Consider the following 115343-nt stretch of genomic DNA (forward strand, 5'->3'; position numbering starts at 1 on the left):
GATCGACCGGGGCCCCTCGCTGTACGTCCTGTCGGGGACGAGCGCTACGCGCTCTTCTCCTGCGGGCCTTCCTTCTTTCCGACGATGCGGGGAACCAGCGTCGGGTTGACGTTGGAGTGCACGACGTCGGGGGTGATGACCACACGGGCGACGTCCTGGCGGGACGGCACCTCGTACATCACCGCCTGGAGGACCTCTTCCATGATGGCGCGCAGTCCGCGGGCGCCGGTCTGGCGCAGGATGGCCTGGTCGGCGATCGCTTCGAGCGCCTCACGCTCGAACTCCAGCTCCACACCGTCGAGTTCGAAGAGACGCTGGTACTGCTTCACCAGTGCGTTGCGCGGCTCGACGAGGATCTGCAGGAGTGCCTCGCGGTCCAGGTTGTGCACCGAGGTGATGACGGGGAGGCGGCCGATGAACTCGGGGATCATCCCGAACTTCACCAGGTCCTCCGGCATCACGTCCTCGAATTGGTCCTTCTCCGCGAGCTCCTGCTTGGAGTGGATCGTCGCGCCGAAGCCGATGCCCTTGGCACCCGCACGGCCCTCGATGATCTTCTCCAGACCGGCGAACGCACCGCCCACGATGAACAGCACGTTCGTCGTGTCGATCTGGATGAACTCCTGGTGCGGGTGCTTGCGTCCGCCCTGCGGCGGTACGGAGGCGGTGGTGCCCTCCAGGATCTTCAGCAGGGCCTGCTGGACGCCCTCGCCGCTGACGTCACGCGTGATCGACGGGTTCTCGCTCTTGCGGGCGACCTTGTCGATCTCGTCGATGTAGATGATGCCCGTCTCGGCCTTCTTGACGTCGTAGTCCGCGGCCTGGATGAGCTTCAGGAGGATGTTCTCGACGTCCTCGCCGACGTATCCCGCCTCGGTGAGCGCGGTGGCGTCGGCGATCGCGAACGGGACGTTCAGCATCCGGGCCAGGGTCTGGGCCAGGAGCGTCTTGCCCGAGCCCGTGGGGCCGAGCAGAAGGATGTTGGACTTGGCCAGTTCGATGGCGTCCTCGCGGCTCGCCGAGCCGCCGTTCTCGCCGGCCTGGACCCGCTTGTAGTGGTTGTACACAGCGACCGAGAGAGCCTTCTTCGCGGACTCCTGGCCGACGACGTAACCCTCGAGGAACTCGGAGATCTCGCGGGGCTTGGGAAGTTCCTCCCACCGCACCTCGCTGGTCTCGGCGAGCTCCTCCTCGATGATCTCGTTGCAGAGATCGATGCATTCGTCGCAGATGTACACGCCGGGGCCTGCGATGAGCTTCTTGACCTGCTTCTGGCTCTTTCCGCAGAACGAGCACTTGAGCAGGTCGCCGCCGTCACCGATGCGTGCCACGAGGTGCTTCCCCTTCGCCTGGGAAACGCCCTTGAGAGCGTCTCCTGGTGCCTCAATATCCGACGGTACCTTGCCGGGCCCCCCGTTCGGGCCCCCCTTGGCGCGGTTCGCTGAAGGAGCGGACCGCGCCGTGGGGAGACTGATACGGCTGCGCCGGTCAGCCGGCTGCGGCGTTGTTCATCTTCCGGGTGGAGATGATCTGGTCGATCAGGCCGTACTCCAGGGCGTCCTCAGCAGTGAGGATCTTGTCGCGCTCGATGTCGTCGCGGATCTTCTCCAGTGGCGTCGTCGAGTGCTTGGCGAGCATCTCCTCGAGCTGGGCGCGCATCCGCAGGATCTCGTTCGCCGCGATCTCGAGGTCGGAGACCTGGCCGCGGCCGGTCTCGCTGTACGGCTGGTGGATCAGCACCCGGGCGTTCGGCAGCGCCATGCGCTTGCCCGGGGTGCCGGCGGCCAGCAGGACCGCGGCGGCCGACGCGGCCTGACCCATGCACACCGTCGACACGTCCGGCTTCACGAACTGCAGGGTGTCGTAGATCGCCGTGAGTGCGGTGAAGGAGCCGCCGGGGCTGTTGATGTAGACCGAGATGTCACGGTCGGGGTCCATCGACTCGAGGCACAGGAGCTGCGCCATCACGTCGTTGGCCGAGGCGTCGTCGATCTGCACGCCGAGGAAGATCACGCGCTCCTCGAAGAGCTTCGCGTACGGGTCGTACTCGCGCACTCCCTGCGAGGTGCGCTCGACGAAGCGCGGAATCACGTAGCGGGACTCGGCACTCGGGCCGGTGTACCGGCCGGAGGCGCCTTCGTCGCGCATCCGGTCGTAGAGGCCGCTGCCGGGGAAGTCGTTCACTGTGGGTCTCCTGAAAATGTCGGCGTCGGAGGCGAGAGCCTGTCGAGAGGGGCTCAGGCCCCGGTGCCGCCGCCGCCCGGCATGCCGGCCGCGGTGGGCATGATGTCGTCGATGAGGCCGTACTCCTTGGCCTCCTCCGGGTCGAACCAGCGGTCGCGGTCCGAGTCCCGGGTGACCTGGTCCACGTCCTGACCCGTGTGGTGCGCGGTCAGCTCCGCCATGCGCTTCTTGGTCAGCAGCAGCCGCTCCGCGTGGATCTTGATGTCCGATGCGGAGCCGGCGAGGCCGGCCGAGGGCTGGTGGATCAGGATCTCCGCGTGCGGCAGCGCGAAGCGCTTGCCGGGGGTGCCCGCGCTGAGCAGGAACTGGCCCATCGAGGCGGCCATGCCCATCGCGATCGTCACCACGTCGTTCTTGATGTACTGCATGGTGTCGTAGATCGCCATGCCGGCCGTGATGGAGCCGCCGGGGCTGTTGATGTAAAGGAAGATGTCCTTTTCCGGGTCAGCGGCAAGAAGCAGCAGCTGCGCGGTGATCTTGTTGGCGATGTCGTCGTCCACGGGCTGGCCGAGGAAGATGATCCGCTCGTTGAGCAGTCGGTTGTAGACCTGGTCGCCGAGGCCACCACCGATGGAGGGCTCGCCGGCGGCGGAGGGCATCAGATTCGTCACGTATCCACCTGCTCGTCTTACGACGGCGCCGGGCCGTCTCACGTCTTCTGCGGGCTCGGGGCCCGTGCGCTCACCGCTTCCGCGGTGGTTCGGGGACTCCCCTGCCCTCGTAGTTATGGACCCTAACGCGCGGGTCCCTCCGGTGAATCCCGCAGAGGTAACTGTTCGCTGTGAGCGCAGGGTGGCGGCCAGGGCTTTCCGGGACTTCCCGCGGTCCGTGCCGCGGCCCCGAGGCGCTGAGTGAACGACGGACCCCCGCCTCGCGCGAGTGCGCGAAGCGGGGGTCCGGGACGTGCGGGTCCGGGTCGGGTCAGGACTCGGTCTTGGCCTCCGCGGCCTCGGGGGCGTCGCCCTCGGCAGCGGCGGCGTCGCCCTCGGCGGACTCCGCAGAGACCGTCTCGGCCGTCTCGTCCTCCTCCGAAAGGTCCACGACCTCACCGTTGGTGTCCTTGACGGTGACCGCTTCGACGACGACCGCGAGCGCCTTGCCGCGGGCGACCTCGCCGACGAGCATCGGCACCTGGCCACCCTCGACGACCGCCTGGGCGAACTGGTCGGGGCTCATGCCGGAGGAAGAGGCACGCCGCATGAGGTGCTCGGTGAGCTCCTCCTGGCTGACGTTGAGCTTCTCCTTGTTGACGAGCTCGTCGAGGACGAACTGCGTCTTGATGCCCTTGACCGCCTGCTCCTTGGTCTCGGCGTCGAACTCCTCGACCGTCTTGCCCTGGATCTTCAGGTAGCCCTCGAGGTCGAGGCCCATCTGACCGAGCTGGTGGTGCTCCAGGTTGTGCTTGCGGGTGTTGACCTCGTCGTCGAGAAGCTTCTCGGGGACGGGGACCTCGACCAGCTCGAGGAGCTTGTCGAGCACGCGCTCCTGGGCCTGGGTGGCCTGGTCGTACTGCTTCATGTTCTCGAGGCGCTTGCGGCTGTCCGCCTTGACCTCTTCGAGGGTGTCGAACTCACTGGCCAGCTGCGCGAAGTCGTCGTCCAGCTCGGGCAGTTCACGGGCGGCGACCTGCGTCACCTTGACCGTGACCTCCGACTCCTTGCCCTCGGCGCTGCCGCCCTTGAGCTCGGAGGTGAAGGTGGCCTCGCCACCGGCCTCGAGACCGGTCACGGCCTCGTCGATGCCGTCGAGCAGCTCGCCGGAGCCGATGGTGTACGAGACACCGCTGGCGACGCCGTCCTCGAGGACCTCGCCGTCGACCTTGGCCTCCAGGTCGATGGTGACGACGTCACCGTCGGCGGCGGCGCGCTCGACGGGGCTGGTCGAAGCGAAGCGGTCACGCAGTTCGTCGACCGACTTCTCGACGTCCTCGTCGGTGACCTCGACCGGGTCGACCTCGACCTCGATGCCGGAGTAGTCCGGGATCTCGATGGCCGGACGGATGTCGACCTCGGCGGTGAAGTTCAGCGTCTCGCCGTCCTTCAGGTCGGTGATGTCGACCTCGGGCTGACCGAGGACGTTGAGCTCCGCCTCGTTCACCGCATCGGTGTAGAACTTCGGGAGCGCGTCGTTGACAGCCTCCTCGAGGACCGCACCGCGGCCGAACCGCTGGTCGATGACGCGAGCCGGGATCTTGCCCTTGCGGAACCCCTTCACCGTGACCTGCTGGTTGATCTTCTTGTACGCCGCGTCGAGGCTGTCCTTGAGCTCCTCGAAGGGCACCTCGACAGTGAGCCGAACCCGAGTCGGGTTCAGGGTCTCCACGGCGCTCTTCACGGTTCGGTCTCCTTGATGGCTGACTTCTGGGATTCTGCTGAGCCAAAGACTTCGGAAGCCAGACGCTGCAGCGGATTGGGTCGCCCGGGAGAACTTCAGACTTGAGACACACGGGCGCGCAGCTTGCATAGTAACCGCAGCGGGCACTCGCCCCAAAAGGCGATCATGACCCCGCCGCCACCGGAAAGGGTGGGCGGTCCGCCGAGCGGGACGAGGGCCGGAGCCGGCCCCGCGCGGGCGCGGAATACGCAGGTGGTCGGGGTGGCGGGATTTGAACCCACGGCCTTCCGCTCCCAAAGCGGACGCGCTGCCAAGCTGCGCCACACCCCGTCGGTGCGACACGTAGGGTACATGCCCTCTGTCGGTGCGGTGCCCGCATTTGCGGGCCGGCGACGAGCGAGGAATGCGGTGTGCGCCGCGGGGGTCGGACCCGCTACGATGCTTCCCGTACCGCGGTTCCAGGGCGTGCGCCTTCGGGCCTTGCCTCTGACCTGCGGTGTGCTCGTGCGGGCGTAGCTCAATGGTAGAGCCTCAGTCTTCCAAACTGATTACGCGGGTTCGATTCCCGTCGCCCGCTCTCGCATGATTCGGCCCGGCCGGGACCTCGAGGTTCCGGCCGGGCCGTTCTCGTTCACTGCCGCAAACGCGCACGGACGCAGATCCACGCCTGAAGCGGGCCGGGCCGGCTCGCCGGGAACCGGCCTGCCCCGACCCGCTCAGAAGCTGATCTGGTTGATGGTGTCGGCTATCGAGTTGAGGAAGCGGTTCACCGACGGCGCCATGTCCGTCGACGCGAGGAAGAAGCCGAACAGCACCGCGACTACGGCTGGTCCCGCCTTGATGGAGCCACCGCGGATCAGCACCACAAGGATGACAGCCAACAGCAGCACCACAGACAGCGAAATGGCCACACTGATCACACCCTAGGTCGGTCCGCGTTCCGGCCCGGAGGTACACGATCGCGCACACCCCCGCCAGAACCATCGTGCCACCAACGGGCCTGGCGTATGCGGCGGGTGACGCATCGTCGGCCAAAGCTCGACCGCCTGTGCGACCCGTCCGGGGTGCGATGTCACCACAGAGGGCGGTGCGACAGCTGTGAACCACCGCCCCGCATGCGGTAATTCGCCTGACTACGGGCCGATCAATTCGGCTTGATCGATTCCCCGGGGGCGCGTTCCGTTCGCAGGGAATTCGAATTGTTGCGGCGCACACATGCGGAAGACCCGGGGGTACGGGCGAGTTGAGCCCGGGCCGTCCGCAACTGCCTCCGGAGTGGGCCACGATGGAGCGGCCGACGTGCGCCGGCAGGGCGCGGTGTGGGCAGGGTGGGGCATGTCACGGGCGTTGCGCGCGGGCGTTATGCCCTGATTGCTCGGGACAAATCCCCTTGTAACGTCCGGATAACCACTCGCCATTCATTCATGGATTTCTCACAAGATGCCGAGTCGACTTCTCCGGAGCAGGGGTACCCGAGCCCTATGCGCAGTATTCCGATCCATACGATCCGGGGTTTTACGGAATCCCTCGACCGGCGCTAGGGTGCCTCGAATGTTCCACGCTGCCATTGAACCCGCGAGCGCAGAGCAGTCACGGACCGGCTTCCCGGGAGCGCGGCGGGAGGGGCTGTGAGCCACTCACTGAGCCCGCACGGGCACCACCGTGTACCGCTGCCAGAGGCGCAGACGTCCGGCCCGATGCAGGGTCTGCCGGGTTCCCGGCTGCCGCATACGGGGCCGAATTCCGCCTCCTCCGCCGGTACTTCGGGGCCTGGCGCCGGCGCGTCCGGCTCCGCGAGCCGCGAGCAGGCCGGTGCGGCGAAGGCGGCCGCGCAGCGTGATCCGTTCTTCGACAACGCCAAGTACCTGGCGATCGTGCTGGTCGCGATGGGGCACGCATGGCAGCCGCTGACGGGCGACAGCCGGGCGGCCGAGGCGCTGTACATGACCGTGTACACGTTCCACATGCCGGCGTTCATCATGATCTCCGGCTATTTCTCGCGCAGCTTCGACATGCGTGCCGACCGGCTCAAGCGGCTGGTCACCGGAGTGCTCGTTCCGTATGTGCTCTTCGAGGTGGCCTACACGCTGTTCAAGCGGTGGGCGGACGACGATCCGACGTATCCGATCAGTCTGCTCGACCCCTGGTACCTGACCTGGTTCCTGGCCGCGCTCTTCGTCTGGCGGCTGACAACTCCACTGTGGAAGCTGGTGCGTTGGCCGGTCGCACTGTCGCTCGCCATCGCCGTGCTGGCATCGGTCTCGCCCGACATCGGCGACGATCTCGACCTGCAGCGGGTGCTGCAGTTCCTGCCGTTCTTCGTGCTCGGCCTGGTGCTCAAGCCGGAGCACTTCCAGATGGTGCGGCGGCGTGAGGTGCGGCTGCTCGCCGTGCCGGTGTTCGGGGTGGCGCTGCTGCTCGCGTACTGGGCGGCGCCGCGGATGACGTCGGCGTGGTTCTACCACCGGGACAGCGCGCAGGAGCTCGGGGCGCCGGCCTGGACGGGCGGTGTGATGACGCTCGCCCTCTTCGGTTGCTCGATCGTCCTGGTGGCATGCTTCTTCGCCTGGGTCCCGCGGCGCCACATGTGGTTCACGGCGCTCGGTGCCGGGACGCTGTACGGCTACCTGCTGCACGGATTCCTGGTCAAGGGCTCGCGCTTCTGGGGCTGGTACGAGGAGTACGAGTGGCTGCACAGGCCGCTCGGCGAGATCTTCGTGACCGTGCTGGCCGCGACGGTCATCACCCTGCTGTGCACCAAGCCGGTGCAGCGGGCCTTCCGGTTCGCGATGGAGCCGAAGATGGAATGGGCCTTCAAGCGCGACGCGGCGCAGCTCGCCCGGGAACGCTCCAAGGCGGGATCGAAGACGGGGCGCTGACCGGCGACGCGACGGTCAGTCGTCCGCGCCGAGGCCCAACCGGGCGCGCATGTCGGCGTACTTGCGGGTCAGACGCTCGCGGGTCGGGCCGTCCAGGACTGCGAGTCGCTTCCGTCCGGCGTTGTGCGCGAGGTCAGCGGCCTTCACCAGACGGGCGCCGTCGGTGGCGAGGATGCGGTCGGCGTACGCCTGCGGGTCTTCGCCCGGCTGTTTGGTGAGGGCCCGCACGATGTCCTTGGTCCGCTCCGAGAGTGCCGCTTCGGCGAGCCACTCGGGGCTGAGCGCGTCGTCCTCGACCGAGTCGTGCAGCCAGGCCGCCGCGATCTGTTCGTCCGAGCCGCCCCGTGCGCGGGTGCCCTCGGCCACGGCCTGCAGGTGTTCGGCGTACGGGCGGCCCGCCTTGTCGGTCTGTCCGGCGTGTGCGGCGCGCGCGGTCGCCTCCACCTCGGCCAGGGTGAGCCGGCGTACGGAGAAGTCGTAGGTGACGCCGGTGGCGACCTCGCTGCGGGTCCACAGGCGGGCGGCGAGGGCCCGGTCGCGGGATCTGCGGCTGGTGTCGACCACCGTCGGGTAGCCGGTTCGCTGCGCGAATCCATCGGGCCCGATGCAGGTACCGCCGCGTACGGCCGGTGCGGTGGCCGCGTGGAGGAGCGGCAGAGCACCCATCTCGGGCGACTGCGCCGTACCGCCGGCCAGGAGTCTGCCCTTCAGTGAGGTGTCGCGGCGCTGCCCTTCGGTGGCGGCCACGCCCGGGTGGGCGGCCACCGACAGGAGCGGGCGGCCTGCGGTGGTGAGGCGGCGCTGGAGTTCGTACGCGAAGAGCAGGTTGGCGAGCTTGGACTGTCCGTAGGCGAGCCAACGTCCGTAGCGGCGGCGGTCGGTGTCGAAGGCGGCCGACGGATGGCCGTCGAGGCCCGCGAGCACGTGGAGACCGCTGGAGACGGTGACGACGCGGTCCCGGATGCGGTCGAGCAGCAGGCCGGTGAGGGCGAACGGGCCCAGGTGGTTGGTACCCAGGTGTCGTTCGAAACCGTCGGCCGTGGTGCCCTTCGGGACTGCCATGACGCCCGCGTTGTTGATCAACACGTCGGCGTCGGCGTCCAGTTCGTCCGCGAAGGTGCGTACGGAGGTGAGGTCGGCCAGGTCGAGGCGGCGCACCTCGACGTCACCGTCGATCGTGTCGGCCAGGGCCCGGGCCTTGTCCCGGTCGCGGCAGGCCATCACGACCTTGGCGCCCGCTCCGGCCAGTGTGTGCGTCAGCCGGGCACCGAGGCCGCTGGTCGCGCCGGTGACGATCACCGTGCGTCCGGTCTGGTCGGGTACGTCCGCCGCCGTCCATCGAGTCATCGGGCCACCCCCCTGAGGTCCTGATTTCAGAGTAGGCCAGCGGCGCGAGGCCCGGGGCGGAAGTCCGGTCACATCCCCTCCGCTGCCGCGCGCTCGGCCATACGGACCGTGGTCCGGGTAGCCCGCTCACCCGTCGCCGCGGCAGTACCCCGCTGAGCTGCGACGACGGCCGAAGCAGTCGTTTGGTAACCTAAGTATTGACGCGTCCTTGACGCGTCCTTTGCTTTCGAATTATTTCGTTGTCCCCGCCCTTGCCCGTCCCCGCACGACAGGAGGAAGCCCATCGGCCACGCAGACACCCTCATAGCCATGGGTGGAGCCTTTCTCGCCGCAGCGGTCCTCGCCCGCGTCGGCGGCCGCATCGGTCTCCCCACCATTCCCCTCTTCATCCTGGCCGGCATCCTGCTCGGCCCTCACACACCCGGCGTGGTCCTCGTCGAGGACCCGCACGAGCTGGAGATGCTCTCCGCGCTCGGTCTGGTGCTGCTGCTCTTCTATCTCGGCCTCGAGTTCCACATGGACGACCTCAAAGCCGGTGGCAAGAAGATGGCCGTCGCCGGGAGCAGTTACCTCGTCCTGAACGTCGGCGCCGGCCTCGGCTTCGGCTTCGCTCTCGGCTGGGGCACCTCCGAGGCGCTGGTGCTCGCCGGTGTGCTCGGCATCTCGTCCTCGGCGATCGTGACGAAAGTCCTGGTCGACACCGGGCGCCTGGGCAATCCCGAGACCAAACCGATCCTCGGCATCATCGTGGTCGAGGACGTGTTCCTCGCGCTCTACCTGGCGGCACTCCAGCCGATCCTCTCCGGTGCCGACAGCCTCTCGGCAGCGCTGATCGACGGCGGAAAGGCCTTCGGTTTCCTGCTGTTGCTCGCCCTTGCCGCACGCTTCGGTACGCGCCTGGTCAGCAAGCTGATCAACACCCGGGACGACGAACTCCTCGTCATCTCGTTCCTCGGTGCCGCGGTCTTCGTGGCCGGTGTCTCCGAGTGGTTCGGTGTCGCGGACGCCATCGGGGCGTTCATGGTCGGCCTGATGCTCGGCAGTACGAGCTCCGGCGAGCGGATCATGAAGCTGGTGCACCCTCTGCGGGACGCCTTCGGCGCGATCTTCTTCTTCGCCTTCGGCCTCTCCATCGACCCCGGCCTCCTGACGGTCGTGCTCTGGCCGGTACTCGCGGCGGTCGCCCTGACCCTCGTGATGAACGTCCTGTCCGGGCTCGCCGGAGCGCGGATCTACGGCTTCGACGCAGGCCCCGCGGCGAACATCGCCACCACCCTGCTCGCCCGCGGCGAGTTCGCGCTGATCCTGGCCACCATGGCGGCGACCGCGGGACTCGACAGCCGGCTCTCCCCGTTCATCGCGGGTTACGTCCTGCTGCTCGCCGTACTCGGTCCGCTGGCCGCCGGCCGGTCGCACTGGCTGGCAAGGATCCTGCCCGGCGGGCGCCCGACCGGGTCGAAGCCGAAACCGGGGCCCGAGCGGGACTCGGCCCCGGGAGCGGACTGGGGACCGGAGACGGACTCGGATCCGGTGACGGACGCGGATCCGGTGACGGACTCGGATCCGGAGGCGGTCAGCCTTCCCGGCACAGCAGAAGCAGTGCCCGGTCGTCGTTGACGTCCTTCGCGACCGCCTCGATGAGGTGCCAGGCAGCTCCGTGAAAGCCGCCCGCGACATAGCGGTCGGCCTCTCCGGTGAGGCGGTCGATACCTTCCGCTATATCCCGCTCGGCGGTCTCCACCAGGCCGTCGGTGAAGAGCATCAGTACATCGCCGGGGCGCAGGGAACCCTTCACCGGGTCGAACTGCGCCCCGTCGTACACCCCGAGCAACGGACCCTCGGCCGTCTTCTCCTCCCAGCGGCCGGTGCCGGCGTGCAGTTGCAGCGCCGGGGGATGGCCCGCGGACTGCAGTTCGTAGTCCCCGGAATCGAGGTCGAGGGCCAGGTGGATCGAGGTCGCGAAGCCCTCGTCCCAGTCCTGGCGCAGCAGATAGCCGTTCGCCGCCGGCAGGAAGGCGTGCGGCGGGAGCGATCCGAGCAGGCCGCCGAAGGCGCCGGAGAGCAGCAGGGCACGCGAGGCTGCGTCCATGCCCTTGCCGGACACGTCGGTGAGGACGACCTCCAGCGTGCGTCCGCCGCCGGTACGGGCGGCCACCACGAAGTCTCCCGAGAACGACTGGCCGCCCGCCGGGCGCAGCGCCATCTCGCGGTGCCAGCCGACCGGAAGCTTGGGCAACTTGCTCTGTACCCGGATCCGTTCACGCAGGTCGAAGAGCATCGTCCCGCCGCGCCGCCACGGCACCCCGACCCGGCTGCGGAACTGGGCGATGAGCAGCCCGAAGAGTCCGCAGGCGCCGACCACGAGCACCACTCCCGGCGTGACGCCCACCGGGACGCGGTCGTAACTGCCGAGCTGTATCGACTCCACGACCAGGGCGGCCGCGGCTGCGGCGTACAGGCCGAGCAGGCTGGCGGGGCGCAGCAGCAGGCCGCCCGCGACGATCGGCAGGACCAGGGTGGACGGCGCGCACCACTCGGGGCGGGCGAGGGTGGCGGCGGCGATGGCCGGGATCGTGAGGAGCAGCGCGACGAGCGCGATCCAGTCGGAGCCGTCACCGCGGAAGTAGTCGACTCCGGATCTGCGCAGCGCGATACGGGCCCGGTGCGCGCGCTTGCGCATCCGGGCCGGAAACGTCTCGGCCTCGGCTCGGCCCGACTGTCGTGCTGCCATTGCTCGTGGACCCTATCCATCCGGCGTGCGGCCGCGCACGGGAGGCCCGGCTTGTCCCTCACACGGGCAGGCTGGGCCCCTCGGCGGGTGACGCGGCGCGATGCGCCCGCGTCGGCACAAAATTCCTGGCCCAGTATCGGAGGTGCCGGGTAGGGGCGGCGTATGAGCAACGACCTCCGCGTTCTGGAGCCGGCTCCCGAAACGGCGGGTGACGCGGCGCTATGCGCCCGCGTCGGCACGAGCCGGCTCCCGGTCGTACGCGACGGACGTCGATTCGGTCCTCGACGTGCAGGATGCCTTCTGCCCCTGGAACACGGGGTGTTGGCGGCTCAGGGGTGTGAAGGGCGCGAGTCGCGAGCGGACCACGGATCGGGCCGAACTCGCCCTGTCGGTGCGGGAGATCGGGTCCGCGTATCTCGGCGGGATCTCGCAGGCCTCGCCGGCCTCGCCGGCCGTGGCCAGGCGGGTGCACGAGCTGCGGGAGGGTGCGCTCGAACGTGCCTCGGCGGCGTTCGCCTCGGTGTGCGGGTGCCGTGGCTGCCGCGCAGTTTCTGGTGCCGCGCCAGGCGGGGTGAACGGCCGGACGGCTCAAGGCCGTTGGCAGCGCGGGCACCAGAAGAGGTTGCGGGCGGCCAGTTCGGCCGTGCGGATCCCGGTGCCGCAGATCAGACAGTCCTGGTTCGCCCGCCGGTAGACGTACACCTCGCCGCCGTGGTCGTCGACGCGTGGCGGGCGGCCCATCGCCTCGGGGGTGTGCTCGGGGCGGACGGTGTCGATGCGGTTGTGGCGTACGCCCTCGCGCATCAGGGCGGCGAGGTCGGCCCAGATCGCGTCCCACTCGTCGCGGGTGAGGTCCTTGCCCGCGCGGTACGGGTCGATTCGGTGCCGGAAGAGGACCTCGGCGCGGTAGACGTTGCCCACGCCCGCGACGATCTTCTGGTCCATCAGGAGCGCGGCGACGGTACTGCGGGAACGGGAGATCCGGTGCCAGGCCTTGCCGGGGTCGTCGCCGGGGCGCAGCGGGTCGGGCCCGAGCCGCTCGTGTATCGCCTGCTTCTCGCCGTCGGTGATCAGCGCGCAGGTGGTGGGCCCGCGCAGATCGGCGTACGCGTCCTCGGTGCGCAGGCGCAGGCGGACGGTGTCGGTGGGCGGCGGCGCCGGAGCGGTACCGAAGTTCAGCTTGCCGAACAGGCCGAGGTGGATGTGCACCTGACCGGCGTCGAAGGCGAGGAAGAGGTGCTTGCCGTGTGCCTCGGCGTCCCGCATCACCTGCCCGTCGAGCAGCGCCGCGGCGTCGGAGAACTTGCCCTGCGGACTGCCGGCCCGGACCGGACGTCCACGAAAGCGTGCTCGGTGGTCGGCGGCGAGGCGGTGGATCGTGTGCCCCTCGGGCACGGCGCCCTCCTGATCTCGGCTCTGAAAGGCCCGCGGGCCCCTTGGGAACACGGAACGTCAAGGGGCCGCGGGCCGCGGGGAGTTACGGCTGCTGCGGGTGGTGGTCCGGGATCGGCGGGAGCTCGCCGGTGGCCTCGTACGCGGAGAGCATCTCGATGCGGCGGGTGTGCCGGGGCTCGTCCGAATAGGGCGTGCCGAGGAAGATCTCGACGAACTTCGTCGACTCCTCGAGGGTGTGCATGCGGCCGCCGATGGAGACCACGTTCGCGTCGTTGTGCTCACGGGCGAGTGCGGCGGTCTGCTCGCTCCAGGCGAGGGCGCAGCGCACGCCCTTGACCTTGTTCGCGGCCATCTGCTCGCCGTTGCCCGAACCGCCGACCACGATGCCGAGGGCGTCCGGGTCCGCCGCGGTCCGCTCGGCGGCGCGGAGGCAGAACGGCGGGTAGTCGTCCGCCGCGTCGTAGATGTGGGGACCGCAGTCGACGGGCTCGTGGCCATGGGCTTTCAGCCACTCGACGAGGTGGTTCTTGAGTTCATAACCGGCATGATCGGAGCCGAGGTACACGCGCATGGACCGAGTGTGCCACGGCGCCGCGGAGGCCTCGGCCACGGGCCCTGGCCCCTGCCGGCGGGCCCGGTGACAACTCGCGGAAAAACCTGACGGTGGATGTCAGGTTGAGGGGTCAGCCTGGAGCCATGAATGCGAAGACACCGATCACTGCGTCCACACTCGGCACCACCGGCGCCGTGCTGCTTCCCGACGACCCGGCGTACGACGAGGAACGCTCCGGCTTCCAGGCCGGCTACTCCCACCGCCCGGCACTGACCGTCGTCGCGGCCGGCCCCGGGGACGTGCGGGCCGCCGTCGCCCATGCGGCCGGGAACCGGCTGCCGGTGGCTGTCCAGTCGACCGGGCACGGGCTCTCGGCGCCCGCGGACGGCGGCGTTCTGGTCTCCACCCGGCGGCTGACCGATCTGCACGTCGACCCGGCGACACGGACCGCTCGCGCGGGTGCCGGGGTGCGTTGGTCCGAGGTGATCGAGGCCGCCGCGGAGCACGGACTCGCCCCGTTGAACGGTTCGGCGCCCGGGGTGGGCGTCGTCGGTTACCTCACCGGCGGCGGACTCGGCATCCTGGGGCGGCAGTTCGGGTACGCGGCGGACCATGTGCGGGCGTTCGACCTGGTGACGGCCGACGGGGCGCTGCGGCGGGTCACTCCTGACAGCGAGCCCGATCTGTTCTGGGCGGTGCGCGGGGGTGGCGGGAACTTCGGGGTGGTGACCTCGGTGGAGTTCGATCTCGTGCCGCTGCCCACGGTGTACGGCGGGGTGCTCGCCTTCGACGGCGAGCATGCGGACGAGGTGCTGGCGGCGTATCCGGGGTGGGCCCGGTCGCTGCCCGAGGAGCTGACCTCGTCGCTCGCCCTGATGACGTGGCCGGACGCGCCGTTCGCTCCTGAGCCGTTCCGGGGACGGCATGTCACGCAGCTGCGGATCGCCTTCACCGGGGACCCGGCGGAGGGTGAGCGTCTGGTGGAGCCGCTGCGGAAGGTGGCGCCGCGGCTGGTCGACAGCCTGCGCGAGATGCCGTACGCCGAGAGCCACACCATTCACAGCGATCCGCCGCATCCGCACCCGTACGACGGGGACAACGCCCTGGTCACCGACCTGTCGCCGGAGGCGCTGCGGACTCTGGCCGGTCCGGAGGCGCGCGAGTCGGCGGTGGTGCAGATCAAGCATCTGAGCGGTGCGTTCGGACGGGAACCCCGGGTTCCGAACGCGGTCGGGCACCGGGATGCGGAGTTCCTGGTGAGTGTGCTCTCCGCGCTGTTCACGACGGACCGGGAGACGGCGCGTGCGGCGCACGGACGGATCCTCGCCCCGCTGGAGCCGCACCGGATCGGCCGCCAACTCAACCATCTCTTCGGGGAGTTCGGCGAGGACCGGGTGCGTGACGCCTATGAGCGGGGCACCTGGGAGCGGCTGACCCGGGTCAAGGGCGAGCACGATCCGGGCAATCTGTTCCGCCTGAACTACAACATTCCGCCGTCGGGAGACGCCGGCTGACGGCTCCGGCGTGGGTCCGCGCGGGTTCGCGCGGGTCGCGCGGGGTGTCGCGGAAACGACTGCGGGCCCTCCGGTCCGGAGGGCCCGCGAGTAGCCGGTGAGTTGCGTACCGGAGGATCAGCCGCGGCGGCCGATCAGCTTCCAGGCGGTGGGCAGCGCGCCCATGGCGAGTGCCGCCTTGAGGGCGTCGCCGATCAGGAACGGCACCAGGCCGGCTGCCACCGCGGCGCCGAGCGACATCCCGGTGGAGACCGCGAGCCACGGCACGCCGACCGCGTAGGTCACCGCGGAGCCGACGGCCATGGTGCCGGCCATGCGCGGCATCGAGCGGTCACCGCCGCGCCGGGCGAGCTCACCCACGACCGCCGCGGCGGCCATCATGCCGACCACGTACCCGAACGAGGCGCCGCCCCAGCCGGCCGTGCCGCCCTGGAACCACGGCACGCCCGCCATACCCACCAGCGCGTACAGGACGAGCGAGAGCAGACCGCGGCGGGCGCCGAGCGAGGCACCGACCAGGAGCGCGGCGAAGGTCTGACCGGTGACCGGGACCGGGGAGCCGGGCACCGGGACCACGATCTGCGCGGCGATACCGGTGAGAACGGCGCCACCGGCGACCAGGGCGATGTCCCGGGTCCTGGAGGCAGGCAGCAGGTCGGCGAGAACCTCGCCCGGACGGGTGGCTACGGCAACGGTGCTCATGCGGACTCCAGGGAACGCGAGGGGACGGGCCAGAACACCGCGACGTTAGCCCACGGCCCCGTCCCCGATCACCATGAGGCGCCGACAAAGGGGGCGTTGACCCTGTGGTGGGGTCCTCACAACTTCTCGGTTCATGCACAGCAGCCCGATCGGGGCGAGGTGATGCTTGTCACGGGGGTCACGGGTGGCGGGCCGCCTTTTGCGCGTCTGCAGTCGAGCGGGAGAGACTGTGGAGTCCCACCAAAGACCCGTCGTCGCCTGCACTCCCCCGACCTGGAGGTGCCGGGCCGCTCGGGTGGAAGGTGCTCCCCTCCCGCGGGCCGCACCCGCTCCGGCACGAAGGCGCTCCGCACATGCACGATGCCAAGGCCGGTCCCACCGGACCGCCTCCGCCGTCCGACGACGGGCCGGGCCTTCCCGGCGCCGAACCGGAACCGCTCGCCGGCGGCCTGAAGCAACGCCACCTGACCATGCTCGGCCTCGGCGGAGTGATCGGGGCGGGTCTGTTCGTCGGCTCCGGGGCGGGTATCGAGCTCGCCGGGCCCGGGATCGTGGTGTCGTATCTGGTCGCCGGGGCGCTCGCGTTCCTGGTGATGCGGATGCTCGGGGAGATGTCGGCGGCGATGCCCGCGTCCGGGGCGTTCTCGGTGCACGCCGAGCGGGCGATCGGCCGCTGGGCCGGCTTCACGGTGGGCTGGCTCTACTGGTTCCTGCTCGTGGTGGTGCTCGCGGTGGAGGCCACGGCGGCGGCGCAGATCGCGCACGGCTGGGTGGAGCCGGTGCCGCAATGGGCCTGGGTGCTGCTGTTCATGGTGGTCTTCACCGTGGCCAACCTGGCGGCGGTGAAGAACTTCGGGGAGTTCGAGTTCTGGTTCGCCACGCTGAAGGTGGGGGCGATCGTGCTCTTCCTCGGCCTGGGCGTGCTCGCGATCTTCGGCGTACTGCCCGACACCGAACCGGTGGGGCTCACGCATCTCACCGGTGACGGCGGCTTCTTCCCGAACGGCGCGCAGGGCGTGGTCTCCGGCGTACTCGCGGTGGTCTTCGCCTTCGGCGGGCTCGAGGTGGTCACCATCGCCGCCGCCGAGTCGGACGATCCGGCGCGCTCGGTCTCCCGGGCGGTGCGCAGCGCGGTCTGGCGGATCCTGCTCTTCTACGTCGGTTCGATGCTGGTGATCGTGACGGTGCTGCCGTGGACCGAGCAGCGCACCGGCCTGAGCCCCTACGTCACGGTGCTGGATGCGATCGGCATCCCGTCGGCCGGGCAGATCATGAACATCGTGGTGTTCGTGGCGCTGCTCTCCGCCCTGAACGCCAATCTCTACGGCTCGTCCCGGATGATCTTCTCGCTCGCCGAGCGCGGCGAGGCTCCGCGCGGGCTGCTCGAGGTGTCGCCCGGCGGGGTGCCGCGGCGCGCGGTGCTCGCCTCGGTGGCGTTCGGTTTCGTGTCGGTGCTGCTCAATCTGGAGTGGCCCGACTCGGTGTTCCTCTACATGCTCAACGCGGTCGGTTCCGTGCTGATCTTCGTCTGGGCGCTGATCGCCGTGTCCGAGCTGCGGCTGCGGCGCCGGATCGAGCGCGAGGCGCCCGAGACCCTGGTCCTGCGGATGTGGGCCTTCCCGTATCTGACCTGGGTGGCGCTCGCGGCGATGGCGGCCGTGGTGGTCCTGATGCTCACGGACGACACCGCGCGGCCGCAGTTGCTGTGGTCGACAGGCGCGGCCGGAGCCGTACTGGCGGTGGCGGGGCTGCGGGAGTGGCCCCATCGGCGCCGGACGGGACGGGCATGAGCCCGACGCCCGGCACAGCAGGCTCGAGCCCGGCACCGAAACGCACGAAGCGGCACCGGAAAACCGCAGGTCTCACCGCCCGTGGACCCGCCGTGCGCGGAAAGTGAACAAGTTGTCCGGATAACGGTCCATGGGTTCAAGCGTGCCAAGCGGGCGCTCAGACTGTGCGGGCCGGACTGTCGTCTCACGTACTGGACCACCAAGCCCATGACTCGGACATCTCCCTCTACCGGGACTGTCGAGGCCAAAACGGACTCCTCTGCGGCGGACTCGCCCGTCGGGACCTCCACCCCTGACGCCGCGTCCCCCGACGCGTCGCTGTCGAACGGCCTCAAGCAGCGCCATCTGTCCATGATCGCGCTCGGCGGGGTGATCGGCGCCGGGCTCTTCGTCGGCTCCGGTGCCGCGATCGCCTCCGCGGGGCCGTCCATCATCGTCGCGTACGCCATCTCGGGTGCCCTGGTCATGCTGGTGATGCGCATGCTGGGCGAGATGTCCGCGGCCAGCCCGGCCTCGGGTTCGTTCTCCGTGCATGCCGAGCGCTCGATCGGGCCGTGGGCCGGATTCACCGCCGGCTGGTCGTTCTGGTTCCTGCTCTGCGTGGCCGTCGGCCTCGAGGGCATCGGGGCCGCGAAGATCATGCACGGCTGGGTGCCCGGGGTCGCCGAGTGGGTCTGGGTCCTGCTCTTCATGCTGGTCTTCTGCGTCACCAACCTGGCCGCCGTGCGGAACTTCGGCGAGTTCGAGTTCTGGTTCTCCGCCCTGAAGATCGGCGCGATCGGCCTGTTCCTCGGCATCGGCGTACTTGCCATCCTCGGAGTGCTGCCGGGCAACGACGCCCCGGGCATGACGAACCTGACCGGCGAGGGCGGCTTCATGCCGAACGGCAGCGAGGGCCTGATCGTCGGCCTGCTCGCCTCGGTATTCGCGTACGGCGGCCTGGAGACGGTGACCATCGCGGCCGCCGAGTCCGAGCATCCGGTGCAGGGCGTGGCCAAGGCCGTGCGCACCGCGATGTGGCGGATCGCGATCTTCTACGTCGGCTCGATGGCCGTCATCGTGACCCTGGTCCCGTGGAACGAGCCGGCGTTGCCGAACCCCGACAAGGGCTCCTACGTGGTCACCCTGGAGCACCTCGGCCTGCCCGCGGCCGGCCAGATCATGAACGTGGTCATCCTGGTCGCCCTGCTCTCCGCGATGAATGCCAACATCTACGGCGCCTCGCGCATGGCCAGCTCCCTGGTCTCCCGCGGCCAGGGCCCGAAGGTGCTCGGCAGGATCAGCGGCGGCGTTCCGCGGAACGCGGTGGGTGCCTCCTCGCTGTTCGGCTTCTTCGCCGTGCTGCTCAGCTACTGGTACCCGGACACGGTGTTCGCCTGGCTGCTCAACATCGTCGGCGCGATCATCCTGGTCGTCTGGTTCTTCATCGCCGCGGCCCAGCTGCGGATGCGCCGCCGGCTCGAGCGCGAGGCGCCGGAGAAGCTGGTCGTGAAGATGTGGGCGTACCCGTACCTCACCTGGATCGCGCTGGCCGGGATGGTCACGGTCTTCGTCCTGATGGCCCGCGAGCCCGGCACCCGTGAGCAGCTGTACTACACCGGCGGCCTGACCCTGATCCTCGCCGCGACCGGCTACACGCTGCAGCGGGTCCGCGCCCGCCGGGCGTCCGCCGGGCAGGAGGCGGTCCCGCAGGACTGAGCGCAGCCGCCCCCGCACCAACCGAAGTCCCCGCTCGCGGTCCGCGAGCGGGGACTTCGGCGTTCCCGGACCAGGTGGGTACGCCGGACGGCGACGCCACGGTGTTGCTGCTAGCCTGCACTTGCAAGTTATGTGCAATAAGCAGGTGGAGGGGTTTCCGATGGCCATGTACTCGCTTCCAGAACTTCCCTACGACTACGCGGCGCTGGCTCCGGTGATCAGCCCCGAGATCATCGAGCTGCACCACGACAAGCACCACGCGGCCTATGTGAAGGGCGCCAACGACACCCTCGAGCAGCTGGCCGAGGCGCGGGACAAGGAGACGTGGGGCTCGATCAACGGCCTGGAGAAGAACCTCGCCTTCCACCTCTCCGGCCACATCCTGCACTCGATCTACTGGCACAACATGAACAGCCCGAAGGACGGTGGCGGCGGCGAGCCGACGGCCGCCGACGGTGTGGGCGAGCTCGCGGACGCGATCACCGAGTCGTTCGGCTCGTTCGCCGGATTCAAGGCCCAGCTCACCAAGGCGGCGGCCACCACGCAGGGTTCGGGCTGGGGCGTCCTCGCCTACGAGCCGGTCAGCGGGCGCCTGATCGTCGAGCAGATCTACGACCACCAGGGCAATGTCGGCCAGGGCTCGACGCCGGTCCTGGTCTTCGACGCCTGGGAGCACGCCTTCTATCTGCAGTACAAGAACCAGAAGGTCGACTTCATCGAGGCCATGTGGGCCGTCGTCAACTGGCAGGACGTGGCGAAGCGTTACGCCGCCGCCAAGGAGCGCGGGGACAACCTGCTCCTGGTGCCCTGACGGCACGTCCCCCATGACGCCCTGCTCGTGATCGTCTTCTCAACCTTCACCGGGCAGGCGGTAGGAGGAAGGCCCCCGCAAGGACATGACTTGCGGGGGCCTTCTGTATCTTGCGGGACCTTCTGTACGCGACTCTCGTCACGGGGCTCGCCCCGGCCGTACGGCAGAGAGCGTCGGAGCTCCCTGCGTCAGAGGTTCGAGAAGTCCGGGCCCGCCGTACGCGTCCGCTTGATCTCGTAGAAGCCCTGGACGCCGGCCACCAGCAGAGTGCCGTCCCACAGGCGGGCGGCCTCCTCGCCCTGGGGGGCCGGCGTCACGACCGGGCCGAAGAACGCGATCTGCTCGCCGTCCGCGCCGGGCACGGCGATCACCGGGGTGCCGACGTCCTGGCCGACCTTGTCGATGCCCTCCTTGTGCGAGGCGCGCAGTTCCTTGTCATAGCGATCGGAGTCGGCGTAGTCCGCGAGGGAGGCGGGCAGGCCGGCGTCCTCGAGTGCGCCGAGGATCGCCTCACGGGTGGGGCCCTCGCCGTTGTTGTGGAAGCGGGTGCCGAGCGCGGTGTAGAGATCGCCGAGCACCTCGGGGCCGTGCTCCTGCTGCGCGGCGATCACCACGCGTACCGGGCCCCAGCCCTTGGTGAGGAGCTCGCGGTATTCCTCGGGCAGTTCGTCCAGCTTGGGTTCGTTCAGCACGGACAGGCTCATCACGTGCCAGCGCACCTCGACGGGGCGCACCTTCTCGACTTCGAGCATCCAGCGCGAGGTCATCCAGGCCCAGGGGCACAGGGGGTCGAACCAGAAGTCCGCGACGACCTTGTCCTCGGACGGCGTGGCAGTCATGTCTCTCCTCGGGTCGGATGCACAGGTCCACGGCTGCGGCGCCGCGGCATTCGTCGCCAACGCTGCCCGCGGCGGCCCCATTCCCGGATGCCCGCCCGGGAAGCCACATGGGAGGATCGTAGCCATTCCAACGATTCCGTACGCCTCCCGAAGGAGTGCCCGTGCCCGGTGAGAACCTGACCCGCGACGAGGCCCGTGAGCGGGCCGCCCTGCTGTCCGTCGACGGGTACGAGGTGGCCCTCGACCTTCGGTCCGCCGTAGCTGAGGGCGACGCCGAGCCGCGCACCTTCAGGTCGGTCACCACGATCAGGTTCCGCTGCGCCGAGCCCGGGGCCGCGAGCTTCGCCGATCTGGTCGCCCCTTCGGTGACCGCCGTGTCGCTGAACGGCCGGGATCTCGACCCCGGAGAGGTCTTCGACGGCACCCGCGTCGCCCTGGAGGACCTCGCCGAGGACAACCTGCTGGTGGTGGACGCGCAGTGCGCTTACAGCCGTACCGGCGAGGGGATGCACCGCTTCGTCGATCCGGAGGACGGCGAGGTCTACCTCTACACGCAGTACGAGCCGGCCGACGCCCGCCGGGTCTTCGCGAACTTCGAGCAGCCTGATCTCAAGGCGCCGTTCCGCTTCGAGGTGCGCGCACCCGAGGGCTGGACGGTGTGGTCCGGCGGTGCGGGCGAACTGCAGGACGGCGTCTGGCAGTTCGCCGAGACCAAGCCGATCTCCACCTACATCACGGCGGTCGTCGCGGGTCCTTACCACTATGTGACGGACACCTACCGACGCGCCTTCGACGACGGCAGCACCCTGGAGATCCCGCTCGGTGCGCTCTGCCGCAAGGGGCTCGCCCGGTACTTCGACGCGGACGACGTCTTCCTCGTCACCAAGCAGGGGCTCGACTTCTTCCACGACCACTTCGACTACCCGTATCCGTTCGGGAAGTACGACCAGGCCTTCGTGCCCGAGTACAACATCGGCGCGATGGAGAACCCGGGCTGTGTCACGTTCCGCGAGGAGTTCATCTTCCGCGGCAAGGTGACCCGCGCGTCCTACGAGCGCCGGGCCAACGTCATCCTGCACGAGATGGCGCACATGTGGTTCGGCGACCTGGTGACGATGCAGTGGTGGGACGACCTGTGGCTCAAGGAGTCCTTCGCCGACTTCATGGGCACCTTCTCGATGGTCAACGCCACCCGCTTCACCAACGGCTGGACCACCTTCGCCAACAACCGCAAGGCCTGGGCCTACCGCGCGGACCAACTTCCCTCCACGCATCCGGTCACCGCCGACATCCGTGACCTGGAGGACGCCAAGCTCAACTTCGACGGCATCACCTACGCCAAGGGCGCCTCGGTGCTCAAGCAGTTGGTGGCCTATGTCGGCCAGGACGCCTTCCTCGAGGGTGCGCGGCGCTACTTCAAGCGGCACGCGTACGGGAACACCCGGCTCGGTGATCTGCTCGCCGTGCTCGAGGAGACCTCGGGCCGCGACATGGCCGGCTGGTCGCGCTCCTGGCTGCAGACGGCGGGCGTCAACTCGCTCACTCCGCAGGTCACTTACGACTCGGAGGGGCGCATCACCGAACTCGCGGTGCTCCAGGAGGCCGCCGAGTCGCACCCCGAACTCCGCCCGCACCGGGTGGCCGTCGGCCTCTACCGGCACACCCCGGACGGCGCACTGGCGCGCTACGCCCGTGCCGAGGTGGACGTGGCAGGACCGCGCACGGTGGTCGACGAGCTGGCCGGTTCCGAGCAGCCCGATCTGGTCCTGGTCAACGACGAGGACCTGACGTACTGCAAGATCCGCTTCGACGAGCGTTCGCTCGACACCCTGCGGACCCGGCTCGGTGACATCACCGATCCCCTGGCGCGTGCCCTGTGCTGGTCGGCGCTGTGGAGCCTGACGCGTGACGCCCTGATGCCGGCCCGCGACTTCGCCTCGCTCGTCCTCGCCTTCGCGGGCCGCGAGTCGGACATCGGCGTGCTGCAGATGCTGCACGCCTGGGCCCGTTCCGCACTGACCCTCTACACCGCGGCGGAGCACCGCGAGGCGGCCGCACGGCAGCTGGCCGAGGGTGCGCTCGGCCAGCTGCGGACCGCGGAGCCCGGCAGTGAACAGCAGCTCGCCTGGGCCAGGTTCTTCGCCTCGGTGGCCTCCGCGGAAGCCGATCTGCAGCTGCTCGACGGGCTGCTCGACGGCTCCGCCAAGATCGACGGCCTCGACGTGGACCAGGAGCTGCGCTGGGCGTTCCTCGAGCCGCTGGCCGCGCAGGGCGCCGCCGACGAGCCCCGTCTCTCGGCCGAACTCGCGCGCGACGACACCGCTTCCGGCAAGCGTCACCAGGTCCGCTGCCTGGCGGCCCGGCCGTCGGCCGCGGTGAAGGCGCAGGCGTGGGCACAGGTGGTGGAGTCGGACGTGTTGTCCAACGCCCTGGTGGAGGCGACCATCTCGGGCTTCCAGCAGTCGTCGCAGCGGGAGTTGACCGCGCCGTACGCGCCCAAGTACTTCGACGCGATCGAGCGGGTGTGGGCCGAGCGGTCGATCCAGATCGGCATGGATGTGGTCAGCGGGCTGTTCCCGTCGCTGCAGAGCGACCCGGCCACGCTGGAGGCGGCCGACGCATGGCTGGAAGGGCACGCGGACGCGGCGCCCGCGCTGCGCCGGCTCGTCCTCGAGGCCCGCGACGATCTGGCCCGTACCTTGCGCGGTCAGGCCTGCGATGCGGCGGCCGGCCCCCGGTAGGGATGGATCCACCGGCAGTTCACTGACGCCCGCCGACCGATGGCTCACCTTCAACAGGCCTTCGGTCGGCGGGCGTTCCTCTGTACGCGCTCCGCCCCGGGCTTGACGTGGTGACGTCAACCAGCTGCCGTTCCGATCTGTGACGCACGGGTACGGCGCAGACCGTAACCCCCATTCGGACCAGCGCCTTCGGCATTCGAACTCGCGTACTTTAGGGCGGCGTTGTCCGGATTCTCCGACGAGCGTGTAACAGGCGTTAGGGAGCCGATCCGGCGCGGAACCCTCGGGTGCATGAACCACAACACCCCGCTGTCGTCCGACACTTCGCTGCCCCATCGCTCCCCGAACGAGCCGCCGGTCACCGGCTGCCGGGTCCTGACCACAGCCCAGCTGCGCGCCCAGGGCGTACGTCCATCGGACGCGCTTGCCGCCTGCAGGGCGCCGGGCCCCTGGCAGCAGCTGCTTCCGGGGGTGTTCCTGCTGCGCCCCGGGCCGCCGACCAGTGACGAGCGGCTGCACGCCGTACTCCTGTACGCCGGCCGGCCTCCGGTGACCCGGGTGCCGCGGCAGGGCGGCACGACGAGCGAGGAGCCTGCTTCCCCGTACGGCGACGCCCTGCTCACCGGGCTCGCGGCGCTGGCGCTGCACGGCTTCACCTCCGCTCCCCCACTGCTCGCACTGGACCGGCTCGACGTGCTCGTACCGCGGACGCGTCGGCTGCGCTCGGCCGCGTTCGCGGGCCTGGTGCGCTCGAACACGCTGCCCGCCCCGCAGTGGATCACCGGGCTGCCGGTCGCGCCGGTGGCCCGCGCGCTCGCCGACGCGGTGGCGGATCTGGACGACGCGGAGTCGGTCCGGCGGCTGCTCACCGAGGCGGTACGGAGCGGAAGGTGCGACCCGACGACGCTGGTCGCCGAGCTCACCAGGGCCCGGCTCCTGAACCGTCCCCAGGTGAGCGGCGCGGTCGACGCACTGCGCGCCGAGGGGCGGCTGATCGCCGAGGAGCGGCTCTACCGGATGGTGCGCGAGTACGGCCTGCCGGACCCGCTGTGGAACGTGGATCTGCGACTGCCCGGCGGCCCGCACCTCGGCGGTGTCGACGCGTACTGGCCGGAGCAGGCCGTCGCCCTGGAACTCGACACCGGCTCCGCGGGACGGTGGCCGGACGGCTTCGACGAGTCCGACGACTGGTGCGAACACGCCCGCAGGCGCGAGCACTTGGAGCGCCTGGGCATCACCGTGGTGCACATCCCCCAGCGCCGCCTGCGCGAGTCGATGGCGGAACAGGCCACCGTGGTCCGCACCGCCCTGATGGCCTCGGACGAGCGTGAGCCGGCGGCCTACGTGATGGTGCTGCCGCGCTAGAACGTGAACTGACGGACCTTATTGACAGTTGGGCCTCTCGCATCCAGGAGAGCTGCGTGCTGACCGAACGTGATCCATCAAGCCGGGCGACGGTCCGCCGGCGGACCCCGGTGTCGGACCCGCGGATCAGGGCTTGGGGAGGACGAGTTCGGTGTTGCGGTCTGCCGGGGTGCCGGAGAGGGTCTGCTTGGCGCCGGGGACGTTGAGGGAGATCTCGCGGTAGAGGGCGGCGAGGCCGGGCTGCGAGAGGTCCTCGAAGTCGGTTCGGTGCGGGGCCGACGACTCGATCAGGGTGGTGAAGAGGGACAGCGTCCCGTCGCCGTTGTCGGTCAGTTCGATCACGCGGGCGAGCTGCGGGAAGTCGATGTGCGAGGCGGTGGAGATCTCCCAGAAACCGTCGTGCGCCGTGATTGCGTTCTTGTGGCTGTGGCCGTTGACCCAGGCGACGACGCCCGCATGCTTCTCCAGGAGGGCGGTCAGCTCGTCGCCGCCGTGCCGGGCCTCGTCGGGGTGCGCCGGGTCGGGGCGCTCGTTGCGCATGGAGGCGCCGGTGTGGTGGCTGAAGACTATGGCGTACGCGTCCTTGTTGTTCTTCAACGTACGTTCCAGCCAGCTCAGTTGGGCGGTGCCGAGGGAACCCTCGTAGTGACCGCCGGGGTCGGTGGTGTCCAGGCTGATGCCGATGACTTCGTCGGAGATGCGGAAGGTGTAGTGGCGGGTGCCGGAATCGACGTTCTCGGCGGTGAAGCCGTGCCCGGCCGGGCCGGGGCCGGTGTGCGCCGGGTCGAGGTGCGCGGCGACGTACTCGGCCGGGGTGAAGGGGGCGCGGTCGGGGTCGGGGGTGACCGGCCGCAGGCGGCGTGCCTCGGTCCGCATCAGCTCGCGGAAGTCCGCGCCCTTGGGGTCGAGGCCCTTCTTGACGGTCCGCCAGAACGCCTTGCCGCGCTCCTCGTCGAGGGACATCAACTTCCGTCCGCCGACGGCGAAGTCGCGGAACCAGCCCTCGTCGCCGGGGGCGTAGCAACCGCCCGGCAGGACGTCGTGGTTGCCGACGGTGGCGTACCAGGGGACGTTGAGGCCGGGACTGCGGACCGGGCGGCGGGCGGCGTCGAGGAGACCGTCGATGCGGGGAAATCCGAGGCGTTTGTCCGCGTCGCGAATCGCGTCGCCCGGGTGCCAGTAGAGCGGCAGTCCGGAGTCCTGGACGCCCTCGTAGCGGCGCGGGTCGCCGGTGTCGGGGGTGATGGTGCCGCCGCTCAGGACGCGCAGGTACCAGTCGAGTTCGCAGCGGGCGTTGTTGTCGGTGGTGTCGCCCGTCGTCATCACGAAACTCAGGGGTGCGCCGGTGGCGGGTGCGCCCCTGAGTGCGTTGACCCGCTCGACGAGTGAGACCGCGCCGGCGACGGTGAGCGGTTCCTGCGGCCGCCAGGCGCTGGTGGTCTGGGCGCGCAGGAATTCGTAGCGCAGCGGATGCTGTACGTCGACGATGTGCAGGTCGGTGAGCTGGACGAACGCTGCGAGCGGAGTGCGTCGTTCGTCCCTGCCGCGCTTGGCCGCGGCGAGTTCGGAGCGGACGACGCGGGGCCAGGCCGGGCCGTCACCGAGCCGCCGGAAGCCGGAGCCGCCCAACGGTGCGGCGACGGTCTGCAGGGTGGTGCCGCTGGTGTAGGGCGCGAGCGGCGGCGGAGGGGCCGTACGGGAAAGGGCGGGGGTCACCGACTCGGGGCGGGCGGCACTGGCTCGCCCTCCCCCGCCGAAGGTGAGGGCGATCCCGGTCGAGGCGGTGACGGCGCCCGCGACGGTGAGGAAGGATCGGCGGTCCAGGTCGGTGACGAGGCGTGTGCGCGGCATGGCGCGTCTCCCGGTGCGAACGCGTCGGCAGGGGTCGCGGGACCGGGGCGCGCCCCGGGAACTCCCCGCTCGTACTGGATCGTTGGCAGTGGGGATGACCTGCGCGTTAACGACACCGCAACGCTCCGGGCCGATCGCCGTACGTGGATCATGGACGGCCCGCACCGACACGGAGCCCTTCCCGTGTGGCGGCGAGACGGTCACTTTGTGTTCATGTCCGGGGGTAGCGGGGCCGTTTCACCGCCGGCTCGCGTAGGCTGACGCGCCGTCGCGCGCACGGACGCCGTCGCGCGCACAGACGCCGTTCCGGGGCACTTCGCACGATCGGACCCGGCGGCGACGTATGACCGGTTACGGGCGACCTCGTCCCCGATGGCGTATGGCGGGATTCCGCCATGACAGGAACCCGTCACAGACAACTCTCCTCAAAGCCCTGTCACTTGCGTAAGGCTGAGCGGTCATCCGGTCCCGAATTGCGGACCCTTTCTTTCACGTACAGGGATGCAGATGACCCTCGAATCACCGCGTGCACCCAGAGCCGGTGCGAGACGCACGGCCCGTGTCGCTCTGGCCGCAGGCCTGACGGCCGCCCTCGCGGCGTCCGGGCCGATACCCGCCTTCGCGGCCGACGATCCGGGCCCCGCCGCCCCGTCGGTCAAGTCCGCCGCCAAGAAGCTCGGTCCGGCGGACGCGCAGCTGCTCGCCGACGCCAAGGCCGACGGCGACAAGCACGTCACGATGATGATCGCCACCGAGCCCGGCGCCACCGAGCAGGTCGCCGGAAAGCTCGACGCCGTCAAGGGCACCACGGTGGGACGCACCTACGACAAGCTCGGCTACGTACGGGCCACCGTGCCGACCGGCAAGGCCGATGCCGCCATCGCGGACGCCACCGAGCTGTCCTCCGTGCACGGCATCGACCTGCGGCACGAGATCGAGCTCGACGACCCGACGCCGGCCGGCGACCGCGCCAAGGGCGCGAAGGCCGCATCCCGCGGGAACTACCCCGCGCCCGGCAAGAAGACGCCGGCCAAGAACCCGTACAACCCGTCCTTCGAGACCGGTGCCGTCGATTTCGTCAAGAAGAACCCGAAGGCCGACGGCCGGGGCGTGACGATCGGCATCCTCGACTCCGGTGTCGACCTCGGCCACCCCGCGCTGCAGAAGACCACCACCGGCGAGCGCAAGATCACCGACTGGGTCACCGCCACCGACCCCGTCATCGACGGTGACGGCACCTGGCGGATCATGAACGAGCCGGTGTCCGGCGAGTCGTTCACCTACGACGGCCGCACCTGGAAGGCGCCGAAGGGCGACCACCACATCAACTGGTTCCGCGAGTCCGCCTCCACCGGCGGCGACGCGAACGGCGACCTGAACCGTGACGGCGACACCACCGACAAGTGGGGCGTCCTCTACGACGAGGCCGAGGGCACCGTCCGCGTCGACCTCGACGACAACGGCGACTTCACCGACGACGAGGTCCTCAAGCCGTACAAGGACGGTCACCAGGTCGGCTACTTCGGCAAGGACGACCCGAAGACCGACGTCGTCGAGCAGATCCCGTTCGTCGTGGAGATCCGCAAGGACGTCGTGTACGACGAGGACGGCGCCACCGCCGACTTCGTGAACATCGGCATCATCGAGTCCGAGCACGGCACCCACGTCGCCGGCATCACGGCGGCCAACTCGCTGTTCGGCGGCAGGATGAACGGCGCGGCGCCCGGCGCCAAGCTGGTCTCCTCGCGCGCGTGCTCGTGGGGCGGCGGCTGCACCAACGTGGCGCTCACCGAGGGCATGATCGATCTCGTCACCTCGCGCGGTGTCGACATCGTCAACATGTCGATCGGTGGCCTGCCGCCGCTCAACGACGGCAACAACGCCCGCGCAGAGCTGTACAACCGGCTGATCGACACCTACGGCGTCCAGCTGGTCATCTCGGCCGGCAACAGCGGCCCCGGCCTCAACACGATCGGCGACCCCGCGGTCGCCGACAAGGTGATCTCGGTCGGTGCGTCCATCTCCAAGGAGACCTGGGCGGCCAACTACGGCTCGGCGGTGCAGAAGAAGTACGCCATGATGCCGTTCTCGTCCCGCGGCCCGCGCGAGGACGGCGGCTTCACGCCGACCCTGACCGCGCCCGGCGCGGCGGTGAACACCACGCAGACCTGGATACCCGGCGGCCCGACCCCCGAGGCGGGCTACGACCTGCCCGCGGGCTACTCGATGCTGCAGGGCACCTCGATGGCCTCCCCGCAGGCCGCGGGCGCGTCGGCGCTGATCCTGTCCGCCGCAGCGCAGCAGGGCCTCGACGACACCGCAGTGACTCCGGCGAAGCTGCGCACCGCGCTGACCTCGACCGCGGACCACATCCGCGGCACGCAGGCGCACGAGGAGGGCTCCGGCCTCATCGACGTCGTCGCCGCCTGGAAGTCACTGCGCAAGGGCGCGAGCGCCCACACCTACAAGGTCCAGGCCCCGGTCGACACCGCGCTCGACGAGGAACTGAAGAAGCCGGGCACGGGTCTCTACGACCGCGAGGGCGGCCTGAAGGCCGGCAAGCGCAAGACGTACGAGATCACCGTCACCCGGACGACCGGGCCGGAGCGGGTCGTTCCGCACCGGATCGGCCTGGCGAACAACGACGGCACCTTCCGGCTCAAATCCCGCACGGCCGCCCTGCCGCTGGACAAGCCGGTCACGATCAAGGTCACCGCGGCTCCCCGCAAGGCGGGCGTGCACAGCGCGATCCTCGAGCTGGACGACCGGCGGACCGAGGGCACGGACAAGCAGATCATGACGACCGTGGTGGTCGCCGAGGACCTGGCGAAGCCCGACTTCACCAGTGCGGCGAAGGGCTCCGTGCAGCGCAACAGCACCGAGTCGCACTTCGTCACCGTCCCCGAGGGCGCGAAGAGCCTGGAGGTCGCGCTCGGCGGTCTGAAGGACAAGAGCCAGACCCGGTTCATCGCGATCCACCCGTACGGAGTGCCGGTCGACCCGACGTCGACCGTCAACTGCTACCCGGACTACGAGAACCCGGACAACACCTGCGCCCCCGACAAGCGGTCCTACCAGGATCCGCAGCCGGGCGTCTGGGAGATCGAGGTCGAGGCGCGCCGTACGTCGCCGCATCTCGACAACCCGTACAAGCTGGACGTCACCGCGCTCGGCGTGGCCTTCGACCCCGAGGTCCGCACCGTCGACGAGGCGAAGGCCGGCACTCCGACGCCGGTCGACTGGAAGGTGACCAACGGATACGCGCCGATCGACGGGAAGCTGCGGGGCGGCGCGCTCGGTTCCGCGAACGCGCAGCGGCCGACGATCGCCCAGGGCGCCTCGCAGGAGACCGAGGTCGCGGTGCCCGAGGGCGCGGAGCGGCTGGATGTGTCGATCGGTGGCACCGAGGACCGTGGCGCCGACCTGGACCTGACCGTCCTCAAGGACGGCGCGGAGGTCGCCTCGTCCGCGGACGCCGACTCCGAGGAATCGGTCAGCGTGCCCGAGCCGGAGGCCGGTACGTACACGGTCGTCGTCGACGCCTACGCGGTACCGGCCGGATCCACCGCCTTCGACTACCTGGACGTGTACTTCGCGCCCTCGCTGGGTGAGGTGACGGTGGACGGCTCGACCGCGGTGAAGCTGGCCAACGGCGCGTCCACCGAGGTCGCGGCGGAGGTCGTGGCGGCCGGTGCGGCTCCCGAGGGACGGCAGTTCTTCGGCGAGGTGCAGGTCGTCAACGGCCGTGGCACGGTGGCCGGTTCGGGCAGCGTGCAGATCGAGAAGGTCGTGCCGTAGGCGCGAGCCGACCGTGCCGCTACGGGTACGGGGCCGCCGGGCCACCGGCGGCCGAGGCGGGCGCTCCCCTCGGGGGCGCCCGCCTCTGCTCGTCCCGGGCGTCAGGTCCCGCACTTCGTCTTCGCGGCGCCGGGCAACGCCTTGACGACGAGTTTCCTCAGGTCGGCGAGGTCCTTGCCGACGGCCCAGTTCTCCGGGGCCGCGTCGTCCTGCCCGATGGTGATCAGGGTGCGGTCGCCCTTCTTCAGGCGCGGATCCACGTTCTGGTCCATCGGGAAGACGACACGGGAGCCGCCGTCCGCGGGCTTGTAGTAGCGCTTCACCTTCACGGTGATCCGGTCCATGCCCGCGCCGGGGAGCTCCTCCACGGTCTCGACGGTGCCTTCCACGATCAGCGAGGAGCAGGCGACCATGGCCTGCGGCGACTGCGCGCCGGAGCCGCCGCCGTCTCCGCCGGCCCCCGTGTCGGTCGCGGACTTCGCTGCCTCCTCGCCGCCGCCGTCGGCTCCGCCCATCGGCCCGAGCCAGAAGACGGTGCCGAAGACCGCGAGACCGCAGACGGCGGTCGCCGCGCGGAGGATGAGGGTGCGCCGGTTGCGGGGGCGCCACCAAGGGCGGGCGGGCGGTTCCTGGGCGCCGACGGTTTCCGGCGCCTGTGTCGCGTGCCTCTCCTCCGCCTCCGTCTCCGCCCTCTCCTCCGTCGCTCCGGCCGTCTCCGCTCCTGTCAGCTCGCGGGCCACGACCTGGAGCTGGTCGCGGAGCAGGCCGAGGTCGCGTACCGCGTCCGCGTGCTCGAGGACGTACGCCTCGTCCTCGCGCGCCCCGTCCGGCACCGGCTCCCCGGTGATCGCCACGGTCAGCGGGTCCGGGTACGGCTGTTCGTCCGCCACGTCACACCACCTCTTGTTCGTGCAGCCGGGTCCTGAGCACCCGTACCGCCTTGTGCAGCCGGCTCTTCACGGTCCCTTCCGGGATGCCGAGCTCATCGGCGATCCGGGCGACCGGCAGGTCCGCGTAGAAGCGCAGGACGACGACCTGGCGCTGGGCGTCGGCCAGCTCGTCGAGGCCCTCGGCGACTGTGAGAGACAGCACACGCGTGTCCTCCGCACCGGCCTGATCCTGCCGCAGCGAGGCGAGCCGCTCGCCGAGCCGCTCCTGCCGACTGCGGGAGCGGTGCCAGTCCATGGCGAGGTTCGAGGCGACGACCGCGGACCAGGCGGACACGTCACGCGGCGGGTCCTGCCCCTTCGCCGCCCGCTCCAGGAGGCGCAGCCGTACCTGCTGCACACCGTCCTGCAGTTCGGCCGGCGGTACTCCGGCCAGGGCGAGCACGGCCCGCACCCGGTCCTGCTGGTCCGGATCCAACGGATCCGGCCGTTCCTCGGATCCCGCTCCACCGCGCGGCAAACTCCACCCCTCCCCGGGCTCCCGCTCCCCCGCGAGAAACCCCTCACGGCATCCCCGACCCGTCACGGGCCGCCCACTGATCCAACCCTGTGACGTGTCCTACGACGCACGGCCCAGCCGTAACGTTCGCGCATCCACAGTCGGACAATGGATTGGACAATCACACACCGGTCATACGCATCATGGGGCGGACGTCCCCAGGTCGAGACAGTGTCGAGACCGTCGTGACATGGAGTAAGGAGTCCCCGTGAGGGTCGGAATCGTCGGTGCCACCGGTCAGGTCGGCGGAGTCATGCGCAGGATCCTCGCCGAGCGGAAGTTCCCGGTCGACGAGCTGCGCCTCTTCGCCTCCGCCCGCAGCGCGGGCTCCACCATCGAGTGGGAGGGCCGCGAGATCACCGTCGAGGACGCCTCGACCGCCGACTACGCGAACCTCGACATCGTGCTCTTCTCCGCCGGCGGCGCGACCTCGAAGGCACTCGCCGAGAAGGTCGCGGGCCAGGGCCCGGTCGTGATCGACAACTCCTCGGCCTGGCGCCGTCACCCCGAGGTGCCGCTGGTCGTCTCCGAGGTCAACCCGCACGCGATCAAGAACCGCCCGAAGGGCATCATCGCGAACCCGAACTGCACCACGATGGCCGCGATGCCGGTGCTGCGCCCGCTGCACACCGAGGCCGGTCTCGAGGCGCTCGTCGCCACCACGTACCAGGCCGTGTCCGGTTCCGGCCTGTCCGGCGTGGCCGAGCTGCACGAGCAGGCCAAGCAGGTCGTCGCGGAGGCGGACCGGCTCACCCACGACGGCTCCGCCGTCGACTTCCCCGAGCCCTCGGTCTACGCCCGCCCGATCGCGTTCAACGTCCTGCCGCTCGCCGGCAAGATCGTCGACGACGGTCTGAACGAGACCGACGAGGAGCAGAAGCTCCGCCACGAGTCCCGCAAGATCCTCGAGATCGAGGACCTCAAGGTCTCCGGCACCTGTGTCCGCGTCCCGGTCTTCTCCGGTCACTCACTGCAGGTCAACGTCCGCTTCGCGAGCCCGATCAGCGTCGAGCGCGCCACCGAACTGCTCGCGGCCGCCCCGGGCGTGGAGCTCTCGGACGTGCCCACCCCGCTGCAGGCCGCCGGCCAGGACGCCTCGTACGTCGGCCGCATCCGCAACGACGAGACCGTGACGAACGGCCTGTCGCTCTTCCTCTCCAACGACAACCTCCGCAAGGGCGCCGCGCTGAACGCGGTGCAGATCGCGGAGCTGGTCGCGGAGGAACTGACCGCCTGACGCGAGGGTCCATACGCACGGAAAAGGGGCGGCCACCGATCCAGGTGCCCGCCCCTTCGCCCTGCCCGCTCAGAGCGCCAGATGCGTCCGCAGGGCAGCGTCGATGTCCGCCATCCGCTGCCGCGGCACGGATCCGAGTCGCCTTCGGAAACGCCCCGGCGCGAGCGCCCTCACCTGCTCACACTGCACCTTGGAATCATTGGCCAGGCCACAGTCGCCCGCATCGAGCAGCACCTGGAACGGATAGACACGGGACGTGTTGGAGGTGAGCGGAACCAGGGTGATCACACCGCGTCCCGTACGCGCCACCACCGCGTTCGCGCCGTCGTTCGAGACGATCACCGCAGGACGAGCCTTGTTGGCCTCGCTTCCGCGAACCGGCTCATAGTCGACCAAGTAGATGTCACCGCGCTTCATCGACCAGCCCATCACCGGAGAACTGGTCCCAGAACGCCGCGTCCTCGCTTCCTTCCCATTCGTCGAAGGCAGCCTCGTAGTCGGCCTCCAAGCGCGCTGCGCGCAACAGCTCGATCGCGGCATGTATCACCGCCGACCTGGACTGCGCCGAGTTCTCCGCCGCGTACTGGTCGACGAAGGCGACATCCTCCTCCGGCAGACTCACACTGATCTTCATACCAAGCATGCTACCCCTGTTCCTACTCTTATAGCCACCCCGCTTCTCCCCTGAGCGTGGAAGGATGGCCGGAACACCGACGTCAGTCACCACCGAGGAGATGACCGCGTGCCCGGCACCAATCTGACCCGCGAGGAAGCACAGCAGCGCGCCCAGCTGCTCACCGTTCACTCGTACGAGATCGATCTCGATCTGAGCGGGGCGCAGGAGGGAGGCACCTATCCGTCGGTGACGACCGTGCGCTTCGACAGCGCGGAGGCCGGGGCCTCGACCTTCATCGACCTGGTGGCGCCCACCGCCCGCGAGGTCGTCCTGAACGGCCAACCGCTCGACGCGGCCGCCGTCTTCACCGACTCCCGGATCGCGCTCGACGGACTGCTCGCCGGACCCAACGAACTGCGTGTGGTGGCCGACTGCGCGTACACCAACACCGGTGAGGGACTGCACCGGTTCGTCGACCCGGTGGACGGACAGGCGTATCTGTACACGCAGTTCGAGGTGCCGGACGCGCGGCGGGTGTTCGCCTCGTTCGAGCAGCCCGACCTCAAGGCGACCTTCCAGTTCACCGTGAAGGCTCCCGCGGGCTGGACCGTGATCTCCAACTCGCCGACGCCCGAACCGGCCGACGGCATCTGGCAGTTCGCCCCGACCCCGCGCATCTCCACGTACATCACGGCCCTGATCGTCGGCCCGTACCACAGCGTGCACAGCTCCTACGAGAACGGCGGGCAGAGCGTGCCGCTCGGCATCTACTGCCGGCCCTCACTCGCCGAGTACCTGGACGCGGACGCGATCTTCGAGGTCACCCGGCTCGGGTTCGACTGGTTCCAGGAGAAGTTCGACTACGCGTACCCCTTCGAGAAGTACGACCAGCTCTTCGTGCCGGAGTTCAACGCGGGCGCGATGGAGAACGCCGGCGCGGTCACCTTCCGCGACCAGTACGTCTTCCGTTCGAAGGTGACGGACGCCGCGTACGAGTCGCGGGCCGAGACGATCCTGCACGAGCTGGCGCACATGTGGTTCGGCGACCTGGTCACCATGGAGTGGTGGAACGACCTGTGGCTGAACGAGTCGTTCGCCACCTACACGTCCATCGCCTGCCTGGCCTACGCCGGCGAATCGCAGTGGCCGCACTCGTGGACGACATTCGCGAACTCCATGAAGACCTGGGCCTACCGGCAGGACCAACTGCCCTCCACCCACCCGATCATGGCGGACATCCAGGACCTCGACGACGTCCTGGTGAACTTCGACGGCATCACCTACGCCAAGGGCGCCTCGGTCCTCAAGCAGCTGGTCGCCTACGTCGGCATGGACGAGTTCTTCGCCGGCGTGCAGGCGTACTTCAAGCGGCACGCGTACGGGAACACACAACTCAGCGACCTGCTGGGCGCGTTGGAGGAGACCAGCGGCCGCGACCTCGGTGCCTGGTCCGAGAAATGGCTGCAGACCGCCGGGATCAACGTCCTGCGGCCGCAGATCGAGACCGACGCCAACGGCACGATCACCGCCTTCGCCGTCCGCCAGGAGGCCCCCGCGCTGCCGCCCGGCGCGAAGGGTGAACCGGTGCTCCGCCCGCACCGCATCGCCATCGGCCTCTACGACCTGGATGACGACTCCGGCAAGCTGGTCCGCTCGGACCGGATCGAGCTGGACGTGGACGGCGACCTGACCGAGGTCGAGGAGCTGGTGGGCCGGCACCGCCCGGCGGTGATCCTGCTCAACGACGACGACCTGTCGTACGCGAAGGTCCGGCTCGACGCGCAGTCCCTGCACCATGTCACCCAGCACCTGGGCGACTTCGAGGCCTCGCTGCCGCGTGCGCTGTGCTGGGCGTCCGCCTGGGACATGACGCGGGACGGCGAACTGCCCACCCGTGACTACCTGTCGCTCGTCCTGTCGGGAATCGGCAAGGAGACGGACATCGGCGTCGTGCAGTCGCTGCACCGCCAGGTGAAGCTGGCGCTCGACCTGTACGCGGCACCCGAGCGGCGCCCCGCGCTGCTCGAGCAGTGGACCGAGGCCGCGCAGCGGCAGCTGCTCGCCGCCGAGCCGGGCAGTGACCACCAACTTGCCTGGGCCCGGGCGTTCGCGGCCACCGCCCGTACGGACGCGCAGCTCGATCTGCTCGACGCGCTGCTCGACGGCAAGGAGACGGTCGAGGGTCTGACCGTGGACACCGAGCTGCGCTGGGCGTTCGTACAGCGCCTCGCGTCGACCGGGCGGTACGGGGAGACGGAGATCGCCGCCGAATACGAGCGGGACCGGACCGCGGCGGGCGAGCGGCACGCGGCGTCCGCGCGGGCGGCCCGGCCGACGGCCGAGGCGAAGGCGGCGGCGTGGGCCTCGGTGGTGGAGTCCGACCAGTTGCCGAACGCGGTGCAGGAGGCGGTCATCGGCGGCTTCGTCCAGACCGACCAGCGTGAACTGCTCGCGCCGTACACGGAGAAGTTCTTCGCGGCCGTGGGCGACGCGTGGCAGACGCGTTCGCACGAGATGGCCCAGCAGATCGCGGTCGGCCTCTACCCGGCGGTGCAGGTCTCGCAGGACACCCTCGACACCACGGACGCCTGGCTCACCTCGGCGAACCCGAGCGCGTCGCTGCGCCGCCTGATCTCGGAGTCCCGCGCGGGCGTCGAGCGGGCGCTGCGGGCACAGCGGGCGGACGCCTGACCGCACGTCCTGGGGGTGCCGGCCGGATTCCGGCATCCCCCGGGACGAGCCCGCCCGCCGGCCGGGGAACAGCCTGACGACGGGTCGTTCGGCCGGCCCGCAGGGACCACGGGACCACCGGAACCACCGGGCAAGATCTTCGCCGGTATCCGCGACGAACCCGGGGTACTCGTCCGCCGGCGCGAACGTGGCCGGTGGAGATGCCCGCTCGAACGCGCTCAGCGACAACAAGCCCGTCCGGTGTGCGAGAACGACACCGGACGGGCTCGAGACTCTGTCAGCCGTTCAACTCGTCGTGACGCTCCTTGAGTTGCGCGGCGCCGGCCTCCGTCAGTTCACCGTGCAGCCTCATCCGCGCGACACCTCCGTCGGGGAACGCATCGAGGCGTACGTGCGTGGCCACCGCGGCCGTGGGGAGCTTGAAGCGGTGCAGCGTGTCGGGCTGGAGGCGGGTCTTCGGCAGGATCTCGAACCACTCGCCGCTCTCGCCGTCGCGCCCGCTGAGCGCGATCCAGCCGGCCGAATTGCCCTTCAGGTACGCCGTGTCGATCTCGATCGCACGGATCTCGCCCTGCGCGACGAGCCGGAACCGCACCCAGTCGTTTGTGCCCCGCACCCGGCGGCGGCGGTTCTCCCAGCCGTCGTCCATCTTCTGCGAGGTGCCCGGCAGGATGATCTGCGTGGGCGAGGAGTAGAACTTGTCCGAGGCGTCCTCGTAGGTGCCGCCGTTGACCGCGGCGAGCAGGTCGAAGGTGCCGAGGAGGCCGAGCCACTCGGGGTCGGGGACGACCTCGCCGTGCACGCGGAGGCGGGCTATGCCCCCGTCGGGGTGCTGGCAGAGGCGGATGTGGGTGTAGCGGCGTCCTGTGGTGACCTCGAAGGCGTTGGCCGCGTGGCCGAGTACCGGGCTCACCGGGACGATCTCGTCCCACTTCACGTCGTCGGCGAGCAGGTCCTCGGGGCTCGGGCTGCCCTCGACGGCGGTGGCCTGGACGCTGACGCGCTGCGGGTAGTTGCCGCGGAAGTGGGCGGTGTCGACGACGATGCCGCGGATCACGCCCGGGGCGCCGAGCCGGACCAGGGCCCAGTCGTGCTCGTCGGGCGCCGGGAAGGGCTCGTCGGCGCCGGCGCCGCGGCGGCGGCGGGTCTCCCAGCCGTCCATGATCTTGCCCTTGTGGCCGAAGTGCTCGGGGTCGAAGACGGCGTCGTGGCGCAGCAGCAGGTTCTCGCGCTGGGCGAAGAACTCGTCGTTGGCGGCGACGACTCCGCCGCCGAGGCGGCGGTCGGCCAGGTCGACGAGGTCGGTGAACGCGAACTCACCGGTGCGACGGTAGTCGGCGTACGGGTCGCCGCCGCCATACGGCGAGGCGTCGTTGGCGTGCGGGTCGGCGGGGTCGTTGCTGGGGGCCACGGGGGCGGTTCGCTCGGTCGGCATACCACCAGCTTGGACGCGATGACACCTCAGGTCCATCGAAACTTTTCGATGGTGACGTTCAGCTCAACTTAAAGATCAAGAGGAGGTCCCGCGCGCGGGACACAGCCACCCGGCGCCGACCGCGGCTACGTGTCGTACGGGCTCCGGTACGCCTCCGCAGCCTCGCGCAGGGTGCGCAGCACTCGGGCCAGGGCCGGCCCCTCCTCCGCCCCGCGGCGCACGGCCGCCACCACGTGTCGCATGGGCTGATCCGGACTCAGGGTGCGCGTCACGACGCCGGGTGCCCGCTGCGCGGCCATGCGCGGCACCAGAGCCACGCCCATACCGGCCTCGACCATCGACAGGATCGCGGTCCAGCCGGCCGCACTGTGCGCCTGCTCGGGTACGAACCCGGCGGCCTCGCAGGCGGCGCGGGTGATCTCCGACCAGGGGCCGCTGCCACCGAAGATCCAGCGCTCACCGGACAGATCGGCGAGCCGCAGCCCGGCCTCCGCGGCCATCGGGTGCCCGGAGGGCAGGGCCACGTCGAGCGGGTCGGCGAGCAGCGGAACGCGGGTGAACTTCGGGTCGCGGGCCGTCGGCGCGTGCGCGGCGAGCGACAGGGCGAGGTCCACGTGCCCGCTGGCGAGCAGTTCGTACGCCTCGGCCGCCTCCGCCTCGCGGACTCTCACCTCGAGCCCGGGAGCAGCCGCCCTGAGGCGTCGTACGGCGGGCACCACGAGCGCGGGCACGGCCGTCGAGAAGGCGCCGACACGGACCTCGCCGGCCTCGCCGCGCGCGTATCCGGCGAGATCGGCGTCCGCCCGCTCCAGCTGTGCGAACACGGCCTCGGCATGGCGCAGCACGAGATGCGCGGCGTCCGTCAGGCGCACCCGGCGCCCCTGCGCCTCGAGCAGCGGGACGCCGACCTGGCGGGCCAGGTTGGTGAGCTGCTGGGACACCGCGGACGGCGTCATCAGGAGGGCCTCGGCGGTCGCGGTGACAGTGCCGCACTCGCTGAGCGCCTTGAGGATGCGCAGCTTCCGCAGGTCCCAGTCGGTCGCACGGGACGACTCCGGGGGGCGCTGCGCTCCGGGGGCCTGCCGCGACTCCGGCGTGTGCGGCGGCTCGGGCGTCCGGGGCTCGGTCATGACCGGCAACCTATCCCGCTCGGACCTCTCGCACGGCGCGCGCGTGACTCACTCCACTCGTCAGCGGTACTGAATGCTCGTACGTGATCCGTGCAGTGCCGGAGAACGATCTCGGCGGAGGTCCGACGCAAAGACGCCGAGGGCGTCCCCGGACCGGTCGGTACACGGTCCGGGGACGCCCTCGGCGTAAGGGTGCGGTGCGGCGGCTCAGTCCTTCTTCGGCTTCTTGTCGCCGATCATCACCAGTCCCGCGATGACCAGGAAGAGCACGATGGGCGCCGCGACATAGAGACCGAGCGTCTCGATGACGTCCAGCCCCGGACCCGGGTCGTCACCGTCGTCGGGCGTCAGCGCGAGCGCGGGGGACGACATCAGCAGCATCATCAGCGACGTACCGGCTGCTACGGCGCCGGCGCGCAGGGCGTTCTTCTTGTCCACGGAGCCAACGTAGCGAATGCCTCAGCGCACCGCGCGCCCGGGGTCCCCGTACGGGCCCGCCGGCATCTCGTCCTTCGCGCCCGCGCGCGCACCCGTCGGGCCCCGCAGATCACCGAACAGGGCGTGCAGCCGGGGGGAGGCGGCGAGTGCCTCGAGGGTGACCGGCCGTCCGTCGGGACCGGCCATCGGCAGCCGCCAGTTGGGGTACTCGTCGAGGGTGCCGGGCAGGTTCTGCGGCCGCCGGTCGCCGATCGCGTCGGGCAGCCACACCCCCACCAGCCGGGACGGGGTCCGCAGCAGGAAGCGGTACACGGCCCGGATCCCGGCCTCCTCGTCACCGATGTCGCCCATCCCGCCGATCCCTCCGGTGCCGCCGGTGCCGCCGGTGCCACCGACACCACCGGCGTCGTCGAGCAGCCCGAGCGAGGCGAACAGGGACAGCCACTGCGCGGATTCGGCGGCGTCCGCGTCGCGGGCCTCCCGCAGCGGTTCACCGAGCAGGCCGAGCCGGTGCCGCAGCGTGACGTGCTCGCCGCTGAGCCGGGCCGCGGTGGGCGGCAGATCGTGAGTGGTGGCGGTGGCCAGACAGCTCCCGCGCCACCGTTCGGGCGGCAGCGGAAGGCCCGTACCGTCCCAGTCGCGCTCGAACCACAGGACCGAGGTGCCGAGCACGCCCCGCTCGGCGAGACGTTCGCGCACCCCCGGCTCGACCGTGCCGAGGTCCTCGCCGATCACCACGGCCCCCGCCCGGTGCGCCTCGATGGCGAGGACCGCGAGCATCGCCTCGGCGTCGTAGGAGACGTACGCACCTTCGGTGGGCGGTCGACCGGACGGCACCCACCAGAGCCGGAACAGGCCCATCACATGGTCGATGCGCACCGCGCCCGCGTGCCGGAGCAGCCCCCGCAGCAGCTCCCGGAACGGCGCGTACCCCGAGGCGGCCAGCGCGTCCGGCCGCCAGGGCGGCAGACCCCAGTCCTGGCCACGGGAGTTGAAGGCGTCGGGCGGTGCGCCCACCGACATCCCGGTGGCGAAGCAGTCCTGCTGCGCCCAGGTGTCGGCGCCGTCCGGGTGCACGCCGACCGCGAGGTCCTGGATCAGGCCGATGCCCATGCCGGCGTCGCGCGCGGAGCGCTGTGCGGCGGCGAGTTGGGTGTCGGTGAGCCAGGCGAGCCAGCCGTGGAAGCCGACCCGGTCGGCGAGTTCGGTCCGGGCCCGTGCGGTGCCGGGCGATCCCGGCGTACGCAGGTCGGCGGGCCAGGAACGCCAGTCCGGGCCGTGGCGTTCGGCCAGCGCACACCAGGTCGTGTGCGTGTCGAGGGCCGTACCGGCCGCATCGAGGAACGCGCGGTGCGCTGCGCCGCGTTCGGGGCTCATCGGCACCCTGCGCAGGATCTCCAGGGCCTGCGACTTGAGCTCCCACACGGCGTCCCGGTCGATCAGCGCACCGTCGTCGAGCACCGACTCCCGCAGCCGCGCGGCCCGTTCGAGGATCGGCTCGATACGCGTGCGGTCCTCGGGGGCGAGCCGGTCGTACTCGGGGACGTCCTCGATGCGCAGATGGACCGGATCGGGAAAGCGGCGCGAGGCGGGGCGGTACGGGGACGGGTCGGACGGTGCGCCCGGCATGCCGGCGTGCAGCGGGTTGATCTGGACGAACGCGGCACCGAGCGCGCGCCCCGACCAGGCGGCGAGTTCCGCGAGGTCCCCCAGGTCGCCCATGCCCCAGGAGCGCTGCGAGAGCAGCGAGTAGAGCTGCACGAGCAAGCCGTACGAGCGCCCCTCGGGTCCGGGGGCCCGCTCCGGAGGCACGACGAGATGGGCGTCCGCCGTGCGTCCGTCGGGTGTCTCGGCGTGCAGCAGGTGCACACCGAGCGACAGTTGGGGGTCGAGCGGGCCGGCCAGGGTGGCGCCCTGCTCGGTGTGCACGGTGAGCTGCGTGCCGGGCGGCAGCGCGGCGAGCTCCGGCGCGAGACTGCCCGGCCACTGCACGAGGGTCGGTGGCAGCAGGCGTTCGCGGAGTTCCCGCATCCGCGCGTCGAGAGCGGCCCGCACGGCCGCTTCCCCGCCGGCGTCCACACCGAGCGCGGCGAGCACCTCGACCACGGCGGCCTGCCCACCGGACGAGCCGTCGGCGGGGGTCGAGAGCGAGGTGGCGGCCGCGTCCGAGGCGGGGGCCGTGTGTGTGGTGTCGACGCCGTACAGGGCGGCAAGCCGGGCCAGGCTCATCCTCGTCCCCCAGGAGGGCTCGTCCGCGGGCGGTCTCGGACCGGACGGCCGGGACGGCAGCTCGGTCGGCATGCCTTAGGGATGGTACGGCCGTCGAACGGCGGGACACCGCTCTTTTGCCCGGCCTTGCCCGGTTTCGCCACGGAGGAGTGACCTGCTGCGGTCACGTCGACGCGGCCGGTCCGGCCGACGCACGGCACGGAAGCGGCCGTACGGGACGGATCCCGTCGACGGGGAGGAGTGCGGGGCGGCGCCTAGTGGACGGAGGGGTCCAGGCCCGAGGCGGTGCCGGTGGCCGTCGGCTCGCTGGTCAGCGGAGCGGCGTCGGCGAGCGGTGGTTCGCTGGTGAGAGGGGCGGCGTCGGCGAGCGGAGGCTCGCTCGTCAGAGGCGGTTCCGCGCACCCGCAGGAGCAGGAGCCGAGCAACCCGGAGTCGGGTCCGGACACCAGCGACAGGTCCGGCAGGTCGCGCGGCTCCGGGCGTTTGGAGAGGGCGTCGAGCAGCAACTGAGCGGAAGCGGCCACGAGTGGCCTCCTTGTCTGCGAGGGCAGGGCTTTCGCGCCCCTACCCAGTCGGCACGCAGGCATTCGGAGAATGTGAGGCGCTTCACATTCAACTCTCACCCCCGGGATTCCGGTGACCCGTTGAGAGTGATCGGCGACGCACCGCAAGCACAGAACTGGCACAACAGGCCCGGACATTGACACTCTGGGCGCCGTGGCGGTGGGTTCGGCCCACCCTGGAACGCCGCGCGGGACATGCGGAGAAGGGCAGGGCGAGCCGTGCAGCTACGGCGAAGCAAGGGGGCGGCCGCCGTCGTGGCCGCCGTCATCGGCGGCCTGCTCGGTGGTGCGCCGGGAGCGCTCGCCGCCCCACAGGATCCGGCCGGTTCCGCGCTCGGCTCCGAGGACCGCGAGGACAACGCCGCCCTTCCGTCGGTCTGGCCCCGCCCCCAGAACCTCCAGCCCTCCGGTGCCGCGGTCCCGATCGGTTCCGCCGTTGCCCTGCTGACCGACGAGAACACCGACCCGTATGCCGTGCAGGCGCTGCGCACCCTGCTGCGCGAGGCCGGCGCCCGCCAGATCACCGAGGTGCCGGCCGGCGCGGCGCCACCGGCGGACGGCCTGCTGGTGCGGGCCGGACAGGCGGCCGGCGGGCGCTCCGGCGCGAGCCGCGCGCTCGGCGCGATGCGGGCCCCCGAGCGCGGCGATCTGCCGTCCGGCGGCTACCGGCTGGCAGTCGGACGCCACGGGGGCCGCGACACCGTCGCGCTCGAGGGCGCGGGCCCGGACGGCCTGTTCCACGGCGTACAGACGCTGCGGCAGGTGACCTCCGGCGGCCAGGTCGCGGGCGTGAAGGTCCGCGACTGGCCCGGCACGGCGGTCCGCGGCATGACGGAGGGCTTCTACGGCACCCCCTGGACCCGCGAACAGCGGCTCGCCCAGCTCGACTTCATGGGCCGCACCAAGCAGAACCGCTATCTGTACGCGCCGGGCGACGACCCGTTCCGTACGGCCCGCTGGCGTGAGCCGTATCCGGCCGAGCAGCGCGCGGACTTCCGGGCGCTGACGAAACAGGCGGCGGCGAACCATGTGACGTTCGCCTGGGCCGTCTCCCCCGGACAGACGATGTGCATGTCCTCCAAGGAGGACATGCAGGCACTGACGCGCAAGGTCGATGCCATGTGGGCGCTGGGGGTGCGCGCGTTCCAACTGCAGTTCCAGGACGTGTCGTACAGCGAGTGGCACTGCGGGCAGGACGCCGAGACCTTCGGCTCGGGGCCGGACGCCGCCGCCCGCGCCCATGCGCAGGTGGCGAACGCGGTGGCCGCGCATCTCGCCGAGCGCCACGCGGGCGCCGAACCGCTGACCCTGATGCCGACCGAGTACTACCAGGACGGGAAGACCGAGTACCGCACCTCGCTCGCCGAGGATCTCGACGGGCGCGTCCAGGTGGCCTGGACCGGCGTCGGTGTGGTGCCGAAGACCATCACCGGCGGTGAACTCGAGGGCGCACGCGAGGCGTTCGGGCACTCGCTGGTCACGATGGACAACTACCCGGTCAACGACTATGCGCAGGACCGGCTGTTCCTCGGCCCGTACCGCGGCCGCGAACCGGCCGTCGCGGCGGGCTCCGCGGCTCTGCTCGCCAACGCCATGGAGCAGCCGGCCGCCTCCCGGATCCCGCTCTTCACGGCGGCCGACTACGCCTGGAACCCCAAGGCGTACCGTCCAGGTGAATCCTGGCAGGCGGCCATCGACGACCTCGCGGACGGTGATGCCTCGCGGCTGCCGGCGGTCCGCGCGCTGGCCGGCAACCACGCCTCGTCGGTGCTCGGCACGAACGAGTCCGCGTATCTGCGCCCGCTCGTCGACGCGTTCTTCGCGGTGCGGCCCTCCGGCGACCGGCAGCGGACCGCGCAGGCGGCCAGGGCGCTGCGTGCGGCGTTCACCGCGATGCGCGAGGCGCCCCAGCGGCTTGCGGCCACGGAACTGGCGGACGAGGCCGGCCCGTGGCTGGCCCAACTGTCCCGCTACGGCCGGGCCGGCGAGCAGGCCGTGGACCTGCTGGAGGCACAGGCAGACGGCGACGGTGCGAAGGCGTGGTCCGGGGCGCGGTCACTGGACACCCTCCGCGAAGACCTGAAGTCGAGCCGGGTGACGGTCGGCAAGGACGTACTCGATCCGTTCCTCGACCGGGTACAGAAGACGGCCGCGGCCTGGACCGGTGCGTCCGACGCTCCCGACCGGGTGAACGAGGAGCGCGGCTCCTACACCGTGCGCCTGCCGCGCCCGCGCCCCCTCGAAGCGGTCACGGTGCTCGCGGATCCGGCCGAGCGCAGCGGCTTCCTTCAGGCGCATGTGCCGGGCCAGGGCTGGCGGAACGTCGGCCGGCTGTCCGGCGGCGGCTGGACGGAGACGGGGACGGACGGGCTGAGCGCGGACGCCCTGCGGGTCGTCGGCGAGGGCGCCACCGGCCGCTCCGGACCGCCCGAAGGCCGTCAACGCGGCAGCAGCGTGCGGCACATCGTGCCCTGGTACGCCGACGCGGAACGCGCCGGACTCTCCCTCGACCGGTCCGAGACGGATGCGCAGATCGGCGGCCCCGCGGAGCGGGTGACGGCGAGGCTGGCCTCGCGGCGCCCCGCGGAGGTGCGCGGCAAGGTCACCGCGAAGGCCCCGAAGGGTGTCGAGGCGCGGGTACCGGAGGGCATCCGGGTTCCGCGCGGGGCGACGGTCGAGGTACCCGTGGACGTACGCATCCCCGAGGACACCCCCGCAGGCAGCTACCGGGTGCCGGTCTCCTTCGGCGACGAGACGCGCACCCTGACGGTGCGCGCCTTTCCACGTACCGGCGGACCCGATCTGGCCCGCGGTGCGCAGGCCGCTTCGTCCGGCGACGAGACCCCGGACTTCCCGGCCGCGAAGGCCAACGACGGTGATTCCGGGACCCGTTGGTCCTCGCCCGTGGAGGACGGTGCCTGGTGGCAGATGGAGCTGGCCGAACCGGTCCGACTCGGCCGGGTGGTACTGAACTGGCAGGACGCCCACGCGTCCCGCTACCGCGTGCAGGTCTCCGCGAACGGGCACAGCTGGCGTGACGCGGCCACGGTCACCGACTCCCGCGGTGGCCGCGAGTCGGTTCGCATGGACCAGCGGGACGTACGGTTCGTCCGTGTCCAGGGCGACGAGCGGGCGACCCGCTTCGGCTACTCCCTCTGGTCGGTGGAGGCGTACGCGGTGACTGCGGACCGGTAGAGCTCCCTCGGCGCGGGGCGGCTCGGCCGTCGAGTCCATCCACCTCGTCGCGTCCGGCCCGCCTCAACCGGAGTGCCAGTTCCCACTTTCAGTCCCCTCCGCTTCACTATGTACTCAGTACATATATCGAGTACATACTCGTGCCATGACCACCCGCCACGTCCTGCTCGGCCTGCTCGCCGGCGGGCCCAGCCACGGCTACGACCTCAAGCGACGCCACGACGAACGCTTCCCGGGGGCCCGCCCGTTGGCGTACGGGCAGGTGTACACGACCCTCCAACGCCTGGTCCGCGACGGGCTGGTGGAGGTCGACGGCACGGACGCCGACGGCGGTCCCGAGCGCACCCGCTATCGCAGCACCGGTGCGGGCACCCGCGAACTCGCGGACTGGCTGGGCGAGATCGTCCCGCCCGCCCCGCACATCGCGAACGAGATCTTCGCCAAGGTCGTCGTCGGCATCCTGGCCGCCGCGGCAGGCGGGAACGCCGACCCGGCGGACCACCTGCGCGCCCAACGCGCCGCCCACATGGCCCGGATGCGCGAACTGACCGCCGTGAAGACCGCCCCGGGTGCCGACCTCGCCACCGTCCTGTCCGCGGACTACGCGCTCACCCATCTCGATGCCGACCTGCGCTGGATGGCCACGACCGCGACCCGGATCACCACTCTCACCGAGGAGATCACCACCTCATGAGCACATCCCCGAGCACACCGAGCCCGTCGCCCGCGCGCGGCACGCCGGTCCTGGCGGCCCATGCCCTGAGCAAGTCCTACGGGCCGACCGAAGCGCTGCGCGGCGCGTCGGTGGAGTTGGCCGCCGGCGAGATCCTGGCCCTGACGGGCGCCAGCGGAAGCGGCAAGTCCACCCTGCTGCACTGCATGGCCGGGATCGTCGCGCCCGATGCGGGTGCCGTCACCTACGCGGGCCGGCACCTGGGTTCCCTGTCGGAGAGCCGACGCACGCTGCTGCGGCGCACCGACTTCGGCGTCGTCTTCCAGTTCGGCCAGCTCATTCCGGAGCTCGTCGTCCGGGACAACGTGGCTCTCCCGCTGCTGCTCGCCGGTGTCCGCAGGGCGGCCGCGGAGCAGCGGGCCGAGGAGTGGCTGGAGCGGTTCGGCGTACGGGGCCAGGCGACGTCGCGGCCCGGCGAACTCAGCGGTGGTCAGGCTCAACGGGCCGCCATGGCGCGGGCCCTGGTGACCGAACCGAAGGTGATCTTCGCGGACGAGCCGACCGGCGCACTCGACTCCCTCGCGGGCGAGCAGGTCCTCACCGCCCTGGTGCACGTGGCCCGCGAATCGGGCACAGCGGTCCTCGTCGTCACGCACGATGCCCAGGTGGCGGCCTACGCGGACCGCGAGGTGCAGCTCCGGGACGGCGCGGTCGCACCGGACCCGGTCGTCGCCGCGGCCAGGGGGGCGGGCGGCGATGAGCACTGAATCCCGTACGCCCGTGCCCGGTTCGGCCGTGCGGGCCCTCGTGGGCGACGCCCGGCTCGCCGTCGATCTGGTGCGCGGATCGGACCGGCGCGAGTGGTGGCGGCTCGGGCTCACCGCCTTCGGCGCATTCCTCGCCACCTGCTTCGCGCTCGCCGCGGGGACCGTCGCCGCCATCCCCGACGGCCATCCGGTGCGGTACACCAACGGCCTGCTCAACGGTTCCGGAGTGCGCCCCGGTCTCGTGCTCGCCCTGCTGCTGCTCCTCATCCCCGTCCTGGGCTTCCTCGGACAGGCCACCCGGATCGGGGCGGTGCACCGCGACCGGCGCTTCGCCGCGCTGCGCCTCACCGGTGCCACGACGCAGCAGGTGCGTACCGTCGCGGCGTTCGAGGCGGGAGTGACCTGCCTGGTGGGATCGGTCGCCGGACTCGTCGGCTTCCTGGGCGTGCGTGCTGTGCTCGATGCCGCGCAGAGCGGTCGGTCGGTTCTCGTCTGGCCGACCGACATCCCGGTGTTCTGGCCGGGGTTCGTCCTGGTGACGCTTGCGATGCCGCTGCTCGCCACGGCCGCGGGCGTTCTCGCGCTGCGCCGGGTCGCGTCGTCGCCGCTCGGGGTGTTCCGGCGTACCCGTCCGCCGCGCAGTCTGAAGGTGTACGTGCTTGTCGCGGTGCTGCTCGTGGCAGGCGCGGGAGTCGCCTACGTGGGCAGCCAGGAGGATCTGCTCATGGCCGCCGCCTTCCCGGCGATCGTGGCGGGCGCGGTGGTCCTGATCGGGGCCGGGGCGGTGTCCGCCGCGGGGGCGGCCAGCCGATTCCTCGGCAACCGGCTGGTCGGGCGGGCGCAGAGTCCCGCACTGCTGATCGCCGCCGGCCGGCTGCAGTCGGATCCCTGGGCGGCGGCGCGGGTGCATGCCACGGTGATCCTGATCACCGTGGTCGGCGTGGGCTTCACGGGGATCCGCCGGATCGTCCTGGACGCCCTGAAGGGCCCCAACTACGCGGGGAACGACACCGGCTTCTACGAGAGCGGCTTCGCCGCCGTGGGCCTGACCGTCCTGGTGGCCCTGTCCATCGCCATGCTCGGCCTCGCGGTCGGCACCGCCGAGTCCCTGCTCACCCGGCGCCGCGCTCTCGCCGCACAGTACGCGGCCGGGGTGCCGCGCTCGGTGCTGCGCCGGGCCCTGCTGGTGGAGACGGCCCTGCCGCTCGCTCCCGCGGTCCTGCTCGCGGGCCTCGGCGGACTGGTGATCTACGCGGCCTACATGCCGAACGGCAGCTCGTTCCCCCTCCTGCAGCCCCTGCTCGTACCCGTGGCGGTGTACGCGGCGTGCCTGCTCGCCGCGGCCGCGTCCCTGCCGCTGCTCGGCCGGACGCTGCGGCCGGCCGAGCTACGGCACGAGTAGGCCCCGCACGCCTACGCCGACCCGGTCGCAGCGCGAGCGTGCGGCAGGGTCGGCCAGGACGGGCGAGGGCTGACAAAAGCCCGGTCTCTCAGGCGGAGATGCCGTCGATCCGGGCCATGGCGTCGTCGGCGCCGTACGGCTGCAGGTACGGCAGCCAGCGCGGATCCCGGTGCCCCGTGCCGATGATGCGCCAGGCGAGTCCGCTCGGCGGTGCCGGTTTGTGGCGCAGCCGCCAGCCCAGTTCAAGCAGGTGGCGGTCGGCCTTCACGTGGTTGCAGCGGCGGCAGGACGCCACCACGTTCTCCCAGGCGTGCGGGCCGCCCCGGCTCTTGGGGATGACGTGGTCGACGCTGGTTGCGACGCCACCGCAGTACATGCACCGGCCTCCGTCCCTCGCGAACAGGGCCCGCCGGGTCAGCGGAACGGGCCCCCGGTACGGGACCCGCACGAAGCGCTTGAGCCGGACCACGCTGGGTGCGGGGATGGTGCAGGTCGCGCTGTGCATGAAAGCGCCGGATTCCTCGAGGCACTGAGCCTTGTTCTCCAGGACGAGGACGAGCGCGCGGCGGAGCGGTACGACGCCGAGCGGCTCGTACGACGCGTTGAGGACCAGGACATGCGGCACGGATGCCTCCTTGTACGCCGGCGGCGCGTGGCTCGCGCCGGGACGATCTGCACTCAGTCTCCCCTCAGGCCTGGTCGCGGCGCCACCATGTGCGGGTAACGGGGTGAGGGAGTTTGCCGCGGAGACGTGCCCCGCGGCCGCGCCGACACGGGATTCCGTGGCCCGTGTGCCGTCCGACACACTCACGTTCTGCCCACACGTGAGCGCCGTCTCTCCTTGGAACATGACAACGATCCACACACAATGCCCCGTTAGTGTGGTGAGTCTGCCCGGTCTTCCCTGTGCCCGGGCGGATCCCCATCAGGAGGTATCTGCCGTGTTCTTGTCCGTCGCGTCGAGGGTCGTCGCAGCCGACGAGCCCGTGACTCTCGACGACGCTCACGAGAAGGCGACGAACGCCGCCGGCTGGATCGAGCAGAACTGGGCGACCTGGCTCGGCATCGGTCTGAAGGTCCTGCTGATCGTGGTGATCGCCGCGATCCTCAGGCATGTGATCCGCAAGACCATCACGAAGCTGATCGAGCGTATGAACCGCGGCGCCCAGGCGGTGGACGGCACCGCGCTGGGCGGACTGCTGGTCAACGCCGAGCGGCGCCGCCAGCGCTCGGAGGCCATCGGTTCGGTGCTCCGCTCGGTGGCGTCGTTCCTCATTCTCGGTACCGCCGCCCTGATGGTCCTTGGGATCTTCGAGATAAATCTGGCGCCGCTGCTCGCCAGCGCCGGTGTAGCGGGTGTCGCGCTCGGTTTCGGTGCGCGCAATCTGGTGACGGACTTTCTCTCCGGCGTCTTCATGATCCTGGAGGACCAGTACGGGGTGGGCGACAGCATCGACGCGGGCGTCGCCTCGGGCGAGGTCATCGAGGTCGGTCTGCGGGTGACCAAGCTGCGCGGTGAGAACGGCGCGATCTGGTACGTGCGCAACGGCGAGGTCAAGCGGATCGGCAACCTCAGCCAGGGCTGGGCCACCGCCCACGTGGATGTGACGGTGCGTCCGGAAGAGGACCTGGACAAGGTCCGCACGACGCTCGAGGAGGTCGGCGAGGCGCTGGCCAAGGACGACCCGTGGAACGAGGTCCTCTGGGGCCCGGTCGAGGTGCTCGGCCTGGACTCGGTGAACCTGGAACAGATGGTCGTGAGCATGTCCGCGAAGACCATGCCGAACAAGTCGGTCGGTGTGGAGCGCGAACTGCGCTGGCGCGTCAAGCAGGCGTTCGACGCGGAGGGCATCCGCATCGTCGGCGGTCCGGCCCTGGACGCCGAGGAGGCCGCCGCCGACCCGTCGGCCGCCGTGTCCGCTCCTTCGGCGTACGCATCCGCGGTGTCGCCCCAGTCGATGGCGGCGTCCCCGATCCCGCCGCCGACCCTGAAGAAGTAGCCGCACTGGCCCGCTCCACACCGCACCCCCGCAGGTAACGACTTGGTTGCCGCGGGGGTGCGGTGTATTGACGTGCGCCCGGGCGCCGCTGCTACCTTCCTCGCATCGAACAGGAAACCTTCCTAACAGTGGCATCGGCAAGGATGTCCCTGGTGCGGCCGCCCACTGCGGCAGCACGGGAAACGGTCGGTCGGGTACGGCGGCGTAAGGGGGCTCTCATGTCGGGTGCGACACCGGGGACACCGAAGGTGCTCCGCGCCATGAACGACCGTGCGGCGCTCGATCTGCTGCTCACCCACGGACCGCTCAGCCGCACCCGGATCGGCAAGCTCACCGGCCTGTCGAAGCCCACCGCCTCGCAGCTGCTCTCGCGCCTGGAGGCAGCCGGCCTGGTCGTGCAGACCGGCACCAGCGAGGGCAGGCCGGGCCCCAACGCCCAGCTGTACGCGGTGAACTCGGGCGCCGCGCATGTGGCCGCGCTCGACGTCACGCCGGACCGGATCCTCGCCGCGGTGGCCGATGTCACCGGCGCCACAGCGGGCGAGTTCGAGCTGCACACCGGACGCGGCGGCGACGGCGCGGTGCGCCAGGTGCTCACCGCCCTGGACGGCGCGGTGAAGGCCGCCGGGCTCACCCGCTCCGACGTGCACCGTGTGGTGATCGGCACCCCGGGCGCCTTCGACCCGAACACCGGCCGCCTGCGCTACGCCAGCCACCTGCCCGGCTGGCACTCGGCCGCACTGCTCGACGAGCTGGCCGCCGCGCTCCCGATGCCCGTCGAGTACGAGAACGACGTCAATCTCGCGGCCATCGCGGAGCAGCGCCTCGGCGCGGCACAGGACCACGAGAACTTCGTCCTGCTGTGGAACCAGGAGGGCATCGGCGCCGCCCTCGTCATCGGCGGCCGACTGCACCGCGGCTGGACCGGCGGCGCCGGCGAACTCGGCTTCCTGCCGGTGCCCGGAACCCCGCTGGTCCGCGGCGTCGCGCGCGCGGGCAGCGGCGGGTACCAGGAGCTGGCGGGCGCGCAGGCGGTCCCCCGGATCGCCCGCTCGCTCGGTCTCGACACCCCGGACGAGCCCTACGCGCGCGCTGCCGCGACACTGCTCGCCAGGGCCGCCGCCGACGAGGACGACGACCCGCTCCTCGCGGAGCTGATCGTGCAGACCGGACGGCGTCTCGCGACGGGTCTCGCCTCGGTCGCGGCCGTCCTCGATCCGGAGCTGATCGTGCTGTCCGGTGCGGTGACCGCGGCCGGTGGGGAGCCTCTGCGGGCCGCCATCCAGGCCGAGTTGGCGGAGCTTGCCGCACCCCGGCCGCGGCTCGTACTCGGCGACGTACCGCACCGTCCCGTGCTGCGCGGCGCGTTGGAGAGCGCGCTCGCGGACACCCGCGACGAGGTGTTCGACACCTCCCGCTGACCATCGCGGGCCGGGCAGCCGTCCGGCACCGCACCGCCCTCGAAACGGCACCGCACCGCCTCACCGCGCACCTGTCCCTACCGCCCCCTGCCCTTCCCACCCGTCGAGGGAGACACCGCCATGCGCAGAACGGGAACCTCCGCGAGGAGGCGGCTGACCGCAGCCGCCTCCGTCGCCACCCTCGCCCTGCTCGCCTCCGCCTGCACCGGATCGCCGGACGACGGCGCGGGCGACGATCCGAACGCGAAGACGACCCTGACGTTCTGGCACGGCTGGAGCGCCCCCGGCGAGGTCGCGGCCATCAAGGCGAACATCACCGAGTTCGAGAAGCAACATCCCCATATCACCGTCAAGTTGGTGAAGGGCATCACCGACGACAAGATCAACCAGGGGCTGCGCGCGGGTGGTTCGAACGCGCCCGATGTGGTGTCGTCCTTCACCACGGACAACGTCGGCCGGTTCTGCACCTCGGGCGCGCTCGCCGACCTGAAGCCGTTCCTCGACAAGTCCGGCATCGACCCGTCAGAGACGTTCCTGCCGCAGATGGCCAAGTACACCGAGCACGACGGCAAGCGGTGCACCGTTCCGCTGCTCGGCGACGCCTACGGCCTCTACTACAACAAGGACGCGTTTCGGAAGGCCGGCATCAAGGCCCCGCCGAAGACGCTCTCCGAGTTCGACGAGGTCGCCAAGAAGCTGACGAAGACCAAGGGCGACGGCTACGAGCAGCTCGGCTTCATGCCCAACTACCTGGGCTATGAGACGACCGTCGAGCACTACGGCGGCCAGTTCGGGATCGGTTACGTCGACAAGGACGGCAAGTCCGACACTGCCGACGATCCCGCCGTCAAGGAGATGTTCACCTGGCAGAAGAACCTGGTGAACGACCTCGGCGGCTACCGGAAGCTGAACCGCTACCGCACCACGTTCGGTGACGAGTGGGGCGCCAAGCACCCCTTCCACACCGGCCAGGTGGCCATGCAGCTCGACGGCGAGTGGCGCGGCAAGATGGCCACCGACGCCGGTCTCGACTTCGAGATAGGCGCCGCGCCGCTGCCCGTCCCGGACGACCGGGCGGACGAGTACGGCAAGGGTTATCTCTCCGGCACCGTCCTGGGCATCGCCCGCACCAGCGAGAAACAGAACGCGGCCTGGGAACTGGTCAAGTACCTGTCCACGGACACCGACGCGGTCGTGTCGTTCGCCAACGCGATCCACAACGTCCCGTCGACGGTGAAGGCTCTCGAGTCGCCGAAGCTGAACGACGATCCGCTGTACCGCACGTTCGTCGACATCGCCCGGCACCCGAAGAGCTCGCACGCCCCGTCCTCGGTCAACGGCGGCGCCTTCCTGCTGACCCTGCAGGATCACGCCGTCGCCTACGAGAAGGGCAAGGAGAAGGACCTGGACGCGATGTTGCGGAAGAACGACGCGCAGGTCGACAAGGACAACGAGCAGGCGCAGTGAGATGACCCCGACCCGCACCGTCCCGGAGTCCGGGCGCCGCGGTCCGGCTGTGCGCGCCGGACGCCGCGATCCCGCTCTGCGCGCCAAGCAACGGCGGCAGACCCTGCGCACCCTCGGTTTCCTGTCCCCCTGGCTGATCGGCTTCAGCGTCTTCTTCGCGTACCCGCTGATCGCGACCGTCTACTTCTCCTTCATGAAGTACGACGGGTTCGGCGCACCCGTGTACGTCGGCCTGAAGAACTGGAGTTACGTCTTCCGGGACAACCCGTTCTTCTGGCCCGCGCTCGCCAACATGCTGTGGCTGATCGCGGTGATGGTGACGCTCCGGGTGGTCTTCGGGCTCGGTATCGGGCTGCTCGTCACCAGGATCAAGACCGGCGCCGGGATCTTCCGCACGCTGTTCTATCTGCCGTATCTGGCACCGCCGGTGGCCGCCACGATGGCGTTCGTGTTCCTGCTCAATCCCGGTACCGGGCCGGTGAACACCGTCCTGGACACCCTGGGGATCAGCGGTCCGCAGTGGTTCAACGACGCGGCCTGGGCCAAGCCGTCGCTGACCATCCTGGCGCTGTGGGGCATCGGCGACCTGATGGTGATCTTCATGGCCTCGCTGCTCGACGTACCCAAGGAGCAGTACGAGGCCGCGGACCTGGACGGCGCCAACACCTGGCACCGGTTCCGCTACGTGACGCTGCCGAACATCTCGCCGATCGTGCTGTTCGCGGTGATCACCGGCGTGATCGCCACCATGCAGTACTACACGGAACCGCTGGTCGCGGCGAAGGTCGCGAGCGGGGTGATCGGCGGCTCGGGACAGCACTTCGAGCCGGGCTACCCGGACAAGAGCACACTCACCGTGCCGCAGGTGATCTACAACCTCGGCTTCCAGCGCTTCGACACCGGCGCCGCCTGTGTGGTGGCCCTGGTGCTCTTCGCCCTGGCCATGGTGTTCACCACGTTCTTGATGCGCAGGCGCAGCGGCTTCATGTCGGCGGAGGACTGAGCGATGACGACCGACACCGGACTGAACCCGCCCCGGGCCGGCCACGCCGGCGAGCGCGACCGCGGGAGCAGGCGACACGACGACGTCGAGCGGAGAGCGGCGCGGCGCCGGGCGGCCCTGCACTGGGTGGCCGTGCACTCCCTCGCGATCGCCGCGTCCCTGTTCTTCGTGCTGCCCTTCGTCTTCGTCCTGCTCACCGCGGTGATGAGCGACGACCAGGCACTGACCCGCGAACTGTGGCCGCACACCTGGGAATGGGGCAACTTCGCCGAGGTGTGGAACACCCCGGGCTTCCTGACCTGGTGGCGCAACACGCTGCTCTACGCGGGCCTCGGCACCGTCCTCGCAGTCGGCTCCAGCCTGCCCGTGGCGTACGCCCTGGCCAAGTTCCGCTTCCGCGGGCGGAATCTGATGATGATGGTGGTCATCGCGGCGATGATGCTGCCACCGCAGGTGATCATCGTCCCGATGTATCTGTTCTGGGCGAAGCAGCTGGATCTGGCCGGCACCCTGTGGCCGTTGATCATCCCCTTCGCCTTCGGCAACGCCTTCTCCATCTTCCTGCTGCGCCAGTTCCTGCTGACGATCCCCCGCGAGTACACCGAGGCGGCGCGGATCGACGGCTGCGGCGAATTCACCACCCTGCTGCGGGTGGTGCTGCCGATGGCGAAACCGGCGGTCGCGGCAACCGCCCTGTTCCACTTCTTCTACTGCTGGAACGACTACTTCGGACCGCAGATCTACGCCTCGGAGAACCCGGGTGCCTGGACGCTGAGTTACGGTCTCGAATCGTTCAAGGGAGCACACCAGACGGACTGGAATCTGACCATGGCGGCCACGGTCCTCGTGATGGCCCCTGTGATCATCCTGTTCTTCTTCGCACAGAAGGCCTTCGTCGAAGGCGTCACGCTGACCGGAGTGAAGGGCTAGACACGATGAAGCTCGCAGTGGTGGGCGGCGGTTCCACCTACACCCCCGAACTCATCGACGGGTTCGCACGGTTGCGGCGGACACTGCCCGTCGAGGAACTGGTCCTGGTGGATCCGGCCGCCGACCGGCTCGACCTGGTGGGCCCGCTCGCCCGGCGGATCTTCGCCAAACAGGGACATCCGGCGACCGTCACCACCACCTCCGACGTGGACGCGGGCGTCGCGGACGCGGACGCGGTGCTGCTGCAGTTGCGTGTCGGCGGGCAGGCCGCGCGCAACGAGGACGAGACCTGGCCGCTGGAATGCGGCTGCGTCGGCCAGGAGACCACCGGCGCGGGCGGTCTCGCCAAGGCGCTGCGTACGGTGCCGGTCGTCCTGGACATCGCCGAACGGGTGCGCCGCGCCAATCCGGACGCCTGGATCATCGACTTCACCAACCCGGTGGGCATCGTGACCCGTGCGCTGATCGAGGCCGGGCACAAGGCGGTCGGACTGTGCAATGTGGCGATCGGATTCCAGCGCCGGTTCGCCGGGCACCTCGGCGTGGACCCGTCCGAGGTCTTCCTCGACCATGTGGGCCTCAATCACCTGACCTGGGAGACCGGCGTACGGCTCGGCGGCCCGCACGGCGCCGACGTACTGCCGAAGCTGCTCGCCGAGCACGGCGACGCCATCGCGGAGAATCTGCGACTGCCGCGCCCGGTCCTCGACCGGCTCGGCGTGGTGCCGTCCTACTACCTGCGCTACTTCTACGCCCACGACGAGGTGGTCCGTGAACTCGGCAGCAAGCCGTCGCGGGCCGCGGAAGTGGCGGAGATGGAACGGCAGTTGCTCCGGATGTACGCGGATCCGGCGCTGGACGAGAAGCCGGAGTTGCTCGCCAAGCGGGGCGGCGCCTTCTACTCGGAGGCCGCAGTGGACCTCACGGCCTCCCTGGTCGGCTCCGGCGGCAGCCCGTACCAGGTGGTCAACACCCTGAACCGCGGCACGCTGCCGTTCCTGCCGGACGAGGCGGTCATCGAGGTGCAGGCGACGGTCGGCCACGCAGGAGCGGCTCCGCTGCCCGTGGCGCGGCTCGACCCGCTCTTCGGCGGCCTGGTCTCGCATGTGACGGCGTACGAGGAACTCGCCCTCGACGCAGCGCTGCGCGGCGGCCGCGACCGGGTGTACAAGGCGCTGCTCGCCCATCCGCTGGTCGGCCAGTACGAGCTCGCCGACGGGCTCACCGACCGCCTCCTCGCGCACAACCGGGAGCACCTTCCGTGGGCCTGATCACCACCGGGCCCGCAGGGGCGGGACCGGACGCCGTGGGCGCCGTACTCGCCGTCGACGCGGGCAACAGCAAGACCGATGTGGCCGTGGTCGCAGCGGACGGCACCGTGCTCGGTTCGGCGCGCGGCGGCGGGTTCCAGCCGCCGGCGGTGGGCGTGGACGCGGCGGTCGACGCGCTGGCCACGACGGCCGGGCGCGCCCTCGACGACGCTGCCGCCGCGCACGGCGGCGGGCGACCGGCGGTGGCGGTGGTGTCGGCGTGCCTGGCCAACGCCGATCTCCCGGTCGAGGAGGACGAGTTGGCGCGCGCTGTCGAGGAGCGTGCGCTCGGTGCGGACGTCGAGGTGCGCAACGACACCTTCGCGATCCTGCGGGCGGGAGTCGACGAACCGCTCGGCGTGGCCGTGGTCTGCGGTGCCGGGATCAACTGTGTCGGGCTGACCCCGGACGGGCGGACCGCGCGGTTCCCGGCGGTCGGCCGTATCTCCGGGGACTGGGGCGGAGGCGGGGGCCTGGCCGAGGAGGCGCTGTGGTTCGCCGCCCGCGCGGAGGACGGCAGGGGCGAGCCGACCGCGCTCGCCCGCACCCTGCCCGGGCATTTCGGACTGCCGTCGATGTACGCGCTGATCGAGGCGCTGCACCGGGGCCGGATCGCGCCGGCCCGGCGGCACGAGCTGGCGCCCGTGCTGTTCGAGACGGCCGCGGGCGGGGACGCGGTGGCCCGGTCCCTGATCGACCGGCTCGCCGACGAGGTGGTGGCGCTGTCCACGGTCGCGCTCGACCGTCTCGGACTGCTCGCCGCACCGGTGCCGGTCCTGCTCGGCGGGTCAGTACTGGCCGCCGGGCACCGGGACTTGGACTCGCGTATCCGTGAACTCCTCGCGGTCCGGGCGCCGAAGGCGGTGGCCCATGTGATCACGGCTCGGCCGGTGCTCGGCGCGGCACTGTTCGGACTCGACCGGATCGGAGCGCCCGCCGCAGCCCACGCGCGCGTGCGGGCGCATTACGGACGGGACGGGGGCGCCGGCGTCCCGACAGCGGCGAGCAGCGGCGAGTAGCGGCGGACTTCCGGCGGGGGCACCGCGCGGGCCGGGTGCAGCCTGCGGTGTCGCGGGGGCTTCGGCGGGAACCGAACTGATCCGGATTTCGTATTGGAAGGCAGGTACCACAGGCAGGTACCGGGAGCTGTGGAGAGGCATCGATCCGAACAAGATCGCGCAAACGCTGGTGTCGATGTCGGTCCCTGCCGCCATACTTGGCGGCCGGGCCGTCCTTCCCCACCGCGCAGGGGACGGGCAGGACCGTCAGCAGACCGAGGGGGAGGTCGAGTGACACACCCGCCGAACGGCAGCACGGCGCCACCGGGCGCGCCCACGGTGCCCGCCGTGCCGCCGCAGGCGTCGGCGCCGCCGACACCACCGCCGGCGCCCGTCCTGCCCGAACGCCGCAGCGCCTGGAACGAGTCCACGGACCGGCTGCGCGCCGCCGCGACGACGGAACCGGGCAGGCTGCGCATCATCGGTGCCGTACTCGCCGTGCTCGTCGTCGTCTTCGGCGCTCTGGCGTCGTGGCAGATGTCCGGGCGCTCGGCCGCGGCGGACGACGTACTGAACCGCAGTCAGCCGCTGAGCGCGGACGCGGCATCGATCTACCGCTCGCTCGCGGACGCCAACACGGCCGCGGCGAGCGGCTTCCTCGCAGGCGGCCAGGAGCCGGCCGACGTCCGCAAGCGCTACCAGGACGACCTCGACATGGCCGCGGAGAAGCTGGCCACGGCAGCGTCGAACAGCAAGGGTTCGCAGACGACCACCGACCAGCTCACACAGCTGGGAAAGCTCCTCCCGGAGTACGCGGAGCGCATCGAGACCGCCAGGACTTACAACCGCCAGGGCCTCCCCCTCGGCGGCGCCTACCTGCGCGACGCCAACGACCTGATGCAGAAGCAGATGCTCCCCGCGGCCAAGAAGCTCTACGACGCGGAGAAGAAGCAGCTCGACGCGGACTACGCGGACGCCAGGTCCTACCCGTGGGCGGCCATCGGCCTCGGCGTGGTCGCGCTCGGCGCACTCGGCTGGGCCCAGCGCCGCAACTACCGCCGTACGAACCGGGTGTTCAACCGCGGCCTGGTCACCGCCACCGCGGCCGGCACGGTGGCGCTCCTGTGGCTGTCGGTCGGCCACACGATCGCCTGGTCGAACCTGAACGACAGCTATGACAACGGCGTCCGCTCGCTCAACGTCCTCAACGACGCCCGGGTGAGCACCCTGCAGGCCAGGAGCAACGAGAACCTGACCCTGGTCGCCCGCGGCGCGGTCACCGTCCCGGACGGTCCGAACGAGGGCAAGGACGCCTACGACGTGGACTACCAGAAGCAGATGTCGCAGCTCGGCACGGGCGGCGAGCGCTCCGGATTCCTCGGCAGCGCCCGGCAGTTGGCCGACGATTCGGCGGGCATGCTGCACGTGGGCCAGGCGGCCGACGCCGTCGCGGAGTGGCAGAAGCGCCACAAGTCGGCGCGTGACGCGGACACCCAGGGCAACTACGACGCGGCCCTCGCCCGGGTGATCGGCGACGACAACCCGACGGGCGACTCCTTCGACAAGGCGGACAAGGCACTGGAGAAGGCACTCGCCCACGAGCAGAGCGACTTCAAGGACGCCGCCGAGAGCGGCAGGGGCGCGATGACCGGACTGCCCGTGGGCGCCGCGGTCCTCGCGGTGCTCGGCGCGGCGGGTGCGGTGCTGGGTATCGGACGCAGGCTTTCGGAGTACCGGTGACAGGGGGCGACATGACCAGGACCGGGACGACCCGAAGGCTCGGGAGGCTGCGCGGCTGGGGCGGTGTGGCGGCGATGGCGGTGGCCTGCGCGCTCACTGCCCTGATCGCGCTGCTGCCGCTGGGGGGCGGCGACTCGGGTGTCCCCGCGGGCAGTTCGTCCGGGAGCGCGCGGGCGGAGCAGGCGCGGGCCGAGGAGTGCGAGGAGCCGGAGCGCAGCCTGCCGGCGTCGGGCGCCGACGGCCCCACGATCAAGGACATCAAGACCCGCACCGACAAGCCGAACAAGCTGATCGTCGGCGTCGACCAGAACAGCTACCGCTGGGGATACCGCAACCCCGCCACGGGCAAGCTGGAGGGCTTCGACATCGACCTGGTGCGCGCCATCGCCGAGGACATCCTGGGAGACCCGGACGACGTCATCTTCCGCGCCGTACCGACCAATCAGCGGGTGCCCGCGATCCAGTCCGGCCAGGTCGACATGGTGGTCCGCACCATGACGATCAACTGCGACCGCCTGAAGGAAGTCGCCTTCTCCACGGCGTACTTCGAGACCGGCCAGCAGCTGCTGGTCCCCGAGGACTCGAAGATCACCGGGCATGACGAGTCGCTGGCCGGCAAGAAGCTCTGCACGGCGGCGGGTTCCACGGCCCTCTCGGAGCTCGAGAAGGAGGCGTACGGTGCCGATATAGCCACCACGGTGCCGAACCAACTCGACTGCCTGGTAAGGCTCCAGCTCGGCGACGTGGACGCGGTGGTGACCGACAGTGCGCTCGCCGCGGGCCAGGCCGCGCAGGACCCGACGGTGTCGCTCGCGGGAGAGCCGTTCACCAAGGAGTACTACGGCGTGGCGATGAACAAGAAGGCCCCGGATTTGGTACGCCGGGTGAACCAGATCCTGGAGGACTTCCGCAAGAGCGACTGGGACAAGTCCTACGAGAAGTGGCTCGCCGACGACCTGAAGAACGTGGACGGGCCCCCGGCACCCAAGTACCAGGACTGACCCGGCCGCCGGGAGCCGTCGAGGCACAAGGGGCGGAGCACGGACACCAGCGAGGACAGAACAGCCACGTACGGCCCGGCAGCAGGCCCGGTCCGGCACAGCGAGAGGTGATCGATGGGCGTCGCGGGATCCTTCCCCGGCTCGGCGGGCAGTCCCGAGGGCCCCGTCATGGACCGGGACGAGGTGGACCGTGCGCTGGCGCGCCTGGACGCGGAGCACGAGGCCGTCGAGACGTCCCTGCTCGCGCTCCAGGACCACGCGGGCCGCAGGCTTCTGGAGGGCGCCGAACTGACCGGCACCACCCGGGACCGCTGGGCGGTCACCGATCAGGCGGTCTCCCGGCTCTGGTCCTACTTCGACGCCTACACCGCGGCGTTGGCGTCGGCCCGCGAGCTGCGCGCGCGCAGGCGCTGGCCGAGCCGCGACGATCTGAGTGAGCTGACCGAGCGGCTGCAGGGACGCTGCGTGACGGTGGCAGGCAGTCCCGCGCAGGCGGGCGCACCGGGTTCGATCACCGGTCCGGCCAAGCTCTCCGAGCAGTACTCGCTGACCGAGCTGGTCGACCGGATGAACGAGCTGTACGCGAGTTCGCTCGACATGGTGGTGGCGGCCGACGCGGTCTGGTCGGCGCTGCCGGCCCGGATAGACCTGCTCGCGGCCGAACTGGGCCGCACCCGGCAGCTCGCGGCCTCCGTGGGCGTGCGTCCCGGCGAGCATCCGGCCGGTGACGACCTGGAGCGGATCACGGCCGAGCTGACCACGCTGCGCTCGCAGGTGGTGTCCGACCCACTGGCGTTCTGGCGTACGGCGACCGGGAGTTCGGCCCCCGGCGGCGGGCGCCCCGACACCGAGAGGTACGACCGGGCGGCGCAGGACCTGGAAGAGGTGCGGCGTGAGATCGACGCCGTGCTGACGGTGCGGCAGGACGCGGAGCTGCGCCTCGGCCGGCTGCGCGACCTGCTGTCGCGGGCCGACCGCACCCTTGCGGAGGCCCGTTCGGCGCGCGGCGAGGTGCTCGCGAAGATCGCCGCCTCCGAGGTGCCGGCGGTCAGCGGACCGCCGACGGCTCTGCAGGAGCAGCTGGCGACGGCCGCCGAGTACCGCAGGACCGCACAGTGGCACCGGCTCTCGCCGCTGCTGGAGTCCCTCGAACAGCGCGCGGAGGACGAACTGCACCGGGCACGCGAGTCGTTGACCGCGGTCACCGCCCCGCTGGCGGTCCGTGCCGAGCTGCGCGGCCGCCTGGACGCGTACAAGGCGAAGGTGGCGCGGCACGGTGCGGCGGAGGATCCGCTGCTCATCGAGCGGTACGACGCGGCCCGCCGGATGCTGTGGAGCGCCCCGTGCGATCTGCGCGTGGCCGAACAGGCGGTGCTGCGCTACCAGCACGCGACCGCCGAAGTGCTGGCCCCCCGGGTGCCGAACCAGGGCGGGCCGACCGACCGTAGGGGGGAATCTTGAGTACGCAATGCCAGCGCCCCAAATGCGAGGGCACCTACGAGGACGTGGGCGGCGGGGAGATGTACTGCGACACCTGCGGTCTGGCTCCGGTCGTCTCGCCGAGCGGCATGGTGTCGTCGCCACCGACCGGGATCACCGCCGGCGGCGGTGACTCCAGCAGTTCCTCGCGCGCGAGTGAACGCTCCTCGCGTTCCTCACGGTCGTCGTCCTCGCGCCGTTCGGTGTCCGGCAGGCTCTCCCGGTCGATGTCGGGGAGTCTGTCGTCACGGCCGTCGGTGTCGGTGCGCTCCACCGGATCGTCCACGGCCGCCTCCGGCCGGGACCGGCTCGGCGCGGGTCTGGTCAGCGTGCCCCAGGTGCCGCGCCCCGACCCGGGCACGATGGTGCAGGAGAACCCGGAGGTACCCGAGCGCAAGCGGTTCTGCTCGCGTTCCGACTGCGGTGCGCCGGTGGGGCGTGCGCGCGGCGAGCAGCCCGGCCGCACCGAGGGGTTCTGCACCAAGTGCGGCCACCCGTACTCCTTCGTGCCGAAGCTGAGTCCGGGCGATGTGGTGCACGGCCAGTACGAGGTCACGGGCTGTCTGGCGCACGGCGGTCTCGGCTGGGTCTATCTGGCCGTGGACCGCGCGGTCTCGGACCGCTGGGTGGTCCTCAAGGGCCTGCTCGACACCGGCGACCAGGACGCGATGGCGGCGGCGATCTCGGAGCGGCGCTTCCTCGCCGAGATCGAGCACTCCAACATCGTGCGCATCTACAACTTCGTCGAACATCTCGACCAGCGCACCGGCTCCCTGGACGGCTACATCGTCATGGAGTACGTCGGCGGCAAGTCCCTCAAGGAGATCGCCAACGAGCGGCGTTCACCCGACGGCAAGCGCGACCCGCTCCCGGTCGAGCAGGCCTGCGCGTACGGCATCGAGGCGCTCGAGGCCCTCGGCCACCTGCACAGCCGCAACCTGCTGTACTGCGACTTCAAGGTCGACAACGCGATCCAGCAGCACGACCAGCTCAAGCTCATCGACATGGGCGCGGTGCGCCGCATGGACGACGACGAGTCGGCGATCTACGGCACGGTCGGCTACCAGGCGCCCGAGGTGGCCGAGGTGGGCCCGTCGCTCGCCTCGGACCTGTACACCGTGGCGCGCACGCTCGCGGTCCTGACCTTCGACTTCCAGGGGTACACGAACGTCTTCGTGGACTCCCTGCCGGATCCGGACAACATCGAGGTGTTCCGGAAGTACGAGTCCTTCTACCGGCTTCTGGTGCGGGCCACCGACCCGGACCCGGCGCGCCGCTTCTCCTCCGCGCAGGAGATGGCGGACCAGCTCACGGGCGTTCTGCGCGAGGTGGTCGCGCTGCAGACGGGCCGGCCGCGGCCGGCGCTCTCCACCCTGTTCGGGCCCGAACTGAGGGTCACGGACACGGAGTTGTTCGCCGAGACGACCGGTGAGGTGTCCCGGCTCGGCGTACGGAAGGTGCCCGCCGGGCGGCGTGGACAGCAGGCAGACCCGGGTCCGGGTGCCGTGCCGCTGCCGACCGGTGCGGCGCCGGGCGCGCTGCCCGCCCCGCCGACCGCCGCCCCCGACACCGCGGCCGTCGTGCCGTCCGGCGGGGTACCCGCTCCCGAGGGCGCCGGTCTGGTGCGCCGGCTCGACGCGCCCGGTGCGGCCCTCGCCCTGCCGGTCCCGCGCGTCGACCCGGGCGACCCGAACGCGGGCTTCCTCGCGGGCCTGATGGCGTCCGCGCCCGCCGAGTTGATCAGTGCCCTGCAGTCGGCGCCGGCGCCGTCCCTCGAGATCCGCCTGCGGGAGCTGCGGGCCCGGCTGGAGATGGAGGACGTCAGCGCGGCGACGCGTCTGCTCACCACGCTGGAGACCGGCCATCCGGACGACTGGCGGGTGGTCTGGTACCGCGGCGTGGTGGCCCTGACCACGGGCGACTTCGAGACCTCCGCGCTGTCCTTCGACGCGGTCTACGACGCCTTTCCCGGTGACGCGGCGCCGAAGCTGGCCCTCGGTGTCTGCGCGGAGGTCCTCGGCCAGCTGGACAACGCGGCGGAGTACTACCGACTGGTGTGGACGACGGACCCGAGCTATGTGAGCACCGCTTTCGGTCTGGCCCGGGTGCAGCTCGCCGCGGGCGACCGGCGCTCGGCGGTCCGTACGCTCGAGTCGGTGCCGGAGGCCTCCATCCACTACACCGCGGCCCGGGTCGCGGCGGTGCGCGCGAGACTGCGCGAACAGGCCGTGCACGAGCCGCTGCTCGACGATCTGACCGCGGCCGCGGGGCAGGTCGAGGCGTTGCACCAGTTCGGTCTCGACGCGGTCCGCCAGGAGCAACTGTCGACCGAGGTACTCGGAACGGCACTGGACTGGATACTCTCCGGTAGCCGCGGTTCCGCACCGTCCCAGGGCGCCGGGCACACTGTGCTCCTGGGCAGCCCGCTGGACGAGCGCGGACTCCGCTTCGGTCTGGAACGCTCGTACCGGACCCTGGCGAGGCTCGCGCAGCGCGGTGACGAGAGGATCGAACTGGTGGAACGGGCCAACCGATTCCGACCACGGACATGGGTCTGAGCCGACCGGCCGGGCCCGAGTCCCGGCCGGCGGTCCACCCGGTCCACCTGGACCGACGAGCGAGTCGTGCCCTGCACGCCGAGGCGAGGTGAGAGTGAGTGACGCCGCAGATGCACCAGTTGTCCGCGTGCCCCAGCTGCGAGGAGCCGCTGGAGTCGGGTGACCTGTTCTGTGGTGCGTGCGGGTACAACCTCTCGGAGGTGCCCGAGCCGCCCGTGGACCACCCGACCGTCACCATCAACGGCGCGGCGCCGGCAGGGCCCGCCGCCCCCTCCGCCTCGGTGGAGTGGCCGACCGCGCCCGAGGTGGACAGCTCAGACACTCCGGCGCCCGTACACCGCGCCGACGAGCTCGCCGGCATGGACTCGGCGGGCACCGAACTGCCCGCCGCCGCCCGCTCGTCGAGCCTGCGGCCACCCGCCGCACCGGACGGGCAGGACGGGCCGCAGTTCGAGGAGTACCCGCTGCCGGCGCCCGACCCGCGCGCCGCCGCACCGGAACCGGGCGCCGCGTCCGGCGTCAAGCGCTGTGTCGCCTGCCGCACCGGCCAGGTGGACGACGACGGCTACTGCGAGCACTGCGGGCACGCCCAGCCGCGCGAACGCGACCACATGGAGCAGGAGTTGGGCGCGGTGGCCGCGGTCAGCGACCGGGGTCTGCGCCACCACCGCAACGAGGACGCGTTCACCGTGTCCTCGGCCGCGCTGCCCGACGGTTCACCCGCGGTCGTGGCGATCGTGTGCGACGGGGTGTCCTCGTCGTCCAGGCCCGACGAGGCGTCCCTCGCGGCCTCGCAGGCGGCCAACGAGTCGCTGCTCGCGGCCCTGCCGCGCGGCACCCACCCGCAGCAGGCCATGCACGACGCGATCGTCACGGCCGCCGAGGCGGTCAACGTACTCGCCGACGATCCGGCGCACGCCCAGGAGCACGATCCGCACCGGCACCAGAACTCCCCGGCGTGCACCTTCGTCGGTGCGGTCGTCGCGGGCGGCCTGCTCATCGTCGGCTGGGTCGGCGACTCGCGCGCGTACTGGATCCCGGTGGACCGCTCGGTGCCCGCCGCCCGGCTCACCGAGGACGACTCGTGGGCGGCACAGATGGTCGCGGCCGGCCTGATGGGCGAGCAGGAGGCCTACGCGGACGAGCGGGCGCACGCCATCACCGGCTGGCTCGGCGCGGACGCGTACGAACTGGAGCCGCACACCGCTTCCTTCAAGCCGGACCGGCCGGGTGTAGTGGTGGTGTGCACGGACGGACTGTGGAACTACGCGGAGGCGGCCGAGGAGTTGGCCGCCGCCATCCCCGCCGACGCCGCGGAGCGGCCGTTGCACAGCGCCCAGGTCCTGGTCGGTCACGCCCTCGACGGCGGGGGCCACGACAACGTAACAGTGGCGGTGCTGCCGTTCCCCGTGCATCCCGCGGGGGCAGGATCGGCCTGAAGCCCAGGGGGGACAGGGGAGCGCCACCACATGTCAGCAGCGCGGAGCACAACCGCACTCAGTCACGTCATCAGGTAACTGCCACCGGCCCTGTGCGCGATGCCGCGCGGGGACCCGGGGCAGAGTTGAGGGGGAGCAGGATCCATGGCCAACTTCTCGAAGTCCAACGTTCCGCAGTTCTCCGTCGAGGTGTACCAGAACGAGTATCTGCCCGAGGGCGGCCGTGAGGTCAGCGCGATCGTCACGGTCACGTCGACGGGCGGCGGCACGGTGGGAGGCACGGCCGCCCGTACGCTCACGGCGGGTCAGGGCCCGGACGCGGCCGTGGCGATCATGGTCGACTGCTCGGGATCGATGGACTACCCGCCGACCAAGATGCGCAACGCACGGGACGCGACGGCCGCCGCGATCGACACCCTGCGCGACGGCGTGCACTTCACGGTGATCGGCGGCACCCACGTCGCCAAGGAGGTCTATCCGGGCGTCGGGCGGCTCGCGGTCGCCGACGACCGGACCCGCGCCGAGGCCAAGGACGCACTGCGTGCCCTGAGCGCGGGCGGCGGCACCGCGATCGGCACCTGGCTGCGGCTCGCGGACCGGCTGCTCGCCACCGCCGACGTATCGATCCGGCACGGCATCCTGCTCACCGACGGGCGCAACGAGCACGAGTCGCCCGAGGACCTCAGGGCCGCGCTCGACTCGTGTGCGGGCCGCTTCACCTGTGACGCCCGGGGCGTAGGCACCGACTGGGAAGTGAAAGAAGTCACAGCGATCGCTTCGGCGCTGCTCGGCACCGCCGACATCGTCGCGGATCCGGCCGGCCTCGCCACGGACTTCACGCAGATGATGGAGAACGCGATGGGCAAGGAGGTCGCGGACGTCGCTCTGCGACTGTGGACCCCGATGGGCTCGGAGATCAAGTTCGTCAAGCAAGTGGCGCCCACGGTCGAGGAGTTGACGGACCGTCGCACCGAGTCGGGACCGCGCGCCGGCGACTATCCGACGGGCTCGTGGGGCGACGAGTCGCGCGACTACCACGTCTGCGTCACGGTGCCGGACGCCGACCTCGGCCAGGAGATGCTGGCCGCCCGGGTGTCGCTGGTGATCCCGCAGCCCGACGGCAGTTCGCAGGCGCTGTCCCAGGGCCTGGTACGAGCGGTGTGGACGGACGACATGGCCGCGTCCACCTCGATCAATCCGCAGGTCGCGCACTACACGGGGCAGGCGGAACTGGCCCAGGCCATCCAGCAGGGCCTCGATCTGCGCAAGTCCGGTGACGACGACGGGGCGACCGCGAAACTGGGCCGTGCTGTTCAGTTGGCAAGCGCCTCCGGGAACGCGGACACTGCGAAACTGCTTGCGAAGGTGGTCGACGTGGTCGACGCCGCTGCGGGTACTGTGCGACTGAAGCCGAAGGTCGCGGAGGCCGACGAGATGACTCTCGAAACCCGGTCCACCAAGACGGTTCGGGTGAAGAAGTAACCGAAGAGCAGACGCAGTGCGGCGTCACGGTCACCGACCGTCACGCCCAGTACCGCGAGGTACCTGACAGCGGCCCGCCGGGCCGGAGAAGGAGAGGGGGAAGCGCCGACATGCCGACCTGCCCGAACGGACACCAGTCGGGTTCCGACGACTGGTGCGAGGTCTGCGGCCACCGCATGGCAGGTGCACCCGCCGGTGCCGTGCCGCCACCTCCCCCGCCACCGCCTGCCGCCGGTTACGGCTACCCGCAGGGACCGCCACCGCCTCCCGGCGGCTACGGCTACCCCCAGCAGGAGCCGCCCGCGCAGGCCGAGCTCTGCCCGCAGTGCCGTACGCCCCGCGAGGCGAACGCGCCGTTCTGCGAGGAGTGCCGGTGGAACTTCATCACCAACACCGCGACGTCGTACCAGCCCGCCGCCCCGCGGCAGGGTGTGCCCGGTCTGAATCTGCCGCCGGGCTTCCAGGCACAGCAGCCGGGTGGCGGGCCGCAGCAGCAGCCCGGTGGCGGTGACTACACCAGCTCGCGCCCCTCGCAGATGAACCGTCCCGCGGAGCCGCTGCAGGGCGGCGGCCACCCCTCGGGACCGCAGGGACAGCCGGGGCAGCAGGCGCCGCCTCCGCCTCCGCCGCATCAGGGCGGGTTCCCGCCTCCGGGCGGTCAGCAGCCCGGGCCGCCCGCGCCTCCGCCGGGCTACCCGCAGCAGACTCCGCCCGGCCCCCCGGCGGGTGACGACGACTGGATGATCCAGCCGCCGTCCGCCCAGGCGGGTGCTCCGGCACCCACCGCGCCGGCTCCCGGCGGTCCGCAGCACGGCGGCCCCGGGAACGGCTTCCCCGAGCCGAACGGCCCGGGTGGCGCTTTCCCCGGTCCGAACGGTCCTGGCGGCGGTTTCCCGGACCCGAACGGCCCGGGCGGCAGCTTCCCCGACCCGAACGGGAACGGGAACGGGCAGAGCCAGCACCGCGGTTTCCCCGATCCGAACGCCCCGGGCAGCAACTTCCCGGACGCCGGTCAGGGCTTCCCCGACACCGGCCACGGATTCCCCAACGCCCAAGCGCCCGCGACCTGGTCGGCGACGATCGGCCCGGATCGCGAGTACTTCATGGCGATGATGCACCGCAGCGGCCCGGATGCCTCCGGGCTCAACCTGCCTGCCTACTCGCCGGAGCAGCAGCGGGTGCTGGACGGCAACCAGATCACCATCGGCCGCCGCCGGCACTCGACGGGTGAGTCGCCCGACATCGATCTGTCGGTGCCGCCGGAGGACCCGGGCGTCTCGCACCAGCACGCCGTTCTGGTCCAGCAGCCGGACACCACCTGGGCCGTCGTCGACCAGAACTCGACCAACGGCACGACCGTCAACGGCGGCGAGGAGCCGATCCAGCCGTTCGTGCCGGTGCCGCTGCAGGACGGCGACCGGGTGCATGTGGGCGCCTGGACGACGATCACCATCCGGCGCGGCTGACCCAGCGGCGCCGTACCCGCACAGCACGGCAGAGGCCGCCCGCCCGGGAAACCGGCGGGCGGCTTCTGCCGTCTCCGGAGAGGTGCCTGCTGGAGGGGCGCGGGCTCAGGTCAGCGGCCAGGTGTCGGGGCCCGCGGGGTCGTCGAGCCAGGCGCGGGCGCTCCCGTCGGCGACCGTCACGCCGTAACGCTCACGTCCTGGCCGGTCCCCACGCCGCCACAGGGCCAGCGCCTCGTACGGGTCGAGGCTGTCGCCCGCCAGGGCGAGCAGGAAGCGGAACGAGTCCTCGCGCAGCGCCCGGCGCGGCAGCCCGTCATACTCGCGCGGCCGGTCCCCGGCGCGGGAGCTCCCGCCCCGCAGCGGCACGAAGTACGCGGGCGTGTGCAGGAAGCGGCCTTCGGCGTTCTCCGCGTCGTGCACCGTGAGCAGCAGCAGTCCGGTCGCGAGCGGGGCCAGGATGCGCGCCCCGGGCCGGCACTGGCCGAGCCAGTCCGGCGGGATGCCCGGCAGCGCACAGGTCGCGATGATGCGGTCGAAGGGGGCGCGGCCCGGGCAGCCGCGGGCGCCGTCGCCGGTGACGACGGCCGGGTGCCGGCCGGCCGCGGCGAGGTGCCGGCGGGCGGACTCGGTGATGTCCGGGTCCAGGTCGACGGTCGTGACGTGCTCGTCGCCGAGGCGGTGGGACATGAGTGCCGCGTTGTACCCGGGGCCTGCGCCGATCTCCAGGACCTTGAGCACGCCCTCGCCGCGCTGCACGCCGAGCGCGACGAGCATCCTCGCCATGAGGGACGGCTGGCTGCTGGAGGAGAGGAGTTCGCCGTCGCGCACCCGGGTCGCCAGCGGGGCGTCCGCATAGGCGCCGCGCAGCCAGCGGGCCCGCCGTTCGGGATCCGGGTCCTCGCCCCAGAGCCGCTCGTAGCCGCCCGCGGCCGCCGCGGTCGCTTCGTAGTAGTAGGGCACGAACAGTTCACGCGGCACGGTGGCGAAGGCGTCCCGCCATCCTGGATCGCCGTCGAAGACGCCGTCGGCCTCGATGGACCGCACCATCGCCGCCCGCTCCGCCGCAGCGATCGCCTCGGCCCCGCCGTCGGTCCCCGCGGGGGGGTGCCCTTCCGGTTCCGGCGCATCCATATGTCCACTGTCCTGCGCGGCGGCGCGGGAGGCGAGAGCGGGCGGTGCCGTGGTCCGGTCGCGGATCCGGCAGGACCTAGGTCATCCGTACTCGGCCGGGCCGTCTGCGACGATGGAAGATGCGGCACCCGGGGGAGGTCCCCGGACGCTCCGGCGGCCTGCCGGGGCGGCCAGAGCGACTGTGAGGCCATGACACGTGACTGAGATTCCGCGCGGCACGCTCCAGGAGCAGACCTTCTACGAGCAGGTCGGCGGCGAGGACACCTTCCGGCGTCTGGTGCGCCGGTTCTACGAGGGTGTCGCCGAGGATCCGCTGCTGCGGCCGATGTACCCCGAGGAGGACCTGGGCCCGGCCGAGGAGCGGCTCACCCTCTTCCTGATGCAGTACTGGGGCGGCCCGCGCACGTACAGCGACAACCGGGGACACCCGCGGCTGAGGATGCGGCACGCACCGTTCGCGGTCGACCGCGCGGCGCACGACGCCTGGCTGAAACACATGCGGGTGGCCGTGGACGAGCTCGGCCTGTCCGAGGAACACGAGCGCACCCTGTGGAACTACCTCACCTACGCCGCGGCCTCGATGGTGAACACGGCGGACTGAGGCCGCAGCGGGCCGCGAGCGGCGGGGTCCGAGCACACGACGGTCCGCGAACACCGGCAGCACGGCGGACCGGCAGCACGGCGGACCGACCCGAACGAGTCCGTAGAGCCCGGGCGTTCCCCGCCCACATACCGGCCCCCGCTGCCCGGATTCCGGTCACAGTCGGGCAATTTCTGCCCACAGGCGGTTTCCCCGGCCCCCTGCCTCTGTAAGCATCGCGCTGTCAGGGGCCAGGGGGACAGGGGATCGAGTGACAGGCTTCGGCTTCATCTTTCTGCGCGCACGCGCACACGGTCTGCTGCTCGTCGCCGCGCTGCTCGCGGTGCTCCTGACCACCTCGGTGCTCGCCACGCTCGCCGCGTTCTCCGGTGCCATCGGCGACGCGGCGCTGCGGCACTCGCTCACCACTCGCTCCGCGGCGCCCGCCTCGCTGCAGGTCTCCGCGGACGTACCGCCGGAAGCGCTCGAGAAGGCCGAACGGACCGTCGCCCAGGGGGCGTCACGCACCTTCGACGGGCTTCCCGTGAAGGTGCGCACGCTGCAGCGTTCCGGCCCGTACGCCCTCCCCCGGTCCGCCGTACGGGCACCCGGCAGCGAGCCGGACCTCACGCATCTCGCCGCGCTCGACCGCTCCCGGATCCGGCTCGTCTCCGGGGAGTTGCCGCAGGCCGGGACGGACGGACCGGTCCAGGTGGCGCTGCCCGAAGCGGCCGCCGCCCAGCTGAAGTTGCGCCCGGGCGGCGGAACGGTGACGCTCACCGACCGGCTCGACGGACCGAAGCTCGAGGTCCGGGTGACCGGCGTGTACCGGCCGGCCGATCCGGACGACGCGTACTGGCAGGTGGACGAGCTGGGCGGCCGCGGGGTGCGCCGGCTCGACTTCACCACGTACGGCCCGCTGCTCACCGATCCGGCGGCGCTCGCCTCCGGCCGCGTCAGCAGCGACCGCACGTCCTGGCTCGCCACCGCCGACTTCGGCGCGCTCACCACGGACCGGATCGACGCGCTGCGCGAGGCGGCCGCCCGCGGAACCGCACGGCTCGGCAAGGATCCGGCGCTCGCGGGCGCCACGGCCGAGACCGCGCTGCCCGATGTGCTCGACCGTGCCGAGCGCGCCCTGTCGGTGTCCCGCTCGACCTTGCTCATCGTCGCCCTGCAGCTGGTGCTGCTCGCCGGATACGCGCTGCTCCTCGTCGCCGGTCTGCTCATCCGCGAGCGCGGGGGCGAGACGGAGGTGCTGCTCGCCCGCGGCGGCTCCCGACGACGCATCGCGGCGCTGGCGGCGGCCGAGTCGCTGCTGCTCGCCCTGCCCGCCGCGGCCGTCGCGCCGCTGCTCGCCGGGCCGTTGACCGAACTGCTCGCCGGTCAGGGCGCGTTGGACCGGATCGGGCTGCGCATCGACACCTCGCTGACGTGGTCCGTGCGGCTGGTCGGCGTGCTCGTCGCGCTCGGCTGCGCGCTGGCCGTGGCGGCTCCCTCGCTCTCCGCCGCGGGTTCGCCGCGCCGCGCCGTACGCGCCAAGTCGCTGCCTGCTCCGCTGCGGGCTGGCGCGGACGCCGGGCTCGTGGTGATCGCCGCGGTGGCGTACTGGCAGTTGGACCGGCAGACGTCGGGGGCGGGGGGCGGCGAAGCCTCGTCGGGTGTCGATCCGCTGCTTGTCGCCGCGCCCGCGCTCGCCCTGCTCGCCGGCACCGTGCTCACCCTGCGCCTGCTGCCGCCCGCCGCCCGGCTCGGTGAACGGCGGGCGGCGAAGGGCCGCGGTCTGCCCGCCGCCCTGGCCGCCTGGCAGCTCAGCCGGCGCCCGCTGCGGGGCGCGGGGCCGGTGCTCCTGCTCGTCCTCGCGGTGGCGATGGGCATGCTGGCGATCGGTCAGGGCGCCTCCTGGGACCGCTCGCAGGAGGACCAGGCGGACTTCCGGGCCGGCACCGAGATCCGCGTACTGAGCAGCCGTGCCGCGCAGTTGGAGCAGGGCGGGATCTACGGATCGGCCGACGGGGTGCGCTCGGCGGCGCCCGGCGCCCGCTCCTCCATGGAGCTGTCGCAGAACCGCTCCGCGACGGTGCTCGCGCTCGACACCCGGGGCGCCGCCGCCGGGATGCTGATCCGGGACGATCTGGCGAGCCCCGGCGAGCTGGCCGGCGCACTGGCCGACAAGCGGTCGCACTCCCCCGGGATCGCGCTGCCCGAAGGCACCCGGCGGCTCGAGTTCGACGCGCGCACGTCGGTGACCGGCGAGGGCCGCAGCCGTACGGGCGACGCCGCGCTGACCGCGTCCCTCGAGGACCGGCACGGCACCACGCACCAGCTGCGGCTCGGCGATCTGCCGGTCGACGGCCGCACCCGCACCCTGTCCGCGGACATCGGTACGGGCGATGTGCCGGGGCGGCTGCGGCTGACCGGAATCGATCTCTCCGTGCCGCTGCCGCGCGGGCCGAGCGAGAAGCACCGGCTCACGGTCTCGGGTCTTCGCGCCGCGACCGAGCCGGGCGGCAGGGCCGAAGACATGGCGCCGCCCGAGGACTTCGCCTGGAAGTCGAAGGCCGTCACCTCCTCCAACGCGTCCGGAGCGGCGCAGCGTGCCGCCGAGGATCTGCGTACGGCCACCGGCTCGGACCGGCTGGCAGCGGTCACGTACACCACCGGTTCCGTACGCCCGGAGGATCCGAGCTGGGAGGTCCCGCGCCGGCAGGTGCACATCGGGGCCGAGCGGGAGAAGGCGGAGCGGCCGGCCGCGGTCGCGACGACCCGCTTCCTGGAGTCGAGCGGGGCGAAGGTGGGTGCCACCGTCGAGGTGCCGCTCGGCAGCCGTACGGTGCCCGTCGAGGTCGTCAAGGGCGTGGACAGCCTGCCGACCATGGCGGCGGACAGCGAGAGAGACGCCGGCGGGGACGGCGGCGGACTGCTCCTCGACCTCCGTTCGGTGAACGAAGCCCTGGTGGCCGAGGGCGAGTTGGGCATCGCGCCCACCGAGTGGTGGCTGCACACGGCGCCGGGCGACGCGGACCGTGTCGCCGCCGAGCTGCGCGAACGCCCCGACACGGACCCCGAACAGGTCCAGGTCCGCTCCGAGATCGCGGACGAGCTGCGCGACGACCCGCTCGGCGCAGGACCGCAGTCGGCGCTGCTCGCGGTGGCGGTGGCCGCCGCCGCACTGGCCGCGGTCGGCTTCGCGGTCAGTGCGGCGGGGTCGCTGCGGGAACGGGCCCAGGAATTCGGGGTGTTGCGGGCGCTCGGCACTCCGCCGGGACGCCTGGCCCGGCTGATCGCCGTCGAACAGGGCCTGCTCGTCTCCCTCGCGCTGCTCGTCGGCGTGGCCCTCGGCGCCCTGCTCACCCGGGCGGTGGTGCCACTGATCGTGCTCACCCCGGACGCCGCACAGCCCGTGCCGTCGGTCCTGGTGGAGCTGCCCGTCGGGCGCATGGTGGCGCTCCTGGTGGGCGTGGCGGCCGTACCGCTCCTGATCGTGGCCGGCCTGGCGCTGCGCCGGGGCGATCCCGCGGTGTCCCTGCGTCACGAAGGGGGCCGCTGACATGCGCCCGCACTCCGTCGCCCCGTGGGTCCGCACCCGGCTGCGCGCCGCGCCCCTGCCGGCGGTCGCGCTGTTCCTGCTCGTGCTCGTCACCGCTTTCCTCGCGGCCGCCTTTCCGCGCGGTACGGACACCTACGAGAGCTCGGCGCTGCGGGACACCCTGGATTCGGCGGGCGCGGCGCGCACCACGTTCGAGCTGTCCACGGACGCCGCGAGTACCCAGCTCGACCGCGAGGCCCGTGAACGGGACCTGCGGCCCGCGCAGGTACGGGAGCGGCTGCCGAAAATCGCGGCGATCATCCCCGCACCGCTGTCGCCGGACCGTTCCCAGACGGCGTACGGCGCCGAGACGTTCCGTCCGAAGGAGTCGCCCGACCCGGAACTGCCCCGTCCGCAGGGCCTCGCACCGCGTTTCACCGTCAACGCGCAGGACGAGACCGGCAAGCACAGTCGGCTGCGGGACGGCCGGCTGCCGGAGGGCGACGGCGTCAGCTCGCGCAGCGACCGCGTCGAGGCGGCGGTCACCGCGGAGACCGCTCGCACCCTGAACCTGAAGGTCGGTTCGGTGGTCCACCTGCCGGACCTACGGGCTGAGGAGGTCGCCTTCGAGATCACCGGCATCGTGGAACCTCGGCAGCCGAAGGGCAGTTGGTGGTCGTACGAGCCGGTTCTGCGCACCCCTGAACTGACCGCGGAGCCGGGCGGAAATCCGCCCAAGCACTACTGGCACGCCGCGCTCCTGATCGCGCCCGAGGCGGGTCCCGTTCTCGCCCGTATCGAGCAGACTCCGCAGATCTACTGGCGGCTGCCACCGCTGACCGCCGAGCTCACCGCACAGGACGAGCCGGCGCTGCGCGAGCGCGTCGCCTCGCTCGAACACGGTCCGCTTCTCGCGGAGTTGCGCACCGTCGTCAACGACAGTGCGCGCCTGGGCTCCGACATCGATGTGAGTCTCGAGGAGTTCCGCGACCGCCGCGGCGCGGTGACACCGATCGTCGCGGTCGCCGCCTTCGGCATCGGTGCCGTCGCGTTCGTCGTCCTGCTGATGACGGCCGAACTCGCCGTCGCCCGCCGCGACAGCGAACTGGCCCTGCTCCGTGCGCGCGGCGGCTCGTTGCGCGGCATCGCGGGGCGGCTCGGCGCGGAGACCGCGGTGGTCGTCCTGCCGGCGGCGGCCGTCGGACTGCTGCTCGCGATGGTGGCGGTGCCTCAGGGGCGTGCCGGGCCGAGCGTGATCGGGGCTGCCGCGGTCGCCCTGTGTGCGGTGCTCGCGCTGCCGGTACGGGCCGTTGTCGCGCACCGCCGGCCCCGTACCCACCAGGGGCGGCCGGATCTGGTCACCGCACGGCCGTCCCGGCGGCGTACGGTCGCCGAACTGACGCTGCTGGTGCTCGCCGGGTTCGCGGTGGTCGCCCTGCGGCAGCGCGGGACGAAGTCCGGGTCCGGGTCCGCCGATCAGCTGGTCAGTGCCGCGCCGGTGCTGCTCGCAGTGATCGCCGCGCTGCTGCTGGTACGGCTCTACCCGCCGGTGCTGCGGTTCGTGGCGCGGCCGTCCGCGCGGCGTCGTGGCCTGGTGGGGTTCGTGGCGCTCGCCCGGGCGGGGCGGGTCAGGGGCACTCAGGTGCTGCCGCTGCTCGCGCTGCTCACCGCGCTGGCGACGGCCGCGTTCGGCGGCTCGGTGCTCGCCGGGGCCGACGGGGCCCGGGATCGCGCGGCGCTGCTCGCGGTCGGCGCGGATGTGCGGGTGAGCGGTCCGGGAACTCCGCTGCCGGGCGAACTCACCACCGAACTCAGCGAGGTGCCGGGGCTGGACGAGGTCGCCGCCGTGCACGTCGACCCCAATCTCGACCTTCCGGACGGCTCCGGCGCGACCCTGATCGCCGTCACCCCCGACACGTACGCGCGGGTCAGCAGGGACGCCGGGCTGGGCGCCTTCGCCGCGGACGAGCTCGCGGCGCCCCGTTCGGGTGCGCTGCCGGCGCTCGCCTCGCCCGGTGTGGCCAAGCGCCTCGGCTCCGGGAAGCACAGCTTCCGGATGCCTGCCGGGGAGTTCACGGCCCGGGTGACGGGAGTGCGGGACGGCACGCCTGCCGCTCCCGTCGGGGAGTTCCTCCTCATCGACGGCCGTCAGCTTCCGTATCTCACCAACTCGGTGCTTCTGTGCAGTGGTTCGGGCATCGACACGGCCGCGCTGCGGCGCACGGTGCGCGATGCCGGCGGGAACAACGGCGTGGAGGTGCGCGCGGAGCAGCGCGCCCGGCTGTCCGACTCACCGCTGCAGTCCGGAGCGGAGCGCATGTACACGGCGGCCGTCCTGGCCGGTGCGGGGTACGCGGTGCTCGCCGTACTGCTGTCGCTGCTGCAGGCCGCGCCCGAACGCACCGCGCTGCTCGCCAGGTTGCGCACCATGGGCCTCGGCCGGCGGCAGGCCCGCGGCCTGCTGGTACTCGAATCGCTGCCGCAGTCGCTGCTGGCGGCCTGCGGCGGCGCCCTCGTCGGCTGGTCGGCGATCGCCCTGCTCTCTCCCGGGATCGATCTGGAACGTCTCGCCCTGACGGCAGCCTCCGGCTTCGACGACCTAGCCACCGCCCGCCTGCGTACGGATCCCTGGTCACTGCTGGCACCGGCCGGCGCGGTCCTGTGCCTGGCCGTCGCCGTCTCGCTCGCGCAGGCGTGGTGGACGGCCCGCCGCACGGCGGCGACGGAACTGCGGGCGGGTGATGCGGGGTGACGACTCGGGTGCGGAGGGACGCACGGTCGTGGCCCGGAGCTCGGGCTGGAAGCCGCGGCCACCCGGCCAAGGGACCTCAACTGCGCTTCGGCCGCCCCGTTCACCGACGGAGAAGAAGGGAAACGACGTGAAGAACCCGACCGCCACGACGAACGGCTCCGCCGAGGCCTCCGGCACGACGAACGCCTCCACCGCGACCACCCTCGGCGACCTCGAGCGGCGGGCCGCCGCGGACCGGGACCGTCCCGTGTACGGCCGGGACGCCCTCATCTCCTGTGACCGTCTGGTCCGTGTCTTCACTACCGACGGGGTGGAGGTGCAGGCCCTGCAGGGCCTCGATCTCCTGGTCGCCGAAGGCGAGTTGATGGCGCTGGTCGGCGCCTCGGGCAGCGGCAAGTCGACACTCATGAACGTACTGGCCGGGCTCGACGTGCCCACCGCGGGCCGGGCGTCGGTCGCGGGCCACGACCTGCTGGCCATGGGCGCGAAGGAACGACTCCGGTACCGCCGCGAGGCGGTCGGCTTCGTCTGGCAGCAGACCGCCCGCAATCTGCTCCCGTACCTCACCGGCATCCAGAACGTCGCCCTGCCCATGCAACTGCGCGGCACCCGTACGTCCACGTCCGAACGCGGCGCCCGCGCGGGGGAGCTGCTCGAACTGCTCGGTGTCGCCGACTGCCGTGACCGCCGGCCGCACCAGCTCTCGGGCGGTCAGCAGCAACGAGTCGCGATCGCCGTGGCGTTGGCCAACGAACCGGCCGTACTGCTCGCCGACGAGCCCACCGGCGAACTGGACTCGGCCACCGCGAAGGACATTTTCGCCGCCTTCCGTACAGCGAACGAGGAGCTCGGCACCACCATCGTCATCGTCACCCACGACCAGGCCGTCGCCGACCAGGTCCGCCGCACCGTCGCCATCCGCGACGGCCGCACCTCGACCGAGGTGCTGCGCCGCACCCAGGTGGACGCCGCCACCGGCGAGGAGTCGGTGGTGGCCCGCGAGTACGCCATGCTCGACCGCGCAGGGCGCCTGCAGCTCCCCGCGGATTACACCGAGGCCCTCACGATGCGGGAGCGGGTCCTCCTGGAGCTCGAATCCGACCACATCGGCATCTGGCCCGACGACACCCGGGACTCACCGGACGCTTGAGGACTCGAGGACTCGAGGGACGGCTGAGGACTCGAGGACTCGAGGGACGGCTGAGGACTCGAGGGACGGCTGAGGACTCGAGGGACGCTTGAGGACTCGACGACTCACGTGCCCGCGCCCGGGCCGGTCGACGGCGCAGACCGTCGACGCGCGGTCCGGTCAAACGCCGTGTGCAGTCCGGGCTTTCGGGTCCCCCGAGGTTGCCCAGCGCCCGCTGCCGGTTCGCCCCCAGCCCGTCCGGGACTTCAGACTCGGGGCAGGGCGGAGTCCGAGAAACGGTGAAAGCGCGAGGTCAGCGGCATCATCCCCATACGGAGGCCTCACCCCCGAGGCATGACTCCCAATCCCCCACCGGGCCCGGAAGCCCGCACCACCACGGCCCCGTACGGAGTCCGCAACCGCAGCCACGCACCGGCAGCCCAGAGACTCAACTCACCGGCCCCGGCGCCGGGTTCGTCCCGGAGGAAACCCAGAACCCGAGCCGCGTGCGCAGCCCGCACGGGCAGCTCCGTATCCCCCACCGGCCGGGACCACACCTCTGTCCCGATCCGATCGAGCTCTCCCCGCGTCCGCTTCGCGGGCTCCAACTCCTCGACCCGCGCCCGGAATTCCGCCACCGCGGCCCGCACGGACCGCAGCACCCCCGCGGGGGAAGGCAGCCCCGGCACCCGCTCCCAGCCGCCCTTCGGCGGCAGAACACCCGCCCACGGCGGCCCGGTGACGGCGGACGGCACCACCGCGGTCGCGGCGCCCTCGTCGACCGACTCGAGCAACTCCCCGGCGGAGACCGTCACATCGACCTCCACCGCACGCTCCCCCGCGAACTCCGCGAGCCTCGCGGTCCGCACCGCGAGCACCTCGAAGGACGCCGGCCGCCCGAACACGGCGAGCGCGCCGCCCCCCGCCTGAAGACGGACGGCGGCGGCCTTGTCGTAGTGGATCAGCCGGGCCAGGAAGGCGGCGACATCCGCCGCCTCCCCCGCATCGGCGAACCGCACCGGCGGCATCGACGCCGTCATGCGGCAAGCGCCTCCGGCGTCCCGCCGTCGCGGTACTCCTCGAGGAACTTCCGCTCCTCCGCGCTGATCCGCCGCGGCACCTGCGCCTCGAGGTTGAACGGCACGACGATCGTCTCGGCCCGGACGTACACCTGGTCCGGGTCCTTGATCTCGTACGCGATCGTCAGCGAGGCCGCGCCGATCTTGGTCACCCACGACTCGACGGTCACCGGCTCGTGCCGGTGCACCAACGGCCGTACGTAGTCGATCTCGTGCCGGGCCACCACGGACCCGCCCGAGAAGGACGGCGACCCGTCCCCCGGCGCCAGCCGGAACATGAAGTCGATACGCGCCTCCTCCAAGTACCGGAGAAAGACCACGTTGTTGACGTGCCCGAAGGCGTCCATGTCCGACCAGCGCAAGGGGCAGGAGTAGATGTGACGCACGTTCAGCCCCGGGTCAGCTTCTTGTAGGTGGCACGGTGCGGACGCGCGGCGTCCGGGCCGAGCCGCTCGATCTTGTTCTTCTCGTACGACTCGAAGTTGCCCTCGAACCAGAACCACTTGGAGTTGCCCTCGTACGCCAGGATGTGCGTGGCGACGCGGTCCAGGAACCAGCGATCGTGGGAGACGACCACCGCGGCGCCCGGGAACTCGAGGAGCGCGTTCTCCAGCGAGGACAAGGTCTCGACGTCCAGGTCGTTGGTCGGTTCGTCGAGGAGCAGCAGGTTGCCGCCCTGCTTGAGGGTGAGCGCCAGGTTCAGCCGGTTGCGCTCACCGCCGGAGAGGACTCCGGCCGGCTTCTGCTGGTCCGGGCCCTTGAAGCCGAACGCGGAGACGTACGCCCGCGAGGGCATCTCGACCTGGCCGACGTTGATGTAGTCCAGCTCGTCCGAGACGACGGCCCACAGCGTCTTCTTGGGGTCGATATTCCCGCGGGACTGGTCGACGTAGGAGATCTTGACCGAGTCGCCGACCTTGATCTCGCCGGAGTCCGGCGTCTCGAAGCCCTGGATCATCTTGAACAGCGTGGTCTTGCCCGCGCCGTTCGGACCGATGACGCCCACGATGCCGTTGCGCGGCAGGGTGAAGGACAGGTCGTCGATGAGCAGCTTGTCGCCGAAGCCCTTGCTGAGGTTGTTGACCTCGACCACGAGACTGCCCAGGCGCGGGCCCGGCGGGATCTGGATCTCCTCGAAGTCCAGCTTCCGCATCTTGTCGGCCTCGGCCGCCATCTCCTCGTACCGCGCGAGGCGGGCCTTGGACTTGGCCTGCCGGCCCTTGGCGTTGGAGCGGACCCAGTCCAGCTCCTCCTTGAGCCGCTTGGCGCGCTTGACGTCCTTTTGGCCCTCGACCTTGAGACGTGCCTGCTTGCTCTCCAGGTACGTGGAGTAGTTGCCCTCGTAGCCGATGGCGCGGCCGCGGTCGAGCTCGAGGATCCAGCCCGCGACGTTGTCCAGGAAGTACCGGTCGTGGGTGATGGCGACGACGGTGCCGGCGTACTTGGCGAGGTGCGCCTCCAGCCACTGGACGGACTCGGCGTCCAGGTGGTTGGTGGGCTCGTCGAGGAGCAGCAGGTCGGGCGCTTCGAGCAGCAGCTTGCACAGCGCGACGCGACGCTTCTCGCCACCGGAGAGGTTGACGACCGGCCAGTCGCCGGGCGGGCAGCCGAGCGCGTCCATGGCCTGCTCGAGCTGGGCGTCGAGGTCCCAGGCGTTCGCGTGGTCGAGCTCCTCCTGGAGCTTGCCCATCTCTTCCATGAGCTCGTCGGTGTAGTCGGTCGCCATCTGCTCGGCGATCTCATTGAACCGGTCGAGCTTGCCCTTGGTCTCGGCGACGCCCTCCTGGACGTTCTCCAGGACCGTCTTCTCCTCGTCCAGCGGCGGCTCCTGCAGCAGGATGCCGACGCTGTATCCCGGGGCGAGGAACGCGTCACCGTTCGACGGCTGCTCGAGACCAGCCATGATCTTCAGCACCGTCGACTTACCGGCGCCGTTCGGGCCCACGACGCCGATCTTCGCGCCGGGCAGGAAGCTCAGCGTGACATCGTCAAGGATGACCTTGTCGCCGTGCGCCTTGCGCGTCTTGCGCATCGTGTAGATGTACTCAGCCAAGAGAAACCGTCCGGCAGTGAACTGACAGTGGACATGGTGCGACTCCGCCGCTGACCTGCGGACCCGCCGCCGCCCCGAGGGGCGGGCAGGTCCGCCGCGTCAAGGCAGATAGACCCATCTTGCCTGACAGCCACCCCACGGGGGAAACCAGTAGGGCCCGAGGGCCACCCTCCGACCCTCCCCGCGTCCGCCGGTGACGGTCAAGTCACCTACTGTGACCGCCTGCAGCGCACGGACCCGCACCGGCCCGCGCGGGCGCCGCCGGCCTCGCCCGGAGCGCCCCCGCCGGGGTCAGCCGTCCGTTCCGCTGCCGCCTTCGTCGAGTTGGCCGTCGCCGCTGCGGTCCGCCGCCGAGGTCCCGGTGTCGGTCTCCTCTTCCTGCTTGCGGCGCAGCAGGAAGACGACGGCTCCGCCGACCAGGAGCAGCGCCACCGCGATGCCGCCTATCAACGGCGTCGCGTTCGACCCGCCGGTCTCCGCGAGGTCCTCGTCCGCGCCGGACAGCGCCGTGCCGCCGGCCGAGGCCGGGCTCGGTTCCGAGGCGGGCTCGATGTCGCCGGCGCCGCTCCCGGACACGGTCAGACAGTCGAGTACGCCGGTGAAACGCTTCTGGATTCCGTGCGGACCGGTGACGGTGAAGTCGTAGGCCTGGTCCTCCTGCAGCGGGACGGTGACCGTCTCCGTCTCGCCGGCACCGATCGTGTACGTCTCGTCCATCAGCTCGAACGTGAACGCCTCGTCACCCGGATTGCTCGCGGTGATGTCCACGCCCCCCGCCGCGCAGTTCTCCCGCGCGTTGACGGCCGGTATCGCGCCCGCGTCCGCCCAGTTCGCGGTGGCCTCGGCGGACACCGTCGACACACTGGCGCCGGCGAGTATCTGCGTCTGGCTGCGGGTGCCCGAGGCGAAGGCGCGGCCGGCCGGCACCTTGGTGGAGGCCTGCACCTGCAGCGCCGCAGATCCGGCCGATCCGCCTGAGGGGACGTCGAAGTAGAGCTGCCCGCCGTCCCGGGCCGTTGCGACCGGCTTCCCCGCCTTGTCCACGACCCGTACGCCGTTGGCCGCGGCGTCGCCCGCGGGTGCCACGTCCACGCTCGCCACGTCCGTGTGCACCGTGACCGGGCCGAGCCGCTCTCCTGGCCGGCCCGAAACGGCAGGCGGGTCGAGCGTCAGGGACGCCTTGGGCTCGGGCAGCTTGCGGGCGGTCTTCTCCAGGTAGTCGGCGAGCTTCTCGGCGTGCGGGTCGACGGCCTTGACGTCGGCCTGGTCCGAGTAGCGCCAGATCGCCACCTGCGTGCCGGCGGCCGCGGTCTGCTCCGTGAGGCTGCCCGAACCGGACTTCTCGGCGAGCGCCGCCAGGTCGTTCACCTGCGGGTAGGAGTTCCGCACGATCCAGCGGATCTTGCCGGCGTCCGCGTTGGCCCCGAGCGACGTCCCGGACCAGGGCGTCTCCTGGTACTCGGCGTCCTTCTGCGTCGGGCTCTGCATGTCCACGCAGTACGTGCGCAGAGTGCCGCCGTCGTCCACGGCCATCTCGAAGAGCCCGGCAGGCACCCGGCGTTCCACGCCGCCCTCGACCACCGTCGCCTGGCCGTACGTCTTCAGGCCGTCGAGGGTCGCCGTCGCTCCCCCTTGGCGCTGCGGCTCACCGTCGGCCGCGGCCGCCCCGGTGGTCGCCGAGAGCACAAGGCCTCCGGCGAGCAGCGCCGTGACGGCCGGACGTATGGAGCGACGTCGTCCCGTACGGGACGACGTAAGCGCGAAATACACAGAATTCCCCTCAAGGCAGGACCTGTTCACTTCGTTCACCGGGGGCGAGGTCCCGTCGGCAGAACAGCTGGCCCGTGAGCTACGCCCGGCATCCTAAGGACGTCCGACCTCTCCCGACGCAGTGATCTCATCCGACAACAGATCCGAATCGGAATCGTTATCGCCTACGGCGTCACAAGGCCGGAGAGTCGACAAATCCATGCCACCCAGGGGTTTCTGACCTTCCGCCACCGACCCCACCACGCCGACCTCACGCCCGCACGTCGACCGTCTCGACCTCGAACAGGGCCTGCGGCAGCTCGCCGGTCCCCTCCCCCGAGGGCGGCACGGGCCGCAATCGCCCCGCTCCGTCCGGCAGATCCGGCTGCGGCCCGGTGGCCCCCGAACGCGGCACCCGCTGCTGACCCGCCCCTTGCGCTTCCCGGATCTCCCGCTCATCGGGCGCGAACACCGGATCGGACTCCGGCACCGAGGGGACGTGCGGCCCCACATGCCCCGCACTGTCCGCCATCATCGTCGGCCGGCCCCTGGGCGACCGGCGGAAGGCGGCCGTACCGCGGGAGAGATCGTGACCGATGGCGACCGCCTCGACGTCGGCCGACATCCAGCGCCGTCCCTCCCGCTCCTCGTGGCGCACCTTCAACCGCCCCTGCACCACCAGTGGTTCGCCCAACGCCACCGAAGCCACCACGTTCGCCCCGAGGTTCCGCCAGGCCCACACCGTGAAGAAGTTGGTGTGCCCGTCCGCCCACAGGCCACGCCCGCGGTCCCAGCGCCGGGATGTCGCCGCGAGCCGGAAACGGACCACCGAACCCGACCCGGTCTCGCGGTACACCGGCGTCGTGGCCACATTTCCCATCAAGGTCACCAGCGTCTCGTTCATCTCGCCCCTCCCCACTGCCCGCACCCCCGCGGGCCACATGCGCCCGCCGAAGGGGCGCGACAGGCGTACGGGCCCGTCCCGTACGGCTGCTGTCGTCGACTCGCGTCTCAGACTGCACCCGACGGGACGAGCCCGCTGAAGCCTGTGGATTACCGGCCGGTTGTGGACAACTCGCTCACCCGCGAGGAGGTACGCCCCCGTCCGCGCGCCGGACCCGACCTCCCGAGCGACCCCAACATCCCGCCGCTGCCTGCGGATTCACCCGGCCCGGCCACCCCGGTGACCCGTACGTACTGCTCGCGCACCTCCCGGTACCGGAGCAGTTCGGCCGCCACCGGATCGAGCACCCGGGCCCGGCCGCAGGACGCCGCCGCCTCCCGCAGCGTGCGTTCCGCCTCCAGTCCATAGCGGCGCCCGGGTCCTCGCGCGGCCATCCGGCACGACCATTCGACGCAGGGCCCACCGACGATTCCGGCGATCATCAGCAGTACGGGCGGCCACAGGTTCGGCTCCACGACGCCGATGATCTGGCCGACGAGCCAGCCGCCGCCCACGATCTGCACGAGCGTCATCATCGCCTGCAGCAGTACGGCGATCGGCCACCAGCCGGGCCGTGGGGGCTTGCGGGCCGGAGCTCCGGCGTCCTTGGCCAGTTCATCGAGCGCCTCCGGCAGTCCGTGCGCCCCCTTCTCGGCCGCGTCCCGCACGGCCTGCCCCCAGGGTCCGGGCAGCCCGTCCGCCGCCTCGTTGCCGACGGTCCGTACGGCCTGTTCGACGCGCTGCCGGGCCGTCGCCTTCTCGTCGACGGGAGCCACCTCGCGTCGCACCGAACCGGGCGAGCGGCTGGCGTCGTACCAGCGCCACAACCGCAGCCACGGAGTCCCGCAGGCCTTACCCGCGCTGCGCCGCCAGGCGCGTTCGGCGGCCTCGCCGGCCGCGGTGGCACCGACCGCCTCCGCGAGCCGGTCGTTGAACTCCTCACGCGCCCGCTCACTGAGTCCGACCCGCCGCCCCGCCGCGTACACCGGACGCAGCCGGGCCGCAGCGGCGTCCAGATCGGCGGAGATGCGGCGAGCGGCAGCGCCCCGCGCGGCCACGAACTGCCCGAGTGATTCGCGCAGTTCGTCGACCCCGTCGCCGGTGTACGCGGACAACGCGAGGACGGTGGCCCCCGGCTCGCCGTACTCGCCGAGCGCGATGCCGTCCTCGTCGAGGAGTCGGCGCAGATCGTCGAGCACCTGGTCGGCAGCGTCACCGGGCAGGCGGTCGGTCTGGTTGAGGACGACGAAGGAGACCTCGGCGTGCCCGGCGAGCGGGCGCAGATAGCGCTCGTGGAGCATCGCGTCGGCGTACTTCTCCGGGTCGACCACCCAGATCACGGCGTCCACCAGGGTCAGGATGCGGTCGACGTGTTCGCGGTGCTCGGGTGCGGCCGAATCGTGGTCCGGCAGGTCGACGAGGACGAGCCCTTGCAGGTTCATGTCGGCCCCGGCGCTCTGCACCGGCCTGCGCCGCAGCCGACCCGGGATCCCCAAGCGGTCGAGCAGGCCCGCCGCGCCGTCCGTCCAGCTGCAGGCGAGGGGCGCTGCGGTGGTCGGCCGCCGTACCCCGGTGTCGGAGATGGTGACGCCGGCGAGGGCGTTGAACAGGGTGGACTTGCCGCTGCCGGTGGCGCCCGCGACGGCCACGACCGTGTGCCGGTCCGACAGTTCACGACGGGCGGCGGCCTGGTCGAGGACCCGGCCGGCCTCCGCCAGAGTCGCCCCGTCGAGCCTGGTGCGGGACAGGCCGACCAGCTCGCGCAGGGCGTCGAGCCGGGCGCGCAGGGATTCGTCGTACGTCATGGGTACGACTCGCTGGTCGTCGTCCTCTGCCATGTGGTCCTGCTCCTCATGGTCTCCGACCCGGCGAGCGATCAGCCCGTCGTCCCAGTTGCGCTCACCGCGCTCGGCCTGCTGTGCGCCTCGATCGGCTTCTCGTGCAACCCGTCCGTCGGCGGCGTCCGCGGTGCGCGGGTGCGTGGTGTCCGCCGACGCCCGACCCGTCCCACCGGCTTCCTGCCGCTCCGAGTCGCCGCGCCGCAGCCCCCGGCGACGGGATCGCGGGGAAGCGTCCGCATCGGCCGACACGCGCGCGTGGTCGGTGTTTTCACGAGCCACGCGCGCGTGGCCGCTGTTCGCCCGGGACCGTTCCGCATCCGTCCGGCCGGCGTCCTCGCGCCCGTCCGCCCGCGACGGTTCGGCAGGCTCCTGGCCTCCGGTGTGGTCAGTGATGGCCGTCACCGAGGTCACCTCTCCTTCTGCAGTACGGACAGCGCGGCGATGAGTTCCGCCTGCGTCTCCGGATGGACGTCGAGACCGTCGAACGGGGCGAGCCTGCGGTCGCGTTCGGCCTGCAGCACCTTCTCGACGTACGAGGTGAGCAGCCGGCCGCCGCGGTCGCGCAGCCGCAGCGCACCGTGCGCCCCGATGCGGGTGGCGAGCGTCTCGCCCGCCTGGCGGGCCCGCCGGCCGCCGAGCAGGGCGGTGACGAGCAGGGCGGTGACCACCTCGGTGTCCGGTGGGTTCTCGAGGCCGCGCACCTCCTCCTCGACGTACTCCTCGATGACACGGCTCCAGCGGCGCATCGCGAGACCGATGCGGTGTTCCACGGTTTCCGCGTCCGGGTCCCGGCCCGTCAGGCCGGGGGCGTCTGCGGCTGGTTCGTACCGCCAGGCCTCGTCGATGCGCTGGTCCGCCGAGGAGACTCCGCACACCAGGAGGGTCACGAGGCTGTCGATGACGGCGTCGAGGAGTTCACCCGCGGTGCAGTCCAGCGGGTAGCTGCGCCAGCGCCCGAGGGCGCCGCCGGCCAGTACCGCGCCGGCCTGCAGACGACCCCGCACGCGCGCGTGCTCCCGTTCGTAGGCCTCCTCCACGACTCCGGTGAGCCGCAGCGAGGCGGCGTTCTGCACCGCGACGGCACCGGCGAGTTCGGCGAGCCGGCCCTTGAGCGAGTCGATGACCCCGCGCGCGGTGCGACTCATGGCGTTGGCCCGTGCGGCGGGATCCTGTGCCCGGTGGGTGAGCCACGCGCGCAACGGCGCGACCGCGGTGGCGGGCAACAGCCCACCGCCACCCGCCGACTCGGGCAGCTCCGGCACGGTGAAGCGCGGCACCTCGCCGAGTCCGGCCTTGGTGAGCAACGCCCCGTACTGCTTCGACACCTCGCCGACGACCTGGTGCGGCACCCGGTCCAGAACACTGACCAGAGTCGCGTTGTACTCCTTCGCCGTACGCAGCAGATGCCAGGGCACCGCGTCGGCGTAACGTGCGGCGGTGGTCACCATGACCCAGACGTCCGCGGCGCAGATGAGCTCGGCGGCGAGTTTGCGGTTGTCGGCGACGAGCGAGTCGATGTCCGGGGCGTCGAGCAGCGCCAGGCCGCGGGGCATGGTCGCCGCGGTCTCGATGCGCAGCGATCCGCCCTCCGCGCCCTCGGCCCCCCGCTCGCGGCCGCCCCTGCGCCCGCTCTTCGTCTCGCGCTCCGCGTCCTGTTGAGGCGCCCATACGCGGGTGAGTTCGGGCAGTACGCGGGTGCCGACGAACCAATGGTGGTCGTCCGGATTGCACACCAGCACGGGCGTACGCGTCGTCGGCCGCAGCACTCCCGCCTCGCTGACCTGCCGCCCGACCAGGGAGTTCATCAGCGTGGACTTGCCGGCGCCGGTGGAACCGCCGATCACCACGAGCAGCGGCGCCTCGGGCTGTCGCAGCCGCGGCACCAGGTAGTCGTCGAGCTGCGACAACAGCTCCTCCCGGTTGACGCGGGCGCGTGCGGCGCCCGGGAGGGGTAGGGGAAAGCGCGCGGCGGCGACACGGTCGCGCAGGGCGGAGAGTGCGTCGAGCAGCTGAGGCCGTACGTCCAAGGTCACCACATGCGAAGAATGCCCAATTTTGCTGACATTCTGAAGGATATGAGCCCTCTGCGCGCCGACGAACCGAAAGAGGTGACACTCCAGGCCACATCGGACCCATCGAACGCATAAGCCGTCGACCAGATATTTGTGCCACTTGGGGCGAGCACGCCGAATGGGACGCAGGCATAACGAGTGCACAACACCCGGCGCGTGAGGCGCGAAAAGCACTGCACGCCGAGCGTCCGCCTGCAATTATCGGACCGCTTCACGAGACCTCCACATCGCCCCGTGGAGGCGCGGCAAGCGGGACGAGGACCCGAGAGCCCTATCCTTGTCCCGGCAAAGGTCACGGAACCGCCCACACGGACTCCGGGCCCCGGCCACAACCGGCCCCCGTAGCTCAGTGGATAGAGCAGGCGCCTTCTAAGCGCTTGGCCGCAGGTTCGAGTCCTGCCGGGGGCACTCAGCCTGCGGCTGGTCGTTGCGCGGGAAGGTGCCGGCCGAAGCCGCGTTCGGTTGCAGATTGAGACAGTTCTTTGCGCGCCCCGTGGGGCGCGCACTCTGGCGCCGCTCCAGGTTGCAGCCGACATGCGCAGGTCAGCGGAGGCGCGGTGTGGTTCCGGCGACGTAGCCCGGTTGTCCCGGTTTTCGTTGTCGGTGCGTGCACCGCGTGTGGAGCGTCCCGGCCGGGCCCCGCGCGTGGTCCGAGAACAGCCCGGACGGGCTCGTAGGCACACGGGGGGGGGGTGATGCCGGCAGGAGTCTCAGGGAGTGAGGCCGGCGTCACGGGCCAGGAGAGCGGCCTGAACGCGGTTGGTGACGCCCAGGGTGGTCAAGATGCGGCTGACGTGGGATTTGACGGTGCTCTCCTGCATGCCGAGGGATTTCGCGATGTCGGCGTTGGTGTCCCCTTCGGCGAGCAGCGCCAGGACGTCCTTTTCCCGTGGGGTGAGCGGGGCGATGCGGGATTGGGCCCGAGTGGCCTGAGGGCGGCCCGTGTGGTGGTAGCGATCGATGAGGCGGCGGGCGGCGGTCGGGTGGAGCATGGCCGAGCCGGCGGCGACGAGATGGACGGCTCGCAGAATTTCGGCGGGGTCCGTGTCCTTGAGGAGGAACCCGTCGGCGCCTGCGGCCAATGCGTCGTAGACGTACTCGTCGAGGTCGAACGTGGTCAGAGTGATGACTTTGGGTGGCTGCGGCAGGGCGCGCAACCGCCGGGTGGCGGTGATGCCGTCCATGCGGGGCATGCGGACGTCGACCAGGGCGACGTCGATGTGGTGGGCGGTGGCCTGCTCGGTGGCATGGAGGCCGTCGGTGGCCTGGGCTACGACCTCGATGGCGTCGTCGCTGTCGAGGAGATCGGTCAGTCCGAGGCGGACGAGGGCGTCGTCGTCGACGACCATGGCGCGGATCACTTGCGGGAACCGTTCTGTTCGGTGAGGGGGTGGGGGATGCGGGCAGACAGACGCCAGGTCCCGGCGCCGCCCGGACCGGCGTTCAAGTGTCCGCCCAATGCTTCGACCCGCTCGCGCAGACCGATGAGGCCGAATCCGGAGGGGACTGCCGGAGCGCTGCGGAGGCTGGTGCCGGGAGGGTTGGTGGTCTCGATCAGGGTGGCGGGCGGCCCGTAGTCGATGCGGACGCGGACAGGCGCGTCGAGGGCGTGCTTGCGTGCATTGGTCAATGCTTCCTGGACCAGCCGATAGACGGCTAGCCGGTGTGCCGCCGGAGCCTGCTCCGAACTGCCCTCGACCATCGCGTGGATGACCTGTCCGGACGCTCGGGCCTGCTCGATCATCTCTTCCACATCGCGCAGGGCCGGTGCGGGCGGATCGGTGGCGGCAGAGGTGTCGGTACGCAGGGCGCCCAGAACGTCGCGCAGGTCGGTCAGAGCCTCGGTGGAGGCGGTACGCAGCAGGCCGAGGCGTTCGATGACGGGGTCCGGCAAGGCATCCGTTTTCGTGGCCAGGACGCCCGTGTGCAGGGCGATCAGGCTGAGCCGGTGAGCGAGCACGTCGTGCATCTCCGCCGCGATCGCGGACCGCTCCGCCATCCGTGCGGCCTGCTCCCTCAACTCCCGCTCGGTCCGTAGGTGTTCCACCTGCGCGTCCAACGCCTCAACCAGGCGACGCCGGTTGCCCATCCACAGCCCTGCGACCACGGCCAGCAGGACAAAGAGTGCCGAGCCGTAGGGCTGCGGGCTCCACAGGGAAACCGCCGGGTGCAGGACGGCGTTGCCGGTGAGCGCCACGGCCGAGCAGACCACGGCTGCCAGGGTGCGGCGGCGGGCGGCGAGGTCGAACAGGGCCAGCAGGAGCAGCGGGAGCACGGGCCATCCCCACACGCCCGCAGCCGCCGTCGTGAGAGCCGGCGCAAGCCACCAGGGCCCCTGCCGCAGCAGAAGGGCCAGCCCGCACCCGAGCGCCGCCGCGGTGCGGATACCGCCGTAATGGCCGCCGACGCTCGATGCCGTGTTCTGGACTGTGGCCAGTGTCAGCAACACCACCAGGCCATAGCGTCCGTACGCGGCCCATCCGTGGCTCTGTTCCCGTTTCACCTGTGCAGCGTAGGCAGGCAGCCGTCTGTTGCACGGCCACCGTTCCGCCATGGCTACCCCCTACTTTCGTAGGGGAAGGCGGTCGCACAAGGGACGATCCGCAGGAGAGCGACCGTCCTTAGCGTCGAAGACATGGACGACTGGACAACCTCACGCGACCGTGCCCTCACGCAGCGCAACTCCGAGGGCTGGATGTTCCTCCTTGAAGCAGCCCGCGACCTGCGCACCACCGGAGCCATCGCTCCCAGCAGCAAAGCGCTCGCCCGCCTGCTCACTGACCAGGTCCAGGAGCGTGGAACGCGGCCCCTGAACGTCCTGGAGGCGGGCGCCGGGACCGGCTCCGTAACCCGCTCCCTGATCCCCCGACTCCCCCCGGGCAGCCGACTGGACATCGTCGAGGCCAACGCGCGATTCGCCTCCCAGCTGCACCGCCTCGTCCGTACCCACCCGCGGCTGGCCGGCGAGAGTGAACGGGTCCGCGTCCACCACGCCCTCGTCGAACAGCTCGACACCGGCCGCCCCTACGACGTAATCGTTTCGGGCCTGCCCTTCACCAACTTCACCCCCGCACAGGTCGACGCGATCATGAACCGATACATGGAACTGCTTCACCCCGGCGGGGCCCTCACCTACTTCGCCTACCGCGGCACCCGCTATGCCCGCGCCCTGACCGCCTCCCGCGCCCAAGCTCGCCGCCACCGCGCCGTCGAAGAGGTCCTCGCCGGCTACCAGCGCCGGTACGCCACCGGCTGCTGGACCGTGTGGGGCAACCTGCCCCCGGCCGACGTCTGGCAGTTGCGCCGCCCCACCTGCGCGTCCGTCCCGGCAGCGCCGGACCTCGTGGCCGGGGCAGCCCGGTGAACAACGCGCTGTCGGGACTGATCGCCCACGTTCCTGCGCCGGCCGTCTACGCGATCCTGGCCGCCTCAGTGCTCGCCGAGTCCGTGCTGCTGGTCGGCGCGTTCGTCCCGACCCTGACTCTCCTGCTGGCATCCGGGTCCCTGGCTCGCACCGGCGACCTGAACCTCGCCCTGGTCATCGCCACCGCGTCGGGCGCGGTCGTCGCCGGGGACGCCCTCGGCCACCGCACCGGACACCTCCTCGGCAGCCGCCTGCGCGCCGGACGACTCGGCCGCGGCATCCCCGCCGCCGCCTGGCAGCGAGCCGAAGCGCTCATGGCCCGACGCGGCGGGCAGGCAGTCTTCCTGTCCCGCTTCGTCCCCGTCGTACGCACCCTGACCCCGCACCTGGCCGGGGCAACCCGCGTTCCCTACCGCCGTATCGCCCCCTACAGCCTGCTCGCCGCACCGTTGTGGGCCGGCGCCGAAGCCACCGCCGGATACGTCGCGGCCACCTCACTCCAGCACGCCGTCACCTACGGCGGCCCCGCCCTCGCCGTCACCGCCGCAGTGATCACGGCGACGGTCCTGTGCGGCAGCAAACTCCGCAGCCGAATCCGCTCTGCCGACCGCGAGAGTCACGACACCGTCGCCCTGCACACCTGAACGCGCCGACGCGCACCGCCGGCCGGCCCGTCAAGTCCCGCTGCATTCAACGTTTTTGGAGTTGGAGCAGCTCAGAGACTTGCGGCATTCTCCTCTCCTCCTCTCCTCCTCTCCTCCTCATCCAGGCGAGACGGCAAGTGGGCGACCGTATGTTCCGACGCAACCGAGCGGACCGAGAGATCCGCGAAGCCCGGCGTGCCGGCCAGGAGGTGCCGCGATGCACACCGCGTGGCCGGAGCCCGGATACCCCGTCCCCATCGCTGCGCCGGCCCCGGCCGTGCCCGACTGCCTGCCGCCGAAGTTCCGGGCAGCACCGTGTCAGCAGGACGTTCCGCGCCGAGTGGTCGAGGGTGAGGCGAGGTGGGGCTTTCGCCCCATTGGGGTGGTTCACGCGCAGGGAACTGCCGGTCGAGGCGGTGGCCGCTGTTCGCGCGGTGGTGCCGTCCCAACTCGAGGTGTTCGGGGGGTCCTTGGATTGCCTCGGGGCGCGGCGGTACGGACGGCTGTCGGGATCGGTGGCTGCCGTGGTGCCGCAGGCCGGTGTGTGGACCCGGCGCACGCGGCCCTGACCGGCGGGCTTTCACGTCCGGTCCCGGTTCGCGGGCTCGCGGAGGCCGTTGTCGGGCCGGGGAGGGCGACAGGTACGGTCGCGACGCGGAGGGGGCGGCTCCTGGGTGGGGCCGGTTCCCGGGGTGATTGGCGTAGCAGGTTCGGTGCGTGGCCGTGCCGGTGGTGGCGAGAGGGAACGGAGCGGGGCATGACGATGGACGGCCGGTGCGCGGTGGTGTCCGGTGCGGGGAGCGGGATCGGGCGGGCCATCGCGCTGCGTCTGGCGTCCGCGGGGGCGAAGGTCGTCGTCGCCGGTGACAAGGCCGGCCCGCTGGAGGAGACCGTCGGGCTCGTCGCGGCGGACGGCGGGGAGGCGTTCGCCGTGCGGTGCGACGTGAGTCGTGAGGACGACGTGATCGCGTTGATGGACCGGACGGTGGAACGGTTCGGGCGCCTCGACGTACTGGTCAACAACGCGGGAGTCGAGTTCGCCAAGCGCGTGGAGGACACCACGAGCGAGGAGTGGGACTGGCTGATGGACGTGAACCTCAAGGGGGTCTTCCTCTGCGCCAAGCACGCACTGCCCGTCATGCGCGGTGCCGGGGGCGGGGTCATCGTCAACATCGCGTCCGAGCTGGCCCTGGTCGGGTCCGAGGCGGTGGCGGCCTACTCCGCGTCCAAGGCCGGGGTACTGCAGCTGACACGCGCGCTCGCCGTCGACCACGCCGGTGACGGTGTACGGGTCAACGCCCTCAGCCCCGGTGTCATCCTCACCGCACTCCTGCAGACGGCTCTCGACTCCACGGGCGATCCCGACAAGCGCCGGCGGGAGTTCGAGGAACGGACTCTCCTGGGGCGCCTCGGCACCCCCGAAGAGGCCGCCGAAGCCGCACTGTTCCTGGCCTCGGACCAGTCCTCGTACATGACCGGCGGGAACCTCGTCCTGGACGGCGGCTGGACCGCTCACTGAGACGCCGAGGCCGCCCCCGGCTCTGCAGGCGCACCACCCGGGCAGTGGTCAGCAGCCGTCGGGCGCAGGGCCGGGACCGCCCAGCGGGATCACGGCCGGTGCCGCCGGGCCGCAGCAGCCGTCTGCCGATTCCTGGTCGGGCTCCGCGGTGTCGGTGAGGCCCGCGCCGCCGCATACGCCGGTCTCGGGGAGGGTGAGCTCTACGTGGTCGGCGGCGTCGAGGTCTCCTGCGAGGGCGGCGACGACCGAGCGGGCCTGTTCGTAGCCGGTCAGAGCGAGGAAGGTCGGGGCCCGGCCGTAGGACTTCATGCCGACCAGGTAGAGACCCGGGTCGGGGTGGGACAGCTCGCGGTGACCGTGCGGGTAGACCGTGCCGCAGGAGTGCTGGTTGGGGTCGATCAGTGGGGCCAACTCGGCCGGGGCCTGCAGCCGTTCGTCGAGGTCGAGGCGGATCTCGGAGAGGAAGGACAGGTCGGGGCGGAGGCCGGTGAGCACGATGATCTCGTCGACCGGGTCCAGGCGGCGGCCGTCGTCGCCGGCCAGGACGAGGCGGCCGTCACAGGCTCGTTCCACCGCCTCGGTGCGGAAGCCGGTGACCGCGTCCGCGTACCCGTCGTCGACGGCGCGCTTCGCCGCGAGGCCGAGGGCACCCCGTGCGGGCAACTGGTCGGATTCGCCGCCCCCGTACGTGGATCGGCCGATGCCGCGCCGCAGGATCCAGACACCCTGCGTTCCCGCGCCGTCGCCGGAGTCGGCAAGGGCCGCCAAGGAGGCGAGGGCGGTGAAGGCGGAAGCCCCGGATCCGATGACGGCGGTGCGGCGGCCGGCGTAACGGGCGCGCACGGCAGGGTCCTTGAAGTCCGGTACGCGGTAGGTGATCCGGTCGGACGCGGCGCGCTCGCCGAGTGCGGCCAGGCCGCTGCCGCCCGCCGGGGACGGGGTCGACCAGGTTCCGGAGGCGTCGATGACGGCGCGGGCGAGGAGACGCTCGTCGCGGCCGTCGGCGTGATGTACGTGGACGACGAACGGCTGGGCCGCACGGTCGGCGTCGACGACGCGGTCGCGGCCCGAGCGGGAGACGCCGGTGACGGTGGCCCCGGTGCGGACCGCATCTCCGAGGACGTCGGCGAGCGGCTGGAGGTAGGCGTCGGCCCAGTCGCCGCCGGTGGGGTAGGTGTCCGGGTCGGGCCGCGTCCAGCCGGTGGGCGCGAGGAGCTTCTCGGCGGCCGGATCGACGACCTCGCTCCAGGGGGAGAAGAGCCGGACGTGCGACCACTCGCGTACGGACGCGGCGGCCGTCGGTCCGGTTTCGAGGACGAGCGGATCGAGGCCCCGGCCGACGAGGTGGGCGGCGGCGGCAAGACCGATCGGGCCGGCCCCGATGACGACGACGGGGAGGTCTTCCGTGCGGGTGGTGGCGGGTGCGGTCATGGTGGCTGCCCTCCGGGGCTTGATCCGACTGCTTGAACCGGCTGCTTGAACCGACTGTTTGAAGCGACTGCTTGAACGGGCTGCCGGATCCGGCACTCGGTCCGGCTACGTGGCCCGCCACCCGATCCGGTGCTCGGTCCGACGCCTCGAACCGGCCATCGCTTCCGGCTGCTGGATTCCGGTCACGCGATCGCGATCGCGATCGACCGCTTGATTCGATTGCTGTCGATACAGACGAGCTTGCCCCTTGAATCGACAGACGTCAACATAGAGGCATGTCGAATCCTCGTACGGTCGAGCCGCCGGCGGAGCCTCACGACTCAGCCCCGGAGCCGGCGGTGCCGTGCTGCCCGCCGATCACGGCGGGCGAGCTGTCCGTCGCGGACGCCGAGAAGACGGCCCTGATGTTCAAGGCGCTGTCGGACCCGGTGCGGCTGCGGCTGTTCTCGAAGGTGGCCTCGTACCCGGGCGGGGAAGCGTGCGTGTGCGACATCTCCGATGTCGGCGTCTCGCAGCCGACGGTCTCGCACCACCTGAAGAAGCTGAAGGACGCGGGTCTGCTCACGTCCGAGCGGCGCGGGACCTGGGTGTACTACAGCGTCGCGCCCTCGGTCGTGGCGGCGATGTCGGCCATGCTCGACCTGCGGAGGCAGTGAGCGTCGAAGCAGCCGGGCGACCACACGTGTCCGGCGGACCCCGGACGAGCTCACCGGCCCGCAGGCGCCCGGTCGTCCGAGGCAGGCGAGGCGAACGACTTCCGCCGCGCGAGCGCCACATGGACGAGTCCGATCAGCACCGGCACCTCGATCAGGGGGCCGACCACCCCCGACAGCGCCTGGCCCGACGTCACGCCGAAGGTGGCGATGGCGACCGCGATGGCCAGCTCGAAGTTGTTGCCGGCCGCGGTGAAGGCAAGGGTGACGGTGCGGTCGTAGGCGAGACCGATTCGCCTGCCCAGCAGGAAGGTTCCGAAGAACATCACCGCGAAGTAGACGAGCAGCGGCAGCGCGATCCGGATGACGTCGACGGGCTGTGAGGCGATCGTCTCTCCTTGCAGGGCGAAGAGCACGACGATCGTGAACAGCAGTCCGTACAGCGCCCAGGGCCCGATCCGGGGCAGGAAGTCGGTCTCGTAGCGGACGCGGCCGAGTTTCCGCTCGCCGATGCGGCGGGTGAGGAATCCGGCGATCAGCGGAACGCCGAGAAACACGACCACATTCAGCGCGATGTGCCACACCGGTACGTCGAGCCCCTGGCCGTCGCCCAGGCCGAGCCACCGCGGCAGCAGGTCCAGGTAGAACCAGCCGAGCAGGCCGAACGCGAGGACCTGGAAGACGGAGTTGAGAGCCACCAGAACCGCGGCGGCCTCCCGGTCACCGCGGGCGAGGTCGTTCCAGATGATGACCATCGCGATACAGCGGGCCAGGCCCACGATGATCAGGCCGGTCCGGTACTCCGGCAGGTCCGGCAGGAAGATCCACGCGAGGGCGAACATCACCGCGGGGCCGACGATCCAGTTGACGGCGAGGGACGACACCATGAGCGGCTTGTCGCCGGTGACCGTGTCGAGCCTGTCGTAGCGGACCTTGGCGAGCACCGGATACATCATCACGAGCAGGCCGATCGCGATGGGCAGCGAGATACCGCCGACCTCGATCCCCGCCAGTGCGTCGCCCATGCCGGGAACCAGGCGGCCGAGACCGATGCCGGCGGCCATGGAGAGCAGGATCCAGACCGCCAGGTAGCGGTCGAGGGTGGAGAGCCTGTCGACGACGGAGGCTTCGGGAGAGGGCCGGGTCCGGGCGGATCCCGGCTCCGCGGCGGCCATCAGCAGGCACGCTTCCGGCCGGTTTCGGCGGTCGTACGGGCTGTCTCGGCGAGATCGGTGAACTGGCCCGCGAGAGTGGCGATCGCGTCCGGCCTGAGTCGGTAGTACGTGAACCGGCCGCAGGGCTCGGTGTCCACGATCTCCGCGTCGCGCAGCACCTTCAGGTGGTTGGAGAGATTGGTCTGGCGCGCTCCCGTCTCCTCCACCAGGTGGGTCGTGCACAGGGTCTCGCGGGCGAGCAGGGTCACGATCCGCAGCCTGAGCGGGTCGGCCAGCACCCGGATCAGATCAGTGTCGACTGACGTCATCATGGACGGATGATGTCACATCATCCTGTGCTGATACCAGTGGGGCCTGATGTGTCAGGTGGTGGCTGTGGCCACCGGCGTCACCGCCTCGACCCGCCCTGTCCTGCGGCGCGTTCGGCCACGTGGGCGGGGAGCGGCGATGCCCGCGCCCCGTCCGTGCGCATCGCCTCCGTGCCCTGCGTCCGCGTCCACACCTCGGGCCGTCCGCACACGGCCCGCTGATGCGTCGCCCGCCTCGCCGGCGGCGAGCGGATCCAGGTCCGCTCCGCCGGTTCGGTCCCCGCCGACCAGGACAAGGCCGTCCCCACCGGTGATCCGTCACCCGACCCTGGCCGACTTCGCAGCACCGGAACCGCCCTGCCCGACACCGGACGCCTGACCGGCCCTTCCGCCACAGATCCTCACACCCCCCGGCCTCCGCCGCCCAACCCGTCCGGCCGAGCCGTGGTGCGCAGGGGCGGGACCGGTGCGGATCCCGCTCGTTCACCAAGGGAAAGGATCAAGACTTCAGGAAGCAGGCCCGCTGTGACGACGTCCACGACCCTCACGCCTGACCGCAACGCCCACGCCCAGGGCCGTCCGCCGCCGCGCCCGGCCCGCGATCCGTTCTTCGACAACGCCAAGTTCCTGCTGGTCGTCCTCGTGGTGGTCGGGCACAACTGGGCGGCGCTCGTGCGGGACATGGACACCATCAAGGCCGCGTACTCGGTGGTCTACCTCTTCCACATGCCGGCGTTCATCCTGCTGTGCGGCCTGTTCTCGCGGGGCTTCACCGGGACGGGGCCGCAGATCCGGGCGCTGATCGCCCGGGTGCTCGTGCCCTATCTGGTCTTCACCGTCGCGTACAAGGGGCTCTACGTCGTGATCTCGGGGGCCGAGTTCACGCTGAAGCCGGCGGAGCCGACGTATCTGCTGTGGTTCTTGATGGCGCTGTTCCTGTGGCGGCTCAGTGCGCCGGTGTGGCGGGCCCTGCGCTACCCGGTGGCCGTCGCCGTGGTGATCTCGCTCGCCGCCGGGCTGACCGAGGTCACCGCCCAGATGGCGATGCCGCGGGTGCTGATGTTCCTGCCGTGGTTCGTGCTCGGTCTGCAGCTGCGGCCCGAACACTTCCACCGGCTGCGGACCCGCGCGGTACGGCGCTGCGCCCCGGTCGTGCTGCTCACCGCGCTGGCCGGCGCCTACGTCCTCGCGCCGCGGATCAACGCCACCTGGTTCTACATGTCGGCCAACCACCACGCGCTGGGCACCGGCGTGTTCGGCTACGTGCTGATGCGGCTGCTGCTCTTCGCGCTCTCCGGCGCGCTGATCGTGGCGTTCCTGGCGCTGGTGCCGGCCCGCAGGACCACGTTCACCGCGCTCGGGGCGGTGACGATGTTCCCGTTCCTGGTGCACGGGCTGCTGGTGCAGACGGGCAAGGCGTACGGCGTCTACGAGCACCTCGGCCGGCTCGGGGCGACGGCGGCGGTGGTGCTCGCGCTCTTCGGCTTCGCACTGACCGTGGTGCTGTCCAGTACGCCGGTGCGACGGGTGCTGCGGCCGGTGGTGGAGCCCCGCTTCCCGAAGGGCCTGGTGCCGGCCGACTCGGGCACGGCTCCGGACGCCGGCGCGCGCACCGACACCGCCCGGGACGCGGATACGGCCCGGGCGGGGCACGGAAGTTAGAGCTTGTCGTTCGGATTCCGTGGGAGCTGCGCAGCTGGAGTCAGGCGGTCTCCGGCTGGACGGCAGGGTCAGGCGGTCTCCAGCTGCGGGATGCCGATCCCGGCCGCCGGGACGGAGGGCCGTGCCGGCGTACCGCGCAGCAGTTCACGCCGGTTGCCGACGCCCAGCTTGCGGAAGACGCTGCTGACGTGGTTCTTGACGGTCTGGTGGGCGAGCACGAGTTGCTCGGCTATCTCCTCGTTGGAGTAGCGGCGAAGGAGCAGCGCGAGCACCTCGTTCTCCCGGCCGGTCAGATCGGGAGCGTGGGACAGGTCGCCCGGTGTGGAGGCCGGCGACGTCTCCTGCTCACGGAGCCATACGACGCGTTCGCCGCGGTGGGTCTTGCTGATGGCGTCCACGAGCCGGCCGCAGGACGTGCTCTTGTGCACGAAGCTGTCGGCCCCGGCGGAGAGCGCCGCGATGACGTCGGCCGGGGCGGTCGACCCGGAGAAGACGAGCACCCGTGGGGACTGCGGCAGAGCCTTGAGCCGCCGCAGGAAGTCCCCGTCGAACCCCGGCTCGCTTCCGGACAACTCCGTGATGACGAGGCCCGCGCGAGTCCGGCGGGACTCGCGCAGGGCTTCGTCCGCATCAGCCACCTCACCGAGCACCGAGATCCCGGTCCCCTCGCTGACGAGTGCGCTCAGCGCCAGGCGCACACACGGATGACCGTCAACGATGACTACTCCCATCGCTCCCCCTCACCACACGCATCGATAACCCGCGGTGTCGGAACTGCAGTTGCGGAACGCATCGCAGATTGATTCACCGCCCACGAAACGCTAGCAGCGGAATTCCGCCAATCGTCGGCCCACCGCAGTATTTGGGCCCAGGCCCAGTCCATTCCGCTTTGTGGGCCCAAGGGCCCGGGCCCGGGGGCCCATTGACGCGGCACAGAGCGGAAAATCGTCGCCCGGTTTCCGTCGCCTGCGGTCGGACGGATATCCCCCACCTGCATAAATGCACGCCACCGCAGCGGCGCACCGCCGACCGTAAATTCTCTTCGGAAGCGGCCATATCCAGCCGCCCGCAAGGTCATTAACGAGCCATGTTTCGAACCGGACGCCGAGGCTTAGCGTTACTGACATTGGATTCTCGGCGCGACTTCACTGCCAGGCCACGGACATGCAGGGACACGACAAACTTCGGGGATGCGGAAGGGCGGCCAGGACGCCCCGCAGCGCCCCGGCCTCCCCGCACATCGCGTCTCGGCCGGCCGGAACCTCAGGCCTTCGACCGCCAGAGCAGCCAGCCGAAGTACGGCGCACCGATGACCGCCGTGATGATGCCGACCGGGATCTGCGCGGGCGCGATGACGGTCCGTCCGACGGCGTCCGCGACGACCACCAGGAAGGCACCGAGCAACGCCGCCACCGGCACGACCCGCGCGTTCCGCTGCCCCACCAGGGCGCGCGCCGCGTGCGGCGCCACCAGACCGACGAATCCGATCACGCCGACCGCGGCGACCGCGGCGGCGGTCAGCAGGACGGCGATGCCGAGCAGCGTGAGCCGGGTGACCGCGGGCCGCACACCGAGCAGCCGGGGAGTGTCCGCGTCCAGGCCGATCAGGTCGAGTTCGCGGCGCATGACGAACAGCACCGGCAGCGTGACGGCCAGCACCAGGAGCACCGGCAGCACCTCGGGGAAGGTCCGTCCGTACGTCGAACCGGCAAGCCACACCATGGCCTTGGTCGCGTTGTGCGGGTCGGTGAGCACGATCAGGAGACTCACCACCGCTGACGTGCCGGCGGACACACCGATGCCGATCAGGACCAAGACGTTCTGCTCGAGGCCGCGGCGGGCGGCGAGTCCGAAGACCAGGGCGGCGGCCACCGCGGCGCCCGCGAGCGCCGAGCCGCCGATGAACCAGAAGCTCGCCAGCGGCACGACGGTGATCGTCACGATCGCGCCGACTCCGGCGCCGCCGACCACACCGAGGATGGCCGGTTCGGCGAGCGGGTTACGGGACACGGCCTGCACCACCGCACCCGCCACGGCGAGCGCGGCACCGGCGAGCAGAGCGGCCACGACCCTGGGCACCCGGGTGTCGAGCACGTAGGACACATAGGAACCGGCCCGGCCGCCGAGCCAGTTGACCACGTCGCCGAGGAGCAGTCGGGCGTCGCCGAGCAGGAGGGCGGCGACGAGCGCGGCCAGTAGTCCGGCGGCCACGACGACCAGGGTGACGACGAACGTACGGCGGCTGCGCAGCCTGGCGAAGGCGGTCGCCCGGTCGGACTTGCCCGCGTCCTTGGAGCGGTAGGCGAGCACGACCAGGACCACGGCGCCGAAGAAGCTGGTGACGATTCCGGTCGGTACGGCGGTGCTCGCCTGCGCGCCGAACGCCGCGCGCAGCAGCACATCGGCGCCGAGCACCACGAGGACACCCGTCACCGCCGAGGCCGGTACGAACACCCGGTGCCTGAGCAGCCCGGGCGCCCAGGCGCCTGCGAACCGGGTGATCGCCGGCGCGCAGAGGCCCACGAATCCGACCGGTCCCGCGATGGTGACGGACACCGCCGCCAGCATCACCGCGAGCACCACCGCCACCGCGCGGGTGAGCCGGGGGCTGACACCGACGACCGCTGCGCCGTCGTCACCGAGCGCCAGGATGTCGAGCCGCCGGCCGAGCAGCACCAGGCCGATCAGGGCGAGTACCGCGACCGGCGCGAGCCGGGCGACGTACTCCATGCCGATCTGGGCGAGCGAGCCCTCGCCCCAGGCGTAGAGCCCGGTCGTCTGCTGTTCGCGCAGGATGAGCAGCATCTGGGTCAGGCTGGTGAGCGCGAGGGTGAGCGCGGAGCCCGCCAGGACGAGCCGGATCGGGCCCGCACCGGCGCGGGAGATGCCGAGGACCACCGCGGCCGCGGCGAGTCCGCCGACGAAGGCGGTGCCGCCGGCCAGGAAGGCGGGCAGCGTGAGACCGAACGCGGCGACCACGACGACCGCGAAATGCGCTCCGGCGTTCACGGCGAGCGTGTCGGGCGAGGCGAGGACGTTGCGCGACACCGACTGCAGGGCCGCGCCGGACGCGCCGAGCGCACAGCCCACGACCAGTCCGGCGGCGAGCCGCGGCAACCGCGAGGAGACCAGGACGGCATCCGCCTGGCTGTCGCCGCTGTCCGACCACAGGCTGCTGAACGCCCGCCACACGGTGGGCAGATCGAGGGCCGCGGTGCCCTGGCTGACGTGCACGGCGGCGAGTACGAGTACGCCGAAGGCGGCCGCGGCCGTGAGCAGCGCGGTGCGCCGGGTGTTGCGGCGACGCGTGGCCGCGCCGGCCGGCTTCCCCTCGGTGGGGTCGGCGGCCGGCGCGGACTTCGTCGCGGGTGCGGTCACGCTCACTTGGTCAGGGCGCCCACGAGCGCGTCGACGTAATCCGACATGGAAGCGGTGGCGCCGAACATCCAGATGCCGTCGGGCAGTCGGTGCACCTGGTCCTTCTTGACGAACGGCAGCGACTTCCAGACCGCGTTGTCCTTCAGGCCCTCGGCGAACGGGTCGCCGCCGTCGGTGGCGTTGGCGATGTAGACGAACCGTGCGTCGCCGACCTTGGTGAGGCCCTCGACGTCGGTGGCGCCCAGGCCGTACGCCTTGTCGCCCTTGACCTTCCACGGGCTCTTCAGGCCGAGTTCGGTGTTGACGTCGGTGAGCAGGGAGCCCTTGACGAAGGGGCGCACCGAGACCTGGTTGCCCTCCTGCCAGCCGTCGGCGACCGCGACCTGCTCGCCGTCGAGCCCGGCGTCCGCGAGCTTCTTGCGTCCTTGGGCGAGCTTCTTCTCGAAGGCCTCGATCTGGCTGTCGGCCTTGTCCTCGGTGCCGGTGGCCTTGGCGATCAGCTTCAGGTTCTCCTTCATCTGATCGATCTGCCGGGTGGCGTCGGCGGACTTGAGGACGATCACCGGTGCGGCCTTGGAGAGCTGGGCGACCGCGGCGTCCGAGAGGTCGTTCGTCGCGATGATCAGATCCGGCTTCAGCTTGGCGACGGTGTCGACGCTGGGCTCGCCGCGGGTGCCGATGTCGGTGGGCTTGTTCTTGAGCGGGGCGGCGGTGTCCCAGGCCGTGTAGCCCTTGACGTCGGCGACGCCCACCGGGTCGACGCCGAGCGAGACCAGGGATTCGACGCCGTTCCACTCGGTGCCGACGACACGCTTGGCCGGGCCGTCGAGCTCGACCTTCTTGCCGCGGGAGTCGGCGAGCGTGAGCGCGGAGTCGCCGCCCTTCGACTCCTCCTCCGGCGCTTCGGTGGTGCCGCACCCGGCGAGGGCGACCGCGGCGACGGCGACGAACACGGGCCAGGCCCGGAGCTTGGACGTCATGAGGGTTCAGGACCTTTCGAGGCGGCGGTGGTGTCGGCCCAGCGCGCGGGTTCGGGGGACGCCCGTGGCGGGGTCGCTCTCGACCTCGATACGGATGCCGTAGGTATCGGTGAGCCGCTCGGACTCGTACACGTCGGCGGGAGTGCCGGCGGCGCTCACGCGGCCCTCGGCGAGCAGGACGACCTGGTCCGCCACCGCGGCCGCCTGGTCGAGGTCGTGCAGGACGACTCCGACCGTGACGCCGTGGGTGTCGGCGAGGTCGCGGATCAGGTCGAGGATCTCGACCTGATAGCGCAGGTCCAGGTGGTTGGTCGGCTCGTCGAGGAGCAGTACGTCGGTGTCCTGGGCGAGGCAGCAGGCGAGCCAGACGCGCTGCAACTGGCCGCCGGACAGCTGCTCGACGCCGCGGTCGGCGAACGCGACGACGTCGGTGACGGCGAGCGCGTGCTCGACCACCCCGGGGCCGTCGGGGTCGGTGCCGCGGAAGCGGTGCCGGTAGGGGTGGCGGCCGAAGGCGACCACGTCGCGGACACTGAGTCCGGAGGGTGCGGTTCGGCTCTGGGCGAGCATGGTGATACGGCGGGCGAACTCGTTGCGGGACAGGGTCAGGGCGTCCAGCTGCTCGGGGTCTCCGTCATTGGCGCTCCCGTTCCGGGAGCCGTCGCCGGGAGCCTTTTCGCGCGGCACGGTCACGCTGCCGGTGCGGGCGCGGTGCAGGCGGGCGACGGCGCGCAGGAGGGTGGACTTGCCGCTGCCGTTCGGGCCGATCAGCGCGGTCACCTTGCCGCGCGGGAGGTTCAGATCGGCGGCGTGCACCACGTCGACGCCGTCGTAGCCGACGGTGAGCGCGGCCGCGGCCAGGCCCACGCTCGGCGCGGCGTCGCCCTCCAGGGGCTGCGCACGCCGGCGCTGCGGTATGCCGTCTCGGTCGAGGTCACTCACCTTCACGGCGATGAGGTTAGCCTAACCTTAGGCTTCTCCGGAATCCGCCTCGGACGTCCGAGCACTTCAGCGGCCCTTCGCGCGCCCCTGGCGCACCACCCGCGGAACGCACCGCCCCGCCTGGCGAACCGGCCCCGCCGGTAGCATCGCGGCGCGGAAGCAAGGGGGCGCACGTGCCGCAGGAGCAGAGTGACTGGCTACGGGTGCCGGTGGGGGACGAGGCGCGGCGATGGGCCTCGCGCGGCCGGTGCCGACGGGTGCTTCTCGTGGTGCACAACGTGACCTCGGCGACCCGGCTGCTCGACGTACTCCCCTTGTTCCGCGACGACCTGCGGGTGCAGCTGCTCGCCACCTGCACCGGGTCCTCGCCCTTCCAGGCCGGCACGGCGGAACTCCTGCACGGCCTGGGGATCCCGGTGCTGCCCTGGGAGCAGGCCCTGGCGACCCCGGTCGACCTCGCCATCGCCGCCAGCTTCGGCGGCCAACTCCCTGAGATATCAGGGGATTTGACCGTTCTGTCGCACGGCGTTGGCTATAATAAGAAGCTGGCGAGCCGGGAGCCGGGAGCCGGGAGCCGGGAGCCGGGAGCCGGGGTCTTCGGGCTGTCGGAGGAGTGGCTGCTCGCCGGTGGGCGCCCCGTCGCGGATGTCATGGTCCTGTCCCACCCCGAGCAACTCGCGCGCCTGCGTGCCGCCTGCCCCGAGGCCGCGTCCACCGCGGTGCTCGCCGGTGACCCCTGCTACGACCGCCTGCTCGCCGCCGCGCCGCACCGCGGCCGCTTCCGCCGCGCCCTCGGCGTACGCCGCGAGCAGCGTCTCGTCCTGATCAACTCCACCTGGAATCCGGAGGCGTTGTTCGGCGACGGAGGCAGCGATGTGCTGCCTCGCCTGCTGCCCGCGCTGACCGCCGAACTGCCGGCGGACGAGTACCGCGTGGCCGCCGTACTGCACCCCAACATCTGGCACGGCCACGGCCCCGGACAGATACGCATGTGGCTCGACGGGGCCCGCCGCGCCGGACTCGCCCTCGTGGACCCGCTGCACGACTGGCGCCAGGCGCTGATCGCCGCGGACCTCGTCCTGGGCGACTTCGGCTCCGTCTCGTACTACGCCGCCGCCCTGCGCACACCCGTACTGCTCGGCGCCACCCACCTGCCGGGGCTCGGCGCCGACTCCCCCGTCGCCGACTTCGTGCGACGAGCCCCGCGCTTCGACCCGCACGCACCGCTGCGGCCCCAACTCACTCGTGTTCTCACCGCACATGAGCAGGCGCCGGCCGACCCTGCCGAGTTCGTCTCGTCCGACCCCGGCCGGTCCGCCGAACTGCTGCGCCGCACCTTCTACTCCCGTATCGGCATACCGGAGCCGGCAGGCCGCGCCCTCCTGGACCCGCTCCGGACACCCGCGTACGACCCGCCGCGCCGCACAGCGCCGATGCAGGTCGTCACCCAGGTCACCGGCCCGGGCGAAGTCTCGGTCACCCGGCACGCGGGCCTCGACGCCGAACCGGTCGCCGGGGGCCAGGCGCACACGGCCGTGCACGAGGACACCCTCGACCCGTCCCACCTCTCGCTCGCCGACGTCGTCCTGCGCCACGGCGAACCGGACGACCCCCGCTTCGGCCCGCCGACGCAGTGGGCGGCAGAAGTGCTCGCCCGCCACCGGCACTGCGCACTCGCCGCATACGTGACGGGCCCCGGCAGCTGCATCGCGGTGTCCCGCGGCCGGGCGCCGCTGCTCCTGACCGCGCGGGAGCAGGACGCGGCCGACCCGGCGGCGTACGCCTCGGCCCTGCACGCCTGGCTCGCCTCGGGCAAGGAACTCGCCGAACTGGATGGGGTGTTGGCGGTCCGCACCGGGACGGCGGTACACCGGGTCGAGGTGGCCGAGGAGGTCAGCCGCCGGTAGGCGGCTCAGGCAGGTCCGGACCGCCGACGCAACTGCGCCGCAGGGCCCTGAGATGCGCCACGTGGTACTCGGCCCGCTCACCCTCCAGGGCCCGGATCGCGTCGTCGGTCAGCAAGACCGCCTGTTCGCGGCGTCCGCTGAAGAAGTACAGCTCGGCCAGGTCCGTCAGGGTGCGGGCGGCGTTGTACGTCTCGGGTGCCACGCCGTCGCTCTCGCCGCGGAAGAACCGCAGGGCGGACAACAGGAGTTGCTCCGGGTCGTCCCAGGAGCGCAGCCCGCGCATGGCCTGTCCCGTGCGGGCCCGGCCGCGGTGGCGGTCGAGCAGCGCCCGGAACCGCGGGAGGTCGGCGGCGCCCTCGTCGCCGGGGCCGATCCCGTCGAGGATGCGGCCCGCCGCCACGAACAGTTCGTCGGCGTCCTCGTAGCGCCACTGAACGAGCCTGAGCCGGCCGAGCGTCTCGGTGGCGGTGGCGCGGCCGCGCAGATGACCGGCATGCTCCTCGGCGGCGAGCGCGGACCGCGCGGCCGCCTCTGCCGCCGAGTACTCCCGCATCTCGATCAGCGCGGACGCCAGGAAGGTGTACATCCGCCCGGCCATCCGGGTGTTGGGGCAGACGTCCTCGGCCACCTCGACGCCGGCGCGCAGTGCGGGCAGCATCTGTTCGTGCCGCCCGTCCTTGAGCTGGATCGGCCACAGTCCCTGGACCAGGACGCAGGCCGTGTCCCCGAGTGCGTACTCCCGGGCGGCGAGCACCGCCTGTACGGCGCCGTCGAGTTCGGCGCCGAGGGCCGCGAGTGCGGCGCCGGGGTCCGCGTAACGGCCGGGGGCGGGCGCCTGGGTGGCGCCGATCTGCCAGCGCTGCGACAGAGCCGCGGTGCCCGCGTCCACCGCCAGGTCGACGTACCAGCGCACGGTCCGCTCCACGGCCCTCAGGCAGCCGGCGACGCGCTCCTCGCGCATCGCGGCCTCCTCGGCGTGCCGGCGTACGGCCGGCGGGTGGCGGTAGCCGGCGACGGGGTCGCCCTCGAGCAGGCCGCGCCCTGCCAACTCCTCGAGAGCCAGGGCGGCTTCGTCCTCGCCGATCTGCGCCGCGGCGGCAGCGGGGCCGGACCGTAGGGCCGGCCAAGGCCACAGAGCGCACCGCCGGTGCAGCCGGGCGACGTCCGGGTCGAGGGCCCGGTAGGCGCGGTCGGCCGCGGCGTGCAGCGGGTCGTCGGGGGTCACGGTGCGGGCCTCCTCGTCGGGGGGTGCGGTGACGAGCCCGGCGCCGACGAGTCGGATGGCCCGCGGGCGGCCCCCGCAGCGTTCCAGCTCCACATCGACGCCGTCGCCGAGCGCGTCCACGGCCTGCTTGCCCGCCACTCGGGTCAGCAGCCGCAGGGCATTGCGCGGCGCGAGCGGCTCCACCTCGACGGACGCGGCGTCGAGGCCGACGAGCGGCCGCCGGGCGACCACGACGGTGAACACGCTCGGCGACGCGGTGAGCAGCGGCCGCACCTGGGCCGCCGAGCGGGCGTGGTCAAGCACGACGAGCATGCGCCGGCCGGCCACCAACTCGGCGAATTCCGCCTCGCGTCGGGCAGGAACGGCGGCGATGCGCTGCTCCGGTACGCCCAGCGTCACCAGAGCCTGCCGCAGAGCCGCGGAGGCGTCGGGGTCGCTGCGCAGATCGACGTAGAGACACCCGTCGGGAAAGCGCCGCGCCTCGCTCCGGCCGAACTCCACTGCGAGCCCGGTCGTGCCGATACCGGGCGGACCGTGCAGCAGTGCGGCACGGGGGTGGGTACCGGGGCGGCGTCCCGCCTCCTTGGCCAGGCGCCTCAGCGGGGCGCGATGATTCTCGAAGTACGGCGTTCCGGGTGGCAGTCGAGGTGTACGGGAGGCCGTCGGCGGGGTGAGGGTGGAGCGGGTCATGGCCATGATGTGGGCGAGCCGCAGCGCCGTCTCGGGGTCCTCCCGCGCCTGGTCGCACAGGACTTGGACCAGTGGGCCCCAGTCGGTGCCGCTGTCGGGGGCACGCTCCTCGAGGCCGACCAGGCCGCCGAGCAGGTTGACCAGGCGGCGGCCCGCCTCGGACGCCATGCCCGTGCCCATGGCGGACGCCATCGTGGTGACCGCCGACATCGTGATGGGTTCCACCGGGTCCCCTCCCCGTTCCGGACTGTGGATCAACCGTATCGGCCGTACTCCGGCTCCGCCCCGCCGTTCGCGGTCAACGGGCGGGGGTGGCCCCCGTGTTGGCGCGCAGCAGGGCCGCGCCGAGCGGGGTGAGGGTGTGCAGGACCGAGTGGGTGTGCCGGTGACTGACCAGCAGGCCGGCGTCGCGCAGCGAAGCGGCGTGCTGACTGGCGGAGGATGCGGAGACACCGAGGGCGCGGGCGATCTCTCCGGTGGTGGCGCCCACGGCGGTGGTACGCAGCACCGCCGCACGGGTGCGGCCGAGGAGGGCGGCGAGCGAGGCGCCGGAGCCGAGGTCGCCGGGCAGCGTGGAGGGGTGCGGTTCGTGCCGCAGGGAGTAGATCAGTACGGGCTCGAGGGCCGTGTCGCCGAACGTCACCGGGTTGCCCCAGCAGAAGTACGAGGGGACGAGGAGGAGCCCGCGGCCGTTCAGATACAGATCGCGGTCCTCGGGATAGCGGGTGTGCAGTACGGGGCGTCGCCAGCGCAGGTCGGGGCCGAGGTCCCCGAGCAACGCCTCGGTGCCGCCGTCGAGCACGGCGCGGGCGCGCACCGAGCGTTCGGCCTCGATCCTGGCGCGGACGGCGTCGCGGTGCGGGGCGATGGCCAGGTCGTGGTAGCGGCGCAGGGCGTGCACCAGGTCCCGGCGCAGGTCCGGTTCGGCGAGCCGCGGCGCCCAGGCCGGGGCGCCGCAGGTGCGGTCGAGGATGCCGATCTCGTCCCGTACGCGCTGCTCCGGGGTGGCGAGGACCGCCTCGAGTCCCGCGTCGAGACCGTCGACGGCCTCGGGCGGGGTGAGGAAGTCGGGGAAGTACGCGGCGCGCGGTATCAGCGGCAGCAGCATCGTCCGCAGGGTGCGGACCAGTCCGGCGTCGTGCAGCCGGGCGCGGGTTCCGCGGTACCAGTCTGCGTAGGCCCAGCGTCCGTGGCGGGTCTGCATGCGGTGCAGGCTCGCGCAGATCTCCCAGAGCGGGTCGGGCGCGGAGGCGATCCGCGTGCGGGCCAGGTCGGCATCGGTGAAGTGGATGCGGAGCATTGGATTCCCCCCAGCGGCCCGGGCTTTTCAGGCGAGTTCGGAAGCCCTGGCATCGCCATGGTCGCGTCAAGGAAGCTCTGGTGCAAAGCGGCGCGGGGGACGCGCACCGGGATGTTCTCGCCCGCTACGGGCTTTCCGGGCTTTCGCGCGAACAGGGGCGTTCTGTAAGGGAGTTGAGTTATCCCGAGGCGTCGGTCCGAGCTCCGTGGGTGGCACGACCGGGTACGGCTCCGCCCGACGAGAGAACTACTCGTCCTGGTAGGCCACTTGATCGGCGAGGACGGATCGGCCGGATCCATTGCCCCGTTCGGCACGACCGACCACGACATGGCCACATCCACGGCGCTGACGGAACGCCTCTACGCCATCCGGGCCGGCACCCCGGACGAGGAGATCGCGGCGCTGATCGACGATCCGGCCGCGCACCTGGAACCGCTGCCGACGCGGCTGACCGGGCCCGCCCCGCTCGACGAACAAGCCGCAGCGCTGGTGAACCAGCTGGGCGAACAGACGCTCAGGCCCGTGCAACACCACGTGCTGCGCCAAGTCCAGGAGCACCTCGTCCGGCCCGACGAGACCTGACTGCCTCGCCCTGCGCCAGGGCCGGCCGGCCGCCGGCCGCCCCTGAAGCGCGGCGGCCGCAGCCCGGTGTCCGCATCAGCGGGTGAGGAGCAGCGCGTCGCCCACCGCCCGTTCGGCTCCGTCCGACGGTGAGTTGATCAGTTCGCCGTCGACGGCCATGCCGACCGAGCCGCCGCCGTCCAAGGCCATCGCCTGCTCGGCACCGAGCGATTTCATCAGCTGCGCCGCCTCGTCGAGGCCGAATCCGTCGCTGTAGCCGGGCTGGCGGCCGTCCGCGGCGGCCAGGATCAGACGGCCGCGTGCGTCGACACCGATCAGCATGCGCGGATTGCGCTTGAGGCCCCAGGTGTAGGCGAACGACGGGTCACCGATCCGCTCGATGCCGTCGGCGCCGTAGTTGACGGCGACCCGGCCGTCGCGCAACAGCTGCGGTCCGCCGTTGACGATCGCGTCGTCCTTGCCGAGCCGGACGGTGCGTCCGCGTTCGTCGAGGATCCGCTCGCGTACGGACACGTCCTCGCCCTCGCCGGCGTGGTCGCGCAACCAGTCGGCGCCCTTGCCGACACCCGCGAGCACACTGCCGCCGGCCGGCACCGGACCGCCGCGCGGCCGCAGTTCGCGCACCGCGCCGTCCGCACCGAGCACCGCCTCGACGCCGTCGCCGGCCGGGGTCTCGGCGCCGAGTTCGTCGGTGAACTTCACGATCTCGTCGGGGTCGGTGCAGGTCACGTCATGTTGCGGGCGCTGGGTGGGGCTGTCGCCGCCGACGCCGCCGCAGTTGCGGACCAGGCCGGGGATGCGGTTCACGCCGTCCACGGTCTCGGTGGCGCCCGAGGCGCGCACCTTCAGATCCGTGTCGAGCTTCTTGAACTCGGGCCGCAGACCGTCCCCGCGCAACACCGCCGCGATCCGACCGCCGGTGGCCGCGCTCTGCAACTCCCCGTCGTACGCGGCGATTCCGGCAGCGGCGCCGGGGACGCCGTCCTCGGGTTCCATGACGAAGAAGCCGGCGTTGACGGCGAGCAGGGCGTCCGCCTCGCGCGCCATGTCGGTGACGTTCTCGCGTCCGGCGACCGCGGTGCCGTAACTCGCCTTCAGGGCACCGCCGTAGCGCTTCGGGTCGACGACGGCGACGGCGACCTGCGCGGTGCCGGTGCCGCGAGTGCCGTCCGCCCCGGTCCACTCGGCGACGGCGTCGAACCCGTCGGCGGCCAGTTCGTCACGCCGTGCGTCGGCCTGGGCCCGGGTGTCGTACTCCCCCACTCTGACCCGTACGCCGAGCAGTCCGCTGCGGTCGGCGCCCTTGGGCCAAGTGACCTTCTCCGTACGGGGTTTCGCACCCGACTGCCGCAGCCGGTCGGCGAGCGCGGCAGCATCGCCCGCGTCGGCGAGGTGCGCGCCCTCCGTCCGCACGGTGACGGTCCACCGGTCGGCTCCCGGCCGTCCGGCGACGGTGCCGCGGTACAGGTCGACGCCCGCGGCGAGCCGTTCGTGGTCCCAGTCGGAGAGCGGACGCGGCACGGCGCCGCCGTGCGGATCCGGCGCGGCCGCGGCGCCCGGGGCGAGGACGGCGGTGGCGGCCACGGCGGCCGCCGCGACATGAACAGCCGTACGGGCCAGGGCACTTCGGCGACGACGGGCGGGGACCGGACGACGGTCGGCGGCACTCATGGACACTCCTCGGTCGCGTGACGATACGCGGCACCCCTGTGCGGGCCGCCCACGTGGATCGGTGACACAGCGCTCAGAGCGAACGCGAGCCGCCGGACGCTAGTTCATCCCCGGGGTGAAGACAAGAAGTCGCCCGGCCCAACTCCGTATCCGCCGGTGCGTCGAAGCAGAGCGCTCCCCGATTGCTTCCTTAGGGGTCCTAGGTTATAACTAGAGCCCCTAGGAACGGCGAGGAGAACGTATGGCACGGGCCGGATTGACTGCGGAACGGGTGACGCTCGCGGGCGCCGAACTGGCCGACGAGGCCGGGCTCGACCAGGTGACCATGTCGCAGCTGGCCCGCCGCCTCGGCGTGAAGGACGCGAGCCTGTACACGCACGTCCGCGGCCTGGAGGACCTGCGCGGCCGGATCTCCCTGCTGGCAGCCGACGAGAAGACCTTGGCGATCGCGGAGGCGACCGCCGGCAGATCGGGCAAGGACGCACTGTTCGCGTACGCCGACGCCTGGCGGGAGTACGCCCATCGGTATCCGGGCCGCTACCTGGCGACGCAGACCCCGATCCGTATCGACCCGGCACTGGTCGCCGACGCACCCGGCCCGCGGCGCGCGGTCGAGCTGACGTACGGCATGCTCCGCGGCTACGGACTGTCCGAGCCCGATCTGACCGACGCGGTCCGCCTGCTGCGCAGCACGTTCCACGGGTTCGTCGCCCTGGAGGCCGCCGGCGGGTTCGCGCACGCGCGCACGCCGGAGCAGTCCTGGGTCCGTGCCCTCGACGCCCTGCACACGCTCCTCGAGCACTGGCCCCCGGCCCGAGAAGAAGGAGAGACCCCATGACCGAGTCGAGCCGCCTGCGCGTGAACGGCGCGACCCTGCACCACGAAGTACGCGGCCAGGGCCCGCTCCTGCTGCTGATTCCCGGCGGCGCCGGCGACTCCGCCTCGTACGACGGGATCGCGGACGATCTGGCCGCCGACTACACGGTCGCGACCTATGATCCGCGCGGCATGTCCCGCAGTCCGTTGGACGACCCCGAGGCCGAGCAGCAGGTCGCCCAGCACGCGGACGACGCGTTCCGGATGCTGGAACTCCTCTCGCCCCACCGGCCGGCCCGGGTGTTCGGCGCCAGCTCCGGAGCGATCGCCGCACTGCATCTGCTCACCGCCCACCCCGAACGCATCGCACGCGTCGTCGTGCACGAGCCACCGGTGGTGGAGGTCCTGCCGGACGCCGCCGAACACCGGGCGCTGATCGCACGGGTACAGGAGACCTTCCGGACGGAGGGTCTGATGCCGGCGATGACGCTCTTCGCAGCGGGACTGACGAAGGGCGACGACAGCGGCAGCGATGCCCCTGCCCCGGAGCCCGACCTCCGGCTCCCGCCCCAGGCGGCCGCGCGCGTCGAGCGGACGATGGCCAACCTGCCCTACTTCGTGAGCCGCATCGTGCCCGCCTTCATGTCCTACGCCCCGGACATCCGGCGGCTGCAGGCGCTGGCGGACCGGCTGGTGACGGCCGGCGGGCAGGAGTCGCGCGGCGAACTCCCTTACCGTGCGGCCGACTTCCTGGCCGAGCGCCTCGGCACCGGGCTCGTGCACTTCCCCGGCGGCCACACCGGCCTGACCACCCACCCGGCCGGGTTCACCGAACTCCTGCGGAAGGCCTTCCGGTAGACGGCTGCCCGGCCGCGGGCGGGTTCCGCGCGGCGCACGGACGTCAGCGGCGCATGAGGGCGAACACACCCCAGCCCAGGTACTCGCGTTCCCAGCGCACGTACCGAACGGGGTCGACGTCCAGCTCCGCCCGCAGCTCCGGGGCCAGTTCGTCCTCGGGGCCGGTATCGAGCCAGCGGCGGACGTTCAGCCACTGGGCGGCTCGGTACCGGTCCCAGCTGTCCTGATCCGCGAGCACCATCTCGACCACGTCGTAGCCGAGCGTGCCGAACTGCCCGAGCAGGTCCGGCAGCAGGCGGAAGGCGTCGACGCTGCCGGCGTGGCAGCCGTCGACGGCCTCCTGGTGCGGTGGGTGGTGGCGCCAGTACGGCTCGCCGACGAGGAGCATCCCGCCGGGGCGGACGCTCCTCTGCAGCAGGTCGATCGTGCCGGGGACGCCGTCGCCGATCCAGGTGGCGCCGATGCATGCCGCGACGTCCACGGGCCGGTCGGCGACGTGGCCGACGGCGTCACCGTGCACGAACGTGACGAGGTCCGCCACGTCGAGTTCGGCGGCTCGCGCGCGGGCCCGCTCGGTGAAGACCGTGCTGATGTCCACGCCGGTCCCGGTGAGCCGGTGGTCGCGGGCCCAGGTGCACAGCATCTCGCCCGAGCCGCAGGCCAGGTCGAGCATGCGCGCTCCTGCGGGCAGCCGGAGCGCCCGGCCGAGCGTGGCCAACTTCTCGCCGGTGAGCGGGTTGTGGATGCGGTGACTGCTCTCGCGGACGGTGAAACTACGTGGAAGATCCACTTCGGGGAGTCCTTCGATCGGATGAGGCCGGGAAGTCTGCCTGCGGCGTCCGGCTACCTGCCGCGTCCATCCGGTCCCTCATCCCACGCACCCCACTACTCGCATACGGCCGACGACGCGACGAAGGTACGGGGCGCCGCCCGCACCGTCCACAGGGTTTTCGGCGGCCGACATACCCGCCGCACGCGCCGTCCCCGCTCAACGAGCCCCGTCGAAACGGGCGATCATCGGCCGGCTCGGCATGTCCGGGTCGTCGCCGCCGCTGATGAGAACCGCGCCGGCGGCCAGAACGGTGTGGGTGCCCGGCAGCAGGCACGACACGTTCCACTCCATCTGCTGGCCGAAGCGGGGGTCGACCTTGTAGTCGGGAGGCCCGTCGATCTCCGCGGGCCACGCGACCTTGTGGACGTCGCCGTCCGCGGTGAAATGGTGTTCGTGGTCGAGCAGCAGCCCGCCGCGGCCGTCCGGCGTCGTGGTGGTGGCGTCGATCGCGTGGCGCAGGCGCGGGATGCGCCGCTTGCGCCAGGTCTTGCCGTCCCCCTGCAGCAGGATCTCCTCCGACTCGGGCTCGTCGTCGACCTCACCGTGGTTGAAGTCGTGCCGGCCGACGGCCCACAAGCCGCGCTTCGCGTCGTCGGCCACGACAGTGTCCAGGCCGGCCGAGGCCTCGGGAGGAACCGGATCGTCGAACCGGAACTCGGGGGTGTCGAGCGCCTGCCAGCGGCCCTTGCGCCAGACCGCACTCGCCGGCTGCGGATAGCACTCCCCTTCCGCGCAGTCGAGGTCACGTACCCCCGCCACCCACACGCCCGGGTCTCCACCGGAGCCGAGTGCGGCGGAGATGGCGAGGCCGGCCGGGACGAAGTCCAGGTCGGGGGTGTGCCAGGCGGAGCCGTCCCAGTGCGCCACGGTGTCCCCGAGCATCAGCCAGCCGGCCTCCGGTCCCGCCGTGACCAGTTTGCCGCCCTTCCCGGGGGCCGTGGTCGTGGCCGGCGCGGCCGGCGTCTCGGGCAGCAGGTGCCACTTCGTGCCGTCCCAGCGGTGGACGCGCGTCGCTGCCTCCGGGCGGCTCTCGGCGAGCCAGACGTTCTTGGAGTCGCTCGCGTGCAGCGTGAAGCCGGCGTCGGCCTTCAGGTCCCCGGGCAGCGGCCCCGAGGTCCACGTATCGCCGTCGAAGCGGTCGAGGAACAGCCGGGCGCCCGTGCCGCCGTCCTTGCCGCCGCGCATGCCGAGCGCCCATACGTCGTCGCGGGCGGGGGCGGCCATGGCGACGTAGGCGCCGTCCCATGCGTCGGCCAGGTGTATATGGCGCCAGGCCCGCTTCTTCTTCGCCGCTTCGGGCTTGCCGTCCTTGCCGTCGGACCGCCCGCATCCCGCGACGGCCGCGCCCACCGCAGCCAGCGCGGCACCCAGCACCGACCTGCGGGCTATGCCACTCCGATTCATGCCGCCCGACTGTATCGGCCAGGCACCGACCCTCGACTCCTGGGTGATCGGCGCCCCGCACCCGTACGCCGCACCCGTCATGAAAGGTTTCAAGAGGCGGAGGACGGGCCCCGGCACGAGATCCCGCCGACCTCCGCGCACCTCTGCCCCGGCAACTCGGACGAACGTCGCGCGTACCGGCGGGCAGGCATCCCGACCAGGTGAACCCATGCTCTTGACAGGCCAGTTGAGGTCACCTAGCTTCCTTCAATGAAACGATTCAGTTGGGAGCGCTGATTCATGACCGCCGTATCCGCCGTGCAGTCCGCCCTCACGTCCCAGATCATCGAGACCCCGTCGTGGGCGTACGGCAACTCCGGCACCCGTTTCAAGGTGTTCACGCAGGCCGGGGTGCCCCGTACGCCCGAGGAGAAGCTGCAGGACGCCGCCCGCGTGC

Annotated in this window: 87 protein-coding genes, 3 tRNA genes and 1 pseudogene (1 of these 91 running past the window's edge); 46 read left to right on the forward strand and 45 right to left on the reverse strand. The window is 71.5% G+C overall.

What is annotated here, in order from left to right; translation table 11 throughout:
- Window positions 1-44 precede the first annotated feature (44 nt).
- From clpX to DSC45_RS05660, 5 genes are all read right to left on the reverse strand, one after another.
- The gene (clpX, locus tag DSC45_RS05640) at window positions 45-1331 is read right to left on the reverse strand and encodes an ATP-dependent Clp protease ATP-binding subunit ClpX (protein WP_119287745.1); all 1287 of its coding nucleotides are present in this window, start codon (window positions 1329-1331) and stop codon (window positions 45-47) included.
- A gap of 157 nt (window positions 1332-1488) precedes the next feature.
- Entirely contained in the window at window positions 1489-2184 is a 696-nt protein-coding gene (locus tag DSC45_RS05645; protein ID WP_119287747.1) for an ATP-dependent Clp protease proteolytic subunit, read from the reverse strand.
- A 53-nt stretch (window positions 2185-2237) separates the two neighbouring features.
- Entirely contained in the window at window positions 2238-2843 is a 606-nt protein-coding gene (locus DSC45_RS05650) for an ATP-dependent Clp protease proteolytic subunit (protein ID WP_162929165.1), read from the reverse strand.
- A gap of 322 nt (window positions 2844-3165) precedes the next feature.
- Window positions 3166-4578, reverse strand: a complete 1413-nt coding sequence (tig, locus tag DSC45_RS05655; RefSeq protein ID WP_162929141.1) for a trigger factor — start codon at window positions 4576-4578, stop codon at window positions 3166-3168.
- Window positions 4579-4831: 253 nt separating this feature from the next.
- Window positions 4832-4908, reverse strand: a tRNA-Pro gene (locus DSC45_RS05660).
- Window positions 4909-5084: 176 nt separating this feature from the next.
- On the opposite strand from DSC45_RS05660, the gene DSC45_RS05665 reads away from it, so the two are divergent.
- Window positions 5085-5155, forward strand: a tRNA-Gly gene (locus DSC45_RS05665).
- A gap of 139 nt (window positions 5156-5294) precedes the next feature.
- Here DSC45_RS05665 and DSC45_RS05670 read toward each other — a convergent pair.
- Window positions 5295-5489 (reverse strand): hypothetical protein, encoded by a 195-nt coding sequence (locus DSC45_RS05670; protein WP_119288375.1) that lies wholly within the window; start codon window positions 5487-5489, stop codon window positions 5295-5297.
- Window positions 5490-6206: 717 nt separating this feature from the next.
- Here DSC45_RS05670 and DSC45_RS05675 point away from each other — a divergent pair.
- Window positions 6207-7457: an acyltransferase family protein gene (locus tag DSC45_RS05675; protein WP_119287753.1), complete on the forward strand. Its 1251-nt coding sequence runs from the start codon at window positions 6207-6209 to the stop codon at window positions 7455-7457.
- A 15-nt stretch (window positions 7458-7472) separates the two neighbouring features.
- Here DSC45_RS05675 and DSC45_RS05680 read toward each other — a convergent pair whose 3' ends face one another.
- Complete coding sequence (locus DSC45_RS05680; protein ID WP_119287755.1) at window positions 7473-8804, reverse strand: oxidoreductase; 1332 nt, start codon at window positions 8802-8804, stop codon at window positions 7473-7475.
- Window positions 8805-9113: 309 nt separating this feature from the next.
- Between DSC45_RS05680 and DSC45_RS05685 the strand changes: the two genes are divergently transcribed.
- Window positions 9114-10421 carry a cation:proton antiporter gene (locus DSC45_RS05685; protein ID WP_119287757.1) on the forward strand — a complete coding sequence of 436 codons (1308 nt, stop codon included), beginning with the start codon at window positions 9114-9116 and terminating at the stop codon, window positions 10419-10421.
- Here DSC45_RS05685 and DSC45_RS05690 read toward each other — a convergent pair.
- Window positions 10378-11535, reverse strand: coding sequence for a PP2C family protein-serine/threonine phosphatase (locus tag DSC45_RS05690; RefSeq protein WP_119287759.1), 1158 nt, complete (start codon window positions 11533-11535; stop codon window positions 10378-10380). The two genes, DSC45_RS05685 and DSC45_RS05690, sit on opposite strands and share 44 nt — an antisense overlap.
- A gap of 247 nt (window positions 11536-11782) precedes the next feature.
- Between DSC45_RS05690 and DSC45_RS36255 the strand changes: the two are divergent.
- A pseudogene (locus DSC45_RS36255) lies at window positions 11783-12087 on the forward strand (sterol carrier protein domain-containing protein); the annotation flags it as partial.
- A gap of 36 nt (window positions 12088-12123) precedes the next feature.
- Here DSC45_RS36255 and DSC45_RS05700 read toward each other — a convergent pair.
- Together DSC45_RS05700 and DSC45_RS05705 are read right to left on the reverse strand one after the other, a co-directional pair.
- Complete coding sequence (locus tag DSC45_RS05700) at window positions 12124-12930, reverse strand: Fpg/Nei family DNA glycosylase (RefSeq protein WP_119287760.1); 807 nt, start codon at window positions 12928-12930, stop codon at window positions 12124-12126.
- Window positions 12931-13012: 82 nt separating this feature from the next.
- Window positions 13013-13501, reverse strand: coding sequence for a ribose-5-phosphate isomerase (locus DSC45_RS05705; RefSeq protein WP_119287762.1), 489 nt, complete (start codon window positions 13499-13501; stop codon window positions 13013-13015).
- Between the two features lie 125 nt (window positions 13502-13626).
- Here DSC45_RS05705 and DSC45_RS05710 point away from each other — a divergent pair, with 125 nt between their 5' ends.
- On the forward strand, window positions 13627-14997 hold the full coding sequence (locus tag DSC45_RS05710) for an FAD-binding oxidoreductase (protein ID WP_119287764.1): 1371 nt from the start codon (window positions 13627-13629) through the stop codon (window positions 14995-14997).
- Window positions 14998-15114: 117 nt separating this feature from the next.
- Here the strand turns inward: DSC45_RS05710 and DSC45_RS05715 are convergent, their stop codons facing one another.
- Window positions 15115-15699 carry a biotin transporter BioY gene (locus DSC45_RS05715; protein ID WP_119287765.1) on the reverse strand — a complete coding sequence of 195 codons (585 nt, stop codon included), beginning with the start codon at window positions 15697-15699 and terminating at the stop codon, window positions 15115-15117.
- 470 nt (window positions 15700-16169) lie between these two features.
- On the opposite strand from DSC45_RS05715, the gene DSC45_RS05720 reads away from it, so the two are divergent.
- The 3 genes from DSC45_RS05720 to DSC45_RS05730 all read left to right on the forward strand — a co-directional run bounded on the left by DSC45_RS05720 (window position 16170) and on the right by DSC45_RS05730 (window position 19998).
- Entirely contained in the window at window positions 16170-17489 is a 1320-nt protein-coding gene (locus tag DSC45_RS05720) for an amino acid permease (protein WP_240434517.1), read from the forward strand.
- A 207-nt stretch (window positions 17490-17696) separates the two neighbouring features.
- The gene (locus DSC45_RS05725) at window positions 17697-19187 is read left to right on the forward strand and encodes an amino acid permease (protein ID WP_119287768.1); all 1491 of its coding nucleotides are present in this window, start codon (window positions 17697-17699) and stop codon (window positions 19185-19187) included.
- Window positions 19188-19347: 160 nt separating this feature from the next.
- Window positions 19348-19998: a superoxide dismutase gene (locus DSC45_RS05730; protein ID WP_119287770.1), complete on the forward strand. Its 651-nt coding sequence runs from the start codon at window positions 19348-19350 to the stop codon at window positions 19996-19998.
- 188 nt (window positions 19999-20186) lie between these two features.
- Here DSC45_RS05730 and DSC45_RS05735 read toward each other — a convergent pair whose 3' ends face one another.
- The gene (locus DSC45_RS05735; RefSeq protein ID WP_119287772.1) at window positions 20187-20837 is read right to left on the reverse strand and encodes a mycothiol-dependent nitroreductase Rv2466c family protein; all 651 of its coding nucleotides are present in this window, start codon (window positions 20835-20837) and stop codon (window positions 20187-20189) included.
- A gap of 161 nt (window positions 20838-20998) precedes the next feature.
- Between DSC45_RS05735 and pepN (DSC45_RS05740) the strand changes: the two genes are divergently transcribed.
- Window positions 20999-23578: an aminopeptidase N gene (pepN, locus tag DSC45_RS05740; protein ID WP_119287774.1), complete on the forward strand. Its 2580-nt coding sequence runs from the start codon at window positions 20999-21001 to the stop codon at window positions 23576-23578.
- 291 nt (window positions 23579-23869) lie between these two features.
- Window positions 23870-24943: a hypothetical protein gene (locus DSC45_RS05745; RefSeq protein ID WP_119287775.1), complete on the forward strand. Its 1074-nt coding sequence runs from the start codon at window positions 23870-23872 to the stop codon at window positions 24941-24943.
- Window positions 24944-25069: 126 nt separating this feature from the next.
- Here DSC45_RS05745 and DSC45_RS05750 read toward each other — a convergent pair whose 3' ends face one another.
- On the reverse strand, window positions 25070-26794 hold the full coding sequence (locus DSC45_RS05750; RefSeq protein WP_119287777.1) for a TIGR03767 family metallophosphoesterase: 1725 nt from the start codon (window positions 26792-26794) through the stop codon (window positions 25070-25072).
- Window positions 26795-27301: 507 nt separating this feature from the next.
- Here DSC45_RS05750 and DSC45_RS05755 point away from each other — a divergent pair.
- Window positions 27302-30592 carry a S8 family serine peptidase gene (locus DSC45_RS05755; RefSeq protein ID WP_119288377.1) on the forward strand — a complete coding sequence of 1097 codons (3291 nt, stop codon included), beginning with the start codon at window positions 27302-27304 and terminating at the stop codon, window positions 30590-30592.
- Between the two features lie 101 nt (window positions 30593-30693).
- Here the strand turns inward: DSC45_RS05755 and DSC45_RS05760 are convergent, their stop codons facing one another.
- Both DSC45_RS05760 and DSC45_RS05765 read right to left on the reverse strand, forming a co-directional pair.
- Complete coding sequence (locus DSC45_RS05760) at window positions 30694-31482, reverse strand: hypothetical protein (RefSeq protein ID WP_119287779.1); 789 nt, start codon at window positions 31480-31482, stop codon at window positions 30694-30696.
- A 1-nt stretch (window position 31483) separates the two neighbouring features.
- A complete protein-coding gene (locus DSC45_RS05765; RefSeq protein ID WP_162929142.1) occupies window positions 31484-31999 on the reverse strand; it encodes a sigma-70 family RNA polymerase sigma factor in 516 nt (171 codons plus the stop codon).
- 247 nt (window positions 32000-32246) lie between these two features.
- Between DSC45_RS05765 and DSC45_RS05770 the strand changes: the two genes are divergently transcribed.
- Entirely contained in the window at window positions 32247-33275 is a 1029-nt protein-coding gene (locus DSC45_RS05770) for an aspartate-semialdehyde dehydrogenase (RefSeq protein ID WP_119287783.1), read from the forward strand.
- A gap of 69 nt (window positions 33276-33344) precedes the next feature.
- Here DSC45_RS05770 and DSC45_RS05775 read toward each other — a convergent pair whose 3' ends face one another.
- Together DSC45_RS05775 and DSC45_RS05780 are read right to left on the reverse strand one after the other, a co-directional pair.
- On the reverse strand, window positions 33345-33692 hold the full coding sequence (locus DSC45_RS05775) for a type II toxin-antitoxin system PemK/MazF family toxin (protein WP_119288379.1): 348 nt from the start codon (window positions 33690-33692) through the stop codon (window positions 33345-33347).
- Window positions 33679-33909 carry a ribbon-helix-helix domain-containing protein gene (locus DSC45_RS05780; RefSeq protein ID WP_119288381.1) on the reverse strand — a complete coding sequence of 77 codons (231 nt, stop codon included), beginning with the start codon at window positions 33907-33909 and terminating at the stop codon, window positions 33679-33681. The genes DSC45_RS05775 and DSC45_RS05780 overlap by 14 nt, the downstream gene beginning before the upstream one ends.
- 108 nt (window positions 33910-34017) lie before the next feature.
- On the opposite strand from DSC45_RS05780, the gene pepN (DSC45_RS05785) reads away from it, so the two are divergent.
- Window positions 34018-36582, forward strand: coding sequence for an aminopeptidase N (pepN, locus tag DSC45_RS05785; RefSeq protein WP_119287785.1), 2565 nt, complete (start codon window positions 34018-34020; stop codon window positions 36580-36582).
- 277 nt (window positions 36583-36859) lie between these two features.
- On the opposite strand, the gene alc is transcribed toward pepN (DSC45_RS05785), so the two are convergent.
- The 5 genes from alc to DSC45_RS05810 all read right to left on the reverse strand — a co-directional run bounded on the left by alc (window position 36860) and on the right by DSC45_RS05810 (window position 42338).
- The gene (alc, locus tag DSC45_RS05790; protein ID WP_119287787.1) at window positions 36860-38017 is read right to left on the reverse strand and encodes an allantoicase; all 1158 of its coding nucleotides are present in this window, start codon (window positions 38015-38017) and stop codon (window positions 36860-36862) included.
- A gap of 125 nt (window positions 38018-38142) precedes the next feature.
- Complete coding sequence (locus tag DSC45_RS05795; protein WP_119287789.1) at window positions 38143-39147, reverse strand: LysR family transcriptional regulator; 1005 nt, start codon at window positions 39145-39147, stop codon at window positions 38143-38145.
- Window positions 39148-39354: 207 nt separating this feature from the next.
- Window positions 39355-39585: a hypothetical protein gene (locus DSC45_RS05800; protein WP_119287791.1), complete on the reverse strand. Its 231-nt coding sequence runs from the start codon at window positions 39583-39585 to the stop codon at window positions 39355-39357.
- 21 nt (window positions 39586-39606) lie between these two features.
- Window positions 39607-41814, reverse strand: coding sequence for a 4-alpha-glucanotransferase (gene malQ, locus DSC45_RS05805; RefSeq protein ID WP_119287793.1), 2208 nt, complete (start codon window positions 41812-41814; stop codon window positions 39607-39609).
- Window positions 41815-42068: 254 nt separating this feature from the next.
- A complete protein-coding gene (locus DSC45_RS05810; protein ID WP_119287795.1) occupies window positions 42069-42338 on the reverse strand; it encodes a hypothetical protein in 270 nt (89 codons plus the stop codon).
- Between the two features lie 258 nt (window positions 42339-42596).
- Here DSC45_RS05810 and DSC45_RS05815 point away from each other — a divergent pair, with 258 nt between their 5' ends.
- From DSC45_RS05815 to DSC45_RS05830, 4 genes are all read left to right on the forward strand, one after another.
- Window positions 42597-45572, forward strand: coding sequence for a glycoside hydrolase family 84 protein (locus DSC45_RS05815; RefSeq protein WP_119287797.1), 2976 nt, complete (start codon window positions 42597-42599; stop codon window positions 45570-45572).
- 145 nt (window positions 45573-45717) lie between these two features.
- Window positions 45718-46266, forward strand: a complete 549-nt coding sequence (locus tag DSC45_RS05820) for a PadR family transcriptional regulator (protein ID WP_119287799.1) — start codon at window positions 45718-45720, stop codon at window positions 46264-46266.
- A complete protein-coding gene (locus DSC45_RS05825) occupies window positions 46263-47012 on the forward strand; it encodes an ABC transporter ATP-binding protein (protein WP_119287800.1) in 750 nt (249 codons plus the stop codon). Before DSC45_RS05820 ends, DSC45_RS05825 begins: the two co-directional genes overlap by 4 nt.
- Window positions 47002-48414, forward strand: coding sequence for an FtsX-like permease family protein (locus tag DSC45_RS05830; protein WP_119287802.1), 1413 nt, complete (start codon window positions 47002-47004; stop codon window positions 48412-48414). The genes DSC45_RS05825 and DSC45_RS05830 overlap by 11 nt, the downstream gene beginning before the upstream one ends.
- An 88-nt stretch (window positions 48415-48502) precedes the next feature.
- On the opposite strand, the gene DSC45_RS05835 is transcribed toward DSC45_RS05830, so the two are convergent.
- Window positions 48503-49039, reverse strand: a complete 537-nt coding sequence (locus DSC45_RS05835) for an HNH endonuclease (protein ID WP_119287804.1) — start codon at window positions 49037-49039, stop codon at window positions 48503-48505.
- A 322-nt stretch (window positions 49040-49361) separates the two neighbouring features.
- Here DSC45_RS05835 and DSC45_RS05840 point away from each other — a divergent pair, with 322 nt between their 5' ends.
- From DSC45_RS05840 to DSC45_RS05910, 14 genes are all read left to right on the forward strand, one after another.
- The gene (locus tag DSC45_RS05840; RefSeq protein WP_240434518.1) at window positions 49362-50414 is read left to right on the forward strand and encodes a mechanosensitive ion channel family protein; all 1053 of its coding nucleotides are present in this window, start codon (window positions 49362-49364) and stop codon (window positions 50412-50414) included.
- 218 nt (window positions 50415-50632) lie between these two features.
- Window positions 50633-51835, forward strand: coding sequence for an ROK family transcriptional regulator (locus DSC45_RS05845; RefSeq protein ID WP_119287808.1), 1203 nt, complete (start codon window positions 50633-50635; stop codon window positions 51833-51835).
- Window positions 51836-51955: 120 nt separating this feature from the next.
- Entirely contained in the window at window positions 51956-53302 is a 1347-nt protein-coding gene (locus tag DSC45_RS05850; RefSeq protein WP_119287810.1) for an ABC transporter substrate-binding protein, read from the forward strand.
- 1 nt (window position 53303) lies between these two features.
- The gene (locus tag DSC45_RS05855; protein WP_119287811.1) at window positions 53304-54305 is read left to right on the forward strand and encodes a carbohydrate ABC transporter permease; all 1002 of its coding nucleotides are present in this window, start codon (window positions 53304-53306) and stop codon (window positions 54303-54305) included.
- 3 nt (window positions 54306-54308) lie between these two features.
- The gene (locus tag DSC45_RS05860) at window positions 54309-55235 is read left to right on the forward strand and encodes a carbohydrate ABC transporter permease (RefSeq protein ID WP_240434487.1); all 927 of its coding nucleotides are present in this window, start codon (window positions 54309-54311) and stop codon (window positions 55233-55235) included.
- 5 nt (window positions 55236-55240) lie between these two features.
- A complete protein-coding gene (locus DSC45_RS05865) occupies window positions 55241-56506 on the forward strand; it encodes a 6-phospho-beta-glucosidase (protein WP_119287812.1) in 1266 nt (421 codons plus the stop codon).
- A complete protein-coding gene (locus DSC45_RS05870; RefSeq protein ID WP_240434488.1) occupies window positions 56497-57564 on the forward strand; it encodes an N-acetylglucosamine kinase in 1068 nt (355 codons plus the stop codon). The genes DSC45_RS05865 and DSC45_RS05870 overlap by 10 nt, the downstream gene beginning before the upstream one ends.
- Window positions 57565-57834: 270 nt before the next feature.
- A complete protein-coding gene (locus DSC45_RS05880) occupies window positions 57835-59283 on the forward strand; it encodes a hypothetical protein (protein WP_162929143.1) in 1449 nt (482 codons plus the stop codon).
- A gap of 11 nt (window positions 59284-59294) precedes the next feature.
- A complete protein-coding gene (locus DSC45_RS05885) occupies window positions 59295-60284 on the forward strand; it encodes a glutamate ABC transporter substrate-binding protein (RefSeq protein ID WP_119287815.1) in 990 nt (329 codons plus the stop codon).
- A 114-nt stretch (window positions 60285-60398) separates the two neighbouring features.
- Entirely contained in the window at window positions 60399-61745 is a 1347-nt protein-coding gene (locus DSC45_RS05890; protein ID WP_119287817.1) for a coiled-coil domain-containing protein, read from the forward strand.
- Window positions 61742-64321 carry a serine/threonine-protein kinase gene (locus DSC45_RS05895; protein ID WP_205571254.1) on the forward strand — a complete coding sequence of 860 codons (2580 nt, stop codon included), beginning with the start codon at window positions 61742-61744 and terminating at the stop codon, window positions 64319-64321. Before DSC45_RS05890 ends, DSC45_RS05895 begins: the two co-directional genes overlap by 4 nt.
- 110 nt (window positions 64322-64431) lie before the next feature.
- Window positions 64432-65760, forward strand: a complete 1329-nt coding sequence (locus DSC45_RS05900) for a PP2C family protein-serine/threonine phosphatase (RefSeq protein WP_205571271.1) — start codon at window positions 64432-64434, stop codon at window positions 65758-65760.
- A 144-nt stretch (window positions 65761-65904) separates the two neighbouring features.
- Window positions 65905-67242 (forward strand): vWA domain-containing protein, encoded by a 1338-nt coding sequence (locus DSC45_RS05905; protein WP_119287823.1) that lies wholly within the window; start codon window positions 65905-65907, stop codon window positions 67240-67242.
- Window positions 67243-67352: 110 nt separating this feature from the next.
- Window positions 67353-68708 carry an FHA domain-containing protein gene (locus DSC45_RS05910; RefSeq protein ID WP_119287825.1) on the forward strand — a complete coding sequence of 452 codons (1356 nt, stop codon included), beginning with the start codon at window positions 67353-67355 and terminating at the stop codon, window positions 68706-68708.
- A 105-nt stretch (window positions 68709-68813) separates the two neighbouring features.
- Here the strand turns inward: DSC45_RS05910 and DSC45_RS05915 are convergent, their stop codons facing one another.
- Complete coding sequence (locus DSC45_RS05915) at window positions 68814-69839, reverse strand: methyltransferase domain-containing protein (protein ID WP_119287827.1); 1026 nt, start codon at window positions 69837-69839, stop codon at window positions 68814-68816.
- 196 nt (window positions 69840-70035) lie between these two features.
- Here DSC45_RS05915 and DSC45_RS05920 point away from each other — a divergent pair, with 196 nt between their 5' ends.
- The 4 genes from DSC45_RS05920 (at window position 70036) to DSC45_RS05935 (ending at window position 77850) form a co-directional block, all read left to right on the forward strand.
- Complete coding sequence (locus DSC45_RS05920) at window positions 70036-70440, forward strand: globin (RefSeq protein ID WP_119287829.1); 405 nt, start codon at window positions 70036-70038, stop codon at window positions 70438-70440.
- A 250-nt stretch (window positions 70441-70690) separates the two neighbouring features.
- Complete coding sequence (locus DSC45_RS05925) at window positions 70691-73969, forward strand: FtsX-like permease family protein (protein WP_240434489.1); 3279 nt, start codon at window positions 70691-70693, stop codon at window positions 73967-73969.
- Between the two features lies 1 nt (window position 73970).
- A complete protein-coding gene (locus DSC45_RS05930; RefSeq protein WP_119287830.1) occupies window positions 73971-76700 on the forward strand; it encodes an FtsX-like permease family protein in 2730 nt (909 codons plus the stop codon).
- Window positions 76701-76827: 127 nt separating this feature from the next.
- Entirely contained in the window at window positions 76828-77850 is a 1023-nt protein-coding gene (locus DSC45_RS05935) for an ABC transporter ATP-binding protein (RefSeq protein WP_119287832.1), read from the forward strand.
- 320 nt (window positions 77851-78170) lie between these two features.
- Here the strand turns inward: DSC45_RS05935 and DSC45_RS05940 are convergent, their stop codons facing one another.
- From DSC45_RS05940 to DSC45_RS05970, 7 genes are all read right to left on the reverse strand, one after another.
- On the reverse strand, window positions 78171-78869 hold the full coding sequence (locus tag DSC45_RS05940; RefSeq protein ID WP_240434490.1) for a DUF8010 domain-containing protein: 699 nt from the start codon (window positions 78867-78869) through the stop codon (window positions 78171-78173).
- Complete coding sequence (locus DSC45_RS05945; protein ID WP_162929144.1) at window positions 78866-79294, reverse strand: acyl-CoA thioesterase; 429 nt, start codon at window positions 79292-79294, stop codon at window positions 78866-78868. The genes DSC45_RS05940 and DSC45_RS05945 overlap by 4 nt, the downstream gene beginning before the upstream one ends.
- 2 nt (window positions 79295-79296) lie before the next feature.
- Window positions 79297-80961 (reverse strand): energy-dependent translational throttle protein EttA, encoded by a 1665-nt coding sequence (ettA, locus tag DSC45_RS05950; protein ID WP_119287835.1) that lies wholly within the window; start codon window positions 80959-80961, stop codon window positions 79297-79299.
- Window positions 80962-81252: 291 nt separating this feature from the next.
- Entirely contained in the window at window positions 81253-82686 is a 1434-nt protein-coding gene (locus tag DSC45_RS05955) for a Cys-Gln thioester bond-forming surface protein (protein ID WP_119288391.1), read from the reverse strand.
- 295 nt (window positions 82687-82981) lie between these two features.
- The gene (locus DSC45_RS05960) at window positions 82982-83614 is read right to left on the reverse strand and encodes a single-stranded DNA-binding protein (protein ID WP_119287837.1); all 633 of its coding nucleotides are present in this window, start codon (window positions 83612-83614) and stop codon (window positions 82982-82984) included.
- Between the two features lie 149 nt (window positions 83615-83763).
- Window positions 83764-85896, reverse strand: coding sequence for a GTPase (locus DSC45_RS05965; protein ID WP_240434491.1), 2133 nt, complete (start codon window positions 85894-85896; stop codon window positions 83764-83766).
- Window positions 85897-85901: 5 nt separating this feature from the next.
- Window positions 85902-87530, reverse strand: coding sequence for a dynamin family protein (locus tag DSC45_RS05970; RefSeq protein ID WP_119287839.1), 1629 nt, complete (start codon window positions 87528-87530; stop codon window positions 85902-85904).
- 371 nt (window positions 87531-87901) lie between these two features.
- On the opposite strand from DSC45_RS05970, the gene DSC45_RS05975 reads away from it, so the two are divergent.
- A tRNA-Arg gene (locus DSC45_RS05975) sits at window positions 87902-87974 on the forward strand.
- A 302-nt stretch (window positions 87975-88276) separates the two neighbouring features.
- Here DSC45_RS05975 and DSC45_RS05980 read toward each other — a convergent pair.
- Window positions 88277-88927, reverse strand: coding sequence for a response regulator (locus tag DSC45_RS05980; RefSeq protein ID WP_119287842.1), 651 nt, complete (start codon window positions 88925-88927; stop codon window positions 88277-88279).
- Entirely contained in the window at window positions 88924-90018 is a 1095-nt protein-coding gene (locus tag DSC45_RS05985; protein WP_240434519.1) for a sensor histidine kinase, read from the reverse strand. The genes DSC45_RS05980 and DSC45_RS05985 overlap by 4 nt, the downstream gene beginning before the upstream one ends.
- A 183-nt stretch (window positions 90019-90201) precedes the next feature.
- On the opposite strand from DSC45_RS05985, the gene DSC45_RS05990 reads away from it, so the two are divergent.
- The 3 genes from DSC45_RS05990 to DSC45_RS06000 all read left to right on the forward strand — a co-directional run bounded on the left by DSC45_RS05990 (window position 90202) and on the right by DSC45_RS06000 (window position 93093).
- A complete protein-coding gene (locus DSC45_RS05990; protein WP_119287846.1) occupies window positions 90202-90930 on the forward strand; it encodes a class I SAM-dependent methyltransferase in 729 nt (242 codons plus the stop codon).
- The gene (locus tag DSC45_RS05995) at window positions 90927-91574 is read left to right on the forward strand and encodes a DedA family protein (protein ID WP_119287847.1); all 648 of its coding nucleotides are present in this window, start codon (window positions 90927-90929) and stop codon (window positions 91572-91574) included. The genes DSC45_RS05990 and DSC45_RS05995 overlap by 4 nt, the downstream gene beginning before the upstream one ends.
- Window positions 91575-92331: 757 nt before the next feature.
- The gene (locus DSC45_RS06000; protein WP_119287849.1) at window positions 92332-93093 is read left to right on the forward strand and encodes an SDR family NAD(P)-dependent oxidoreductase; all 762 of its coding nucleotides are present in this window, start codon (window positions 92332-92334) and stop codon (window positions 93091-93093) included.
- Between the two features lie 48 nt (window positions 93094-93141).
- Here the strand turns inward: DSC45_RS06000 and DSC45_RS06005 are convergent, their stop codons facing one another.
- A complete protein-coding gene (locus tag DSC45_RS06005) occupies window positions 93142-94524 on the reverse strand; it encodes an NAD(P)-binding domain-containing protein (protein WP_119287851.1) in 1383 nt (460 codons plus the stop codon).
- Between the two features lie 275 nt (window positions 94525-94799).
- Between DSC45_RS06005 and DSC45_RS06010 the strand changes: the two genes are divergently transcribed.
- Window positions 94800-95180 (forward strand): ArsR/SmtB family transcription factor, encoded by a 381-nt coding sequence (locus DSC45_RS06010; protein WP_162929145.1) that lies wholly within the window; start codon window positions 94800-94802, stop codon window positions 95178-95180.
- 50 nt (window positions 95181-95230) lie between these two features.
- Here DSC45_RS06010 and arsB read toward each other — a convergent pair whose 3' ends face one another.
- The gene (arsB, locus tag DSC45_RS06015; RefSeq protein ID WP_119287855.1) at window positions 95231-96352 is read right to left on the reverse strand and encodes an ACR3 family arsenite efflux transporter; all 1122 of its coding nucleotides are present in this window, start codon (window positions 96350-96352) and stop codon (window positions 95231-95233) included.
- Entirely contained in the window at window positions 96352-96663 is a 312-nt protein-coding gene (locus DSC45_RS06020; RefSeq protein WP_119287856.1) for an ArsR/SmtB family transcription factor, read from the reverse strand. The genes arsB and DSC45_RS06020 overlap by 1 nt, the downstream gene beginning before the upstream one ends.
- A 522-nt stretch (window positions 96664-97185) precedes the next feature.
- Between DSC45_RS06020 and DSC45_RS06025 the strand changes: the two genes are divergently transcribed.
- Complete coding sequence (locus DSC45_RS06025) at window positions 97186-98322, forward strand: acyltransferase family protein (RefSeq protein ID WP_162929146.1); 1137 nt, start codon at window positions 97186-97188, stop codon at window positions 98320-98322.
- A 68-nt stretch (window positions 98323-98390) separates the two neighbouring features.
- On the opposite strand, the gene DSC45_RS06030 is transcribed toward DSC45_RS06025, so the two are convergent.
- The 4 genes from DSC45_RS06030 to DSC45_RS06045 all read right to left on the reverse strand — a co-directional run bounded on the left by DSC45_RS06030 (window position 98391) and on the right by DSC45_RS06045 (window position 103547).
- Window positions 98391-99053 (reverse strand): LuxR C-terminal-related transcriptional regulator, encoded by a 663-nt coding sequence (locus DSC45_RS06030; RefSeq protein ID WP_119287860.1) that lies wholly within the window; start codon window positions 99051-99053, stop codon window positions 98391-98393.
- Window positions 99054-99585: 532 nt separating this feature from the next.
- Complete coding sequence (locus DSC45_RS06035) at window positions 99586-101700, reverse strand: iron ABC transporter permease (protein ID WP_119287862.1); 2115 nt, start codon at window positions 101698-101700, stop codon at window positions 99586-99588.
- Window positions 101701-101702: 2 nt separating this feature from the next.
- Window positions 101703-102680: an iron-siderophore ABC transporter substrate-binding protein gene (locus DSC45_RS06040; RefSeq protein ID WP_119287864.1), complete on the reverse strand. Its 978-nt coding sequence runs from the start codon at window positions 102678-102680 to the stop codon at window positions 101703-101705.
- A 6-nt stretch (window positions 102681-102686) separates the two neighbouring features.
- Window positions 102687-103547: an ABC transporter ATP-binding protein gene (locus DSC45_RS06045; RefSeq protein WP_276145447.1), complete on the reverse strand. Its 861-nt coding sequence runs from the start codon at window positions 103545-103547 to the stop codon at window positions 102687-102689.
- Window positions 103548-103795: 248 nt separating this feature from the next.
- Here DSC45_RS06045 and DSC45_RS06050 point away from each other — a divergent pair, with 248 nt between their 5' ends.
- Window positions 103796-105529, forward strand: coding sequence for a hypothetical protein (locus DSC45_RS06050; RefSeq protein WP_240434492.1), 1734 nt, complete (start codon window positions 103796-103798; stop codon window positions 105527-105529).
- Here the strand turns inward: DSC45_RS06050 and DSC45_RS06055 are convergent.
- Both DSC45_RS06055 and DSC45_RS06060 read right to left on the reverse strand, forming a co-directional pair.
- On the reverse strand, window positions 105516-107669 hold the full coding sequence (locus DSC45_RS06055; protein WP_119287868.1) for a tetratricopeptide repeat protein: 2154 nt from the start codon (window positions 107667-107669) through the stop codon (window positions 105516-105518). The genes DSC45_RS06050 and DSC45_RS06055 overlap by 14 nt on opposite strands.
- A gap of 73 nt (window positions 107670-107742) precedes the next feature.
- Window positions 107743-108744, reverse strand: coding sequence for a helix-turn-helix domain-containing protein (locus tag DSC45_RS06060; RefSeq protein ID WP_119287869.1), 1002 nt, complete (start codon window positions 108742-108744; stop codon window positions 107743-107745).
- A gap of 327 nt (window positions 108745-109071) precedes the next feature.
- On the opposite strand from DSC45_RS06060, the gene DSC45_RS06065 reads away from it, so the two are divergent.
- Window positions 109072-109326, forward strand: a complete 255-nt coding sequence (locus DSC45_RS06065; protein ID WP_162929147.1) for a hypothetical protein — start codon at window positions 109072-109074, stop codon at window positions 109324-109326.
- A 75-nt stretch (window positions 109327-109401) separates the two neighbouring features.
- Here DSC45_RS06065 and DSC45_RS06070 read toward each other — a convergent pair whose 3' ends face one another.
- Complete coding sequence (locus tag DSC45_RS06070; protein WP_119287873.1) at window positions 109402-110997, reverse strand: phosphodiester glycosidase family protein; 1596 nt, start codon at window positions 110995-110997, stop codon at window positions 109402-109404.
- A gap of 241 nt (window positions 110998-111238) precedes the next feature.
- Between DSC45_RS06070 and DSC45_RS06075 the strand changes: the two genes are divergently transcribed.
- Entirely contained in the window at window positions 111239-111835 is a 597-nt protein-coding gene (locus DSC45_RS06075; protein ID WP_119287875.1) for a TetR/AcrR family transcriptional regulator, read from the forward strand.
- Window positions 111832-112671, forward strand: a complete 840-nt coding sequence (locus DSC45_RS06080; RefSeq protein WP_119287877.1) for an alpha/beta fold hydrolase — start codon at window positions 111832-111834, stop codon at window positions 112669-112671. The genes DSC45_RS06075 and DSC45_RS06080 overlap by 4 nt, the downstream gene beginning before the upstream one ends.
- A 43-nt stretch (window positions 112672-112714) precedes the next feature.
- Here the strand turns inward: DSC45_RS06080 and DSC45_RS06085 are convergent, their stop codons facing one another.
- Both DSC45_RS06085 and DSC45_RS06090 read right to left on the reverse strand, forming a co-directional pair.
- Window positions 112715-113461: an SAM-dependent methyltransferase gene (locus DSC45_RS06085; protein ID WP_119287878.1), complete on the reverse strand. Its 747-nt coding sequence runs from the start codon at window positions 113459-113461 to the stop codon at window positions 112715-112717.
- Between the two features lie 198 nt (window positions 113462-113659).
- Window positions 113660-114907, reverse strand: a complete 1248-nt coding sequence (locus DSC45_RS06090) for a hypothetical protein (protein WP_162929148.1) — start codon at window positions 114905-114907, stop codon at window positions 113660-113662.
- A gap of 279 nt (window positions 114908-115186) precedes the next feature.
- On the opposite strand from DSC45_RS06090, the gene rhaI reads away from it, so the two are divergent.
- A protein-coding gene (gene rhaI, locus DSC45_RS06095; RefSeq protein WP_119287882.1) for an L-rhamnose isomerase crosses the window boundary here: on the forward strand, window positions 115187-115343 show its 5' end (the start). It continues 1004 nt past the right edge of the window; the window shows 157 of its 1161 coding nt (coding positions 1-157); its start codon is at window positions 115187-115189; the stop codon falls past the right edge of the window.

Origin of the sequence: Streptomyces sp. YIM 130001 (assembly GCF_003574445.1) — a bacterium.
Classification (GTDB): domain Bacteria; phylum Actinomycetota; class Actinomycetes; order Streptomycetales; family Streptomycetaceae; genus Streptomyces.

Coding starts and splice junctions, on each gene's coding strand:
- DSC45_RS06000 (WP_119287849.1), top strand. CDS start 92,332: ATGACGATGGACGGCCGGTGCGCGGTGGTGTCCGGTGCGGGGAGCGGG.
- DSC45_RS05745 (WP_119287775.1), top strand. CDS start 23,870: ATGAACCACAACACCCCGCTGTCGTCCGACACTTCGCTGCCCCATCGC.
- DSC45_RS05960 (WP_119287837.1), bottom strand. CDS start 83,614: ATGAACGAGACGCTGGTGACCTTGATGGGAAATGTGGCCACGACGCCG.
- DSC45_RS05680 (WP_119287755.1), bottom strand. CDS start 8,804: ATGACTCGATGGACGGCGGCGGACGTACCCGACCAGACCGGACGCACG.
- DSC45_RS05710 (WP_119287764.1), top strand. CDS start 13,627: ATGAATGCGAAGACACCGATCACTGCGTCCACACTCGGCACCACCGGC.
- DSC45_RS05905 (WP_119287823.1), top strand. CDS start 65,905: ATGGCCAACTTCTCGAAGTCCAACGTTCCGCAGTTCTCCGTCGAGGTG.
- DSC45_RS06075 (WP_119287875.1), top strand. CDS start 111,239: ATGGCACGGGCCGGATTGACTGCGGAACGGGTGACGCTCGCGGGCGCC.
- DSC45_RS05795 (WP_119287789.1), bottom strand. CDS start 39,147: ATGACCGAGCCCCGGACGCCCGAGCCGCCGCACACGCCGGAGTCGCGG.
- DSC45_RS05825 (WP_119287800.1), top strand. CDS start 46,263: ATGAGCACATCCCCGAGCACACCGAGCCCGTCGCCCGCGCGCGGCACG.
- DSC45_RS05735 (WP_119287772.1), bottom strand. CDS start 20,837: ATGACTGCCACGCCGTCCGAGGACAAGGTCGTCGCGGACTTCTGGTTC.
- DSC45_RS06065 (WP_162929147.1), top strand. CDS start 109,072: ATGGCCACATCCACGGCGCTGACGGAACGCCTCTACGCCATCCGGGCC.
- DSC45_RS05685 (WP_119287757.1), top strand. CDS start 9,114: ATGGGTGGAGCCTTTCTCGCCGCAGCGGTCCTCGCCCGCGTCGGCGGC.
- alc (WP_119287787.1), bottom strand. CDS start 38,017: ATGCCGACCGAGCGAACCGCCCCCGTGGCCCCCAGCAACGACCCCGCC.
- DSC45_RS06060 (WP_119287869.1), bottom strand. CDS start 108,744: ATGCTCCGCATCCACTTCACCGATGCCGACCTGGCCCGCACGCGGATC.
- DSC45_RS05830 (WP_119287802.1), top strand. CDS start 47,002: ATGAGCACTGAATCCCGTACGCCCGTGCCCGGTTCGGCCGTGCGGGCC.
- DSC45_RS06090 (WP_162929148.1), bottom strand. CDS start 114,907: ATGAATCGGAGTGGCATAGCCCGCAGGTCGGTGCTGGGTGCCGCGCTG.
- DSC45_RS05730 (WP_119287770.1), top strand. CDS start 19,348: ATGGCCATGTACTCGCTTCCAGAACTTCCCTACGACTACGCGGCGCTG.
- DSC45_RS06040 (WP_119287864.1), bottom strand. CDS start 102,680: ATGACGTCCAAGCTCCGGGCCTGGCCCGTGTTCGTCGCCGTCGCCGCG.
- DSC45_RS06010 (WP_162929145.1), top strand. CDS start 94,800: ATGTCGAATCCTCGTACGGTCGAGCCGCCGGCGGAGCCTCACGACTCA.
- DSC45_RS05720 (WP_240434517.1), top strand. CDS start 16,170: ATGCTCGGCCTCGGCGGAGTGATCGGGGCGGGTCTGTTCGTCGGCTCC.
- DSC45_RS05885 (WP_119287815.1), top strand. CDS start 59,295: ATGACCAGGACCGGGACGACCCGAAGGCTCGGGAGGCTGCGCGGCTGG.
- malQ (WP_119287793.1), bottom strand. CDS start 41,814: ATGAGCCTGGCCCGGCTTGCCGCCCTGTACGGCGTCGACACCACACAC.
- DSC45_RS05890 (WP_119287817.1), top strand. CDS start 60,399: ATGGGCGTCGCGGGATCCTTCCCCGGCTCGGCGGGCAGTCCCGAGGGC.
- DSC45_RS05910 (WP_119287825.1), top strand. CDS start 67,353: ATGCCGACCTGCCCGAACGGACACCAGTCGGGTTCCGACGACTGGTGC.
- DSC45_RS05715 (WP_119287765.1), bottom strand. CDS start 15,699: ATGAGCACCGTTGCCGTAGCCACCCGTCCGGGCGAGGTTCTCGCCGAC.
- DSC45_RS05725 (WP_119287768.1), top strand. CDS start 17,697: ATGACTCGGACATCTCCCTCTACCGGGACTGTCGAGGCCAAAACGGAC.
- DSC45_RS05845 (WP_119287808.1), top strand. CDS start 50,633: ATGTCGGGTGCGACACCGGGGACACCGAAGGTGCTCCGCGCCATGAAC.
- DSC45_RS05650 (WP_162929165.1), bottom strand. CDS start 2,843: ATGCCCTCCGCCGCCGGCGAGCCCTCCATCGGTGGTGGCCTCGGCGAC.
- DSC45_RS05850 (WP_119287810.1), top strand. CDS start 51,956: ATGCGCAGAACGGGAACCTCCGCGAGGAGGCGGCTGACCGCAGCCGCC.
- DSC45_RS05940 (WP_240434490.1), bottom strand. CDS start 78,869: ATGACGGCGTCGATGCCGCCGGTGCGGTTCGCCGATGCGGGGGAGGCG.
- DSC45_RS05860 (WP_240434487.1), top strand. CDS start 54,309: ATGACGACCGACACCGGACTGAACCCGCCCCGGGCCGGCCACGCCGGC.
- DSC45_RS05705 (WP_119287762.1), bottom strand. CDS start 13,501: ATGCGCGTGTACCTCGGCTCCGATCATGCCGGTTATGAACTCAAGAAC.
- DSC45_RS05690 (WP_119287759.1), bottom strand. CDS start 11,535: ATGGCAGCACGACAGTCGGGCCGAGCCGAGGCCGAGACGTTTCCGGCC.
- DSC45_RS06080 (WP_119287877.1), top strand. CDS start 111,832: ATGACCGAGTCGAGCCGCCTGCGCGTGAACGGCGCGACCCTGCACCAC.
- DSC45_RS06005 (WP_119287851.1), bottom strand. CDS start 94,524: ATGACCGCACCCGCCACCACCCGCACGGAAGACCTCCCCGTCGTCGTC.
- DSC45_RS05750 (WP_119287777.1), bottom strand. CDS start 26,794: ATGCCGCGCACACGCCTCGTCACCGACCTGGACCGCCGATCCTTCCTC.
- DSC45_RS05820 (WP_119287799.1), top strand. CDS start 45,718: ATGACCACCCGCCACGTCCTGCTCGGCCTGCTCGCCGGCGGGCCCAGC.
- DSC45_RS06030 (WP_119287860.1), bottom strand. CDS start 99,053: ATGGGAGTAGTCATCGTTGACGGTCATCCGTGTGTGCGCCTGGCGCTG.
- DSC45_RS05755 (WP_119288377.1), top strand. CDS start 27,302: ATGACCCTCGAATCACCGCGTGCACCCAGAGCCGGTGCGAGACGCACG.
- DSC45_RS05865 (WP_119287812.1), top strand. CDS start 55,241: ATGAAGCTCGCAGTGGTGGGCGGCGGTTCCACCTACACCCCCGAACTC.
- DSC45_RS05775 (WP_119288379.1), bottom strand. CDS start 33,692: ATGAAGCGCGGTGACATCTACTTGGTCGACTATGAGCCGGTTCGCGGA.
- DSC45_RS05915 (WP_119287827.1), bottom strand. CDS start 69,839: ATGGATGCGCCGGAACCGGAAGGGCACCCCCCCGCGGGGACCGACGGC.
- DSC45_RS05930 (WP_119287830.1), top strand. CDS start 73,971: ATGCGCCCGCACTCCGTCGCCCCGTGGGTCCGCACCCGGCTGCGCGCC.
- DSC45_RS05990 (WP_119287846.1), top strand. CDS start 90,202: ATGGACGACTGGACAACCTCACGCGACCGTGCCCTCACGCAGCGCAAC.
- DSC45_RS06020 (WP_119287856.1), bottom strand. CDS start 96,663: ATGATGACGTCAGTCGACACTGATCTGATCCGGGTGCTGGCCGACCCG.
- DSC45_RS05780 (WP_119288381.1), bottom strand. CDS start 33,909: ATGAAGATCAGTGTGAGTCTGCCGGAGGAGGATGTCGCCTTCGTCGAC.
- DSC45_RS05900 (WP_205571271.1), top strand. CDS start 64,432: ATGCACCAGTTGTCCGCGTGCCCCAGCTGCGAGGAGCCGCTGGAGTCG.
- arsB (WP_119287855.1), bottom strand. CDS start 96,352: ATGGCCGCCGCGGAGCCGGGATCCGCCCGGACCCGGCCCTCTCCCGAA.
- DSC45_RS06070 (WP_119287873.1), bottom strand. CDS start 110,997: ATGAGTGCCGCCGACCGTCGTCCGGTCCCCGCCCGTCGTCGCCGAAGT.
- DSC45_RS05855 (WP_119287811.1), top strand. CDS start 53,304: ATGACCCCGACCCGCACCGTCCCGGAGTCCGGGCGCCGCGGTCCGGCT.